This is a genomic window from Rhizobium sp. KNZ2-6A (assembly GCF_056755475.1).
The window spans coordinates 1-111,771 of the sequence record NZ_JBNDIC010000019.1; the positions used below are offsets into that span (position 1 = coordinate 1).

Consider the following 111,771-nt stretch of genomic DNA (forward strand, 5'->3'; position numbering starts at 1 on the left):
CCTGATCAAGGCCCATCGGCAAAAGACGATCACCCTCATGGCGCCCGCGTCAACGCGCAGGGAAATGCGCGCTTACAATTAAACGTTCAGGCGTGGGCGCGGCTATCGGCCATATGGCTTTCGAGAGCGGCGGCTTCCTCCTTCGAAAGATAGAGTCCTTTCTTGGAGCGGCGCCAGAGAATGTCGGCGGCACTATAGGCCCATTCCTGGTCGACCAGGTAACGGACCTCCGCCTCATAAAGATCGCTTCCGAAGCAGCGGCCGAGATCGGCAATCACCTTTGCGTCGCCAAGGATCATGCCAGCCCGCGTGCCGTAGCGGCGGATGAGGCGGCGCGCATGCTGGTCGGCAAGGAAGGGGTAACGCGACTTCAGCTTCGAGACTTCGGCGTCATAACCGCGAGCCGGAAAGTCGCCGCCCGGCAGCGAGCTCTTGGCCGTCCAGGGCGTGCCCTTCTGCCCGATGGCCTCGCCGATCTTTTCCAGCGCATGCTCGCTCAGGCGGCGATAGGTGGTGAGCTTGCCGCCGAAGACATTCAAGAGTGGCGCCTGGCCTTCTTCGCCCTCGACCTTCAGCACGTAGTCGCGCGTCGCCTCCTGCGCCTTGGACGCGCCGTCGTCGTAAAGCGGGCGCACGGCCGAGTAGGTCCAGATGATATCTTCGGGTCGTACCGGCTCCTTGAAGTATTCGCTGGCGGCATTGCACAGGTAGGCGGTTTCCTCCTCGGTGATCTTCACATCCTTCGGATCGTCCTTGTAGTCGCGATCCGTGGTGCCGATCAGGGTGAAATCCTGCTCATAGGGAATGGCGAAGATGATGCGATTGTCCGGGTTCTGGAAGAAATAGGCGCGGGGATCGTCGAACTTCTTGCGCACGATGATATGGCTGCCCTGAACGAGGCGGACATTGTGGACCTGGTTCTTGCCGAAGGCATCGGACAAGACGTGATCGACCCAGGGGCCGGCGGCATTGATCAGCATGCGCGCGCGAAACCGACGCTTCTGGCCGCTGATCGTATCCTCCGTTTCGATCGCCCAGACGGTATCGTCGCGACGGGCGGAAATCACCTTCGTTCGCGGCATGATCGTTGCGCCGCGGTCGGCTGCGTCCCTTGCATTCAGCACCACCATGCGGGCATCGTCGACCCAGCCGTCGGAATATTCGAAAGCCTTGGTGAAGAGCGCCTTCAAGGGCTTGCCGGCTGGATCCTTCTTCATGTCCAGTGTCGCTGTCGGCGGCAGCAATTTCCGGCCGCCGAGATGGTCGTAAAGGAAAAGACCGAGCCGGATGAGCCAGGCCGGCCGGATGCCGCCCTTGTGATAGGGCAGGACGAAGCGCATCGGCCAGATGATATGCGGCGCCATCGCCCAGAGCACTTCGCGCTCCATCAGCGATTCGCGCACGAGGCGGAATTCGTAATGTTCGAGATAGCGCAGGCCGCCGTGGATGAGCTTGGTGGCGCCGGATGATGTGCCGGAGGCGAAGTCGTTCATCTCGGCAAGCGCGACCTTGTAGCCGCGTCCCGTCGCATCACGGGCAATGCCGCAACCGTTGATGCCGCCGCCGATAACGAAAATATCGTAGACCTGTTCGCTCACCCGCCCCTCCGCAAAGGTCAGCCATCCCCGTGAAGATGGAAAATCGAAACTAATCCATCTAAAGCGAAACAGATACGAATGTCAAACGAACGTTTCTTGACAGAAAGCGAGCCGTTCACGCCGGCCGGCGGTCGGTTTCCACGAGGCGCACGTCATGTTCCGCGGCGATGGATCGCACGGATTCGATGCTGCATTCGTCGGTGACGAAGGTGTGAACTTGCGACAGATGGCCGATGCGAACCGGAGCGGTTCGTTCGAACTTGGTGCTGTCGGCGACGAGGATGACGTGCCGGGCATTGGCAATGATGGCCTGCGCCACTTTCACTTCGCGAAAATCGAAATCGAGAAGCGCGCCGTCGGCATCGATCGCGGAGGCGCCGATGACGGCGTAGTCAACCTTGAACTGCCGGATGAAATCGACGGCGGCTTCGCCGACGATGCCGCCATCGGAGCCGCGCACGACGCCGCCGGCAATGACGACTTCGATGGATGGGAAAATCCGCAACTTATTGGCAACGTTGATGTTATTGGTAATGACCATCAGCTCGTGATGGCCAAGCAAGGCTTCGCCGACCGCCTCCGTCGTCGTGCCGATATTGATAAAAAGGGAGCTGTTATTGGGGATCATGCTGGCGGCGGCGCGGCCGATCGCCTGCTTTTCGGGCGCGGCGATCGAGCGGCGCGCCTCGTATTTCACATTCTCGGTTCCGCCGGGAAAGATCGCGCCGCCGTGCACGCGCGACAGCACGCGGCCGTCGCAGAGATCGTTCAGATCCTTGCGGATGGTTTGCGGCGTGACCGAAAAGCGCGACGCCAGCTCCTCCACCAGCACTCGTCCTTCCGCCTTGGCGATCTCGAGGATTTCCGTCTGACGTCCGGATAGGAACATGGTTTTCGCTCCCTTTCTTTCGTTTTTTCGTCATCATATGATAAAGTGAAAATTCCGCAATTACCGACGCGCGAATTGAGTGCGGTTTAGGAGGTTATCGTGTTTCATCCGAAGCTATTCGAAAATCGCAACGTCGTCGTCACCGGGGCCGGCCGCGGTATCGGGCTGGAGGTCGCGAGGCAGTTTCTCGATTGCGGTGCGCACGTGCTTGTCCATATCGGCCGTGATGCCGATCGCGAATTGCCTGATTTCCTGATGGAGGCGGAAGCCGACCGCCGCGCCTTTCTCATTGCCGGCGATTTCGCCACCGGCCACGGCACGCGGGATTTCGTCAGCGCCGCCGGCGAGCGTTTCGACCGCGTCGACGTGCTGATCAACAATGCCGGTACCATGGTTGGGCGCTTTCCCGCCGGTGAATTGACGGACGAGCAGTATGAAGGGATCGTTCATCTCAACCAGACCTCTGTCGTGGAGGTAACGCGGGGATTGCTGCCGCTGCTGCGGGCTGCCGGGCAGGCCGCGATCGTCAACACGGTTTCGATTTCCGCGATCACCGGCGGCAGTCCCGGCTCCGCCATCTATTCCGCCTCCAAGGCCTTCGTCTCGACCTATTCGAAGGCGCTGGCGCGCGAGCTGGCGCCGGATGGTGTTCGAGTGAATTGCGTCTCGCCCGGCACGATATCGACCGACTTTCACGAGCGCTATTCGTCCAGGGAGAAGCTGGAACAGACGCGCAAGTCGATCCCGCTGCAGCGCTTGGGCACACCGGAGGATTGCGCCCCCGCCTATCTGTTCCTGGCGGCGCCGACGTTGTCCGGCTACATCACCGGACAGGTGATCGAGATCAATGGCGGCCAGCTTATCTGCTGATAAAACGGACCTTTTTTGGTTTTCCGTATCTTTTTTGAATCAGCTTTCGGTTTGATAATATTATAAGCATTTCCCTATGTGAGTTCTCACTAGGGGCAGTGATATGTTGTCGTCTCCACCGCAAGGCGGTGCCGCAGAGCATGATGTCAAGGAAATGACTGACAGGGCTCGAAAGGCGAGCGCCCTGCTGAAAGCACTCTCCCATGAAACCCGTCTGGCGATCCTCTTCATGCTGGCCAAGCGGGAAAAAACAGTGATGGAACTCGAGGCCCTTCTCGATCTGCCGCAAGCCGTCGTTTCGCAGCATCTGGCGCGCCTTCGCCTGGACAAGCTGGTAGATACGCGCCGCGAAGGGCGGCTCATTCACTATGCCGTCGCGCGGTCGGAAATCTGCGCAGTCGTCGATTCGCTGCAAAAGGCCTTCTGTCAGACCGATTGCTGATGCCTGAGGCCGTCTTGCATGTTGCGCTCGCCATGCGGCCGGTCTAACTCTTTCGCTTCGGGAGAGTGGGATGATCGACAAGCTGGAATTCTTCATAGCGCTGGCGAATCAGAAGCATTTTGGCCGCGCAGCCGAAGAATGCGGTGTGACACAGCCGACCTTGTCGGCGGCGATCCGGCAGCTGGAGGATCAGCTGGGGGTGATGCTCGTCAGTCGCGGCTCCCGCTTCCAGGGATTGACGCCCGAGGGGCAGCGTGTGCTGGAATGGGCGCGCCGCATCGTCGGCGACAGCCGTACCATGCGGGAGGAAATGCGAGCGGCGCGCAAGGGTCTTGCCGGTCACATCCGCATTGCAGCCATTCCGACGGCGCTCGCGATGGTGCAGAAAATCACCACTCCCTTTCAGGAGAGGCATCCGGACGTCACCTTCTCCATTTTATCGCGCAATTCGCTGCAGGTTTTGAGCCTGCTCGAAAATCTCGAGATCGATGCGGGCATCACCTACCTGGAAAACGAGCCGCTCGGCCGTGTCACCAGCGTGCCGCTCTATGCCGAGCGCTATCACCTGATCACGGCGGCGGGCAGCCCGTTTTCCGAGCGCAAGACCGTTACCTGGAAGGAGGTCGGCGATCTTCGGCTTTGTCTATTGACCGCCGACATGCAAAACCGCCGTATCATCAACCGGCATCTTGCCGAGGCGGGGGCAACGGCCAGGCCGACGCTGGAATCCAATTCGATGATCGTGCTGTTTTCGCATGTTCAGACCGGGCGCTGGGCGAGCATCATGCCGAAGAATATTGCCGATTCTTTCGGTTTTCCGGCCGATATTCACAAGATCCCGATCACGGAGCCTGACGCCGAGCATCTTGTCGGCCTGGTCGCCACACATCGCGAACCCTTTACGCCCCTCGTCTCCGCCTTGTTGCACGAGGCGAGATTGCTCGCGGAAGAGAACAAGAATCGATAGAAAATTCCTATCGAATGACGGGACTGCCTTATTGATCCTTTGCCGTCTCCCTGCGAGCTTATCGTTACGGCGTGTCGATCGCGCGCCAGGAGGAAATGCCGCATAAGCCTTTTCCGAAGATTCGCCTTCGATCTTCGGAGCTATGCGCGGGAGGCTGCTAATGAGTTTGAATCAGGCCGCGGGCGATGTCGCAACCCGGGCCGGCACCATCATCGATAGCATGAAATCGATGGAGGGGCCGCTTTTGCCGATCCTGCACGGGATTCAAGAGGAATTCGGCTACGTGCCGCAGGATGCGCTGCCGTTGATCGCTACGGCACTGAACCTTTCACGCGCCGAAGTGCACGGCGTCATGACCTTCTATCATGACTATCGCGATCATCCCACCGGCCGCCATGTTCTGAAGCTCTGTCGCGCCGAAGCCTGTCAGTCGATGGGCGGCGATGCGCTGGCGGAGCGTATCAAGCGGCTGCTGGGCATCGATTTCCATCAGACCACGCTCGATGGCAGCGTCACGCTGGAGCCGGTCTACTGTCTCGGTCTTTGTGCCTGCGCTCCGGCAGCGATGCTCGACGGCGAGCTGCATGGCCGGCTTGACGATGAAAGCGCCGACCACCTCGTGAAGGAGGCCCGCCAATGACCTTGACCATCTATATCCCTCGCGATGCTGCCGCCCTTTCGCTCGGCGCGGAGAAAGTGGCGCAAGCCGTATCAGCGGAAATCGCCAAGCGTGGCCTTGATGCACGCATCGTGCGCAACGGCTCGCGCGGCATGTTCTGGCTCGAACCGCTGGTCGAAGTCGAGATCGACGGCAAGCGCATCGGCTATGGGCCGGTGAAGGCCAAGGATGTCTCTGCACTGTTCGACGCCGGGCTCGCCGAAGGCGACGAGCATCCGCTCTGTCTTGGGGAGGTCGAAAGCCTCCCATTCCTCAAGGAACAGACCCGCCTGACCTTTGCCCGCTGCGGTATCACCGATCCGCTTTCGCTTGAGGATTATGAGGCCCATGGCGGCCTCAAGGGCCTGCGCCGCGCCATCGGCATGGTATCAGGCGATATCGTCAAGGATGTCACCGATTCCGGCCTGCGCGGCCGCGGCGGTGCCGGCTTCCCGACAGGCATCAAATGGAAGACGGTGCTCGATGCGCCGGGCGACCGCAAATATATCGTCTGCAACGCCGACGAGGGCGACAGCGGCACGTTCGCCGACCGGATGATCATGGAGGGTGATCCCTTCGTGCTGATCGAGGGCATGGCAATTGCGGGGCTTGCGACCGGCGCGACCAAGGGCTTCGTCTATACGCGCTCGGAATATCCGCATGCGATCGCCGCGATGACCGAAGCTGTCGAAATCGCCCGCAAGGCCGGCATTCTCGGCGCCTCGGTGCTTGGTTCCGGCAAGGTGTTCGATATGGAGATCCGCACCGGCGCCGGCGCCTATGTCTGCGGTGAGGAAACGGCGCTCCTGAACAGCCTCGAAGGCAAGCGTGGCATTGTGCGCGCCAAGCCGCCGCTGCCTGCGCACAAGGGGCTGTTTGGCTGTCCGACCGTCATCAACAACGTCATCTCGCTCGCTTCCGTCCCCATCATCATGGACAAGGGCGCTGCCTTCTACCGTGATTTCGGCATGGGCCGTTCGCGCGGCACGATCCCGCTGCAGATCGCCGGCAACGTCAAGCATGGGGGCCTCTATGAAACGGCCTTCGGCCTTTCGCTTGGCGATATCGTCGACAAGATCGGCGGTGGTACGGCGACGGGACGGCCGGTCAAGGCGGTGCAGGTGGGCGGGCCGCTCGGTGCCTATTTCCCGCGCGCCCTGTTCGACACGCCATTCGACTATGAAGCCTTCGCGGCCAAGGACGGCCTCATCGGCCATGCCGGCATCGTCATCTTCGACGATACCGCCGACATGCTGAAGCAGGCGCGTTTCGCGATGGAATTCTGCGCGGTCGAAAGCTGCGGCAAGTGCACGCCCTGCCGCATCGGCTCGACGCGCGGCGTCGAGACGGCCGACAAGATCGCCCAAGGGATCGAACCAGAGAAGAACAGGGTTCTGCTTGCCGATCTCTGCAACACGATGAAGTTCGGCTCGCTTTGCGCGCTCGGCGGCTTCACGCCCTATCCCGTGATGAGCGCGATGACCCATTTCCCGGAGGATTTTTCTCCGGCTCCCTTGATTGAAGCGGCGGAGTAAGATCCATGTCCCTCGTTCCAGAAATCGATTACGGCACGCCGGCCTCCACCTCCGAAACCATGGTGACGCTGATCATCGACGGGCAGCAGATTACAGTGCCGGAAGGCACGTCGATCATGCGCGCTTCGATGGAAGCCGGCATTAAGGTGCCGAAGCTCTGCGCCACCGACATGGTCGATGCCTTCGGCTCCTGCCGCCTCTGTCTCGTCGAAATCGAAGGCCGCAACGGCACGCCTTCGTCTTGCACGACGCCGGTATCACCCGGCATGACGGTGCACACCCAGACCAACCGGCTGAAAGATATCCGTCGCGGCGTGATGGAACTCTACATTTCCGACCATCCGCTCGACTGTCTGACCTGTGCGGCCAACGGTGATTGCGAGCTGCAGGATATGGCTGGCGCCGTGGGCTTGCGCGACGTGCGGTACGGCTACGAGGGCGACAACCACGTCAAGGCGCGCAACAACGGCGACATCAATCTGAAGTGGATGCCGAAGGACGAGTCCAATCCCTATTTCACTTATGATCCTTCGAAGTGCATCGTCTGCTCGCGCTGCGTGCGCGCTTGCGAGGAAGTGCAGGGCACATTTGCGCTGACCATTGAGGGCCGCGGCTTCGGCTCGCGCGTCTCGCCCGGAATGCACGAGAATTTCATCGACAGTGAGTGCGTTTCCTGCGGCGCCTGCGTGCAGGCTTGCCCGACGGCGACGTTGACCGAAAAATCCGTCATATCGATCGGCCAGCCGGAGCATTCCGTCGTCACCACATGCGCCTATTGCGGTGTCGGTTGTTCCTTCAAGGCGGAGATGCGCGGCGAAGAGCTGGTGCGCATGGTGCCCTGGAAGGACGGCCAGGCCAATCGCGGTCATTCCTGCGTCAAGGGTCGCTTCGCCTATGGCTATTCGACCCATAAGGACCGCATTCTCAACCCGATGGTCCGCGAGAAGGTGACCGATCCCTGGCGCGAAGTGACCTGGGACGAGGCCTTTGCCCATATCGCCACCGAGTTCAAGCGGCTGCAATATCAGTATGGCCGCGATTCCATCGGCGGCATTACCTCCTCGCGCTGCACCAATGAAGAGACCTTCCTGGTGCAGAAGCTGGTGCGCGCCGGCTTCGGCAACAACAATGTCGATACCTGCGCCCGCGTCTGCCATTCTCCCACAGGCTATGGCCTCGGCCAGGCCTTCGGCACTTCGGCCGGAACGCAGAATTTCGACAGCGTCGAGCATTCCGATGTCGTCATCGTCATCGGCGCCAACCCGACGGACGGTCACCCGGTCTTCGGCTCGCGCCTGAAGAAGCGGTTGCGCCAGGGCGCCAAGCTCATCGTCATCGATCCGCGCCGCATCGATCTGGTGCGCACGCCGCATGTCGAAGCCAGCTACCACTTGCCGCTGAAACCGGGCACAAACGTTGCCGTGCTGACCGCACTTGCCCATGTCATCGTCACCGAAGGCCTGTTCGACGAGACGTTCATCCGCGAGCGCTGCGACTGGTCCGAATTCGAGGATTGGGCAGCCTTCGTCGCCGAGCCGCAGCACAGCCCGGAGGAAACGGAACAATATACCGGCGTTCCCGCCGATCTCGTTCGCGGTGCTGCCCGCCTCTATGCCAAGGGTGGCAATGGCGCGATCTATTACGGTCTTGGCGTCACCGAGCACAGCCAGGGCTCGACGACGGTCATGGCGATCGCCAACCTCGCCATGGCGACGGGTAATATCGGCCGTCCAGGTGTCGGCGTGAACCCGCTGCGCGGCCAGAACAATGTGCAGGGCTCCTGCGACATGGGTTCCTTCCCGCACGAGCTGCCGGGCTATCGTCATATCTCCGATGATGCGACCCGCGATATCTTCGAAAAGCTCTGGGGCGTGAAGCTCAATAACGAGCCGGGCCTGCGCATCCCGAACATGCTGGATGCCGCCGTCGAAGGCACGTTCAAGGGCATCTATATCCAGGGCGAGGATATCCTTCAATCCGACCCGGATACCAAGCATGTCGCAGCCGGCCTTGCCGCGATGGAATGCGTCGTCGTCCACGATCTCTTCCTGAACGAGACGGCCAACTACGCGCATGTGTTCCTGCCCGGTTCGACCTTCCTGGAAAAGGACGGCACCTTCACCAATGCCGAGCGCCGCATCAATCGCGTGCGCAAGGTCATGACCCCGCGCAACGGCTATGCCGACTGGGAAGTGACGCAGAAGATGGCGCAGGCCATGGGGCTCGCCTGGAACTACACGCATCCATCCGAGATCATGGACGAGATCGCAGCGACCACGCCGAGCTTCGCGCTGGTGTCCTACGACTATCTGGACAAGATGGGCTCGGTGCAGTGGCCCTGCAACGAGAAGACGCCGCTCGGCTCGCCGATCATGCATATCGACGGCTTCGTGCGCGGCAAGGGCAAGTTCATCCGCACGGAATATGTCCCGACCGACGAGCGTACCGGCCCGCGCTTCCCGCTGCTGCTGACGACCGGGCGTATTCTCAGCCAGTACAATGTCGGCGCTCAGACGCGGCGCACCGAAAACGTCGTCTGGCATGCGGAAGATCGCCTGGAAATCCATCCGCACGATGCGGAGCAGCGCGGCATTCGCGAGGGTGATTGGATCAAACTGACGAGCCGCTCCGGCGACACGACCCTCCGGGCGCTGATCACCGACCGCGTTGCTCCGGGCGTCGTCTACACGACCTTCCATCATCCGGACACGCAGGCGAACGTCATCACCACGGATTATTCCGACTGGGCGACAAACTGCCCGGAATACAAGGTAACCGCCGTGCAGGTCTCGCCGTCGAACGGTCCGTCTCAATGGCAGGTGGATTATGATGAGCAGGCCCGGCAGTCGCGGCGCATTGTCGGGAAGATGGAGGCTGCGGAGTGAGATTGAGAATGCGGAGGAGCACCCCCCTCTGTCACTCCGTGACATCTCCCCCACAAGGGGGGAGATTGGTAGCTCGCGAGCTGTTCTCAACTCAAATAGACATCGAATCCGCAGAAGCAGCAGCCTATTGTTTTGCTGATAGGAAGCGGCAAACTCCTAACGATCTCCCCCCTTGTGGGGGAGATGTCGCGAAAGCGACAGAGGGGGGTATTTCACGCCCCATCACCCAATGACCAAATTCACCCCCACCACAACCGTCACCGAAACCGCCCGCCGCAACGGCTTGGTGCGCTCGGGCACGCGCATCGTCCCCGAGGAAGTGCCGATCGCATTTTCATATGGCGGCACATCGCATGCGGTCATGATGGGAACGCCGGCCGATATTGAGGATTTCGCCGTCGGTTTCAGCCTGACCGAGGGGATCATTACCGATATCGTTCAGATCGCGGCCATCGAGCCGATCGAGGACGAGCAGGGGATCGACGTGCAGATCACTCTCGTCGATGATGCGGCCGATGCCTTGCGGCTGCGCCGCCGCCATATGGCGGGCCCCGTCGGCTGCGGGCTCTGCGGCATCGAATCGATCGAGCAGGCCGTGCGCAAGGTGCCTGACGTTTCGAAGGTCGCTTTGAAGCTGGCGCAGAAGGATATCGTCCGTGCGGTCGCGCTGCTCAACGATGCCCAGCCGTTGCATCGCGAGACGCATGCCGTGCATGGCGCGGGTTTCTATGTCCCGTCCGAGGGTCTGCTTGCCGTGCGCGAGGATGTCGGCCGGCACAATGCGCTGGACAAGCTCTGCGGCGCGGTCATCCGCTCCGGCCTCAAGGGAGCAAACGGTGTCGTGGCCGTGACCAGCCGGCTGTCGGTCGAGATGGTGCAGAAGGCGGCGATATTGGGCAGTTCCGTGCTGGTTGCCATTTCCGCGCCGACGGCGCTCGCCATTCGCACGGCCGAGGAGGCCGGCATGACGCTGGTGGCGCTGGTGCGCGGCGACGATTTCGAGATTTTCACCCATCCGCATCGCATTATCACGGAGAGCATCGCCGATGTCGCCTGACGACACGCCGCACGGCAAGACCGAAACCAAGCTCATCTATATGGCGAACCAGATCGCCACCTTTTTCAAGACGCAGCCGGCCGGCGAAGCGGTTCAGGGTGTCGCCACGCATATCAACAAATTCTGGGAGCCGCGTATGCGGCGCCAACTGTTTGCGATCATCGATCATGGCGATAGCGGGCTGAACCCGCTGGTGCTTGAAGCGGCTCCGTTGATCCACAGGCCGCCATCCGCTGAAGAAGTTAAGTCGGCTTAGCATTCACGCGACAATGTAAAGGGGTGGAGAGAATCCATCCGCATATGGAATTCCCGTCGAGGGAGGGTGCTCTCTTTGAGCCAAGGAGGAGTTGTTCATGACGGCTGCTGATACGAATATTTCCGAGAGAACGGTAACGGCGGGTCTGCTCGATCGTGAGCGCATCATCGCCAAGCCGGGTTTCAACCGATGGCTTGTGCCGCCGGCTGCGCTGGCAATCCATCTCTGCATCGGCATGGCCTACGGCTTCAGCGTCTTCTGGCTGCCCCTTTCCAAGGCGCTTGGGACTTCGACGCCACCTCCGGCAGAATGCGCAAATCTCAATCTTCTGACCGCCCTGTTCACGACGAGCTGCGACTGGCGCGTCAGCGATCTCGGTTGGATTTATACGCTGTTCTTCGTGCTGCTCGGTTCCTCCGCCGCCATATGGGGCGGCTGGCTGGAACGGGCCGGGCCGCGCAAGGCCGGCGTCGTCTCCGCTTGCTGCTGGTGCGGCGGTATCCTGATCGCGGCAGTCGGCGTCATCTTTCACCAGCTCTGGCTCATGTGGATCGGCGCCGGCGTCATCGGCGGTATCGGGCTTGGTCTCGGCTATATCTCGCCCGTGTCAACGCTGATCAAATGGTTTCCCGACCGGCGCGGCATGGCGACCGGCATGGCTATCATGGGCTTCGGCGGCGGCGCGATGATCGGCGCGCCACTCGCGAGCCTTCTGATGAACAACTTCCGTGCCGATGGTTCGGTTGGGGTCTGGCAGACATTCATCGTCATGGCGGCGATCTATTTCGTCTTCATGATCGGCGGCGCTTTCGGCTATCGCCTGCCGCCGGCCGGCTGGCGTCCGGAAGGCTGGACGGCACCCGCCGCCAAGAGCTCGATGATCACCACGAAGCATGTGCATCTACGCGATGCGCATAAGACCAAGCAGTTCTGGCTCATCTGGGCGGTACTTTGCCTTAACGTCTCGGCCGGCATCGGCGTCATCGGCATGGCTTCACCCATGCTGCAGGAGATCTTCGGCGGCGCCCTGATCGGCCTGCCTGACGTGAAGTTCGCCGATCTCGGCAAGGATCAGGTCGCCACCGTCGCGGCCATCGCCGCCGGCTTTGCCGGCCTGCTGTCGCTTTTCAATATCGGCGGCCGTTTCTTCTGGGCGTCGCTGTCCGACAAAATCGGCCGCAAGAACACCTATTATTGCTTCTTCGTCATCGGCATCGCGCTCTATGTCCTGGCTCCTTGGGCCGCCGGCATTCACAGTAAAGTGCTGTTCGTCGGTGCGCTCTGCATCATCCTGTCGATGTATGGCGGCGGCTTTGCCACGGTTCCCGCCTATCTCGCCGATATCTTCGGCACGCAGTTCGTCGGCGCGATCCATGGCCGGCTGCTGACGGCCTGGGCGACGGCCGGCATCATCGGGCCTGTCGTGGTCAACTATATCCGCGAGGCACAGAAGGCAGCGGGCGTCGAAGGCGCGCAGCTCTACACCTTCACCATGTATATTCTTGCGGTCATGCTGGCGCTGGGGCTGATCGCCAATTTGCTGGTCAAGCCGCTTTCGGACAAATGGTTCATGTCGGATGACGAAGTCGCCGCGCTGCAGGCAAAGACCGCTGCCGCCAATGCCGGCCCCACCGGCTCCTTCGGCATCGGTACGGGCGGGTTCGACGGTAAGGCGCTGATCGCCTGGGCGATCGTCGGCATTCCGCTGCTCTGGGGCGTATGGGTGACGATCAAGAGCACCTACGCATTGTTCGGCTAACCAAGCGTTCTGAAAACGACGAAGCCGCCTTGAGTTTTCGAGGCGGCTTCGTGCTGAGAAGGCGTGTGCAGAACCGATTATGCTGGACCGGCTATGCCGGGCAGCTCTTAAAAACAGAACTGTGCGAAATTATGCGGCGAGTTCGTCCGTTTCGTTTTCCTTGAACATCTTGGCAAGGTTCAGGAAGCAGATCATTCCATTCTCCGTCGCGATGATGCCTTCGCAATAGACGCGATCGAAGGAGGCCGTGACTTCCGGCACCGGCTGAACCTGGCTGGAGGCGATCGTCAGGATGTCGGAGACGCGGTCGACCAGCATGCCGATGACCATATTATGCACTTCGGCGACGACGATGGCGCTGCGCTCGTTGGCAACCGTGCTCTGCATGCCGAGCTTGTAGGCGAGGTCGATAATCGGGATGACCGAGCCGCGCAGGTTCATGACGCCGATGACATCGGCCGGCGCATGCGGAATCGGTGTCGACGGCGCCCAGCCGCGGATTTCGCGGATCGTGGTGGTCTTGACGCAGAATTCCTGATCATGCAACCGGAAGGCAATGATCTCCAGAGTCTCGCCGCTGAAGCTGGTGGAATTGATCGTGGCCATGAACATTCTTCCCATTGAACCGTGACGCCGAATTCGGCGTGTTCATGCCACGATAGAACAAGAACATTGCTCAAACCTAAATCTATACAAGCGGTTTCGACTGGACGGGCTTCAGGGCCGCTTTCGACAAGGAGGCCGACTACCCACCCTCGCGGTTCGAGGGCGCTTGCGCGCCACCTCACCGCGAGGGCTGATCTTCTTGCTTCGCTGTCGGGGACTGAGAGCCGTATCGAGAATGCTGCTCGCTCCATCCGCATCCTGAGCCCGTCGAAGGACGAGGATGGCCCTGAAGGATTGGCCCGCCCTCAGGCAGCCCGCGTCGGGCGGTCGAAGATGCGCCGGCCGAAGAGGCTTGCGGCCATCTCCACCAGCACGCGGGCGCTCTTGCCGCGATCGTCGAGGAAAGGGTTGAGCTCGACGAGATCGAGCGACGAGACGAGGTTGCTGTCGGAGAGCATTTCCATGATCAGATGCGCTTCGCGATAGGTGGCGCCGCCCGGCACCGTCGTGCCCACGCCCGGCGCGATATCCGGATCGAGAAAATCGACGTCGAAGCTCACATGCAGCAGGCCGTTAGCGGCGCTGACGGTATCGAGCACCCTGCGCATGATGGCGGCCACGCCCTGCTCGTCGAGCGAACGCATATCGAAGACGTTGACGCCGTGCTCGCGGATTTCCTCGCGCTCGTGCGGGTCGACGGAGCGGATACCGACCTGGAAGACCTTCGTCGGGTCGACCAACGGCCGGCCGGCCGGCAGAACGCCCTCGATCTCGGCTTCACCACAATAGTAGGCGACGGGCATGCCGTGAATATTGCCTGATGGCGAGGTGGCCGGCGAATTGAAATCGGAATGCGCGTCGAGCCAGAGCACGAAGAGCGGGCGGCCAACCTCCGCCGCATGGCGCGCCATGCCGGAGACGCTGCCCATGGACAGGCTGTGATCGCCGCCGAGGATCAGCGGGAAGCTGCCCGATGATGCAACGTCATAGACCTTTGCTTCCAGCGCACGCGTGAAAGCGCCGACGATCTTCAGATTATGGGCCTGTGGATGCTCCGGAAGGTCTGCCGCCGGAACAGGATGCAGGTCGCCGCTGTCGGTGACGCGATGGCCAAGCTCGATCAGCGTGGTTTCGATGCCGGCGATACGGAGCGCGGTCGGGCCCATGCCGGCGCCGCGGCGACCGGAGCCTTCTTCCAGGGGAACGCCGATCAAGGTAACGGGGGTGGATTGCGTATTCATCGGCATTGCTCCGAAGGTTAGAGGCTGTTGACCCGCATTATCGATTTTCCGCATGACAGCAAAAAGATGGAAAATTGTCGAAAACTGACTAGCTTTTGGCGAATTGGTCAATTCGATTTAGCAAAAATGACAAATATACAGGCGACCTGACATCAACCTTTTCGGCTCGTCGGGTAGCAGCGCGCGAATGAGGCGGCAGATGAGGCGCGAGGGGATTTATCTTTCAATACTCATGCTCGTAGACGATGCCGGCTTCGCCTGCGCCGTCCGAGCCCGCCGCGCCGCGCAACTTCACGCCGCGTCCGACATTGAGGTTGATGATCGCCTTGGTGTTGTTGGAGGCGCCCTGCTGCAGCTCGATATAGGTGCGCTTGTTGATATATTTGCCGGCGCCGACCTGCGCCTGGCCGTTCGCATCGGTCGAAATATCCAGATCGTCCACGCCGAGATGGCTGCGTAATCCCTCGAACAGCGAGGTGGAGCGTCCGCCGGCGAGCTGGCTTGCCGCATCGGCGAGCTGGGCGATCTGCATGGCCGATAGTTTCGACATGGATTGGCCGAAGATCAGCTGCGCCAGCACTTCGTCCTGCGGCAGCGCCGGCGAAGAGGAAAAGCCGATCTGCGGGTCGGTCGCGAGACCGGTGACGTTGACGGTGATCGTGGTGGAGCTCACCGTCGAGGTCGCCTCCATGTTGAGTGCCGGCGTCAGGTCGCCGCCGAAGGTGATCTTGCTGGTGTCGGTGAAGTCCAGCCGGCGGCTGAGGATGGTCAGGCGTCCGCGCCGCATGGTGAAGCCGCCGGATACCACAGGTTCCGCCGCCGTGCCGCGCACCGTGATGCTGCCGCCGAGTTCGGCGTCGATGCCGCGGCCGCGCACGAAGATCTGCGAGGGTGCATCGAGTTGCAGATCGATGCCGAGGGTGGTTGACTTGCTGCGCGGTCCCTCTGGTTTCTGATCCTTGAACTGGGCGTTGACCGCGGCCGGGGCGTTCTTGTGCTTGATGTTGATCTCGGAAAGCGACGCCGGCAGCTTCTCCGGTATCGTGATCGATGCCTTGTTGATCCTCAGATTGCCCGTCAGCATCGGCGCGGTCATCAGCGGACCCTTGACGCCGAGCGTGCCGTTGATGGTCGCAGCCACCAGCGTCCCGTCGACATAGGTCGCGTTGTTGAACTTCATCTGGATATCGGCGGGGAAGCCGCTATCCGGGGCAATGCCGACCGTGCCGCTGCCCGAAATGCTGCCGCCGCTCGTCAGGTTGCCGCTGAGGCGCGAGATGACCGCCTGCTTGCCGTCGAGGGTTACTGTGACGGCAAGGGCGTTAAGGGTCAGGTTCCGGCGGACGTCGACCAGCTTGCCGCCGTCGGTGGCAATCGTGCCTGATATGGCCGGTGCTGTCGTCGTGCCGCCGATCTGCATGTCGATCTTGGCGGCGCCCGTCACGACAAGGCCCTGGGCGGCGAGCTGGCCGGCGAGGGCATCGAAAGGCACATTGCCGGAAAACTTCAGCGCCATGGCCTTGTTGCCGGCAATGGCGACGGTGCCGCCGCCGTTGAGCGCGAGGCCGCTCTGACCGGTCAGGTTGGTGTCGATGGTCACAATATTGTCGGCGAATTTGCCGTCCGCCTTGATGCCGAGGGCGGCGAGGCCGGCGGATTTCGTCTGGCTGGTCGCGGCGCCAGACCAATTTGTCTGGAAAACGACGGCAGGCGCGGTGGCCTTGCCGGTTACCGCTACCGTGCCGGAAATGACGCCTTCTGCCGCAAGGGTCGGCGCAAAGACGTTGGCGAGGCTTGCCGGCAGGTTGGCGATCTTGGCATTGATGTTCAATGTCTGGCCGGCGGTGCCGTCGACGGTCACCGAGCCGCCGCCCGTCTGAAGGGTCAGGCCATTCAGCGACACGATCCCATCCTTGATGACGATCTTGGTCGGCGATGCCAGCTTCACCGGTATCGTGCGCGGAGCACCCGCAAATGAGTCGAGGCTCACCGTCGTCTGGCCACCCGATGTCTCGACGCCGCCACGCACCGTCAGCGGCGTGTTGTCATATGTGGATTTCAGATCGAAGTCCGTGCGGCTGCCCTGCTGGGTGAAGGTCAGGCCGAGACCGGTAATGCGGTTGGCGCCGGAGGCGATGGTATCCGCGCGGATGCTGCCATTGGCGGAGAAGGCCTTGAGGTCGTCGACGGTGAGCGCGACAGCCGGCTTGCTGATGACGAGGTCGTCTCGGCGGATGCCATTGCCGCTGGCGTTGACCTTCAGACCGGTCTTTCCATTAACGCTGGCGATATCGAGCGAGCCTTTGAGATCACCCTCGGCCTGTTGTCCGGCGAGGGCTGCAAGGAGGCTCAGATCTGGCAGATCGAATGTCAGCGCGCCCGTCGGTTCGAAGCTCGGCGACAGGTCCAGCTTGCCCTGCAGCTTGTTCGTGCCGATCTCCGCCGATAGCGACGGGATGCTGGTGCGGCCGTCCTTTGAAACGGCGTCGGCGGTAATGCGGATCGGCTTGCCGTCGATCGCTCCGCTCGCTTGCACCTTCGCCTGCGGGGCCTTGGGATCGGCGGTTCCCGTTATGCCGATATCGAGCGTATCCAGCAATCGACCCGCGAGCTTGACGTTGACGGCCTTGGCGGTCGCGTCGATGCCGAGGGCGGTCAGCGGTCCCTTGGCCTTGAGGCCGATATCGGCCTGCCCTTCGGCGTTTGGAATGAGTTTGGAAAGGTCGAGCAGCTTGCCTGATAGATCCGAGGTCAGCGACTGGTCGTTGAGCGCGAGATTGCCACTGATCTCGGCAATATTGGATTTCACCGCAAGGTTGGAGAGCGTCATCTTGGTCGGCACGGTGCCGGCGACCTGGCCCTCCAGCGAGATCGTGCCTTCGAACTTGTCCGAAACGCCGTCGGGCAGCACGCCGGGCAGGGCGAACAGCTTGAAATTGCCCGTCAGCGCCTTTGACGATAGCGTATATTTGCCGTTGACCGTGCCGCCGATGCTGGCGCTTTCCAGCGTCGTATTGTTGAAGCCGATCGTATCGGGCGAGAGCTGCAAAGGCGCGGTCAGCGCGATCGGCGCCCGGATCAGGCGGTTGAGATCGGCGCTGAGGAAGGCCGTCTGGCCGACGACAAGGCGGAGCTGCAGCGGGCCGGACATGGTGGTCAGATTGAAGGCGTCGCTTCTGGCGCTCAGGTTTACCTGGCCAATCTGCCCCTGCGGTGTGCTGGCGCTGTCGAGAGCCGCCTTCGCATCGATCTTCACCGATTGCGCCGCGCCCGTCAGCGCGATATCGACGCGGGAAATCAGGGCGCGGACCTCGCCGTCCTCCATCGGCCAGCGGAAGTCGACGGGGCCGGAGGTGCCGAGCAGATTGGCATTGAGGCTGTTGTTGCCGTTGGGATCCAGCGTGCCGGATGCGGCAAGCACCGCGCTGCCGGTGGCAAGATTGCCGGTCTGGATGTCGATCTTGCCCTTGCCGTCGAAGGTTGCCGAAAGATCGATGGTGGTCTGTCCGGCAAAGAGCGGCCGCATGGTCGGCGGGAGCAGCGAGTCGACGTCGCCACCGCCCTTGACGTCAATGTGATGCAGGCCGTCGGTGGAAAGGCTATGATGGCCGGTGATGGCGACCGTCGGCTTGCCGTCGAGGGCTGCTTGCAGCTTGCCGGCCCAGTTGGATAGCGGACCTTCGCCCGAAAGATCGATGTTGATCGCCGGGCCGCCTGGCAGATGCAGGAGGCCGGCCAGCATGCCGTCGCGCGGCTCGGAAATCTGCGTCTTCAGCTTCAGCTGGTTCTCGGCCGGCGCGAAGGCGATATCGGCGGAAAGCTTGGCGTCGGGCACATCATGGCGGCTGGCATTCAGCATGAGACCCATGCTGCTGCTGTTGGCCTTGACGCTGCCATCGGCGGCCAGAGTGAAATCCTGTCCGGCGACCGCCTGGCCAATACGAAGGTCGGGCAGCGCGATTGCGTCGATATTGACGGCGACGGGCAGTGAAAAGCCGCTGCCGCCTGCCGTTTGCGTTTCCTGCGCGGGTGCTGCCGTCGAAACCGGCAGGCGCTGGAAATCGACCACGTCGGCGGCGATACGGTCGGCGTGGAACGTACCCGTCAGCAAGGACAGCGGGGACCAGTCCACCGCAAGGTTCTGCACCTTGGCATAGACGCCCTTCGTGTCCGCCACCGTAATGGCGCCAACCCTCAGGTTTCCGTTCAGCAGCCCGGAAGGCGCTGCGATGGTAATGGTGCGGTCGGGTGTCGAGGCGAGCTTAGCCACCTGGTCGACGGCATAGCTTGCTGCGGAAGGGACAAGGCCGACGACGAGCACAGCCGCGATCACGAGCAAAAGGATCGCCACGACCGCATAGGCGATCAAGCGCACCAATCTCCCGAGGATTCGAATCAATATGCTCATGAAAGCGACAGTAACCCCAATTTTGTAACCGTGTGCTGAAACGTCCGCGACAACTATACGGCTTGTCAGAAGGCCTGACCGATGCCGGCATAGATGCCATAAGATGTGCCATCGTCATATTTCTTCAATGGAACGGCGACATCGAGCCTGATCGGACCGAAGGGCGTAGCGTAGCGCAGGCCGACGCCAGCGCCAATGCGTAGATCGGAAAAGGTCGGGAATGCGGTGTCGGTCACGCTTCCCATGTCGACAAACGGTACGACGCCGATCGTATCGGTGATCTTCACGCGGGCTTCGAAGGAGGCAGTCACATAGGAGCGTCCGCCGGTTTCGTTACCGTTGGAATCATAGGGCGAGATCTCCTGATAGCCGTAGCCGCGCACCGAGCCGCCGCCGCCGGCATAGAAGCGCCGGGTGGCTGGAATATCCTCGATATTGTTCGCGCCCAGCAGCGAGCCGGCCGCAAGCTTGCCGGCAAAGACGACATTGTTGTTGGCGCCGACGCCCTTGTAGCCGGTGATCGAACCTTCGAACGAGCTGAAGATCGTGCCGCCCATCGCCTCGTAGCTCGGCTTGGCGCCGACAGAGGCGCGATAACCCTCTGTCGGGTCCAGCTTGTTGTCGCGCGTGTCGCGAATATATTCGAGGGGGATCGCGACCGTCAGATAGTTGTGCTTGCCGAACGCGTCGGTGGTATCCTGTTCATAAGATACCTCGCCGCCGGCCGAGACGGTATCCTGATCGTTGATTTCGTAAGCAAGACTGCCGCTTGCCGTCGCGGTATTGGCGTCGTAGGCGTCCGGATGCAGGCTCTGCATCTTGAGGCCGGCCGTGAAGGTCGCCGAAGGATAGAAGGTCGCGGGCCTGATATAGGTGATGCCGGCCGTGTAGTCGAACTGGCCGACATCGGTCGTCTCGCCGATGCGGGAGATGGAGCCCTCGATGCGCAGCGAATCCGCGCGGCCGGTCAGGTTGCGGTGCCCCCAATAGCCCTGCAGGCCGAAACCGTCGATGGTGGAATATTGCGCGCCGACGCCGAAGAAGCGCTGCTTGCCTTCGGAGACTTCGATGGTCGTCGGAATGCTGCCATCCGGCGCCAGCTTGTCGGCCTCGCGGATGGTGACGCTGGAAAAGACGCCGAGTTTTCTCAAGCGGTCCGACGCTTTCTTCAATTCGTCGGGAGAGTAAGGCTTGCCTTCATTGATGCGGGCGTAGCGCTTGATGAAATTCGGGTCGACCGACTTCTGGCCGGTAACGCCGACATTGCCGAAGGGAGCGACGGGGCCGCTTTCGACCTTCAGGGAAACATCCACGGTATTGGTCGAATGATCGGCGACGACATCGCGCTTGTCGAGCCTGGCGAGCGGATGCCCCTCGTTCTTGAAGTCGGCGACCATCTTATCGCCAGCCTTCAGAATGGTCAGAGAGCCGGCATCGCCGCCACGCACGAGCCCATAATTCGCTGGGTCCAGCCTGGCGGCGTCGCCCTGCAGGCTGATTCTGCCGAGTTTGAAGACCGGGCCTGGATCGATGGCGATGGTCACCGCGACGGGCTTAGCGCGACTGAAGGTCGGCGTCGGCGGCAGTGCATCGAGCGGGGTGCCATTGATGGTGATGGTGACCACGCCGCCGTAGCGAGCCTTTTCATAAAGGGTGGCAATCAGCCTGTCGCGATCGTCACGCGCCTTGACGACAACGCCGAGATCGCCGGATACAGGCTTCTTCTCGTCGGCAACCAGCATGGAGCTGTCGTTCAACGCTTCCTTCAGATCCTTGTCGAGATTGTCGGCCTTGAAATCGACCGCGTAGCGAACGGGATCGGAAACCTGGTCCGCCGTTTCGTCCTCGCCCCAGAGCTTTATTCCGAAGAGTTTGAACGCAAAGGCGTTTCCGGCATATATCGGACCGAGCGCAAGCACTGCCGCAACCGCTGCTACGGTTCCTGCCCGCCGATACGCAATACTCTTTCTCGGTTCAGTTCTTTTATGCATACGCCGCTTTACGGTTACATGAGAACTTACTCAGTTTGACGTTTCCCGGGAGTTAACGCGCGGCCACCATAGAGGCAAAAGTCTCCCAGGTGTACCTTTTTGGAGTCGAAAACGTGGAAAAATGCCTCTTAATGGCTGAAATGCCGACATTTCCGCCAGAGTTCTCATATATTCGAGCGGCCTGAAAAACAGCGTCCACGGGTTGTCCCAGCCATACGGCGGGCGGCTTTGGCGCCGGTGCTGCAGCCGTTTGTCGGCCGGAATCAAAAAGTCCCGGACTTGCGATCCGGGACCTTCGAAACGTCATGCTGGGATCGATCAGTAGCCGCCGTAACCGCCGCCGTAGCCACCGCGATAGCCGCCGCGCGGGCAATCGTCGATGTAGCGACGACCGTAGCGGTCGCGGTAGTAGCACTGGCCAGGCTGCTCCTGGACGCTGCCGATGACGGCGCCAGAGACGCCGCCGATGGCTGCGCCGACCGCGGCGCCGCGGACGTTGCCGGTGACCGCGCCGCCGATGATGGCGCCGGATGCTGCACCGATGCCTGCGCCCTGTTCGGTCGGCGTGCAGCTTGCGATAGACAAGCCGACCATTGCGAGCATAAGAACTTTCTTCATTGACTCTCTCCAACGTTAGTTAAGCCGAACCCCGGCCAACGTCGTCCCATTCTTCAGCTCCACCACGATGGGCTGTCTTTTAGTCCTGCAATGACGAAAAATATCGTGCAAAATATGATTGTCCATTGGCTGGCAATAGTTTTTTTGTTGCCGAACAATGGCGGCCTCGTGTCCGGAGAGTAAAACGGCGGGCGCGAAGCAGAAAATCCGCGACCGTTCTAAAGTAGAGGTTGATTGGACTGCAAAAAAGTCAAATGATGCCCCTTGCCTCTGGAGGAGAGGCGAGGAGGAAAATATGGCAAAGGTGACTTTGACGGTGAACGGCCGTTCGGTCAGCGGCGAGTGCGAGGATCGCACGCTGCTTGTCCATTTCATCAGGGAAAAACTCGGCCTGACCGGAACCCATGTCGGCTGCGATACCAGCCAGTGCGGCGCCTGCGTGATTCACATGGATGGCAAGTCGGTGAAGAGCTGTTCGATCTTGGCCGTCCAGGCTTCCGGCTCCAAGATCACAACCATCGAGGGTCTGGCCGCCAATGGCGAGCTGCATCCGGTTCAGGCCGCCTTCAAGGAGCATCATGGCCTGCAATGCGGCTTCTGCACGCCGGGCATGGTGATGGCATCGGTCGACATGATCAACCGTCATGGCGGCAAGCTGGATGAAAAGACCGTTCGCAGCGAACTCGAAGGCAATATCTGTCGATGCACCGGCTATCACAACATCGTCAAGGCGGTGCTTTCAGCCAATGCCGAGATGAATGCCGCAAGCCAAGCGGCTGAATAGAGTTTCACCGAGACTGTCTGGCGAACGCCAATGATCGTCGTCTTGGCGTGATGCCAGGCCCGCAACCCCGATGGGAGGATGTGATGGGCGTGGAAGGCATTGGTGCGCGCGTGGCGCGTAAGGAAGATAAGCGATTTCTAACGGGCAAGGGGCGCTACACCGACGATATGGTGACGCCGGGCATGAAGTATGCCTATTTCGTCCGTAGCCCGCATGCGCATGCAAGGATCAAAAGCATCGACGCGACGGCGGCACTTTCCATGCCGGGCGTCATCGGCGTGCTCGACGGTAAGCAACTACTGGCCGATGGCATCGGCAACCTGATCTGCGGTTGGATGATCCATTCCAAGGATGGGTCGCCGATGAAGATGGGTGCGTGGCGGCCTCTCGCGGCCGATACCGTGCGCTATGTCGGCGATGCCGTTGCCATCGTCGTCGCCGACAGTCTCGGCGAGGCACGCGATGCGGCGGAGGCCGTGGCCGTCGATTATGAGGAGCTGCCTGCCGTCGTCGAGGCCTTGGACGCATTGAAAGCGGGAGCGCCGCAGATCCACCCCGAAGCGCCGGACAATCAGATTTTCGACTGGGAGCTCGGCGATGCGGCGGCAACCGACAAGGCGATCGCCGAAGCCGCACATGTCACCGAGATCGAGCTCTACAACAACCGGCTTTCGCCGAATGCCATGGAGCCGCGCGCCACGCTCGGCATCTATGATGCGGCCGAAGACCATTATACCTGCTACACGACGAGCCAGAACCCGCATGTGGCGCGGCTGGTCATGAGCGCCTTCTACAATGTCGCCCCGGAAAACAAGCTGCGCGTCATCGCGCCCGATGTCGGCGGCGGCTTCGGCTCGAAGATCTATATCTATCCGGAAGAGATCGTCTGCCTCTGGGCATCGAAGAAGACCGGCGTGCCGGTGAAATGGACGGCCGACCGCACGGAAGCTTTCCTGACGGATGCCCATGGCCGCGATCACGTCTCCAAGGTCAAGATGGCCTTCGATGCGGAGAACCGCATCACGGCATTGAAGGTCGATACGGTCGCCAATCTCGGCGCCTATATGTCGCTGTTTTCTTCGTGCGTGCCGACTTATCTTTACGCGACACTGCTGTCGGGCCAATATGCCATTCCGGCGATCCATGCCAATGTCCGCACGGTCTATACCAACACCGTGCCGGTCGACGCCTATCGCGGGGCAGGGCGTCCGGAGGCGACCTATCTGCTGGAGCGTACGGTCGAGACGGCGGCGCGCGAACTCGGCGTCTCGCCGGCGGAGTTGCGACGGATCAATTTTGTCCGCACCTTCCCGCACCAGACGCCCGTCATCATGAATTATGACGCGGGCGATTACGAAGCCTCGCTCAATGCCGCCATGCAGCAGGCGGATTGGGCCGGTTTTCCTTCCCGCAAGGCGGCCGCAGCCGCCCGCGGCATGAAGCGCGGCATCGGCATGAGCTGCTATATCGAGGCCTGCGGCCTTGCGCCGTCGCAGGCCGTCGGCGCGCTCGGCGCCGGTGTCGGGCTGTGGGAATCCGCAGAGGTGCGGGTGAACGCGGTCGGGACCATCGAAGTGCTCACGGGCTCGCACAGCCACGGGCAGGGACATGAGACCACCTTCGCGCAGCTCGTGGCCGACCGGCTCGGCGTGCCGATCGACAGCGTCTCCATCGTCCATGGCGATACCGACAAGGTGCAGATGGGCATGGGCACCTATGGTTCCCGCTCGGGCGCCGTCGGCATGTCCGCCGTCGTCAAGGCGCTCGACAAGGTGGAGGCAAAGGCGAAGAAGATCGCCGCGCATCTGATGGAGGCCGACGAAAGCGATATCGTCATCGAGAACGGTGAAGTGAAGGTCGCCGGCACCGACAAATCGCTGCCCTGGTTCCAGGTGGCGCTAGCGTCCTACACTGCACATAATCTGCCCGCCGGCATGGAGCCGGGCCTGAAGGAAACCGCCTTCTACGACCCGGCGAACTTCACCTTCCCGGCCGGCTGCTACATCTGCGAGGTCGAGGTGGATCCGGAAACGGGCAAGACCGAGATCGTGCAGTTCGTCGCGGCCGACGACTTCGGCAATATCATCAATCCGATGATCGTCGAGGGACAGGTGCATGGCGGCATCGCGCAGGGCATCGGCCAGGCCCTGCTGGAAGCCGTGCATTACGATGAGACCGGCCAGCTTCTGACGGCAAGCTTCATGGACTACACCATGCCGCGCGCCGACGATCTGCCATCGTTCCAGCTTTCGCACCAGAACACGCCCTGCCCGAACAATCCACTGGGTGTGAAGGGATGCGGCGAGGCGGGCGCCATCGGTTCGCCGCCGGCGCTGATGAACGCCATCACCGATGCGATCGGTAACAACGCGCTGACCATGCCGGCGACCCCGCTCAAGGTGTGGGAAGCGGCGCGGGCCGTGGCCTGAGACGAGAGGAGGATAGTACAATGTATGCAACGACTTACCATCGCGCCTCTTCGGTCGACGAAGCCGTAAAGCTTCTGTCGAACACGGACGAGGGTAAATACGTCTCCGGCGGCATGACGCTGATTGCCACCATGAAACAGCGCCTGGCATCGCCGAGCGATCTCGTCGATCTCAGGCATATCCCCTCGATCAAGGGCATCCGTGTCGATGGCCGCAGGGTCACGATCGGGGCGGCGACCACCCATGCGGAGGTCGCGTCTTCGGCGGCGATCCGCGCGGTCTGTCCGGCTCTCTGCGAGCTTGCCGGCATGATCGGCGACCCGCATGTGCGGCACATGGGCACGATCGGCGGGTCCGTCGCCAACAATGATCCGGCGGCGGATTATCCGTCGGCGATGCTGGCGCTGAATGCCACCATCGTCACCGATCGCCGCCAGATCGGGGCAGACGATTTCTTCCAAGGCCTGTTCGAGACGGCGCTGGAAGGCGCCGAGCTGATCACGTCGATTGCCTTCGACGCGCCGGAAAGGGCAGGCTATGCCAAGTTCCCCAATCCGGCCTCGCGCTACGCGATGACCGGGGTCTTCGTCGCCAAGGGGGCAGCCGGCGTTCGCGTTGCCGTCACGGGCGCGGGTGCCGACGGCGTGTTCCGCCAAGGCGATATGGAGCAGGCGCTGGCGGCGAACTGGCTGCCGGAGGCGGTTGCGGGCCTGACGATCGATCCGTCATCGTTGCTTTCCGACCTGCATGCAACGGCGGAATACCGCGCCAACCTGGTTAAGGTCATGGCAAAGCGGGCCGTCGCCGCAGCATAGCTGAGCCAGAGAAACACCGGAGCGGCGGGTTTACCCCTCGCTCCGGAGAAGTGTTCCAGCGCAGTTTCGATTGTCAATTTGATGTGATTGATTATTCTTGTCTGGAATTGTTCAAAATTAGGGGCCATTTGCCGCAGCGGGCGCGAAAGCAAAGCGGAGGGGTTGACGTGCGAACCGGCATTCTCGAAAACGGTCGCACGGTACTGGAGCAGATGATGGATTTCGAAGCATTTTTTAAGGGCGAGCTGGAAGGTCTTCACAATGAAGGCCGCTACCGGATCTTCGCGGATCTCGAACGCCGCCGTGGCAATTTCCCCCGCGCTGTCAGGCATACGGCCAATGGCCCTCAGGAAGTGACCGTCTGGTGCTCCAACGACTATCTCGGCATGGGCCAGCATCCGAAAGTGATCGAGGCGATGAAAGAGGCCATCGATCACTGTGGCGCGGGTGCGGGAGGCACCCGGAATATTTCTGGAACCAACCACTACCATGTTCTGCTCGAGCAGGAACTCGCCGATCTGCATGGCAAGGAATCCGCGCTGATCTTCACCTCGGGCTATATCTCCAACTGGGCGACGCTCGGCACGCTCGGCGCGCGCATTCCAGGCCTCATCATCTTCTCGGATGCGCTGAACCACGCATCGATGATCGAAGGCATTCGCTATGCGAAATGCGACAAGGTCATCTGGAAGCATAACGACCTGCATGATCTCGAAGCCAAGCTGAAGGCGGCCGATCCGAAGGCGCCGAAGCTGATTGCTTTCGAAAGCGTCTATTCCATGGATGGCGATATCGCCCCCATCAAGGAAATCTGCGACCTCGCCGACAAGTACGGCGCGATGACCTATCTCGACGAAGTGCATGCCGTCGGCATGTACGGCCCGCGCGGCGGCGGCATTGCCGAGCGCGAGGGATTGATGGATCGCCTGACCGTTATCGAAGGCACGCTCGGCAAGGCGTTCGGCGTCATGGGCGGCTATATTGCCGCTTCGACTGCGCTCTGCGATTTCATCCGGTCGTTTGCCTCCGGCTTCATCTTCACGACCTCGCTGCCGCCGGCGCTTGCTGCGGGAGCGGTCGCTTCCATCCAGCACCTGAAGGTCAGCCAGTTCGAACGCTTGCGCCATCAGGATCGCGTGCGCAAGCTGCGCGCCCAGCTCGATGCGGCCGGCATTCCGCATATGCCTAACCCGAGCCATGTCGTGCCGGTCATGGTCGGCGACGCGGCCAAGTGCAAGTGGATTTCGGATCTGCTGCTCGACGCCGGCGTCTATGTCCAGCCGATCAATTATCCCACCGTGCCGAAGAAGACCGAGCGCCTGCGTATCACGCCGACGCCGCTGCATTCGGATGGTGATATCGAGCAGCTGGTCAGTGCGTTGCATGCGCTGTGGTCACGCTGCGCGCTGGCGCGGGCCGTCGCGTAAGGAACGGCTTTCTCTTGGAGCAGTTCCAGCAAAAGTGCGAAGCGGTTTTGCGTCCGGAATTGCGTAAAAACAAGAAGATAGAGCGTTTTCGCGATTCGAAGAAAAGCGGAATCGCTCTGTAGCCGAGCCACTGTGGGCTTCTGGCAAGCGGCTGTGAATTGTAAGCTTATACTTACGCAGCCTTTTCCCGCTGGGCGACGAGCACGGCAGCGCGGCTGCGTGCTTCCGCGTCCGCGGCAAAGACGGCATCCATGGTTTCGGCGCTGCCGGTCGCGATCATCTCGTCCATGACGGCTTCGGCGATATCGGCCATTTCCAGGAAGCCGATACGGCCATCCACGAAGGCATGGAAGGCGATTTCTTCGGCCGCATTCATAATCGCGCCCTGCAGGCCGCCGCGCTCCAGCGCCGTGCGGGCAAGGCGCAATGCCGGGAAGCGAACCTCGTCCGGCGCTTCGAAGTCAAGTCGGGCGAGCTTGGCGAAATCCAGTCGGTCGACGCTGAGCTTGGTGCGGGCGGGGTAGGTGAGTGCATAGCCGATGGCCGTGCGCATGTCCGGGCAGCCGAGCTGCGCCAGCACGGAACCATCCGTATAGCCGACCATTGAGTGAATAACGGATTGCGGATGAACCACGACTTCGATCTGATCGGGGCGCACATTGAAGAGATGCTTGGCCTCGATCATTTCAAGCGCCTTGTTAAACATCGAGGCGCTGCCGATGGAGATCTTGAAGCCCATCGACCAGTTGGGATGGGCGCGCGCGATCGCCGGCGTGACATTGGCCATCTGTTCGCGCGTCCAGGTGCGGAAGGGGCCGCCGGACGCGGTAATGATGATGCGCTCCACCGCATGCTGCTGGTCATCCTCCAGCGCCTGGAAAATCGCGCTGTGTTCGCTATCGACCGGGATCAGCCGGCCGCCGCCCTCAGCAACGGCACGCACGAAGAGATCGCCGGCGGAGACCAGGCACTCCTTGTTGGCGAGCGCGATATCGGCGCCGCGACGGGCGGCTGCCAGCGTCGGGGCGAGGCCGGCGGTGCCGACGATCGCCGCCATGACCCAATCCGAAGGCATCGAGGCGGCTTCGATCAAAGCGTTCTTGCCCGCACCGACGGCTATGCTCGACCCGGCGAGCGCATCCTTCAGTTCCTGATAGCGCTCTTCATTGGCGGTTACCGCGAAAGCGGCGCCGCACGCTCTGGCCTGCTCGGCCAGCAGGCCGATATTGTCATGCCCGGTGATGGCGGCGATGTCGAAGGCGTCGCGCCCGCCCAACTGGGCAATGACGTCGAGCGTATTCTGGCCGATGGAGCCGGTCGAACCCAATATCGTCAGGCGGCGACGCGTCTTGCTGCCGGTGTTCATTCAGGTATCCGCATTTGCTGCTGTTCCCCTAGGCTCTACAGGGGATTGCCTGGAGCGGCAAGTCCGCAGCCGTGTAACTGCATCGTGTTGAATATGCACGCAAAAGGCGAAATCGCCGATTTAGTAATATTTTTTGCGGTTCCGTTGAACCAAATGCAAAGTGCCGCGTTTTCCGACCACTCGAATGAGGAGGGTGATGAATGGTTTTCAAGGCGGCAACGTTTCATGGCATGGAGCTCTATCTGGAAAACGAACAAGCCAGGCGCTCGGCTCTGGAATCCGCAGTTGCCAACGCGCTCGCCGTTGCCGGCGGAATCGATGCTTCCGATGTCACGGTGACCGCCGCAGGCCAGGAAATCCGCCTGGACGGCTCTGTCGCAACGCAGCAGGAGGTGATGCGGGCGACCGCGGTCGCCGAGTCGATCCGCGGCGTCAGGCTGGTGAGGAACAGGATCGCTGTGGGGTGAGTTGCGGGCTTTGAGTTCGCGTTCATGCTGATCACGTATAGCCTGCTATTCTCCGCCGACAAAAAATCGGATCGAAAAAACTGATCTGGATGAACATCGATCCTGGCAATGAAGCGATCGGCGGCGGGACTATCCTCTACGCAACGCTGACCGGCAGTCTGGGGAGCCATCCGGATGCCATTGACTATAGGTAGTCGGGTAGATCGTAAAATAGCTCAGCTATGCCCCGGGGCGAGAGCGCGTCACTTCATCAGCTGCTCAGCTCCACTAGGCGCGGGTTTATCGGAAGTGCTTCCAACTGCATTGTTCGTGTGAACCGCCTCAAGAGGAACAACTGTCACTTTTGCTGCGTCTAAAGCTTTGTAGAAATTGTCAATTTCAACGGGAGTAGGCTCGGTGTTCGCAACTTTCTTGTAAGTCGAGAGAACAGTCTTGAGTGTCTGAGTTTTTGCCTCCGGCGTCACCGCGTCTTGAACTCGTGAGAGCGCTAATTGGAGTTGCTGGGCCTGTTGATGTGCGTTTGCGAGTCTAAGTTCAAGACCGCTTACTTTGATGGCTACTTCGGTCCATTTAAAAGTCGTCATCAGCACCAACCCAACAAATAGGAGTGGTACGCCGAACGCGCCGACTTTCAGATTTCGGTAGTATCGCGATGCGGGCAAAAAAAGGAATGTAAGTCCAACTATCAAGCAAATGATGCTTGCACCGAAGATGAGTTTCTCATTCATCTGTTGCTCCTGGCGAGGAATGCGAAGTTGGATTATACGTGCATTTTCAACCGAAATCTGATTACAATGCAACCATTTGATGGTGCGACCCGAACTCCATCCGCCGTACTCAAGAAGAGCAATAGGATAAACGATCGGATCGTGATGAACCGAGCCGGTCGAAAATCAAATACTAACTTATCGAAAACAATGGTGATCTCGACGCGATTCGAACGCGTGACCCCCAGATTAGGAATCTGGTGCTCTATCCTGCTGAGCTACGAGACCACTCGGCATGATCCATACAAAAGCAAAGGTCCGAAGCCAAGCCCTTTTACGTCCTGAGGACAATTCGCTTTTGCGGTGCCGTGCGCCGGGGCAAGGCGCACGGAACACGGTGGTGGACCCTCAGGCGTTGAGGCGCTGTTCGGCGAGGCGCACCCAATAGGAAATGCCGTGGGCGATCGCTTCGTCGTTGAAGTCGTAGGCCGGGTTGTGCAGGCCGGCGCTGTCGCCGTTGCCGACGAAGATGAAGGCGCCGGGGCGGGCGAGCAGCATGTAGGAGAAATCCTCGCCGCCCATCATCGGGTCGATATCCGGGATGACATTGCCCGCGCCGGCGATCTCCTCCGCGACCGCGATCGCGTGGTCGGTCTCGTCGGCATGATTGAAGGTGACCGGATAGTTGCGCTGGAATTCGATCTCGACTTGCGCGCCGTGGGTGGCGGCGATGCCGGAGACGATCTGCTTGAAGCGCTGCTCGGCCAGGTCGCGTATTTCGGGATCGAGCGTGCGCACAGTGCCGGCAAGGCTCGCATCGTTCGGGATGACGTTGTGCGCATTGCCGGCATTGAACTTTGTAACAGAGACGACGACCGATTTCAGCGGATCGGTGCTGCGCGAGGCGATGAGCTGCAGGTTGGAAACGATCTGCGCGCCGATGGCGATCGGATCGATCGTCTTGTGCGGCATGGCCGCATGGCCGCCGAGCCCCTTGATGGAGACGGTGAATTCGTCGGTCGCCGCCATGATCGGACCTTTGCGGATGGCGAAATGGCCGACGGGCAGGCCCGGCATATTGTGCATGCCGTAGACCTCGGCGATCGCGAAGCGCTCCATCATGCCGTCCTTCACCATGGCGTCGCCGCCGGCGCCGCCTTCTTCGGCCGGCTGGAAGATGACAGCGATATTGCCGTTGAAGGTGCGGTTCTCGGCGAGGTATTTCGCTGCACCCAGCAGCATGGCGGTGTGGCCGTCATGGCCGCAGGCATGCATTTTGCCGGGCGTTTCGGAAGCATAGGGCTTGCCGGTGATTTCGGTGAGCGGCAGGGCGTCCATATCGGCGCGCAGGCCGATCGTGTGCCCTTCACCCTTGCCGCGGATCAGGCCGACGACGCCGGTACGGCCGATGCCGGTCACCACCTCGTCGACGCCGAAGGAGCGCAGTTTCTCGGCCACGAAGGCGGCCGTATTCTCAACGGCATAGAGGAGTTCCGGATGCGCATGGATGTGGCGGCGCCACTCGGTCACTTCGCCCTGGAGTTCTGCGGCCCTGTTCAAGATCGGCATGCTGATTTTCCTGCTGCTCAATATCGATTCTGGTTCAACTCACGGATCCGTCGCACGGCTTTGGCCCGCCCATCGGGGCCTTTGCGATGTGCTGACGGGAAATAAAGTCGTCAATCGCCTTTGCCTTCTCATAGCCATATAGGTTAAATAGACGAAGCTTTCGAGAAAATTCCGGACCTCTGAAGGATAGATCGTGCCGACGAAGCAGAATCGTTTGTATGCCGCCCTGCGGCTCGCCCCTATGGCCGCAGCAGCATCCATGCTTTTCCTGTCGACCGCGCAGACGGCCGCAGCCAATCCGCATGTTCTCGTCGATGCCGGAACCGGGCGCGTGCTCGACCAGCAGGAGGCGTTTCGTCGCTGGTACCCCGCTTCGCTCACCAAGCTGATGACGACCTATGTAACGTTCCGGGCCATCCAGTCCGGCCAGATCAGGCTCGATTCGCCCGTCGTCATGTCGAAACTTGCCGCGGCACAGCCGCCGGCGAAGATGTATTTCAAGCCCGGCCAGAAGATGACGCTCGACAACGCCATGAAGATGATGCTGGTCAAATCGGCCAACGATCTTGCCATGGCGGTGGCCGAGACCGTCGGCGGCTCGCAGCAGGGCTTCGTGGCGCTGATGAATGCGGAAGCCGCCCGTCTCGGCATGCGCGATTCGCATTTCATCAATCCGAACGGTCTTCCCGGCAAGGGGCAATATACGACGGCGCGCGATCTTGCGATCCTGAGCGTGGCGCTGCGCCGCGAGTTTCCGCAATATGCCGGCTATTTCTCGCTGGAGGGCTTCACCAACGGCGTGAAGCAGGTGCCGAACATCAATATGCTCATCGGCCGCTTCGACGGCGCCGACGGCATGAAGACCGGCTTCATCTGCGCGGCCGGCTTCAACCAGATCGCATCGGCAACCCGCAACGGCCGCACGCTGATCTCGGTCGTGCTCGGGACCGACAGCCTGGCGGCGCGCGCCGACGATTCCGCCAATCTCCTGGAAAAAGGATTCCAGAATCAGCTGTCGACCCGCGATACGCTGGCGACCCTCAGACCCGACGCGCCGCTTGCGGCCGATGTCGCCGATGTCACGGCCGACATCTGCAGCACCAAGGGCGCGCAGGCGCGCAGCGAGACCCGCGATCCGTTCGGCCGCACCAAGGTGCAGTCCCCCTACATCCATGAAATGGATCACGAGCCCAATTTCGTCTATGCCGGCCTGATCGGCGGCCAGGATGTCGCGACGGCCGCCAAGGGCGACAAGGACGATGTCGCGGCCAGAGGCGACAAGGCGACCAGGGACAGCAAAATCGCCATTTCCGGCGGCGCATCCGGTGTGCCGATCCCGATGCCGCGTCCCACTTTCTAGAGCGATTCAGCTTTTCACGGAATCTCTGAACCGCTCTGTCTCTTTGTTTTCACGCAATTCCGGACGGAAAACCGCTACGCACTTTTCCTGGAATTGCTCTAGTATCGGATATCACCCATGAGCGTTTCGCAGCAAAGAGTACCGGTTGCCATCCTGACCGGCTTTCTCGGGGCGGGTAAATCGACCTTGCTCAACCGCATCCTCAAGGACGAGGCCATGCGCGATGCGGCCGTCATCATCAACGAATTCGGCGATGTTGGCATCGATCATCTGCTGGTGGAAAGCTCCGGCGATTCCATCATCGAGCTTTCCGACGGCTGCCTGTGCTGCACGGTGCGCGGCGAGCTGGTGGATACGCTGGCGAACCTCATGGATGCCATGCAGACCGGCCGCATCCGGCCGCTGAAGCGCGTCGTCATCGAAACGACCGGCCTTGCCGATCCCGCTCCCGTCATGCAGTCGATCATGGGCAATCCGATCATCGCCACCAATTTCGACCTCGATGGCGTGATTACTGTCGTCGACGCGGTCAACGGGCTGCAGACACTCGACAATCACGAAGAGGCGCGCAAGCAGGTGGCGGTCGCCGACCGCCTGATCGTGTCCAAGACCGGGATTGCCGGCGCTGTACCCGAAGGCCAGCTGGAGCGCCGGTTGAGGGCGCTCAATCCCCGCGCGCAGATCCTGAATGCCGATAGCGACGAGGCGGGACGCGCCGCCATTCTCGTCAATGGCCTCTATGACCCGGCGTCGAAGATTGCCGATGTCGGCCGCTGGCTGCAGGACGAGCTGGAGGCGGACGACGATCATCATCAACATGATGATCACGACCACCACGACCACGACCATGACCACCATCACGGCGATCATGGACACCATCACCATCATGGGCATCACCACGGCCACCGGCATCAGCACGCCCATGACGTAACCCGCCATGACGGCTCGATCCGATCCTTCTCGATCGTCGAGACGCAGCCGATCGATCCGATGGCGCTGGAGATGTTCATCGATCTCCTTCGTTCGGCGCATGGCGAAAAGCTGCTGCGCATGAAGGCGATCGTTGCCGTGTCGGACCGGCCGGAGCGCCCTGTCGTGCTGCATGGCGTGCAGAACATCTTCCACCCGCCAGTGCGGCTGCCGGCCTGGCCCGATCAGGAAGACCGGCGCACGCGCATGGTGATCATCACCAAGGACCTGCCGGAAGATTTCGTGAAGGGCCTGTTCGACGCCTTCCTCAGCAAGCCGCGCGTCGATACGCCTGATAGGGCGGCGCTGCAGGACAATCCGCTGGCGGTGCCGGGGATGAAGTTTAGTTAAATTCCGATGAGATCCAACAACCCGCCTCGCCCTTCGACAGGCTCAGGGTGAGGCTGATCTTGGCTGCACTGTCGCCCATGATCGGAAAGAAGGCGGGGCGATAAGGCAACCTGCGGCCGCTCCATCCTCATGGTGAGGCGGGAGCGTAGCGACCCTCGAACCACGAGGATGGCCTCGACCGTCAGCCTCTCCGGATCACGAAGCGATGGCCGCTTTCCGTCTTCTCGTTCGCGAGAAGCGTATGGCCTTTCTCGTTGCAGAGATGCGGGATATCGATGGCGGCCAGCGGGTCGGTCGTCTCGACGGTCAGCGTCGCGCCGCTTTCCATGCCGCGCAGGCGCTTTTCCGTCTTGATCGCCGGGTAGGGGCATTTCAGCCCGCGCAGATCATAGATCCCGTTATCCGAGTTATTCACTCTTGGCCCAGAACTTCCAGAAGGGCGGCTTCTTGGCTTCGGTCTGCGCGGTCTCGACAGGCGGAGGCGGCGCATAGGCAAGCGGATTGACGGCCTGGTTCATCGGGTTCGCCATGGGGATCGGCACATTGGCCGGAATATTGGCGGCTACCATGGGGCCGCCCGGCTGCAGGGCGGTCGCCTCGGGAGCGGCGCTCGCCACGCGGATGCTTGCAGTCGACGGATTGGCCGTCGGGCTCGCTACCGTGCCGCCGCGCGCAATCTGCTGTGCCGATTGGTTAGACGTCATCGATTCCAGATCGGCAACCTTCATCATCTTGCCGGCAGCGAGTGCGGTGCCGGTTGGAGCATAGGCAAGATCGTGACCCTTGCGCTGCTTGGCGACGATGGCCTTGCGCTCGGCTTCGGAAGGATCGTACCAGGCCATGCCGTCATACTTCTTCGTGGCTATGGCATAATCGTCCCGGTATTGCTTGTCATAGTTGGCAAGCGCCACCTGCAGGGCTGGCGGCGTGGTCATGACCGGGCATTTGCCGCCGGCGTTGAACGGTTCGCTGGCCTGCTGGTTGAAGACGTACTTCTTCTCGCAGACCTCGACCTCGGGCGGCCGCTTGGTGACTTCGAAATTATCGTAGCCGACTTTCAGCATCTTCCAGAATTCGATATTGGGGCTGAGGCGATGCTTCCACATGTTTTCCGCCGTCATGCGGAAGGGGAAGGCTTCGAGCTGAACGGCCTTCTGGCCGCCCTTGAAGGCGTCGCGTGCGAAGGCGTAGATTTCCAGCACCTGCTGGTCGGTCATCGAATAGCAACCGGACGACGAGCAGGCGCCATGGATCATCAAATTGTTGCCGGTGCGGCCATTGGCGGCATCGTAGCGGTTCGGGAAGCCAGTGTTGATGGCGAGGTAGTATTTCGAATTCGGGTTCAGGTTGGCCGGCGTCAGCATATAGAAGCCTTCCGGTGCTTGCCGGTCGCCTTCCTTCACCTTCGGACCCAAGCGCCCTGACCAGGCGCAGATCTTGTAATCCGCGATGACTTCGAAGCGATTGTTCTGGTTCGCCTTCAGGATCTCCATCGCACCTTCTTCCTTGAAGATGCGGATCATGATCGGCGAGTTGCGGTCCATGCCCTTCTTGGCCATATCGGCAAGGATACGGCTCGGAAGCGGCTGCTCGACCTTGTTCTTGACAGTCGACAGGTCGACCGACGCCGTGTCCAGCGCATCGTTGCAGCCGGTGAGTAACAGCGCCATCAATGAGACGTAGGCAAGGTGACGGATGCGCATTCTGACTTAGCCCATAAATGCGAAGAGCGGCAGCTTGATCTGTTTCGCCACTCCCCTCGAAGCATGAAACGGAATCATAGACGGCTTATACTTGAAAATTCCTTACCAGCCTATGACCTGCCCGCAACGCGTCGGCAAGCTTTTTTTTGCCATAACAGCTTCGATAACGGAAATGTGGCCAAGGTTTGGCCTCATTCCCGTTTTCAGCGATCACTTTTTCCAAATACGGGCTAGAGATTGCGACCCATGGAAAGGAATTTCTGGCGCCGGTCGTTGCGCAGCTGTTCGCCCGAACGGCTGGAAAGCTCGCCAAGCGCGTTCGCAATCGTGTCGCCGGCCGAGGCCATCACCGTATTGGGATCGCGGTGCGCGCCGCCGAGGGGCTCGGGGATGATGCCGTCGACAATGCCGAGGCCCTTCAGGTCTTCGGCGGTGATCTTCATGTTGGTCGCGGCTTCCTTTGCGCGCGTTGAATCGCGCCACAGGATCGAGGCCGCGCCTTCGGGCGAAATCACGCTGTAGATCGAATGTTCGAGCATATAGACGCGGTTGCCGACGGCAATAGCGATCGCGCCGCCGGACCCGCCTTCGCCGATGATGATGGAGACGATCGGCACTTTCACGCCAAGACACATCTCGGTGGAGCGGGCGATTGCCTCCGCCTGGCCGCGCTCTTCCGCACCGACGCCGGGATAGGCGCCGGCCGTGTCGACCAGCGTGATAACCGGAAGCTGGAAGCGGTCGGCCATTTCCAGGACACGGATCGCCTTGCGATAGCCTTCCGGCCGGGCGCTGCCGAAATTGTGCTTCAGGCGGCTCTTGGTGTCGTTGCCTTTTTCCTGGCCGATGAGGGCGACCGGCTGTCCGCGGAAACGGGCGAAGCCGGCCTGAATGGCGGCATCCTCGGAGAATTTGCGGTCGCCGGCCAGCGGCGTGAATTCGGTGAAGAGGGTGCTGGCGTAATCGACGAAATGCGGGCGCTGCGGATGGCGGGCGACCTGCGTCTTCTGCCAGGCATTGAGCTTGGAATAGATATCGGCCATCGCCTCGCGGACGCGGATTTCAAGCCGCCCGACTTCGTCCGATGTGTCGATGCTTTCGTCTTCGCTCGCCAGTTTCTTGAGCTCGTGAATCTTGCCTTCGAGATCCGAGATGGGTTTTTCGAAGTCGAGATAATTGTGCATGAGGTGCGTTTCCGATCCTTTTGCCCGTGACGAGAGACGGCGGCTTCAGCCTGTATGCCGGTCCTAATCCTGTTTTTTTGCCTGTTTGGCAAGGGGGTGATGCGTTTGCACAAGCTGATGAAGGCGTTCTTCCAGCACATGGGTGTAGATTTGCGTGGTCGAAATATCCGAATGGCCGAGAAGTTCCTGCACCACGCGCAGGTCCGCGCCATTGGCGAGAAGATGGCTCGCGAAGGCATGGCGCATCACATGCGGCGAGATCATCGAGGGTGTCAGGCCCGCGCGAATGGCAAGATCCTTGAGATCGCGCGCAAAGACCTGACGCGGCAAATAGCCTTGCTTGGAGGCGGCGGGGAAAAGCCATGGGCTTTCAGGAGCGGGCTGTTTGGCACTTGCCGCAATCTCCGCCTGCAGCCGTCCATAGGTCTTCAAGGCCGAAATGGCGGATTGCGACAGCGGCACCAGCCGTTCCTTGTTTCCCTTGCCGCGGATCATCAGGAAGCGGCCCTCCTGATCCAGCACCTTTGCCGGCAGGGAGACGAGCTCGCTGACGCGCATGCCCGTGGCGTAAAGCATTTCCAGGAGCACCAGCATGCGCAGGCGCTGCAGCCGGTCTGGTCCTTCGACGGCTGCTTCCTGTTCAGCTTGTGTCAGAAGCCGTGTCACCTCGTCGACGCCCATGGTCTTCGGAAGGGCGCGGCCCTTCTTGGGCGCATCGAGAATTCCCGTAGGGTCGTCCGTCCGCAGGCCTTCCGCATAAAGGAACTTATAGAACTGCCGCATGGCGGAAAGCCGCCGAGCCTGCGACGACGGTTTGAAGCCCTGGCTCGACAGGCTGGAAAGATAGGCGCCGAGATCGTTGGCGCCGGCTTCCGTCAGGCGGACACCGAGGCCGGACAGAAAGGAATGGAGATCGTCGAGATCGCGCTGATAGGACTGCAGCGTATTGACCGCCGCGCCGCGCTCGGCGCTCATCATCTCCAGGAAGGCTTCCAGGTGCGCTCGTCCCAGATCGCGCGCGCCGGCTTTTGCGTTCACGGCCGGTGTACTCATGGTTTCAGCGAGCCTGTTGTCGGCGGGTTGAGGCGCTCCGGCGGAATGCGGATCGTTACATCGCGCGGCTGCGGATCGACAAAGAGCACGAGTGCCCACATCGCCCCATATATCGATCCGGCGATGACCGCGCAGATGACAAGGAAGCGAAACAGGGTTGGCATTCGAAAACTCTCCTTCTCTCTTTCATTGGCCCGGCGATGAGCAATAATTATGTCCGCCAAGCGTTAGCTGAAGGATATTGCAGACATGTTTACGATAGCGGCGTCTTGACGCTACCGGTGCATTTGACGATACCGTTTCCAAAGAAATTGTGAATGGGCCGATGAGTGAACAAGTCCTGACCCTTGCCGAAAGCCTCAAAGACAAGGCGCGCGCTGCGCTGGGCCAGCGCAATCTTGTCCTCGTGGGATTGATGGGTGCGGGCAAATCCTCGGTCGGCCGGCTTTTGGCACAGCAGCTTGGTATTCCCTTCGTCGATACGGACGTCGAAATCGAGCGCGTGTCGCGCATGACGATCGCCGAACTGTTCGCCGCCTATGGCGAACTGGAGTTCCGGGCGCTGGAAACGCGCGTCATCAAACGTCTCCTCAAGGGCGGGCCGCGCGTCGTCTCGACGGGTGGCGGCGCCTTCATCAACGAAAGCACACGGCTGCATGTCAAGCGCGGCAGCCTTTCCGTCTGGCTGAAGGCCGATCTCGACGTGCTGTGGGATCGGGTCAACAAGCGTGACACGCGCCCCCTGCTCAAGACCGAGAATCCGAAACAGACCCTCGAGAACCTGATGAATGCGCGCTATCCGATCTATGCGGAAGCCGATCTTACGGTTCTATCCCGCGACGTAAGCAAGGAAATCATGGTCCAGGAAGTTCTTGCCGCCATCGCCGAGGGAAAGAAAGCAGAAAGCAAAGTACCATGAATGCGATCACACCGGCTTCAGCAGAGCGCCTCGTGCGCGTGCCTCTCGGCGAGCGCGCCTATGATATCCTGATCGGCCCCGGCCTGATCGCGCGCGCCGGGCGCGAGATCGCCGCGCGGCTGAAGGGCCGCAAGGCCGCCATTATTACGGATGAAAACGTCGCGGCGCATTATCTCGATGCGTTGATCGCCAGCCTCGAAGCTGCTGATATCCAGGCTTCCAGCCTCGTGTTGCCGGCCGGCGAAAAGACCAAGAGCTTCGAGCATCTCATGACCGTTTGCGACGCGGTGCTGACCGCTCGCGTGGAGCGCAACGATGCGGTGATCGCGCTCGGTGGCGGCGTCATCGGCGATCTCTCTGGCTTTGCCGCCGGAATCGTGCGCCGAGGCGTTCGTTTTGTCCAGGTGCCGACATCGCTGCTGTCGCAGGTGGATTCGTCGGTCGGCGGCAAGACCGGCATCAACACCCATCACGGCAAGAACCTCATCGGCGTCTTCCATCAGCCGGATCTGGTGCTTGCCGATACCGATGTGCTGAATTCACTCAGCGAACGCGAATTCCGCGCCGGTTACGCCGAGGTCGCCAAATACGGCCTGATCGACAAGCCGGATTTCTTCGCCTGGCTCGAGGCCAACTGGAGGCAAGTCTTTGCCGGCGGTGCGGCGCGCATCGAGGCGATCGCGGCGAGTTGTCAGGCGAAATCCGATGTCGTCGTTGCCGACGAGCGCGAAAATGGTCCTCGCGCCCTGCTCAACCTCGGCCACACCTTCGGCCACGCGCTCGAGGCGGCCACCGCTTACGATAGCCGCCGGCTGGTGCATGGAGAAGGCGTCGCGATCGGCATGGTGCTGGCGCATGAATTTTCCGCACGCCTCAATCTCGCAAGCCCCGATGACGCAAAGCGCGTCGAGGCGCATCTGAAGGCCGTCGGCCTGCCGACCCGGATGGATGATATCCCCGGGGAACTGCCGCCGGCCGAAACGCTGATGGACGCGATCGCGCAAGACAAGAAGGTCAAGAGCGGCAAGCTCACCTTCATCCTCACGCGCGGCATCGGCCAGTCCTTCGTTGCGGACGATGTGCCGTCCTCGGAGGTCTTGAGCTTCCTGAAGGAAAAGCATCCCTGATGACGGTCGAAGGCACGCTGGCTGTATTATTCGAATATTGGCCCGAGATCGCCTCGATCGTCGTGCTCGTGCTGCTGTCGGCATTCTTCTCCGGTTCGGAAACGGCGCTGACCGCGGTCTCCCGGACGCGAATCCACACGCTGGAGGCCAATGGCGACGAAAGCGCCGGCGTCGTGCGCCGCCTCATCGAGCGTCGCGACCGCCTGATCGGCACCTTGCTCATCGGCAACAATCTCGCGAACATTCTGTCGTCGTCATTGGCGACCAGCGTGTTCCTCGGCCTGTTCGGCAATTCCGGCGTGGCGCTGGCGACGGCTGCGATGACCGTCATCCTCGTCATCTTCGCTGAGGTGCTGCCGAAGAGCTGGGCGATTTCGACCCCGGATCGATTTGCGCTCAACGTGGCCGCGCCGGTGCGACTGTTTGTCGCTGTCGTCGGTCCTGTCTCGAGCTTCGTCAACGCCATCGTTCGCTGGATTCTCGGCATTTTCGGCATCAACCTCTCCAAGGAAGTATCGATGCTGTCAGCCCATGAAGAGCTGCGCGGCGCCGTGGACCTGCTTCATCGCGAAGGATCGGTCGTCAAGGCCGACCGCGACCGTCTTGGCGGCGTGCTCGATCTCGGCGAGCTGGAGCTTTCCGACATCATGGTGCACCGTACGGCGATGCGCGCCATCAATGCCGATGACCCGCCCGAAGTGGTGGTGCGCGCGATCCTCGATAGCCCCTATACGCGCATGCCGCTCTGGCGCGGCACGATCGACAACATCATCGGCGTCGTCCATGCGAAGGATCTGTTGCGGGCGCTGGCGGAACGAAATGTCGAACCGGAAAATCTCGACATCGTCAAAATCGCGCAAAAGCCCTGGTTCGTGCCCGACAGCACCAACCTCGAAGACCAGCTCAACGCCTTCCTGCGCCGCAAGCAGCATTTCGCCGTCGTCGTCGACGAATATGGCGAGGTGCAGGGCATCGTGACGCTTGAAGATATTCTGGAAGAGATCGTCGGAGATATCGCCGACGAGCACGATCTCGACATCCAGGGTGTGCGGCAGGAGGCCGACGGCTCGATCGTCGTCGATGGCGTCGTGCCGATTCGCGACCTCAATCGCGCGCTCGACTGGCACCTGCCCGATGAGGAGGCGACGACGATCGCCGGTCTCGTCATCCACGAATCGATGACCATCCCGGAAGAGCGTCAGGCCTTCACCTTCTACGGCAAGCGCTTCATCGTCATGAAGCGGGAAAAGAACCGTATCACCAAGCTGCGCATCCGCCCCGCCGAGACGGAAGAAGTGAAGCCATCCTGAGACGCGGTCGGTCGCCGACTACCAGCGGACCGTTTCGCCAGGTGCTGCAGGCTCCACGGCCAGCGCATGCAGGCCGGCATCCAGTTCCGGTTTCAACAATTCGTTGATCGCCCTGTGGCGCGCCAGGCGCGGCATGCCCGTGAACTTGGCGGAAACGATGCGAATTCTTATATGGGTTTCGCCGGTTCCTGTCATATCGGGCTGATGGCCGGCGTGCAGGTGGCTTTCATTGATGACGGCAAGGCGCTCAGGCGCGAAAGCGTCGTTGAGCTTCCGCTCAATGCGGGATTGCAGTGTCGTTTCCATATTCCCGCGTCAACCTCGCTCACGAAAAAAGGCTCCCACAAAGCCTATAACATTCCTGTTTGTCAATTCTTGTTGTGGGGTAACCAAGGCCCCATAATTAGGGCGCCATGAGACTTGATTCAAAATATTTCGATCGCATTCGTACTCGCCGCAAGCGCGCGCAGGAGCCCGAGCAAGGCCCGCCGACCTGCCAGTGGGACGGCTGCGACAAGCACGGTACGCATCGCGCCCCGGTCGGGCGCAATGCGGAAGGGCAATTCTTTTTGTTCTGCTTCGAGCACGTCAAGGAATACAACAAGGGCTATAATTATTTCTCCGGCCTCTCGGACGGGGAGATCGCGCGCTACCAGAAGGAAGCCATCACCGGCCATCGTCCGACCTGGACCGTGGGCGTCAACAAGGCTGCCAAGAACAGCCCGCTTCAATCCGATATCCGCTCCGGCTCCTATTCCCGCGTCCGCGATCCCTTCGGCTTCGTCAAGGAGGGAGAGGGGCAAGGCCGAGGCCCGCGGTTCCCGCAGCAGCGCAAGCTGAAGACGCTGGAGGCGAAGGCCTTCGATACGATGGGGCTTGGCGCCACCGCCACGGCGCCGGAGATCAAGCGTCGCTACAAGGAATTGGTGAAAATGCACCACCCCGATGCCAACGGCGGCGACCGCGGGTCGGAGGAGCGTTTTCGCGCGGTCATTCAGGCCTATCAATTATTGAAGCAGAACGGTTTTTGTTAATTCCTGTCCTTGCTCTCCGCCTTCAATCAGGTATGGTCCAAATCGGCTGAAGCTGCGGGCAACCGCGGCAGGGTGCGCATTTGGCTGGCTGCACCTCGGCCAACTTTCCGGACGCGGCGTTTCTTGTCCGGGACTCTGTTCAAGGATGCTCGCAAGCGATCATATTATCGCGCCGAGATTTTGCTTTAGTCCCGGAGAAGTATCGCCGTTGTTCCGACCGAACGGATGCGGGCAAAAAAGCTGCGGCGTATCGGCTAAAACGGCTGAGATTGATATGGCAAGGTGAGAGCCACCCGCCCTGGAGACATGATGAGCAAGATTGACCTTGATATTTCCGAAGTTCCCGACACCACTGTTTCGGTCCGTGAAGTCTTCGGCATCGATTCCGACATCCGCGTTCCGGCCTACAGCAAGGGCGGCGCCTACGTACCCGATCTGGATACGGACTATCTCTTCGACCGCGAGACCACGCTCGCCATTCTCGCCGGCTTCGCTCATAACCGCCGCGTGATGATTTCGGGCTATCACGGTACCGGCAAGTCCTCCCACATCGAGCAGGTCGCCGCGCGCCTCAACTGGCCTTGTGTGCGTATCAACCTCGACAGCCATGTCAGTCGTATCGATCTCGTCGGCAAGGATGCGATCGTCGTCAAGGACGGTCTGCAGGTTACCGAATTCAAGGACGGCATCCTGCCCTGGGCCTATCAGCACAATGTCGCGCTCGTCTTCGACGAATATGATGCCGGCCGTCCGGACGTGATGTTCGTCATCCAACGCGTGCTGGAATCTTCGGGCCGCCTGACGCTGCTCGACCAGAGCCGCGTCATCCGTCCTCACCCGGCCTTCCGCCTGTTTGCGACCGCCAACACCATCGGCCTCGGCGATACCACGGGTCTTTATCACGGCACGCAGCAGATCAACCAGGCACAGATGGACCGCTGGTCGATCGTGACGACGCTGAACTACCTGCCGCACAATAACGAAGTCGATATCGTGCTGGCGAAAGTGAAGTCCTTCCGCAACGAGAAGGGCCGCGATACCGTCTCCAAGATGGTGCGTGTCGCCGACCTGACGCGTGCGGCCTTCATGAACGGCGACCTGTCGACCGTCATGAGCCCGCGTACGGTCATCACCTGGGCTGAGAATGCGGAGATTTTCGGCGATATCGCCTTTGCGTTCCGTGTCACCTTCCTCAACAAGTGCGATGAGCTGGAGCGTCCGCTGGTCGCCGAGCACTATCAGCGCGCCTTCGGCGTCGAGCTGAAGGAAAGTGCCGCCAACATCGTGCTCGAAGCCTAGAACATTTCCGCTTTTCTTCGAATCGCGAAAACGTTCTATCTTTTTGTTTTGACGCAATTCCAGATAGAAAACTGCTATGCATTTTTCCTGGAATTGCTTTAGGGAAAAGCCGATACATCATGTCAGGTCGCGGAGATAATTCCAAAGCGAAGCCGGGTGCACCGGTGGACATGGAGCCGTTGCGCCGGGCGATCACCGGCTGTGTCCGCTCGATCGCCGGCGATGCCGAGGTCGAGGTGGCCTTTGCCAATGAACGCCCGGGCATGACCGGCGAGTGCATCCGCTTGCCGGAGCTTTCGAAACGGCCGACATCGCACGAGCTTGCGGTGACGCGGGGCCTCGGCGATTCGATGGCGCTGCGGCTTGCCTGTCACGATGCGCGTGTGCATGCCGTCATGGCGCCGCAGGGGGCCGATGCCCGCAGCATCTTCGATGCGGTCGAGCAGGCGCGCGTCGAATCGATCGGCTCGCTGCGCATGAGCGGCGTTGCCGCCAACATCAACTCGATGAATACGGAGAAATACGCCAAGGCGAATTTCTCCGGCATCGAGCGGCGCGAGGATGCGCCGATCGGCGAAGCCATGGCGATGATCGTGCGCGAGAAGCTGACCGGCCAGAAGCCGCCGGAAAGCGCCGGCAAGGTGCTCGATCTCTGGCGCCCCTTCATCGAAGAGAAAACCGGTGGCGATCTCGACAATCTGCTTTCGTCCATCAACGATCAGCAGAGTTTCGCCCGTATCGTGCGCAACATGCTGACGGCCATGGAGATGGCCGAGGAATATGGCGACGAGCAGTCCGACCCCGACAGCGAGGACCAGCAGAGCGAAGAGGACAAGCCGAGCGGCGAGGACCAGGATAACGACGACGTCAAGGAAGACGAGGGCGCCGACGCCGCACCGGCGGAGGACAGCGAAGCCTCCGACGAGCAGATGGACGACGGCGCGACCGAAGACGGCGGCGAAATCTCCGACGACGATATGAGCGAAGAAGGCGAGGAAGATTCGGAAACGCCGGGCGAGACCCGCCGTCCGAATACGCCCTTTGCCGATTTCAACGAGAAGGTCGACTATCACGTCTATACCGAGGAGTTCGACGAGACCACGACAGCGCAGGAGCTGTGCGACGTGGCCGAGCTCGAGCGCCTGCGCGCCTTCCTCGACAAGCAGCTCGCGCATCTGCAGGGCGCCGTGGGGCGCCTCGCCAACCGCCTGCAGCGCCGCCTGATGGCGCAGCAGAACCGCTCCTGGGACTTCGATCTGGAGGAGGGTTATCTCGATCCGGCGCGCTTGCCGCGCCTGATCATCGACCCGACGCAGGCGCTATCCTTCAAGATGGAGCGCGATACGCAGTTCCGCGATACGGTCGTGACGCTGCTGATCGACAATTCCGGTTCGATGCGCGGCCGCCCGATCACGGTTGCCGCCTCCTGTGCCGACATTCTGGCGCGAACGCTGGAGCGCTGCGGCGTCAAGGTCGAGATCCTCGGCTTCACCACCAAGGCCTGGAAGGGCGGACAGGCGCGCGAGAAGTGGCTTGCCAGCGGCAAGCCGCAGACGCCGGGCCGGCTGAACGATCTGCGCCATATCATCTACAAGTCCGCGGACGAGCCCTATAGACGGTCTCGCAGCAATCTTGGCCTTATGATGCGCGAAGGCCTGCTCAAGGAGAACATCGACGGCGAGGCGCTGATCTGGGCGCACAACCGCCTGCTCGGGCGCCGCGAGCAGCGCCGTATCCTGATGATGATTTCGGATGGTGCCCCGGTCGATGATTCCACCCTGTCGGTCAATCCGGGCAATTATCTGGAGCGGCACCTGCGCGCCGTGATCGATCAGATCGAGACGCGTTCGCCTGTGGAATTGCTGGCCATCGGCATCGGCCATGACGTGACACGCTACTATCGTCGCGCCGTCACCATCGTCGACGCCGACGAACTGGCCGGAGCAATGACGGAGCAGCTTGCCTCGTTGTTCGAGGATCAGACCAGCATGCCGCGCTCGCGCATGCGCCGCGCCAGCTGAGCCCGCCTCGGCGTCCCGCGGCATCGGCCTTATGGCCGGTGTCCTTTCCATCCGGCGGCGCCGGTTCCCGGCGCTTGCCGGCTGCTGGGAGATGCGCCTGCGTGATGGCCATGCTTGCCGGCCTGCTCGCGGGCTGCAGTTCCGCAAGTGATTCCGACAAGGGTGGCTCGGCTGCCATTCAGGCAAGGGTGATTTCCACCTTCAGGTCCGGCTCCGATCAATCGCGCTTCGGTGCGCTGGAGTTCCTCGGCGGCCTCGAGCTCAGTTCGGGCAATCCGCTACTCGGCGCCATCTCGGCCATTCGTTTTCGCCCCGACCAGCGGCATTTCATCTCGGTGCTCGATACAGGCCACTGGCTCACCGGCGCTGTAGAGCGTGACGAGACGGGCCGTTTGATGGGCATCGGTGACGCGCGGATCTCGCCGATGATCGACCGCGACGGCGGTACCGATGCCGGTAAGGGGGATTTGGATGCCGAAGGGCTGGCGCTGCGCGGCGGCCAAGTCCTCGTCAGCTACGAGCAGTATCATCGCGTCGATGTCTACCCCGATCCCGGCTTCGAGGTTTCGCCGCCTGACGGGACCATCCCACTCCCGATCCCCAGATGGCAGCTGCGCGCCAATCGCAGCCTCGAGGCGCTGATGATCGCGCCACGGTCAAGTCCACTTGCGGGAGGCGCCGTCGTCGTCGCGGAAGACGGTCTGGACGAGCAGGGTAATATGCCGGCTGCCGTCCTGGACGGGCCGCTCCCGTGTCGATTTGCCGTTCGGCATTACGACGGCTTCAATGTCAGCGATGGCGTCTTTACGCCCGACGGGGATCTATTGCTGCTGGAGCGGCGCTTCGGGCTGGCACATGGCCTTGGCTTGCGTATCCGCCGCATCGCCGGCGCGGATATCAAGCCAGGCGCCGTCGTGGACGGCAATGTGATCTTCGAGGCCGGGAGCAGAGATCAGATCGACAATATGGAGGGCATAGACGTCTTTCGCGCCGTCGATGGCTCCCTGCATCTCATCCTGGTTTCCGATGACAATCATTCGATCCTGCAGCGCAGCCTGATGCTCGAGTTTCGCCTGCGCGACGACAATCTCGTCAGCCAGAAATAGAAATGGCGGGCGGTCGGTTCCGCCCGCCATTTCTTTGCTCAAGGAATGGGGATGCGCAGCGAATCGTCAGGAATTCAGGCGGTAGGCGCCTGCGACATCGGCTTCAGCACATTCATCAGCGCGCCGTAGGGCAGCAGCATGACGAGGCCGACCGTCGTCTTGACGGAGAAATCGCCGATAGCCCAGGAGATCCAGCGCGGCGCCGACGAAGAGAATGCGCCGAGAATCGGAGCCCATTCGATCGCGAAGGGATCGTTCGGCCCGAAGAAGACGAAGAAGGGCGCGAAGGCGAAGGAGAAGAAGATCAGCGTATCGAGCAATGAGCCGATGAGCGAGCCGAAGAGCGGAGCGCGCCACCAGGCCATGCGGCGAAGGCGGTTGAAGACCGAGATGTCGAGCAGCTGGCCGGCGAGATAGGCCGAGCCGGAGGCGATCGCGATGCGCGGCTGTGCGGTATAAAACGACAGGGCGACGCCGACGACGAAACCGGCAAGCACCACTTTGCGCGCGGCCTTCGGGCCGAACTGACGGTTGGTCAGGTCGGTGATGAGAAAGGCGACCGGATAGGTGAAGGCGCCCCAGGTGAGGATATCCGCAAGATTGATGCCGGCGAGCGTCGCCTGCAGCGGATACTGCACGAGGATGTTGGAGGCGACGACGACCAGCGTCATCAGCAGAACGTAGATAATAGTGTGACGTGCCGTCAGCATTTTTTTATCCTGGGAGATGCCACCAGTTGAAGGAAACCGGACATGGAAAAAGGCTTGTCCGGAGATGATCCGTGCAAGCCTCTTAGCCGGTATGAAATCGCGAAACGCTAGTGCTGCTTAGGCAGCGACTGCAGCTTCAGCGGACTTCTTGACGATCTGGCGACGCAGCAGGCGGGCGCGCATGCTGAGTTCGTTTTCGCTTGCCTTGATGAGGAAAGCGTCCAGACCACCGCGATGCTCGACCGAGCGGAGCGCTGCAGCGGAAACGCGCAGGCGGTAGCGCTGGCCGAGAACGTCGGAGATCAGCGTGACCTGGCAGAGGTTCGGCAGGAACCGACGCTTGGTCTTGTTGTTGGCGTGGCTGACATTGTTGCCCACGAGGACGGCCTTGCCGGTCAATTCGCACATGCGGGACATGGTACACCTACTTTTGTTTTTCTCGGCCATCGGATAGACATCCCGGGCAAAGCCCGACGCGCAATCCAACAGGCCATAATTGGAAAGTTGCGGTTCTATAGTCAGACAGGCCGGCCGCGTCAAGCCAAACCTTGCCTTTTCCCGCAATTCCGTCAAAAAGCTGCTGTTGTCTGGCGCTCGCAGCAGGCGAGCAAAGCAACTATATAACTTGCCTGATCCTCGTTGAAGGCCTTGATCATGGTTCAAATTCGCAAGTGGTTTCTCATTTCAGCGATCGTCGCGTCGATGCCGTCGATGGCATTGGCCGATGTGCTGCGGCATGAAACGCGCTATCGCGTTTCGCTGGCGGGCCTGCCGATCGCCAGGGCGGATTTCAAAACGGAAGTCACCGGCAAGCAGTTCACCATCCGCGGCGATATCACCTCCGCGGGTCTTGCCGATCTTGTCACCTCCATCGATGCCAGGACGGATGTGACCGGCGTCGTCAACGATACAAAGCTGCAGGCGACGCACTACACGCTCTTCTACAAAAGCGGGAAGAGGGAGCGCACCTATGATGTCGCCTATACCAACGGCAATGTGACGTCGAACACGATCACGCCCGAACCGAAGCGGTCGGATACCTGGGTCCCCATCACGGAAAGCGATCTGAAATCCGTGCTCGATCCGATATCAGGCATGATCTTTCCTATCACGCCCAGCCTCAATCTCTGCAATCAGACGCTGGCCGTCTTTGACGGCGAGATGCGGATGGATCTGAAGCTGTCGCCGAAGGGGTCTCATCCCTTCTCGACGGAAGGCTTCAAGGGCAAGACGGTTGCCTGCGGCGTGCGCTTCACGCCGAAGAGCGGCTATAAGAGCACACGCAAGGACTACCTCTACCTCGCCAAGAGCGACGGCATGGAGATCTGGTTTGCCAAGGCCGATACCATGAATGTATATGCTCCGGTCTACGTCCGCATACCGACGCAATATGGGACGGTGACGATTACCGCCGTAAAATACGGCAGCTAGACCGGGCTGCCGTTTCGCAGAAGCGCTTGACGATTCTCCCAGTTATTTCTACTCAATTTTCGGTGGAAAATTTTTGTACATTTTTCGTGGGGTTGCTTTAGCGGGCCGCAGACGTCCGCAGCAATAGGCTGGGGGCAGGGATGAAATTTCGTGCGACGCTGACAGGCTTTTCAGCCATTCTGATGTGGTCGTTTCTGGCGCTTTTGACTGTCGCCTCCGGCAAGATGCCACCCTTCCAGCTGCTTGCCGTCTGTTTTGCGATCGGCAGTATTCCGGGCATCGTCGTTCTTCTGCTGAGGCCCGAGCGGCTGCAGCTGCTGCGCCAGCCCGCCAAGGTCTGGATCACAGGCATTGCGGGCCTGTTCGGCTATCATTTCCTCTATTTCACGGCATTGCGGCACGCGCCTGCGGTGGAGGCGGGCCTGATTGCCTATCTCTGGCCGCTGCTGATCGTCGTCGGCTCGGCGCTGCTGCCCGGCGAGCGACTGCGCTGGTATCATATCGTCGGTGCGCTGATGGGGCTTTCGGGTACGATTCTGATCGTCGGCCGCAACGGCTTTCATTTCGAGGGCGCCTATGCCGTCGGCTATGGCGCGGCTTTTCTCTGCGCCTTCACCTGGTCCGGCTATTCGCTGATCACCCGCCGCTTCGAGGCCGTTTCCACCGACGTCGTTACCATCTTCTGCCTGGCAACATCGATTCTCTCCTTTTTCTGCCATCTCGGCCTGGAAGAAACCATCTGGCCGGAGAGCGCGGCGCAGTGGATCGCAGTCCTTGGATTGGGCCTCTTTCCCGTCGGGGCTGCCTTTTATGCCTGGGATTACGGCGTCAAGAACGGCGATATCCAGATCCTCGGCGCGGCAAGCTATGCCGCGCCGCTGCTATCGACGCTGATCCTGACGCTGTTCGGCTTTGCCGAGCCGAGTTGGGGCATTGCGCTTGCCTGCCTGCTCGTGACCGGCGGTGCAGTCCTGGCAGCGCATCGGATGATTCTGCGTCGGGACAACTCCGCACAGGCGCAAGCGGAAGCGGCGGAATAGCTCCGCCACACCCGCCGCCGGTTCCCTAGTCATTGTCGTCGTAAGCGCTCAGCTCAGTTCTTGGGCGAGTCCGATGAGCAGCCCTTCAGGCCCGCGGATGTAGCAGAGCCGGTACGCGTCTTTATACTGGACCACTTCGCCTACGAGTTGCGCGCCGCGCGTGCGGAGCCTTTCAAGCGTCTCGTCGACGTCGTCAACGGCGAACATGACGCGGAGGTAGCCCAGGGCGTTGACCGGGGCGTTCCTGTGATCTGCGACGACAGGCGGCGCGAGGAAGCGGGAGAGCTCGAGCCGGCTGTGGTCGTCCGGTGTGCGCATCATGGCAATCTCGACACGCTGATCGCCCAGTCCAGTGATGCGTCCGGCCCATTCTCCTTCGATCATGGCCCGCCCTTCGAGCTCGAGGCCAAGTTCGCGAAAGAAATCAATCGTCCCTTCGAGGTCTTCGACGACGATTCCTATGTTGTCCATCCGCTTGAGCGCCATTTTCCAATCTCCAAGCCGCAAACTCATAAAACTGCTTGCCAGGAGAGCAAGTGGCCGATTGAGGGGTCTGGAAGGGAGCCTCGTGATTGCCGCCATCTAGCTCTTCGCTGCTCGTATGTGGATTTAAAAGCCTATGAGTCTGCGGCCTAATCTGGACGTTATTTCTTGAAGACCTTTTCCAGGAAGGCTACGAGCGAGGGCCGCCAGACATCCATCTCATGCTGGAGGTCCGGATATTCGTGATACTCGTGCTTGATCTTCTTCTGGTCCAGCGTCGACTTCAGGCCGGCGACATCCTTGCCGACGACCTGATCCTTGCTTCCGACCGTTACGGTGAAGTTGTGCAGTGCCTTGTTGATCTTTTCCGGCTCGTTGAGCACGGCGTCGACGGTCTTGTTCGGAACGGTCGTCGTGCTGACGCCGCTGAAGGTCGCGACCCAGCCGAAGGTGTCGAGATGGGAAAGGCCGGAGACGAGAGCCTGATATCCGCCCTGTGACAGGCCGGCAACGGCACGGTCATCGGTGTCGTTTCGCACCCGGTAGTGCTTCTTCATGTACGGAATGAGATCTTCCGTCAGTTCGCGGTCGGCAGCCTCGGCATTGGCCGGATAGAAATTCGCACGACGATCGGCGGCGGGGAAGTTCTCGGCGATCGCATTCGGCACGTCGGTTTCCGTATCGGGAATGACGACGATCATCGGCTCGATCTTCTTCTCGGCAAGAAGATTGTCGAAGATCTGCGGCGCGCGCCCCTGGAGGACCCAGGATCCCACCGTATCGCCGAAGCCATGATAGAGGTAGAGCACCGGCAGCGGCTTGGAGGAATCGGTGTAGCCGGGCGGTGTGTAGACATACATCTGCCGTTCCGAATCCAGCGCCTTGGAATGCAAGGTCACCAGCCGCAAGTCGCCATGCGGCACGTTGCGGGTATCGAGAATGCTGCCGGGCACCAGGATCAGGCTGGTGTTGACCTGCCGCTGCGGCTTCGGCGCATTGGTGCCGGTGTCGATGCTGCGGAAACCGTCGATATTGAAATAATATTCGTAGAGATCGGGTTTCAGCACCTCGGATTTGGCGTTCCAGGTGCCATCGTCACCGCGTTGCATGGCGATCGGATCGCGTGAGCCGAGGACGACGGAGACGGCTTTTGCCGAGGGCGCATAAAGGCGGAAGGTGATCGAGCCGTCCTTTTCCACCGAGGTCACGAAGTTTTTCAGAGGGTGGGCGGCGGGCGGCGAAGCCGGCGCATCAAGGGCAAGGGCAGGAACGCTCATGATACAACCTGCCACGACGAGCAAAGGAAACAACAAACGCACGAAAAAACCTCCTCCAAATGAATCAATATTCTCTCCCCCCGTGTAAAGCTGACACAGCGCGACGCTTTTTCAAGGCCGTTGCTCCGCGCCGTCTGGCCGCATGCCGCGTGATGTCAATGAAAGGTAAAGGAGGTTCAGCCCGAGGCGGGCTTCCAGTCCGGCGGCGCCATCTCGAAGCTTGAAAATTCGAAGCCGGGCGCGACCGTGCAGCCGACAAGCGTGAATTGCCCGAGGCTTTCGGCCGATTGCCACCAGTTGGCCGGAATGATCGCCTGCGGGCGCTCGCCCTTCGCCAAGTCGATGCCAAGAACGAGCCTTTCACTGGCCTTGCCGTCGGCCGAGCGGTGCAGGGCGAGCGGTGCGCCGGCATAGTAGTGCCAGACTTCGGCTGCATCGTGCACCCGATGCCAATGCGAGCGATCGCCGGCCTCAAGCAGATAGTAGATCGCCGTGGAGTGGCCGCGTGGGCCGCCGTTCTCGTCCCGGAACGTCTGCACATACCAGCCGCCTTCCGGATGCCGCTGCATGGAAAGCGTTTCGATAATCTCTTTTGCATGCATCAGAAATTGTCCTTGCGCTTGCGGATCTCGGCAAAGACCTCGTCGTTGCTGCGGCTTTCCATCAAAAGGTGGCGGCGGATCGCCGGATCGGCGGCGCGCAGGAACGGGTTCGTTTCCTTCTCCAATGCCAGCGTCGTCGGAATGGTGAACTTGCCTTCCGCCCTCAATGCCTCGATATCGGCGACGCGCGCCTTCAGCCGCTCATTGGCGGGATCGATGGTCAGCGCGAAGCGGGCGTTCGAGAGCGTATATTCGTGGCCGAAATAGACGGCCGTTTCGTCCGGCAGGACCGCAAGCTTCTGCAGGGAGGCCCACATATCCGTTGCCGGCCGTTCGAAGAGGCGACCGCAACCCAGCGCGAACAGCGTGTCGGCGGCAAAGAGCAGCTTGTCGTCGGCAAAATGATAGCAGACATGACCGGCGGTATGGCCGGGCGTTTCGATAACATTGACCGTATGGCCGGAAAACTCGAATGTATCGCCGTCGGCGACGGCGCGATCGAGGCCGGGAATGGCAACGGCCTCGTTGATCGGGCCGATGATCTCGCAGCCGAACTGCTCCTTCAGCGCCAGATTGCCCTCGACATGATCGGTGTGATGATGGGTCGTCAGGATATGGCTGATCGTCCAGCCGCGGCGTTCGGCCGCCTCCAGGATCGCATTCGTCTCCGGAGCGTCGATCGATGCCGTCAACCCGGTTTCGGGATCGTGGACCAAGACGCCGTAATTGTCGGAACGGCAGATAAATATCTCTAATTCCAATGGTTTCATGGTCAAAATCGTCCTCGTCTTTTCCGTTGGTACAGAATGTAAGTCGATCGGCCTTGAAGTCCAACGTTCGGCTGATAACATTTGTTTCGATGCATACCGATATCGTCGATCTCCGCCAGTTTTATCATTCCGAGCTCGGTCGCTTGGCGGAGCAGTCAATTGCCATGGCGCTTTCCTCCATCTGGGCGCGTATGCCGGAGGAGCGGCTTGTCGGCCTCGGCTATGCCGTCCCCTATCTCGATCGCTTCCGCGCCGATACCGAACGCACCTTCGCCTTCATGCCGGCCGGACAAGGGGCGGTGAACTGGCCGATGGGATCGGCATCGTCGACGGCGCTGATTTTCGATGAAGAGCTGCCATTGCCCGATAGTTCGATCGACCGTGTGCTGATGGTGCATTCGCTTGAATTCGCCGAAAGCCCGCGCGAGACCTTGAAGGAGCTTTGGCGGGTGCTGGCGCCGGGTGGGCGGCTCGTCATCGCCGTGCCGAACCGCCGTGGCGTCTGGGCGCGGATGGAGCACACGCCGTTCGGCTCCGGCCGGCCCTATTCGCGCGGGCAGCTGACATCGCTGCTGCGCGAAACCAATTTCACACCGGGTGCGACGGCCGAGGCGCTGTTCTTTCCGCCTTCGAAGCTGCGCACGGTGCTGCGGCTGCGCCGCGCTTTCGAGCGGATCGGCCGTACCCTTTGGCCCGCTTTCTCCGGCGTCATCATCGTCGAGGCGCAGAAGCGGCTCTACCAGGGGCTGCCGGTTGCCGTCCGCGCCTCGCGCCGCGTCTTCGTGCCGGTGCTGGCGCCGCGCGGCATACCGACGACGCGCGATGGCGTCTAATGCTTTCGGCCGAGCGCCGACACTCGACAAATTTATCAATCCGCTTTAATGCGACGGGGTGTCATAAACCGGAATTTTCCGGTCTTTCCCAAGGTCGATCCCATGAGCATGGAAATGAGCAAGCCCGTCCCGCGTCCCGGCATTCTCGATATCGCAGCCTATGTGCCGGGCAAGGAGCATGCGCCGGGCGTTGCGCGCGTGTTCAAGCTCTCCTCGAACGAGACGCCGCTTGGCGCCAGCCCCAAGGCCATCGAAGCCTTCCGTGGCGCTGCCGGCAATCTCGAGCGCTATCCGGATGGCCAGGCCAAGGAATTGCGCCAGGCGATCGCGGACGTGCATGGGCTGAATGTGGCCAATATCCTCTGCGGCGCCGGCTCGGATGAGCTGCTTGGCCTGCTCTGCCACACCTATCTCGGCACCGGTGACGAAGGCATCATCACCGAACACGGCTTCCTGGTCTACAAGATCCAGATCATGGCCGCCGGGGCGACGCCGGTTACGGTCAGGGAGAAGGATTGCACCGTCGATGTCGACGCGATCCTCGCGGCGGTCACGGAGAAGACCAAAATGGTCTTCATTGCCAACCCTGCCAATCCCACTGGAACATACGTGCCAGTCAGCGAGATCCGCCGCCTGCAGGCAAGCCTGCCCAAGCACGTCATTCTCATCCTTGACGCTGCCTATGCCGAATATGTCCGCCGCAACGATTACGAAGCCGGCCTTGAGCTCGTTTCGGCAAACCAGAATGTCGTCATGACGCGTACCTTCTCCAAGGTTTACGGCCTGGCAGCCCTTCGTATCGGCTGGATGTATGCCCCGGTCGATATCGTCGATGCGATCAACCGCGTACGTGCTCCGTTCAACCTGAACAGCGCGGCCATCGCCGCGGGTGCGGCCGCCATTCGCGATCAGGCTTTCACGGAAAGGGCCGTCGCGCATAACACGCTCTGGATCGGGAAAATGACGGCGGCGCTCGAAGCGCTGGGCCTCAAGGTAACGCCGTCGGTCGCGAATTTCGTGCTGATCCATTTCCCCGATAGCGATGGCAAGCGCGCTGCCGAGGCCGACGATTTCCTAACGAGCCGCGGCTATATCCTGCGTGCCGTCCGGGCCTATGGCTTCCCGAATTCGTTGCGCTTGAGCATCGGGACTGAAGAGGCCAATCTCGGCGTCATCGACACCCTGACCGAATTTATGGGACGCAAGGTATGAGCACGATCCAGTTCGACCGCATCGCGCTGATCGGTATCGGCCTGATCGGTTCTTCAATCGCCCATGATATCAAGCGGTTGGGCCTTGCCAAGGACGTGGTGATCTCGACACGCAGCGCCGAAACGCTGAAGCGCGCCGAGGAGCTGAAGCTCGGCGATCGCTATACGCCGTCCTCGGCCGAAGCAGTGAAAGGCGCCGATCTCGTTATCGTTTCCGTACCGGTCGGTGCCTCGGAGAGTGTCGCCAAGGAAATCGCCGCGCATCTGAAGCCGGGCGCCATCGTCACCGATGTTGGCTCGACCAAGGCCTCGGTCATCGCGCAGATGCAGCCGCATATGCCCTCCAACGTGCATTTCATCCCGGGCCACCCGCTGGCGGGAACGGAGAAATCCGGACCGGATGCGGGTTTCCCGGGGCTGTTCAAGGGACGCTGGTGCATCTTCACGCCGGTTCCCGGCACGGACGAAGCCGCAATCAAGACGCTTCGCGCCTTCTGGGAAACGCTGGGCTCTCGCGTCGACGAGATGGATCCGGAGCATCACGACAAGGTGCTGGCGATCGTCTCGCATCTGCCGCACCTCATCGCCTACAACATCGTCGGGACCGCCGATGATCTGGAGACGGTGACCGAATCGGAAGTCATCAAATATTCGGCTTCCGGTTTCCGCGACTTCACGCGCCTTGCCGCGTCCGATCCGACCATGTGGCGCGACGTCTGCCTGCACAATCGCGATGCCATCCTGGAGATGCTATCGCGCTTCTCGGAAGATCTCGCATCGCTGCAACGCGCCATCCGTTGGGGGGACGGCGACAAGATATTCGAACTTTTCACCCGCACGCGCGCCATTCGCCGCTCGATCGTCGAAGCCGGCCAGGATGTCGACGTGCCCGACTTCGGCCGTCACGCGCTGGATGCCAAGGAATAGCCGCTCTTCTGCCTTCTGACCTCGGAGAGAAGGTGGCCGAAAGGGCGGATGAGGGGCATTCGTGAGGGGTCTCCCTCATCCGGCCACTCTCGGCTTCGTTTCACTCTGCCGTTCGTGTCCACCTTCTCCCCGTTGGGGCGAAGATGTCAGGCCTCAGATCGGCGGGATCTTGCCGAGCGGGATGAAGCCGCTGAGCGAGAGGCGGCCGCGATCGGCGGTGAGATCGACGGAGACCTTGTCGGCGCCGTTGGCGAGGGCCTTCAGCATCTTCGTGGCCGTCTTGATGATGTTCTTGGCGGCGGGGAGCGCCGCGGTCAGGCTATCGCCCCAGGGCTCGATCTGATTGATCTCCAGCTTGAACTGGCCGGATAGAAATCCCTCATCATCGAAATTGAAGGGGCCGGAAAGCGTCATGATGCGGCCGTCGCCGATATCGATAACGGCCTGATGCAGCACGCCCGCGCTACCGCGAAGGCCCTCGCGGTCGCTGCCGTCGAGCAGGCCGGCCTTGCCTGACAGCGTCACGTTAGCGCTGGTCGATGCGGTCGGCAGGGTCTGCGGAAAATCCTTGATCACGGCATTGGCGTTTTCGACGCCGATGGCAAAATCCAGGTCGCTGCCGTTCTGGCTGGCATGCATCTCGGTATGGGCGGCGGTGACATTCACGCTCTGGCCGGTGAAGGACGAGACGATGCCCGCCTTCAGCCCATTGATGACGGTCTGGGTCTGCGCAACGCCGCGGCCCCTGGCGACGAGATTCGATTGCAGATCGGTCCATTCCGCCGATACGGTCAGGCCTGCGGTCGTGCGCAATTCGGCGGGAGATTTCAGGCTCCAGCTGACGTGATTGGGCTGGAAGACCGGCGCCGATGCGCTGAGTGTGTCGAAATTGGCGGAAACGCCGCGCGTCTGGTTGTCGACCGTCACGGTGTCGCAGGTTAGGCCGATGGAAAAGGGGAAGCCGTTGAAGGCCATGTTCTCGCATTTGCCGGCAACGCCGGCGCTATTCTGCTGGCCGAGCGCCTTCAGGACGTTGGTCCTGACGAAACTGGTCGCGTAATACCATCCACCTGTGTAGAGGCCGCCCAGGATCACCACGAGCCCCAGCAGGATGAGCCACAGACGTTTGCCTCGACCGGTCGTTACGCTCTGGCTTGACGCTGGCATGTTGTTCTCCAATGGTTGGACTGAAGCTTCACAGTGATTTGGCGTTGGATATGGACGAATTTTGGGTGTTTGGCTACGGATCCCTCATGTGGAATCCGGGCTTTGCTTATGACGAACGGGCCGAGGCCCTCATTTTCGGTTACCGTCGCTCACTCTGCGTCCGTTCCTGGGTCCATCGCGGCACAGAGGCCAGCCCCGGCCTGGTCCTCGGCCTCGATCGCGGCGGTTCCTGCCGCGGCATGGCCTTCCGTGTCCCGGCTTCCGATTGGGACGAGGTGCTGGCCTATCTGCGCGAGCGCGAACTCGTCACCAATGTCTATCTCGAAAAGACGTTGCCGATCCGGCTCGCCGATGGCCGGCGCGTCACCGCCGTCACCTATGTCGTCGACCGCGCGCACAGGCAATATGCCGGGGCATTGGATGCGGTGGAGGCGGCCCATGTGGTGGAAGCTGCCAGCGGGCGCTCCGGGCCGAACGATGCCTATGTCTTCAATACACTAACGCATCTGCGCGACATGGGCATCCGCGATCACTGGCTTGAACAGGTCGTCGGAGAAGTGGAACGGATGCGAAAGGCCTCCTAGCCAGCCCTCCTTCGTGAGCCATCGCAGGAGTTCAAACCGCCGCAGTCACCGGCTTCGCCTTGCCGAGTTCCGCCAGGCGCTGGGCCGCTGTTGGCGGAATGGGGAGATGCGGGTTTTCGGCGATCGTTTCGACCAGCAGTTCGTCGCTCGCCTTTTCGGTTTCTTCGATCAAACGCGCGAAGAAGGCATCCGGATCCAATCCGGGCTCGATCGGCGGCAGGATACGCACCTTGAAGTGGCCCGGATATTTGCGGAAGGTCCGGCGCGGCCAGAACAGGCCGGGATGCATGGCAACGGCGACGACGGGTATTCCAAGGTCGCGATACATGCGGGCGATGCCGTATTTGTAGAGGGGTTCGGCGCCCGGCGGGCGACGGGTTCCCTCGGGGTAGATGATGAGCTGGCGGCCAGTCGCGAGCTCTTCCCGGGTGCGCTTCAACACGTCGAACATCACCTTGCCGCGCGCGCTGCGATCCACCGGGATCATGCGCTGCTTCTTCGCATACCAGCCGAAGAGCGGAATCCATATCAGCTCGCGCTTCAGGATATAGACCGGATCGTCGAGATAGGGCAGCAGCGCGAAAGTATCCCAGAAGGACTGGTGCTTGGGGGCAAAGATGTAGCTGCCCTTCGGAATGTTCTCCAGGCCCTCGATCTCGAAGGTCGTGCCGACGATCTTTTCCATCAGCCATGTGCTCGATTGGGCCCATGCCTTGGGAATTGCATAGGCCGCCTTGCGCGGCATCAGGAAATAGATCGGCGTCAGCACGATCATGCGAATGATCAGATTGGCATAGAAGACGGTATTGAACAGGACCGAACGCAAGATAATCATCGAGGCTTTCCCAGCGCACCGGCTTGGCGCCGGCATTCGAAGGTCTGCCTACACGATTACGGCGTCAATAAAAAGTCGGTGCGTGGTTTCGCTTTGCCTCAGCCATCGTCATCGCTCGCTTGCCGTGAGCGCAAGCCGAGCGGTCGCCCGAGTCCGGTCAGATTGCGGGCGCCCGCGAGCAGCACCTTGGCATATTCCGAGATCATTGTGCGCAGCGCATTCGGATCCGTGAACCAGTTCTTGGTCTTGAGATCGGAGTTGACGACCGGATAGGCGATGAAATCGGTCGACGGATCGACATACTTCAGTTCCGCCAGGCTGCGGGGCATGTGGTAGTTGTTCGTCACCACGAGAACGCTCTTATAACCCCTGGCATGGATCCATTTTGCTGCTTCGCGCGCATTGCCTATGGTATCGAGGGCATCATAGCCGATGTCGACGCAGCAGTTGAACAGGTTGATGGAGCTCTGCGTCAGCTTGCGGATCTGTGACGGCGTCGTGGTCGGATGCGCCCCCGATATCAGCAGGCGGTTGCCTGCACCGGTGCGCAGCAACTCGACCGCCTGATCGATCCGCTGATAGCCACCGGTCAGCACGACGATGGCATCGGCCTTCGGATCCGGCGGCGGCTTCAGGGTGGTGATCGAATCGGCGAAATGCAGGAAGCCGCCGAAAACGATGGCGACGAGAAAAATGAAGGCGAAGCCGCCCCAGCGCAGGAGACGACGAAACAAGCTGCGCCGCACGGGCCTACCGCTGCGGGATTGCTCCTGCAACGGCTGCGAACTCACGGTCTTGCGAGTCGTCAGATCCATGCTCATGATTCGCTATTATACGCCAATTGCGGCAAGGAACGGGCTGGCGGACGGTAAAAAAACATCGCAAAACGTCAATTCTGGACAGTATCCGTCCTGCCGGGGTCGGAACGGATCAGATCGATTTCGTAGATCGTGCGCATGACGGTGAAACGCGCGGTCAGCGTCGTCAGCAAGGCGATGATGATCATGGTGGCCAGGATGCCGATATAGCCAAGCGCACCGACGGAGAACGTTCCGAAAAGCGCGGTCGCCTGATCGGTCTGCGGCGTGGCGATCGTGCGGCTCTGCAGAAGGCCGGCGATGGCGAAAAACAGGGCTGCGAGCCCGCTGCCGGCCGCAGACCCTTTGAGGCTGATCTTCAGGAAATGCTTCTGGAATTCGTTGGCGACGAAGGTGCTTTCGGCGCCAACGAAATGTAGTACTTCGACGATGTGGCGATTGCCCGACAGCGCGCCACGCGTGGCGAAGACCACCGTCAGCACCATGGCGGTGAAGACCAGCAGCAGCACGCCAGTACCGATGAGAACCGTCGTATGCGCCATGGAGACCAGCCGATCGACCCAGGTGCGATGGTCGTCCAGCGACGCCTGCGGGATCTGCGCCTTGAGCAGGCTGCGCATCGCCTCGAAGTCAGGCGGATGCGTCTCGTCGATGGTGATGATGACGAGGCGCGGAACGGGCAGTTCCTTGATGTCGAGACCGGCGCCCAGCCATGGCTCGAGCAGGCGTGCCGTCGCCGCCTCGTCGACGATCTGGCCGGACTTGGTGCCGACGAAGCTCAACGCGATATCGCGGGCACTTGCCAGCGTCTTTTCCATGTCGAGATTGTCGTCCGGCTTGATCTGGATGGTGATCTCGCGGGAAATTTGGCTTTCCCAGCTTGCCGCCGTCGAGCGCACCATGCTGACGGCGCCGAGCGTCAGGCAGGCGAGAAAGGCCATGATGGCGATGACGACGATCAGCGCATTGCCTTGAATATTGGAGGATGGCACGATCGGCCCGGTCGGGCGCACGCGCATCTCCGGGCGCCTGCGTTCTACAGGCGGTGTACCGGCCGCTTGCCGCGCTTGTTGAGCGCCGGTGCCTTGGGCTTTTCTGCGGGGGGCGGGCTCAGTCATAGATATCGAGATGCCCCCCCGATAGGATCATGCGCCTGGCCTCGATCTGATCCATTAGAGCGAGATCGTGCGTGGCAATGACGACGGCGGTGCCGAGGCGGTTGAGTTCCAGAAAGAGATTGAGCAGGCGGCGCGCCATCGGCGGGTCGACATTGCCGGTGGGTTCGTCGGCGAGCAGGATTTCCGGGCGGTCGATCAGGGCGCGCGCGATCGCCGCGCGCTGCTTCTCGCCACCCGACAGAACGGGTGGCAGCACATTGATGCGCTCGCCCAGGCCCACCCATTTCAGCAGCTCCAATACGTCGGTGCGATAGGAGCTTTCATCCTTGCCGCGTACGCGCAGCGGTAGGGCGACATTTTCGTAGGTTGTGAGATGTTCCAGCAACCGGAAATCCTGAAAGACGATGCCGACGCGACGGCGCAGCAGCGGCAATTCATTGCGCGGGATCGAGGAAATCTCCCGGTCGAACATGCGGATCAGGCCACGCGTCGGCTGCAGCGACATGAAGAGCAGACGCAGCAGGGTCGTCTTGCCGGCACCGGAAGGGCCGGTCAGGAACTGGAACGATTTCCTCGGTATGTCGAAGCTCAGGTCACGGAGGATTTCCGGGCCCATGCCGTAGCGCAAACCGACGTTCTCAAAGTGAATCAACGGGCAGTCCAGTCTTCCGCAGGGTTCAATCAGGCGACTTGTTAACCAACGGCGTTAACAGCCGGTAAACTTTTCTGGAAAGGCGCCCTATTCATGGCGATCTTTGCGAAACATTAACCATTAAAATTTACGACTGGGCAGGATTCGTTTCAATGCCCAGATTGGCAATGGGCGTCGAAACCATGTGGATCACCGCAAAGGGAGGTCATCATGGGCGCTTTTCGCCACCGTCAACAGCAGGCGGGAATGGTTTACGACCTCATTCCGCCCGAACGCGGATCGGGATCCGGCCAGGCGCATCGCTTCATGCCGAAGCCCGATATCGTCGATGCCGAATTCGTGACCGTCTCCGGCGCGCGCGGCAGAACCGCGTCTGTCGTCAACATGCGCTATGGCGGCCACCCGCAATCTCGGCCGCTGCCTGCGACGCGCAAGAATGCTCTCTCGCGCATCCTATCCGTCCTGCGCGGTGCGGAGGAGTTCCTGCAGCAGGCATCGCGGCGCAGTTTCGTGGCGCTGATCGTCTCCCTCGCCATATTGATCTTCGGCCTTTCAGGCGGCTTTTCCGGCCTGTCCGGCGCGCCGGCCGAGGTGACGGCCGCACCGCTTCAATTCTCGCACGTGACGCTGACGCCGCGTGACGAGAACGGACTACAGGTGCTGAAATTGAACGGCATCATCGAAAATGCCAGCGGTGCCACGCTCTCGGTTCCCCAGGTGCGGGCCGATCTCTTCGCCGGCGGTCAGCTGGTCAGAAGCATCGTCGTGGATACGCCGGTCGATCGTCTCGGGCCGCATGAAAGCCACGGATTTTCGACGCGATTGCAGCATCCCGGTGGAAAAACGCCTGAAGTTCGGCTTTCCTTCATGCCTTAGGGGGTGTGTCCAAGCCGCTGATTGTGCTACGGGCTACTGCATAGTTCCTTAAATCGATTCCGATTTAAGGATAAAATTATGCAGCAGATTTAAAGTGCTACAGCGACCTTTGCGCGTCATATATGACGCGCGGCGCTGTAGAGCTTGATCGGCGGCCAAGGGCCGCGCAGCCATGGAGCATGCCAAGCAATGCCTGTCGTACGCGGGAAGAACATCGAGCCGCTTTTCACTGCTGAGCAGATTGCCGAGCGCAATCACGCCATGGCGCAGGAAATCGCCAGCGGGCCGACGAAAGATCTCCTCGTCATCGCCATCCTCAAAGGCTCGTTCATTTTCGCGGCGGACCTGTTGCGTGCGCTGCACGATACGGGACTGGCACCGGAGGTGGAATTCATCACCCTTTCGAGCTACGGCGCCGGCACGGTTTCCCAAGGTGTGCGCATCGTCAAGGACATCGACAGCGACGTTAAGGATCGTGACGTCCTGCTGATCGACGATATTCTGGAATCGGGCCGCACCTTGCGTTTTGCCAAGGAGCTGCTCTACGAGCGCGGCGCGCGCAATGTCACGCTTGCTGTCCTGCTCGACAAGAGCGTCAAGCGGCAGGAAGAGCTGGAGGCCGACTATGTCGGCTTCGAGTGCCCCGATTATTTCGTCGTCGGCTACGGCATGGATGTCGCCTACGCTTTCCGCGAATTGCCTTTCGTCGGCGTCGTCACGGGCGACGCCGAGGCCTGATTCTCAGTTAATACGGGCGGCGTGCCCGCCTGTCCCATTCTGCTCCAGCGATGACGACTCATTAACCACGGAGCCGATCGCCTATCCGTCGTTTACCTATCGCAAACGGAATTCTGGTGATTTCGGTCGCGGAACATGACGGACCACGGAGCATAGACCATGGCAAAAATTCTGATCACGGAAGACGAGGACTCGCTTCGCACCTTCGTCGCTCGCGCGCTGCGCCTGGACGGTCACGAGACCGAGGAGGCGGCTGACGGTGCGGAAGGTTTGGAGAAACTGAAGCAGGGCGGCTACGACCTGCTTCTCTCGGATATCCGCATGCCTGTCATGGACGGCATCGAGCTTGCGCATCAGGCGCATTCGACCTGCCCGGGCATGAAGATCCTGCTGATGACCGGCTATGCGGAGCAGCGCGAGCGCGCCGACGACCTCATGGAAAAGATCGTCGACGTCGTTGCCAAGCCCTTCGCGCTGCCCGATATCCGCAAGGCGGTTGCGCGGGCGCTGGCTGCCTGAAGATCATCGCTGGTCAGCACGATTGTTTTCGTGCTGGCACCATTCTGGTCATCTGCGGGTAGGTCCGAAGCGGCCTTATTGGGCCAGATTCAGCAAACGCTCCAGATAGCGCCGTTCCTCGGTAAATGTGGGATTGTTACTTAGCCGTTCGCGAATGGCGTCGAGAATTTGGCGCGCGCGCTGCGCTTCAATGACCTTCGGCACCATGTTGTCATCAGGATTATCCGAGAAGCCGCCATCGTTGCGCGACCGGCCGAGCGGATCGCGGCCGTTCTGACCGCCCTGGCCCATTTGTCCAGGCATTTGCCCCTGCCCCTGCCCCTGACCCTGGCCTTGTCCCTGCTGCATTTGCGCCATGAGCTGATTCATCATCTCGCGCGTTCCCTTGCGCAAGGCATCCAGTGCGCGCCCCTGGCCCTGCACGGCGCCTTCGCCATTGCCTTCAGAGAGCTGGCCTGAGGCGCCCTTCATCTCCTGCTGCGCCTTGCCGTAATTCTGGTTCGGCTTCATGCCCAGCGAGCCCAGGTCTTTCTGCAGCTCGCCGAGCTGCTTGCCGAGATCGTCCTGCTGTTTGCGCAATTCTTTCAGGGCGTCGCGCAGCTGATCGGCCGTCATATTATCGGTCGGGTCCTTGCCCTTTTGTCCCTGTTGATTTTGGCCCTGCTGGTTCTGGCCCTGCTGGTTCTGGCCTTGCTGTCGATCCTGCTGGCCCTGGTTGCGCTGACCCATATCCGGGCGCATCCGATCGTTGAGGTCGGGCAGCGGCTGGTCCATCAGGCCGTCGCCATCCTCGTTGGGATCGCCGCGCTGCATGCGGTCGCGCATGGCCTGATCGAACTTGAAGGTCTGATCCATCAGCTTCTGCTGATCGCGCATGATGCGGCCGAGCTTGTCCATCTGCTCGCGCATCTTGTCGTTGGCTTCGCCTTGCTGTTGCTGTTGGCCGCGCTGCGGTCGCCCGGCCTGAAGGCTGTTCATCAGCTGCTGCAGCTCCGAGAGCATCTGCTGCGCGGCCTGGCGATTACCGGAGCGGGCCAGATTCTCGATCTGATCCATCATGCGCTGCAGGTCCTGCTGGCGCAGGATATTGGCGGACCGCTGATTGGGTTGGGCCGGCATGTTGCGCATGCGCTCGGCCAGCTCCTTCATATAGGCATCCATTGCCTTCCGAAGCTCGTCGGTCAGCTTCTTGATCTCGGCGTCGGAGGCATTGCGCTGCAAGGCATCGGAAAGCTTCTGCTGGGCATCCCGCAGGGCCTTTTCCGCATCCGTCAGCTGCGCATCCTCCATGCCGAGCGCGATCTGCCAGAGATAGTCGGCCGCATCCTTCAATGACGCTTCGCCGCTTGCGAGTTTCATGCGCGTCAAGGCGGATCTGATCGCGAGATAGTTGCCGAGATCCGGAATGGCCTCTTCAGGCCGGATGGTCAGCGATTTGTTGAGCTCGATCGCCTCCGGCATCTTGCGGGTATCGAGCGCGAAGACCTGACGCTCTTCCGCCACTGCCGCGGCAAGCGGCTGGCTGAAATTGCGCGACGGCAGCACCATCTCGTAGGGTGGGCTGCGGCCGGTCTGGCCCGCACCGTCCTTGGCAACCAAAGTGATGCGGACGCGCTTGCCGGCAAGCGGATCCTGCGTCAGATCATGGCTTGCCAGAGCCTTGCCGTTGCGGCGGTCGCGACGCGGCATCTCCAGCTTGTATTCGGGCAGGCCGTAAAGAGGAGTTGCCGCGGGATCGGATTCGACCGGCACGATCTCCGCATGCGCTTCCTCGACGCCGTAATCGTCCTTGACCCTGAAGCCGAGTTCCAATGCGCCACTGGTCGTTGCGTGCGGGATGCCGTCAAAGGTGATTTCCGGTGGCTTGTCGACCACGACATTGAAGGACCAGGACTTGCCGTTTACGGTCAGTTCGCCGTCTTTTTCAAGCTTTAGGACGTGGGTGCGGGCAATCATCCCATCCGCAACGGGTGCGTTGGCCGCGGCGGGCATATTGGCATTGCCGTTTGCCGCAGGCTGCGCCGCCGGGATTGCCGGCGGTTTGGCGTCCGCCGGGGCTTGCTTGCCGGCATCGGCGGGTTGTTCGGGAATTTCGACGCCCTTGTCGCTGCCTGATGCCTGGAACAACACCTTTTCATCCGCCGCCGCGCCCGTCACGCGCACCGTGAGCTCGGAGAATTGCGGCACGTTGAGGCTGTTGCCGGCATTGGCGACATTGCCGGTCAGATAGACAGGCGCTTCGCCGGTATAATAGGGCGGGGTAACCCAGGCATCGACGCGAAGATCCGGATTGGTCGATGTGGAAGGAGATGCCGTGAAGGCGTCGCTCAGCGAGCCGCCGCTATTGGACATGGAAAAGCTGAAGGCCGTCACCAGCAGCAATGCCGGGATGGCGCGCAATGCAAAGCGGTCGTAGCGAGCGATATCCGGTCTGGGCAGGCCGGCATCCAATGCGGCGATGCGCTCGGCCATGCGGGTCTGGTGCTCGCGCCAGAGCGCGCGGGCAAAGGGCGTGTCGAGCGCCGGCTCATCCTCCTGCACCGTGACGGGTTGGTGGGCAAGGCCGTTTCGCTCTTCCAGCAGGCGGTCGGCTTCGGTGGTATTCGGCCAGCGCAGGCGCCGCAGCGGATGGAGCGAGATGACGAAGCCGATGGCAAAGACGGCAAGCATCAGGAAGCGGAGACTATCCGGCGCAATGCGAAAAATGCCGAACCAGGCAGCGGACAGGAACAGGGCCAAAATGGATGCTGGCAGCAGGAGCCGCGGCAGCAGTTGCTCCGAGACCAGCACGATCCGAGCAAAGAGACGCTTGACCGCAACCATGCGCGCCAGCGCCGGACGGGTGGCGAAAGCGCCCTTCTTAGGGTTGCTGGGACTGGTCATCGGTCCGGTCTTCTCCCGATCTGACGTTGATGGCCAGAGCATGATGCCGAAAAGTGTGAGCGGTTTTCGGACGACATCATGCTCTACTTGTTTGATTCTAGAGCGGATTCAGATTTTAGGTCGAACAGACCTAAATCATCCGGCTCTAGTAGCCCTTTGGCGATGGCGCGGCGTCCCGCACGCCCTCGCGCGGCGCCCGGCGAGACGCCAATCAATAAAAGATAACATTCTTTGTGGCGAAGACGAGGGCAACGGGCGTGAAAGGCTGTTTTTTCATCGGACTTCGCTGAAACGTGATCGATCGAGCAGGGCGGGTATTTGGATTGTCCTGCCCGAAATTCACGAAGCGAAACCGATTATCCCTCGAGCCAGGCCGGGATCGAATCCAGGCCGATCAGCTCCTCATGGGTCCCGCGCGGGCGGATGACATGGAATTCATTGCCCTTGACCAGCACTTCCGGAACCAGAAGCCGGCTGTTGTAGGTGCCGGCCTGGACGGCGCCATAGGCACCGGCGGAACCGATGGCGAGGAGATCGCCGGGTTCGGGCAGCGCCATGTCGCGGTCGAGTGCCAGATAATCACCCGTTTCGCAGACCGGGCCGACGACATCGGCCTTGATGCGCGGGGTATCGGCGGCGGCGATCGAAACCGGCCGGATCTCGTGATAGGCCTCGTAGAGCGTCGGGCGGATCAGGTCGTTCATCGCGCCGTCGACAATGACGAAGCTCTTGCTGCCGCCATCCTTCACATAGATGACCTCCGTCACCAGGATGCCGGCATTGCCGACGATCAGGCGGCCGGGTTCGGTGACGATCCTGCAGTTGAGGCCGCGCAGCTGGTTCTTGACGATCTGCGCGTAAGCGTCGGGCAGGGGCGGCGGATTGTTGTCGTCGCGGTAGGGAATGCCGAGGCCGCCGCCGATGTCGACGTGGTGGATATCGTGACCGTCGCCGCGCAGCGTCTCTACGAGATCGCGCAGAAGCTTGAAGGCGTCATCGAAGGGTTGCAGCTCGGTGATCTGGCTGCCGATATGCATGTCGATGCCGGTGGCATCGATACCAGGCAGGCTGGCGGCGCGGTCATAGACGGCACGGGCGCGCTCCCAGGAAATGCCGAACTTGTTTTCCTTCTTGCCGGTCGAAATCTTCGCATGCGTGCGGGCATCGACATCCGGGTTGATGCGGAAGGAGACAGGCGCCACCTTGCCGGCGCGGACGGCGCGCTGGTTCAGCACTTCCAGCTCCGGCTCGGATTCGACATTGAAGCAGTAGATGCCGGCTTCGAGTGCGACATCCATTTCCTGCGCCGTCTTGCCGACACCGGAGAACATGATGCGGCTTGCCGGAATGCCCGCGGCCAGCGCGCGGCGCAGCTCGCCGACGGAGACGACGTCGACACCGGCGCCGAGCCGGCCGAGTGTCTTCAGCACCGCCTGGTTGGAATTGGCCTTCACGGCGTAGCACACCATGGCATCGACATCGCCGAAGGCTTCCGCGAAGACACGATAATGGCGCTCCAGCGTTGCCGTCGAATAGATGTAGAAGGGCGTGCCGACCGCCTTGGCGATCTCGGGAACCGGAACATCCTCGGCGTAGAGGATGCCGTCGCGATACTGAAAATGGTTCACGGTCGCTGCCTAATCAGAGAAGCGGATCGAGGAGGAACTTCTTGTCGTCGGTGCCCGGCTCCTTCGTCGGCTTGGAGACGTCACCGCCTTTGGTCGCATGGGCACTCGGAGGATCGAGAGGGCCTTTGCGGCCACATCCGACGACGGCAAGGCCGACGACCGAAAGCACGACGGTCAGGCGGATGATGTGCGGCATGTTGATCTGCATCGAAATCCTCTTGGGCGACTAGAGCATGATGCCGAAAAGTGTGAGCGGTTTTCGGAGGACATCATGCTCTACTTCTTTGGTTCTAGAGCCGGATGATTTTAGATCGTTTCGACCTAAAATCATCTGGCTCTTCTAGCGCGAAAGTCACCCTTCTTAGCGAAGTTTCCCGCGTTTGTGCACCCTGATTGTTTGGGTGCGTTTTCGTCAGTCTTTTCAGTTGCGAGCGCGCCAGAAGGCGATCTGCTTGCGCACTTCCGAGGGGGCTGTGCCGCCAAAGCTTTTGCGGCTGGCAACCGAGGCCTCGACCGTCAGAACGTCGAAGATCTTGTCGGTGATATCGGGGTGGATCGCCTGCAGGTCTGCGAGCGACAATTCCGCCAGCTCGCAGGACTTGCTTTCGGCAAGCGCCACGGCGCGTCCCGTCACGTGATGGGCGTCGCGGAAGGGCAGGCCCGCTTCGCGCACCAGCCAGTCGGCAAGGTCGGTGGCGGTGGAGTAGCCGGAGCCGGCGGCTGCCTTCATGCGGGCGGTGTTGATCGTCATGTCGCGCATCATGCCGGTCATGGCGGCAATCGCCAGCTCAAGGCTTTCGGCGGCGTCGAATACCTGTTCCTTGTCTTCCTGCATGTCCTTGGAATAGGCGAGCGGCAGGCCCTTCATGATCGTCAGCAGCGCCACCAGCGAGCCATTGATGCGGCCGGTCTTGGCGCGCACGAGCTCGGCCGCATCCGGGTTCTTCTTCTGCGGCATGATGGAGGAGCCGGTGGAGAAGGCGTCGGAGAGGCGCACGAAACCGAATTGCGGCGTCGACCAGATGACGATCTCCTCGGCCAGCCGCGATAGATGCATGCCGGCGATGGCGGCGATCGACAGGAATTCGAGGGCGAAATCACGGTCGGAGACGGTGTCGATCGAATTGCGGGTCGGTTCGCGGAAACCGAGCGCCTTGGCCGTCATGTGACGATCGATCGGGAAGCCGGTGCCGGCGAGCGCTGCGGCGCCGATCGGCGATTCGTCCATGTGCTCGATGGCGTGGCGCACGCGCGAGCGGTCGCGGCCGAACATCTCGACATAGGCCATGCAATGATGACCGAAGGTGACGGGCTGCGCCGTCTGCAGATGCGTGAAGCCCGGCATGACGCTGTCGGCGTGTTCCTCGGCGCGGTCGAGGAAGGCCGCGATCAGCTCGGTCAGCGCCTGCTCGCACTTCTGCAGTTCTTCCTTCACCCAGAGGCGGAAATCGAGCGCCACCTGGTCGTTGCGCGAACGAGCGGTGTGCAGGCGGCCGGCGGCCGGGCCGATCAGGGTCGCGAGCCGCGCCTCGACGTTCATATGAATGTCTTCGAGGCGGCGGGAGAACTCGAAATTGCCGCTCTCGATCTCTGACAGGATCGTGTTCAGGCCGTGAACGATCTTGTCTTTATCCTCGGTTGAAATGATGCCTTGATTGGCGAGCATGCTCGCATGCGCGATTGAGCCGCGGATATCCTGAGCAAAGAGCTTCTTGTCGAAACCGATCGAGGCATTTATCTCCTCCATGATCGCCGCGGGGCCGGAAGCGAAACGCCCGCCCCACATCTGGTTGGAGGATTTGGTGTCCGTGCCGTCAGTCATGAGATGCCCACCTGGAGAATGTAATGACAGCAAAGAAGCCGTTCGGTCTGCCGTCCATGAAACTCGTTCTGCTCGCCGCCGTCGCTGGGGTCATTGCCGGTGCGGCAGCGGTATACGTGAAGGAGGCGGGGTATGGCAATGGTATTGGTGAAACAGCTTCGGCCGATCAATGCGGATCGGCCAGGGATCGTGCCGCTGCCCTGACGCCCTTCACCAAGGGCCAGGTCGCCGCCATGAGCGTGCCACCGGCTCCGATCTCGCTGAAGGACGTCTCCTTCAAGGGTGCCGAAGGGCAGCCGCTGTCGATCGGCAGTTTTGCCGGCAAGACGGTGCTGCTGAACATCTGGGCGACCTGGTGCGTGCCGTGCCGCGAGGAAATGCCGGCACTCAACGCGCTCGAGAAGAGCACCGGCAATAACAAGTTCGAGGTGGTCGCCATTAACATCGACACGGGCGACGATGAAAAAACGAAAGCTTTCCGCACCGAATATGCGATCGACAAGCTCGGCTACTACCGCGACAACACCATGGGCGTGTTCAACGTATTGAAGAAGCAGGGCCTTGCCTTTGGTTTGCCGGTGACCTTGTTGATTGACGACAAGGGCTGCCTGCTGTCGGCCATGAACGGACCGGCGGCTTGGGACAGCGAGGATGCGAAGGCGCTGGTGAAGGCTGCTGCAGGGATTTGAGCGGTTTGGGTGTTCCATCACCCGCCTCGCCCTTCGAGGGTCGCTAGCGCTCCCACCTCAGGGTGAGGCTAATCTATTGTGCCGCTTGGATTTCTACCATTTCCAAATGTATTTGTTTGGTTGACGCGCGGGGGTGTTCCGCCCTCATGGTGAGATGCCGTGGCGCTAAAGCGTAGCGGCGGCGGCAGGGCCTCGAACCACGAGGGTTGGCCCCGAGGCTGCCGAAAGGTTTATCGCGTCGGAACCGGTGTTTCGCCACGGTAGTCGTAGAAGCCTCGGCCGGATTTGCGGCCGAGCCAGCCGGCTTCGACATATTTCACCAGCAACGGGCAGGGACGGTACTTGGAGTCGGCAAGCCCGTCATGCAACACCTGCATGATCGACAGGCAGGTGTCGAGGCCGATGAAATCGGCGAGCTGCAGCGGGCCCATCGGATGGTTGGCGCCGAGCCGCATGGCGGTGTCGATGGCATCGACGGTGCCCACGCCTTCATAGAGCGTATAGATCGCCTCGTTGATCATCGGCAGCAGGATGCGGTTGACGATGAAAGCAGGGAAGTCCTCGGCGACGGTGATCGTCTTTTCCAGCGAGGTGACGTAATCCCTGGCGGTGGAGAAGGTCGATTCGTCGGTCGCGATGCCGCGCACCAGCTCCACTAGCTTCATCACCGGAACCGGGTTCATGAAGTGAATGCCCATGAAGCGTTCGGGACGGTCGGTGGCGGAAGCAAGGCGGGTGATCGAGAGCGACGACGTATTGGTGGCCAGCAGCGCCTCCGGCTTCAGCACCGGACACACCTGCGCATAGATCTTGCGCTTGACGCTTTCGTCTTCGGTCGCCGCCTCGATGGCGAGATCGACCTGGGCGAGATCGTTGAGATCGGCAGAGCCGGTGATGCGCGCAAGAGCCGACTTGCGCTCCTCGTCGGTCGTCTTGCCGGAGGCGACCTGGCGGGCAAGGTTGCCGTTGATGGTGGCAAGTCCGCTTTCGATGCGATCCTGCGCCAGATCGTAGATATGGACTTTATAGCCGGCCATGGCGGATACGTGGGCGATGCCGCAGCCCATCTGGCCGGCGCCGATAATACCGATCGTCTTCAGCGAACTCATTGCCAACTCCCCGGCGGCGCGCTCTTGGCGGTGCGCTATGCTCTTAACCACAAATTTGCCGGGCCATTACTAGCCCGGCAAAGATTGATAGACCTATAAGAGACGATTTTCCAGTCTCTCGCAACTGCGAGAAAGTCGATCGGCGCGATCACAGCGCCTTTTGCAGTTCCGGCAGCGCTTCGAAGAGGTCAGCGACGAGGCCGTAGTCGGCGATCTGGAAGATCGGGGCTTCCTCGTCCTTGTTGATGGCGACGATGACCTTCGAGTCCTTCATGCCGGCCAGATGCTGGATGGCGCCGGAGATGCCGCAGGCGATATAGAGCTGCGGTGCGACCACCTTGCCGGTCTGCCCCACCTGCCAGTCGTTCGGCGCATAGCCGGCATCGACGGCAGCGCGCGATGCGCCGACGGCGGCGCCGAGCTTGTCGGCGACCGGAAGGATGACCTCGCGGAACTTCTCCGCCGAGCCGAGGGCGCGGCCACCCGAGATGATGATCTTGGCCGATGTCAGCTCCGGACGGTCCGAGGACGACAGCGCGTCGCCGACGAAGGAGGACAGCGCCGGATCGGCAGCCGCCGAGATCGTCTCGATCGCAGCCGAACCGCCTTCAGAGGCGGAGGCAAACGAGGCGGTGCGCACGGTGATGACTTTCTTCGCGTCGGTCGACTGCACCGTCTGGATGGCATTGCCGGCATAGATCGGCCGCTTGAAGGTGTCGGCGGAAACGACTTCGATGATTTCCGAGACCTGGGCGACATCGAGCAGAGCTGCCACGCGCGGCAGCACGTTCTTGCCGACCGAGGTGGCAGCACCGATGATGGTATCGTAGGAACCGGCAAGCGAAACGATCAGCGCTGCCAGCGGTTCTGCGAGATTGTTGGCAAGGCTCGCATCCTCGGCAACCAGCACCTTGGAAACGCCGGAAAGCTTGGCGGCCTCGCCGGCAGCAGCCTGGGCGCCCGCACCGGCAACGAGCACATGGATATCGCCACCGATCTTGGAAGCGGCCGTCAGTGCCTTGGCGGTCTGGTCGGAAAGGTGGGCATTGTCGTGATCAGCCAGAAGAAGAATGGCCATGGGTATTATCCTTTCCTATCCTAGAGCACGCCGGCTTCGGTCTTGAGCTTTTCGACCAGCTCGGCGACCGATTTGACCTTGACGCCGGCCTTGCGGCCCGACGGCTCTTCCGTCTTCAGCACCTTCAGACGCGGCTCGGTCGACACGCCGAAATCGGCAGGCGACTTCTTGTCGAGCGGCTTCTTCTTGGCCTTCATGATATTCGGCAGCGAGGCATAGCGCGGCTCGTTGAGGCGCAAGTCGGTCGTCACGACGGCCGGAAGCTTGACCTCGATCGTCTGCAGGCCGCCATCGACTTCGCGGGTGACCTGTGCTTTGCCGTCGCCAATCTCGATCTTCGAGGCGAAGGTCGCCTGGGCAGTTCCGAGTAGGGCTGCCAGCATCTGGCCGGTCTGGTTCGAATCGTCGTCGATCGCCTGCTTGCCGACAATGATCAGGCCAGGCTGTTCGGCGTCAGCGACACCTTTCAGGATCTTGGCGACGGCAAGCGGCTCGACCGCATCGTCGGTTTCGACCAGGATGGCGCGATCCGCACCCATGGCGAGCGCCGTGCGCAGAGTCTCCTCGGCCTTGGCCGGCCCGATCGAGACGACCACCACTTCCTCAGCCTTGCCGGCTTCCTTCAGCCGCAGCGCCTCTTCGACCGAGATCTCGTCGAACGGGTTCATCGACATCTTCACGTTGGCAAGCTCGACGCCAGAACCATCCGGCTTCACACGGATCTTTACGTTGTAGTCAACGACCCGCTTAACGGGAACGAGAATCTTCATGGAATCCTTCCTTCAACATGACCGCCCGAGAACATGCGCTGTTTAGCGCCATTCCATTTGTCGAATGGCGACATGGATACGCGTTTTTCCCCCAATTACAACGCTTCCAGGCCGCCCGAGAGACGAAATGCTTGAAAGGCATAAATAACGTTTACGTCAACGTCAATACGCATGCCCCTCGTGGATGATTTGCGCCGCTACCGATTCTTGCCGGGAACCCAGAGCACGTCGGCGCGGCCGCGATCATTGGCATGCCGCGCGGCGACGAAGAGAAAATCGGAAAGGCGGTTGATATATTTCAGCGCTGTCGGGCTGACGCGTTCGCCTTGCTCACGCGACAGCGCCACCATGAGGCGTTCCGCCCGCCGGGCAATGGTGCGGGCAAGGTGCAGATGGGCGGAAGCCGGGCTGCCGGCCGGGAGAACAAAGGACCTCAGCGGCTCGAGATCGGCATTCAGCAGATCGATATCGTGCTCGATGCGTTCGACCTGGTGGTCGACGATGCGCAGCGGCTCATAGGCGGGCGGTTCGTCCGTTTCGGGCGTGGAAAGATCGGCGCCGAGATCGAAGAGATCGTTCTGTATCCGCATCAGCATGGCATCGAGATCGGGCAGCTCAATGGTATGCAGCCTGGCGACGCCGATGGCGGAATTGGCTTCGTCGACGGTGCCGTAGCTTTCGACGCGCAGATCGTGCTTCAGCCGCCTCGGGCCGGCGACGAGGCCCGTGGTGCCGTCATCGCCGGTCTTGGTGTAGATCTTGTTGAGCTTGACCATCGTGTTCCCGTGGTTAGAGCCTTTCGCTTTTCTTCGAATCGCGAAACGCTCTATCCCTTTGTTTACGCAATTCCGGACGGAAAACCGCTGCGCACTTTTCCTGGAATTGCTCTAAGCCGGGCGGCCGCCGCCCGTCAGCCAGAGCGTCAGCATGATCAGAATGACCGCGACTGCCTGCAGCAGGACACGCAGCTGCATCAGCCGGTTCGAAAGGTTCGGATTGTCGCCTTTCATCATGTTCAGCAGGCCGCGAATGAGAACGATCGCGACAAGTCCCATGACAATGATGGCGGCAACATAAGTAACTGTAGACATGGCTCCTCCATCCTTGTCTTCAGGGTGGCTCAGCATTCCGCAGAAGCTTCAAGTCACCCAATGTCGTCATTTTGAGTAATCTCAAGCGGAAAAGCCGCTTTGCGCCTTTCCTGGGATTGCTCTAGTCCAGCCGGCGCATCAGACGATAGAAAAGGTTAGCCGGCAATAGCCTTTTCAAAACGACGCCCTGCTTTGCGGGCGTCGTTACCAGATAATGTGGGCGCGGGTTGCTCACATTCAAAGCCAATTTTAGCACATCATAGACCGCTTCGGGCCCCAATTTATGCTTGTTGATCGGGCCGGAGCCATCCAACCGCCTCAGCTGCCTGCGGTATTCCACCGCATGGGCGGACCCCTCGAGGTCGATATGCTCGCGGATCTTGGCGAGCGCATTGGCGGTAAAGCGCGTCGCGATCGGGCCGGGCTCTATGAGGCTTACATGGATGCCGCTGTCCTGCAGTTCCATCCTGAGCGTGATCGTCAGCCCTTCGAGCGCGAATTTCGAGGCGGTGTAGGCGCCGCGGAAGCGGTAGGGAACCAGCCCGAGAATGGACGAGCAATTGACGATGCGGCCATGGCCCTGGCTGCGCATCAGCGGCAGGATCTGGCGCGTCAGCTCATGCCAGCCGAAGAAGTTCGTTTCGAACTGTTCGCGCAGCACATCGGTCGTGAGGTCCTCGACCGCACCCGGCTGGCCATAGGCGCCATTGTTGAAGAGGGCGTCGATGCGGTCGCCCGTGCGCTCGCGCACGGTGGCAACTGCAGCGGAAATCGTCTCGGGGCGAGTGTAGTCAAGAAGCAGCGCTTCGATGCCGTCGGCCGTGAGCGGCGCGAGATCGGCTTCGTTGCGCACCGTCGCGAAAACGCGCCATCCGTCGTCGCGCAAGGCCCGGGCGCAATGAGCGCCGATCCCGGAGGAGCAACCAGTCAGCAGGATGATGCGTTGTTCCGGCATGGAAGATGATTCCTGTACAAACCGGAACTCGTTTCCCATATTCAGGAACCCGATACAACCGACAACCGGCGGATGAATGCCGACGTCAAGCGGAGATGGAATGCCGACAGCGCTGCGGACGATTTACAAGGTGATCTACGACGCGGTGTTCCATTTCGTCGAGGATGACGGGTTCGCCATGGCAAGCCATGTTGCGCTTTCGACGCTGCTGGCGGTCTTCCCCTTCCTGATCTTCGGCACGGCGCTGGCAAGCTTTCTCGGGGCCAGCCAGTTCTCGTCGACGGCGGTGCATCTGATCTTCGATACCTGGCCGGAAGCGATCGCCAAGCCGCTCGCCGATCAGGTGGTGCAGGTGCTGACGATCCCGCGCGGCGGCCTTTTGACGATTTCGGTGCTTGCCGCCGCCTACTTCGCCTCGAACGGCGTCGAGGCGCTGCGCATATCGCTGAACCGCGCCTATCGCGTTCCGGAAACCCGGCCGTGGTATTTCAACCGTCTCGCCAGCCTCGGCTACGTGCTGATCGCAGTGCTGATCTTTGCGATCCTCAGCATCCTGCTCGTCGCCGTGCCGCTTGCGCTGAATTACACCCGGCAATGGCTGCCGCAGCTTGCCGATATTCTCGAGATCGTCTTCAGCTGGCGGATCTACGGCACGATCTTCCTGCTGCTCGCTGGCCTTATGATCCTGCATCTCTGGCTGGCGGCCGGCCACAGGCGGATCTTCGACGTCATTCCCGGCGTACTACTGACCTTGGTCTTCTGGTCGATCGGTGCGCTGCTCTTTACCTATTATCTTTCGACTTTCGCCAATTATACCGCCACCTATGCCGGTCTGGCGTCGGTGATGATCGTGCTGATCTTCCTCTATATGCTGGCCGTGATTTTCATCATCGGCGCGGAGATCAACGCGGCGCTGATGAAGTTCCGCGTGCGCCGCTTATTGTTCGGCAAGGTGGCGAGCCGTGCGGCCCTCGGGGTGCCGTCGGAAAAGATACTCTCGGAGCCAGCGGCCGAATCGGGGGCCAAATCAGAGGCCGATGCGGCGGCGAAGCTCCATCGCTGACAGGCCCTGCCGGCGCCATTCGGCAATGCCGGTATCGCCCATGCTCTTGGAAAGCTTTTTGCCGTCGCTGCCGACGATGAGGCGGTGGTGATGATAGAGCGGTTCCGGCAGGCCGAGAAGGGTCTGCAGCAGGCGATGGATCGAGGTGGCGTGGAAGAGGTCGAGCCCGCGCACGACATGGGTGATGCCCTGCACGGCGTCATCGACGACAACAGAAAGATGATAGCTCGAGGGCGCATCGGAGCGCGACAGCACGACATCGCCCCAGGCGGCGGGGTCGGCGAGGATGGCGCCTGTCTCACCGTCGCCGCTCTCCTGCCAATGGAGCTCTCCATCCGCTAATGCCAGCGCCTTTTCCATGTCGAGACGCCAGGCGTGCTTCATGCCCGATGCCAGCAGGCACTGCCGCTCGGCATCGCCGCGCTCGCGATCGTCGGGCGGATAGAGCGGCGTGCCATCCGGATCGCGCGGCCAGGATCGGCCATCCGCCTCGAAGGCGCCAACCCGGGCCTTGACCTCGCCGCGCGTCAGGAAGGCGGGATAGACGAGGCCACGGTCGATCAGCGCCTGCAACGCCGCCTGATAGGCCGGAAAATGCTCGGACTGCCGGCGCACCGGCTCCTGCCAGCGAAGGCCGAGCCAGGAGAGGTCCGAAAAGATGCCGGCTTCGAAATCGGGTGTGCAGCGCGCCTGATCTATGTCTTCGATGCGCAGCAGAAAATCGCCGCCGGCCTTTGCCGCCATGTCGTGATTGAGAATGGCCGACAGCGCATGGCCAAGATGCAGCGTGCCATTGGGGCTCGGAGCAAAACGGAATTTCAGCTTTTGACGGGGAATCTCGATCATGCTTTCTTCTGCCACGAATTTGAACCGGGGACCACGAGACGCCATGCAGATCATTCGCGACGAGCGCGACATCGAACGGGGCCTGGCCGCGCTATTGGAGCTCGATCCGCGCCTGCGGCGTGTTGCCGCAGAGGCGGGTACCTTGCCGCTGCGTCTGCGCGAACCGGGCTTCGAAGGGCTTGCCCATATCATCGTTTCGCAGGTCGTTTCCCGCGCCAGCGCCGATGCGATCTGGGGGAAGATGATCGCCGGAATGGGCCAGGTAACCGCTAAGGGCTATGCCGGCTTAGAGCCGGAGGCATGGCGAAGCTTCGGCCTGTCGCGAATCAAGCACGAGACGCTGGCGCGCGTGGCCGAAGCGGTTGCCGGCGGCAGCCTCGATCTGCAGGCGCTCAGCGCCGAATCACCGGACAAAGCGCTTGCCGAGCTGATTTCCATCAAGGGAATCGGCCCCTGGACGGCCGAGGTCTACCTGATGTTCTGCGGCGGTCACGCAGATGTGTTTCCGGCGGGCGACGTGGCGCTGCAGGCGGCCGTCGGCATGGCTTTCGGCCATGAAATCAGGCCCTTGGCCAAGGCAGTCGCCCGGGAAGCGGCGGTTTGGGCGCCCTGGCGCTCCGTTGCCGCCCGGCTTTTCTGGGCCTATTATGCCGTGAAAACACGGCGGGATGCGCTGCCTATAGTTTAATCAGCGCCTCCCAGCGTTCGCCTTTACGCACTGAATTTATTCGACTTCACAATCCTGTAACAACCGGCCTAATATACAGGTGCAGATGCCGAATCGATCAGGAGGGTTCCTTGACGATTGCAGTTTCCCCGCAGTCCTTGCCAGCGCTCGTCCTGAATGCTGACTATAGGCCGCTGAGTTACTATCCCTTGTCGCTCTGGTCCTGGCAGGACGCGATCAAGGCGGTCTTCCTTGACCGTGTGAATATCATTGCAGAATACGATCACAGCGTATCGTCGCCCAGCTTTTCGATGCGGCTGCCGAGCGTTGTCTGCCTGAAGACCTATGTGCAGCCATCCCGCAATCCCGCCTTCACCCGGTTCAACGTCTTCCTGCGTGACCGGTTCGAATGCCAGTATTGCGGCTCGCATGACGACCTGACCTTCGACCACGTCATCCCGCGCGCCCATGGCGGCGAGACCACCTGGGAAAACGTCGTGGCCGCCTGTTCGCCCTGCAACCTGCGCAAGGGCAGCAAGCTGCCGAAGCAGGCGAGCATGTTCCCGGCCCAGAAGCCCTACCAGCCGACCGTGCAGGACCTGCACAATAACGGCCGCCTGTTCCCGCCGAACTACCTGCACGACAGCTGGCTCGACTATCTCTACTGGGATTCGGAACTGCAGCCGTAAGTCGTATTGGCGGCTGCGCTCGGGGAGAGTGCGGCACCCCCCTCTGTCCCTTTCGGGACATCTCCCCCACAAGGGGGGAGATTGGTAACTTGCGGTACTTTCCCGATCTAAACTGACATCGCGTCTGCTGTCGCTGAGCTCATTTGTCTTTTGCAGAGGTGCGGCAAACTCCCAACAATCTCCCCCCTTGTGGGGGAGATGTCGCGACAGCGACAGAGGGGGTATCAGAGCCGCGGCATATGAGAAATCACGGCCGGTATCCCAAGAATCAACCCGCCTTCTTCGCCCCAACAAAAGCAATGGCCGCCAGGATCACGCTGGCGATCACGTTCCACCCAGCCATCGACAGGCCGAGGACGCGCAGGGCTGCTTCCGTGCAGGAGGGGCCTTTGATGGTGTTCAACTGGCCGAGCAGGTCGCCGGCATTCTGCGTGACGCTGGCGGCCGAGGTGGAGCAGGTGGTCGGGCCTTCCCAGAAGTGCCATTCGACGCCGGCGTGATAAACGCCGATGCCGCCGCTGACAACCATCATCAGGCCGGCGATGATCAAAAGGCCACGGGTGATCCAGGAGGGCAGGCCGGCGACCGCTGTCAGCACGGCGATGATGGCGACCGGGATGCCGTAATAATAGGGCTGGCGCTGCTCCAGGCAGAGCGCGCAGGGGATATAGTGGCCGATATACTGGAAGCCGAGCGCCGAGCCGATGACGACGATCATGCCGATCGTCAGCAATACGCCATAGCCGAGGCCGGCGCGGGGGGAAGGCGAAGTCGTGGACATGGGTTGAGGGCTCCTTGGTCAGCTCGCCAGGGCAAAATGGAAGATGCCATAGAGGGCGATGAGAACGGCGGCCGCGATCATAGTGATCTGGCCGAGGCGCTTCTCGATGAAATGGCGGATGGATTCACCATAGCGGCGCAGCAGGAAGGCCAGGAAGAAGAAGCGGGCGCCGCGGGCGACGATGGCCGAGACGATGAACAGGCCGAGATCGATATGGGCGACACCGGACAGGATCGTCACCACCTTGATCGGCGGCAGATGCGCGAGACCCGATGTGACCAGCAGGAGCAGGATCCATTCATAGGTGACGCCGGCGCTCATCTGGTTGAAGGCGTCAAGCTTGCCGTAGAATTCGAGGATCGGCTTGGCGATGGTCTCGAAGGCGTAATAGCCGAGCATCCAGCCGGCAATGCCGCCGAGCACAGAGGCGACCGTCGCCGTCAGCGCATAGCGCCAGGCGCGCTCGGGCCTGGCAAGCGACATCGGCAGAAAAAGCACATCCGCCGGAACGAGAAAGATGGAGCTCTCGACGAAGGCGATAACGGCCAACCAGATTTCCGCCGATTTGCGGCCGGCAAGCGACATGGTCCAGTCGTACAGTTTACGAAGCATAAGGCCCCCTTTTTGCTGCGTTGCAAACCTTTAGGGGGCAGGATTATGGCTGTAAATGGTCTGCGGCGTGCGGGAGCTGCAGAAAGGCAAAATTTTTCGTGATGGTGTGAGGGGGTGGGGTTGCGGAGGACGCTTAGAGATTTGGTCGCGATTGATGGCGAGCCTCGATCACTTTAAATGAAAACGCATACTCTATGGTCTACGTGTTTCTTTGCTTCGACGGATTGCAAACCGCTGCCTTACCCATGTGGCACAGCCGATATGGAAGGCAACCTGATGTAGGGGTCCCTGCCATCGTAAGAGAATTTGGGTATTCCCGTGTTTCCTGCGATTAAGTTCGGAAGTAAGTGCCCCTGAGGTCCGAACATATAATCACCTCCTGCGCACAGATGTGCGAGAGCCTGATAATCGAAATATTTAAAACGCTCATCCGCCAGAAATGCGGCCTCTCGATACCTGTCACCTGTGATCTTTCCGTAACCGGACGTTTTCAAAAATAGATTCCCAACAGTGGTATTGGTTTTAGCACCTTCACACATGGTGCCGATGATACCACCCAACTTATAGATTCGTAGGATTTCAGCGTTGGCATCCGGCAAACGTTTCATGGCTTCCGACAGATACCAATTCGTGGAAGGGTCATTGGTCATGGTCTTCCGCCAAAATGCGGGAATATCCTCTGCGAAGCAGTTCCATGCTGAAAGGGTCAATATAAGTCCGAGAATGGGAATATGCATTATTGTTTTGATCATGCCATGCTCCCTCAGAGATTGTATGTACCAAACATAGATCAACCGTTTCTCGGAGGAAAACACAATACTCTGAAGGCTCTTTGAGAGCTTTTATTTACCTAAAGTTCGAGCTCACGACAGGCAAGACAACCAAGCTCGCTGCAACTAGACCGACGGGTCAACCGTGAACTCTACAACAGATGTAAAAGGGGGAGCTCGGACCTTGAGATGACCCAGCTTTGATGATCCGGGACTTCAATAAACTATGTTTGAAGTGGTGCCCCATGCCGGAGTCGAACCAGCACTTCTTTCGAAACTCGATTTTGAGTCGAGCGCGTCTACCAATTCCGCCAATGGGGCAACGGGGTACTGACGAGGCGGCTGTCTAGCATGTGAGCGGCGGGGCGCGCAAGCCGGGGTCGGCAGATATTGCGAGTGTTTCCGCAGGGTTGCGGTTTGGCCCATGGCGTCGGTGGACGCCATGGGCTTTTGTCGCTTGGGGCTCAGTGAGCCATAGCCGCGCCTTTGGTGGTGGAGCCGGATTTTTGCAGGGTGATCGCGAGGATCGCGGCGAGCAGGCAGAAGGCGCCGGCGACGAAGAAGGCGGGCAGGTAGGTGTTGAGCTCCGTGCGGGTGAGGCCGGCGCCATAGGCGGCGGTGGCGGCACCCAGCTGGTGGCCGGCGAAGACCCAGCCGAAGACGAGGCCGGCCTTTTCGCGGCCGAAGCGGTCGGCGGCGATCTTGACGGTCGGCGGCACGGTGGCGATCCAGTCGAGGCCGTAGAAGACGGCGAAGATCGACAGGCCGTAGAAGGTGAAGTTGCTGAAGGGCAGGTAGACCAGCGACAGGCCACGCAGGCCGTAATACCAGAAGAGCAGCCAGCGATTGTCGAAGCGGTCGGAGAGCCAGCCGGAGCCGATCGTGCCGAAGAAATCGAAGATGCCCATGACGGCGAGCACGCTGGCGGCCGCAACCGGCACGATGCCGAAATCACCGCAGAGGGTGACGAAGTGCGTCTGGACCAATCCGTTCGTCGAGAGGCCGCAGATGAAGAAGGTGGCAAAGAGGATCCAGAAAGTGGAGGTCGTGGATACCTCCCGCAGGATCGACAGGGGCGAGGCAAGCGCGGCCTTCAGATTCTTCGTGGCCGGCGGTGGCGGCGTGATGTGGATCTCGCCGACCAGCGGCAGATTGACGTCGGAAGGACGGTCGCGCATCAGGAGCAGGACAATGAGGGCGGCGACGGCGATCATGCCGCAGACGAAGAGAACCGTGGTGCGCCAGCCGTAACGCGTCGTCAGCTCCGCCATCAGCGGCAGGAAGACGAGCTGTCCCGTCGCCGAGCTGGCCGAGAGCATGCCGATGACGAGGCCGCGATGCTTGGTGAACCAGCGCGTCGAGACGGTTGCGGCGAGCACCATGGCCGTGAGACCGGTGCCGAAGCCGATGATGATGCCCCAACACAAGAGCAGCTGCCAGACCTCGGTCATGAAAAGCGAGCCGATGAAGCCGACGGCGATGGTCGCCAGCGCGAAGACGATGACCTTGCGCACGCCGAAATGGTTCATGAAGGCGGCGGCGAAGGGACCCATCAGGCCGAACAGCAGCAGCCGCACGGCGAGCGCCGAGGAGATGGACGACGTGCTCCAGCCGAATTCGTCCTCCAGCGGCTTGATGAGCACGCCAGGCGCACCCATGGCGCCGGCGGTGACCAGCATGGTGAGGAAGGTGGCGCCGACGACGACCCATCCGTAATGGATGTTGCGCCGGGCGAGCGTCGAAGCAAGGACAGTTGAGACCATGAGGGGCGTTCCGATGGGGTTGTGTGTCTTGGCGTCAGGATCGGGAGAGATGAGAAGGCGCTCGATCGTGGATGGCCAGAGGTACCGTGTCCACTTCTAGCGCCAAGCCATCCTCCCGGCTTGAACGTTTGTGTAAAGGCATTTACATGATTGCTATCATATTTGTTGCATATTCATGATGGCCATCATATAAATTGTCAATGCAGATTTATTGATGCTCTGATGGAGTTTTTTGATGAGAGTGAGCCGGGAGAAATTCGCCGAAAATCGCGAGAAGATCCTTGCCGTGGCGGGCGAGCTCTTTCGCGAGAAGGGTTTCGACGGCATCGGCGTCGCCGAGATCATGAAGGCGGCCGGGCTCACGCATGGCGGCTTCTACGGGCATTTCGATTCGAAGGACGAGCTCGCCTCCGAGGCGAGCAAGGCGCTGGTGGCACGCTCGCTGGAACGCTGGAAGCAAGTGGCGGCAAGCTCGCCCGATCAGCCGCTGGAAACCTTGCTTGCCCACTATCTCTCGCATCGCAATGTGGTGGAGCACGCGACCGGCTGCGTCTTCGCGGCGCTGACGCAGGAGGTCAGCCGCCACGGCCCCGAGATGCAGTCCACCTTCACCGGCGGGCTGATGGGGCTGGTCGAGGTGCTGGAGGAAATCGTTCCCGGCGAAACGCCGGAGGAGCGGCGACGCAAGGCTTTTGCCAGCCTCTCGGCGATGGTCGGCGCCGTCATCCTGGCCCGCGCGATGGACAATTCCGAACTGTCGCAGGAATTCCTGTCGGCGACCCGGCAGGAGCTGTCGCCGCTGTCGGGTGACGAAAAGAGCTGATCCAGAGCGGTTCAGCTTTTCACGGAATCTCTGAACCGCTCTATCTCTTAGTTTTCTAACGATTCCGGACGGAGAACCGCTGCGCACTTTTCCTGGAATTGCTCTAATCCCGGAACGCCAGCAGCCCGTTCGCCTCGACGATCTCCCTGAACTTGCCGTCGGGCGCGACCGCCAGCAGTTCGGCGCGAAGTGCGGCTTCGAAATCGGCTGCCTTGTCGCCGAGCGCCTGCGGCGAGGTCGACGACATCGAGAAGATGCGGCCGACGATCTCTTCGATATCTCTGCTATATTCCGAGACGATGCCGATGCGTTCCAGATTGCGGAAGGGGGAGGCGAGCAGCATGGCTTCATGCGGCGCCCACGCCTTGCTCTTGCGCAGCATGCGGTCCGCATTGCGTTCGGGCGAATAGGTTTCCGCCAGCGGCTCGACGATCCCGCGCCAATCCGGCTCCGCCAGGATGCTCTTATCGTGGAAGAGAACGACGGCGCCGCCCGGCTCGATCAGGCTGTCCAGCGCTTCCAGCGTCGCCGGCCTGTCCATCCAGTGGAAGGAGCGGCCCATGATGCAGAGATGCAGAGGGCCGATATCGGGGCCGAGATCGTAGGAGGAGCCCTGCCGGATATTGATGTCGACGCCAGCCACCTTCGCGCCAGCCTCGACTTCGGCAAGCATTTCCGGCTCGGGATCCATGGCGGTGACGGCCGCGCCCTGCAGCCTCGCGAAGGCTATGCCGAGCTGGCCGGGGCCGCAGCCGAGGTCCAGCACACGGCCACCGGGCTTCAGGCCGCCGCGCTCGGCGACGCGCTCAATCAGCCTGTCGGGATAGGGGATGCGATAGCGCAGGTAATAGGCCGCGGTCGATTGAAAGCGCCGCGCCTCGAAGGGAACCGTGATCATGGGCTGTCATCCTCGGGGGTAAGGAACCACCACCTGTTAAGCCTCAACTGTGACCCGTTCGTGAAGTCACTTTTGCGCGATTTGCCGTATGGTCAATCGACTTCAGAGGGGGTGAGGGGCCAGGCAGGCGAGTGCGGCATCGTCGGCCCAACCTGACCAGCGCTAAAATCCCCGATCACTTAAACCCGGCAACCCCATGCGGGACATAGGGGCTCTCCAGCGCCTCGATTTCTTCCGGCGTCAGCTTGACCTCCAGGGAGGCGACGGCGTCGGTGATGTGGCCGGGTTTGGAGGCGCCGATGATCGGCGCGGTGACGGCGCTCTTCTGCAGGATCCAGGCGGTCGCCACTTGCGCGCGCGGGATGCCGCGCGCCTTGGCAATGGTGCCGACGGCATCGACGATCTTGCGGTCGGCTTCGAGTGCCTGGGTGTAGAGCGTTTTGCCGAATTCGTCGGATTGCGTGCGGGCCGTCGCCTCGTCCCAGTCGCGGGTCAGGCGACCGCGCGCAAGCGGGCTCCAGGGGATGACGGCGATCTTCTGATCCTCGCAGAAGGGCAGCATCTCGCGCTCTTCCTCGCGGTAGAGCAGGTTCAGGTGGTTCTGCATGCTGACGAATTCCGTCCAGCCGTTGAGGCGGGAGGTATAAATCGCCTTGGCGAATTGCCAGGCATACATGGAGGAGGCGCCGATGTAGCGTGCCTTGCCGGCCTTGACGATATCATGAAGCGCTTCCAGCGTTTCCTCGATCGGCGTCGTATAGTCCCAGCGATGGATCTGGTAGAGATCGACATAATCGGCGCCGAGGCGGCGCAGGCTGTTGTCGATCTCGTCGAAGATCGCCTTGCGCGAGAGGCCGGCGCCGTTCGGGCCGGGGCGCATGCGGTTGAAGACTTTGGTGGCGAGCACGATATCCTCACGGCGGGCAAAATCCTTGATGGCGCGCCCGACGATCTCTTCCGAGGAGCCATTGGAATAGGTGTTGGCCGTATCGAGGAAATTGATGCCGGCCTCGATCGCCTGGCGCAGCAGCGGACGGCTCTCCTCCTCCTTCAACGACCAGGCATGCGTGCCCTTGTTGGGATCGCCATAGGTCATGCAACCCAGGCAGATGCGTGAAACTTCAAGACCGGTCCGGCCAAGCTTTACGTATTCCATCGATATTCTCCGTCCATTCGATTATCCGGCGCAAAATAGCCCGCCGTCGGGAGGCGGCGGAATGCGTGCGTCACCAAAGTAAACCGGCAGGGCAGGCTTGCCGCCGATCGGTGCGTCAGTTCGTGAAGAGCTTCGAAGTATTCTTCAATAAATAAGGCAAATCGTTTGGCAGGGAAGACGGCAATCTCAAATGTTTCCTTGAACCCTGCGGGCGACAGGTGTTAGCTGCACCCCACCATTTTTGGAATTCTGCATGAAATTGCCCCCGCGTGATACTTATGATGCCCTCTATCGCGACTTTCGTTGGGAGATTCCGGCGAGATTCAACATGGGACATGCTGTTTGCGATGCCTGGGCGGAGCGAGAGCCCGATCGGGTCTGCCTTCGGCATTTCAATCCGGATGGCAATCACTTTTCCATGACCTATGGGGAGTTGCGCAATCGCTCCGCCTCTTTCGCCAATGCGCTTGTCGGGCTCGGGGTGCGGGCGGGAGACCGGGTGGCGCTGCTGCTGCCGCAGGGTTTCGAAACGGTCGTGGCGCATGTGGCGATCTACAAGATGGGGGCGATCGCCCTGCCTCTGGCCTTGCTGTTCGGCGCCGAGGCGCTGGAATACCGGCTGAAGGCGTCAGGCGCATCGGCCATTGTGACCAATCGGTTCGGCCTCGAGCGGCTGCGTCCGATCCGGGACCGGCTACCTGAACTTGCGCAAGTGATCAGCATCGACGGCGCCGAGGAGGGCGTTGCCGGCTTTGCCGATCTGGCTGCGGCGCATCCGCCCTTGTTCGAGGTGGCCGACACCGGCCCGGATGATCCGGCATTGATGATCTTCACCTCGGGCACGACCGGGCCACCCAAGGGTGCGCTGCATGGCCATCGCGTCCTGCCGGGGCATATTCCGGGCATGCAATTCGCCCATGAGGGCTTTCCGCAGGCTGGCGACCGGCTCTGGACGCCGTCGGACTGGGCCTGGGCCGGCGGTCTCCTGAATGCGCTGTTGCCGAGCCTGATGCTCGGCGTTCCCGTCGTTTCGTCGCCGGCGCAGAAGTTCGATCCGCATATGGCTTTCCGCATCATGGCCGAAATGGAGGTGCGCAATGCCTTCATCCCGCCGACAGCATTGCGGCTGCTGAAGGCCGTCGACAATCCCCGGGCACGATACGATCTCAAGCTGCGCACCATCGGTTCGGCAGGCGAGGCGCTCGGCCGCGAAACCTTCGAATGGGCGCGGTCGGCGCTTGGTGTCAGCGTCAACGAATTCTTCGGCCAGACGGAGTGCAATTTCGTGCTCTCTTCGAGTGAGGCCTTCGGCGTCAGCCGTGCTGGCGCGACCGGCAAGCCGGTGCCCGGCCATTATGTGGCGGTCGTGGATGCCGAGGGTGTCGAAGTTCCGGTGGGGGAGAGCGGGCAGATCGCGATCAGGCGGCCCGATCCGGTGATGTTCCTCGGCTACTGGCAGAACGAGGCGGCGACGGAGGCGAAATTCGCCAATGACTGGCTGCTGACCGGCGATATCGGCCAGAAGGATGCGGAGGGCTATATTTCCTTCGTCGGCCGCGACGACGACGTCATTACCTCGTCGGGGTATCGTATCGGGCCGAGCGAGATCGAGGATTGCCTCGGCGGCCATCCGGCCGTGCAGCTTGCCGCGGCGGTGGGAAAGCCGGATGCGGTGCGAACGGAAATCGTCAAGGCCTATGTCGTCCTCGTGCCCGGTCGCGAGCCGAGCGAGGTATTGGCGGTCGAAATCCGCGAATGGGTGAAGACCCGGCTTTCCATGCATGAATATCCGCGCGAGATCGAATTCGTCGATGCGCTGCCGCTGACGACGTCGGGCAAGGTCATCCGCCGCCTGCTGCGCGAGCGGGCGATGGCCGAAGTTAGCGCTTCGTAAGCGACAGGATCTTTTCGCGCAGCAGCTTCGCCATGTTGCGCGTGCTGCGATACATATGCAGCTGCGTGGTGACTTGGCGGACGTCACGGTCGCCGTTCGGCGTCAGGCCGATGATGAGCGTGCCCATGTCTTCACGCTCGTGCCAGAAGCGGCTCATGATCGGATGATCCGGTGTGGCGCAGGAGTCGGAGCGGACGACGTTGGCGTCGTCGAGATGCCATTCCGTCAGTTCGCCCATCAGCAGCTTGCCCGGCGAAAAACGGGCATAGGCTTCGTCATAGGCGGTCTTCCAGGTATAGGCTTCGCCACCCATCATCAACACGATCATCGAGGCGATGGCCTTGCCGTCGAGGTCGATGGTGTGGATACGCACAGCGTCGATGGCCGCAAGATTGGAGATCGCTTCGCGGGCAAAGGCGGCGTGGTGGCGATCGGTGACGAGAGCCGACCGCTTCTTGCCCTTCCAGCCGCTTGCCTCGATTGCCAGGAATTCTTCCATGCGCGCGTGCACATCGCTCGGCTGACGCGCGACGTTGTAGCTGACCTCGCCCTGATTTTCCAACAGCCGCCATTGCCGGCGCATTTCGCGCAAATGCGCGTTGGAGATCGTCCGCTTGAGATAGGCGAGCGCATCGTCATTGCTCTGAAGCATCGGGCGCTGGAAAGGATTGGCAACCGCGATCGGCAGGTTGCGGCCGATGGCGATGACTTTCGCCATCTGAACGAAGCGGCCGTTCAGGCGCACATCCGGCAGCACGAGCGTCGTCGGCAGGTGCAGTTCCTGCCGGGAGAGCGCTTCGAGGAGATTATCGAGGCTCTCGCCGGCATCCTCGGCATCGAGCAGCGGCGTGCCGAGCGGGCCGAAGGAATTCGACCAGACGCGAATGATCGACGGGCCGATCGCAAAGCCCGGCTTGTCGACGGTGAAGGGCATCAGCAGGCGGATGCGGCTGCGGGTGCTGCTGATGTCGCGCATCAGCGCCAGGCGGACCTGCCGGTCCTCCAGCCGCGGCATGGCGGGCGCCAGGAAGCGGCCGGAGAAGAAGACGTTCGGCTCCATGGCGCGGTTGGACAGGAAATCCAGCTCGTCCTGCAGCTCGTAGCCGAGCTTGCCGGGGTAGAGGCAGAGTTCGCGGCCGGCGCGGCCGATCTCGACCCGGGCCTCGGCCTTCGGCGTTTCGAAATGCAGTGCTGCGAGCGTGTGCGTCAGGGCATTCACTTGGCTGTCGGTGCTTTGGGTGTAGGGAGGGCGTGCCATGATCAGAGAACCCTCGTTGCCGGTGGCGTTGCGGGGCGCCGGATGAGGGCGAACAGGGTGATGCCGAGCGCGTGGCGAACTGCGATGTGCAGAAGCAGGGCTTCGACCGCCATGGCGGCGGTGCCGGCAATGGCTGCTCCCTCGATGCCGAGATGTGGGATCAGGATGAGGTTCAGGCCGATATTGGTGACAAGTGCGGCTGCATAGAGATAGACGCAAAGCATCTGCTTGTCCGCCATGGTCAGGAGCACTTCGGCGGGGCCGACCAGTGCCCTCGCGAGGATGCCGGCAAGCAGGATCGCCATAACGATCTGACCGTCGGTGAAAGAAGCGCCGAAGAGCGACAGCAGGAACTGGCCTGCGGCGAGCACGGCAAGACCGACGGCAAGTGCTGGAAAGAAGGTCCAACGCGTTGCATCGGCGGCAAAGGCGGCAAGCTTGCTTCGGTCCCCTTCTGCCAGGATGGCGGCAAAGCGCGGGCCGATTGCGGCCTTGACGGCGAAATAGACGAAGTGAACCAGCGCCATGGTCTTGGCGGCGGCAAAATAGACGGCAACCTGATCCGGGTCGAGGAAGATCCCGACCACCACAACGTCGGAATTGGTGAGAAGGTAGCCCACGCCTTCGACAAGAAAGATCGGGAAGGCGACGGCGAACCACGCGTTGAATTCCGTGGCTTTCGGGCCGCCCGGATAATGGCGGCGCAGACGGAGCGTCACGACCAGATATTGCAGTAGGACGCTGGTAAAGGCGCCGGCCAGGGCTGCCGTCATTGCGGTGATCGCATCGCGCGGCGCTCCGGCAAGGACGGCGCCGACCATGAAGAGCAATATCAGGGTCGGACGGATCAGGAAGGTCGGGCTCAGCGCCATGATCGGCCAGTGCTTGGCGCGCGCCGTCCCGTCGAGAACATCGCCCAGCGCGATCATCGGCACGGCGATCAGCCCGAGGAAGATCGGCAGGATGTAGTAGGCTTCGATCATGCCGCGGAAGATATAGATCAGGAATGCGCCGATCAGCGCCAGCGTGCCCGAGACGGCCACCACGAACAGGCGGGCCATGGCATTCAGACCGCGAACGGCATCGTGATTGCCGCTGGCATCGTATTGCGGCAGGAAGCGGATGATGGCGGTCGGGAAGCCGAGACAGGCGAGATTGCCGAAAAGGATCATCAGCACCCAGACGAAAACGAAGACGCCGTATTCAAACCGGCCCATCAGGCGGGCAAGGATGATCTGCGACAGGAAGGCGAGGGCGGCACCTGCGATGCGGATCGTGAAGGCGATCAGCGCCATGCGCTGCGAAACGGCCTTCTCATCCTCGCCGGCAAAGAGGGCAGCGAGTTTGCGCAGATACGGCGATAGCGCGGTCCGCAATGCGGACGGCAACATTCTCTCCGCTGTTTGAAAGACCGCCATGATCGATACGCAATACTTTAAGTATGATCCCAACCTCGCGGCAGTCTTGGCAGAGGAGGGTTAAGAATAGGTTCTTTCGGCCTGCAAAAATCATCCGTAAGCTGCGAAGAATTGTTCGTTGAGGGAATTCGAGGCAACCTTGGGATGCGGCGGGTCTTAGGGGTGCGATACCGCGCTCCCGCCGCAGGAAACGGGTGGCGGACATTTAGCCGAAATGTAGAATCGATCGCGTGCCAACGGAGGATTCCATGCTCACGCTCTACGATTATCTGCCATCGCAGAATGGCTGGAAGGCCCGGGTACTGTTCGGGCTGCTCGATATTCCATATCAAACCCGCCTGGTGTCGATTTTCGAAGGCGGGGGGCGCACGGATGCCTTTCTCGCTCTCAATCCGGCAGGCGGCATTCCCGTTCTCGAACTCGAGGATGGGCGCACGATCGCTGAATCGAACGCGATCCTAACCTATGCCGCCGAAGGCACGCGATTTCTGCCGGCGGATCGCTATCAGCGCGCCAAGGTCATGCAATGGCTGTTCTTCGAGCAATATCACGTCGAGCCGGTCATCGGCACGCTGCGCTTCTGGACCCTGACGGGGCGGCTTGAGCTCAATGCCGTCCTGACGGAGGCCAAGCGCGCGGGCAGCCTTCGTGCGCTCGCGGCGCTCGAGCGTGGGCTGAAGACCGCGCCATTCCTCGCCGGCGAGGAGTTTTCGATCGCGGATATAGCGGTTTATGCCTATGCCCATCGGGCGGCGGATTGCGGCTTTGCTCTCGCCGATTATCCCGCGTTCACGGCTTGGCTCGATCGGGTGCTTGATGTCATCGGTCCCGGCTATCCGATCCACCTCTACAGCGAAGATCCGCATTCCGCTGTTTGAGTGCGATCGGCCCCTGCCGCTTTGGCTTGGCGTGATTCTTGATTGTTGCAAAAACAAAAATGCCGCCAAACGGCGGCATTTTGTCGTTGCTGTCAGCCAATGAGGCTCAGACCACTTCGCTGCTTTCGAAGGCGCCGTGGCAGTGCTTGTACTTCTTGCCGGAGCCGCAGGGGCATGCCTCGTTGCGGCCGACGCGGCCCCAGGTTGCCGGGTTGCGCGGGTCGCGATTTTCAGGCGCAACGGCGTTTTCGCTCGCGAGGGCGAAGGGGGAGAATTCGTCCTCGCCTGTTGTCGCGTCGATGTGGCGGGCCTGCATCGGCGGTGTTTCCGGCTCGGCCGGCTGCTGTACGAGCTCGACGCGAGAGAGCTGGGCGGTGACGGCCTGGCGCAGATTGTTCAACAGGGCCTGGAACAGCTCGAATGCCTCGGCCTTGTACTCCTGCAGCGGATCGCGCTGGGCATAGCCGCGGAAGCCGATGACCGAACGCAGATGATCGAGATTGACGATGTGCTCGCGCCAGAGATTGTCCAGCGTCTGCAGCACGATGGAGCGCTCGACATAGGTCATGATCTCAGGCCCGAAGCGTTCTGCCTTTTCGGCTGCTGCTTTTTCGGCGGCTTCCGTCAGGCGGGCGCGGATATCGTCTTCGGCGATGCCTTCTTCCTTGACCCAGTCATGGACCGGCATGTCGAGATCGAAGAAGTTGGCGACACCAGTCTTCAGGCCATCGGCATCCCACTGTTCGGCATAGGCGCGCTCGGGAATATGCTTCGAAACGAGATCCTCGATGACATCGTGGCGCATATCGCCGACGAATTCGGAGAGATCCTTTGATTCCATCAGCTCGACGCGCTGCTCGAAGATGACCTTGCGCTGGTCGTTCAGCACGTCGTCGTACTTCAGAACGTTCTTGCGGATATCGAAGTTGCGGGCTTCGACCTTCTTCTGGGCGCGTTCCAGGGCCTTGTTGATCCAGGGATGGACGATGGCTTCGCCTTCCTTGAGGCCCAGCTTCTGCAGCATGCCGTCCATGCGGTCGGAGCCGAAGATGCGCATCAGATCGTCCTGGAGCGACAGGTAGAATTTTGAACGGCCCGGGTCGCCCTGACGGCCGGAACGGCCGCGAAGCTGATTGTCGATACGGCGGCTTTCATGGCGTTCGCTGGCGATGACGTAGAGACCGCCGGCGGCCAGCGCCTGCTGCTTCAGCTCCTTGATTTCCTCGGCGATCCGGGCAATGGCCGCATCGCGCTCGGGGCCAGGCTCCACCTCGTGCAGATCGCGCTCGACGCGCATTTCGAGGTTGCCGCCAAGCTGAATATCGGTACCGCGGCCGGCCATGTTGGTGGCGATCGTCACGGTGCCGGGAACGCCGGCCTGGGCGACGATATAGGCTTCCTGCTCGTGATAGCGGGCGTTCAGCACCTGGAAATTGGAGAAGCCGCGCTTGCGCATAAGGTCGGCGAGAAGCTCGGATTTCTCGATCGACGTCGTGCCGACCAGCACCGGCTGGCCGCGCTTATGCGCATCGAGGATCTCGTTGATGATGGCGTCATATTTCTCGGTATGCGTGCGATAGACCTCGTCGTCCTCGTCGATACGCTGGATCGGCAGGTTGGTCGGCACTTCGATGACGTCGAGGCCGTAGATGTTGCCGAATTCTTCCGCTTCCGTCGCCGCCGTACCGGTCATGCCGGCAAGCTTATCGTACATGCGGAAATAGTTCTGGAAGGTGATCTGCGCCAGCGTCTGGTTTTCCGGCTGGATCTGTACGTGTTCCTTGGCTTCCAGGGCCTGATGCTGGCCGTCGGAATAGCGGCGGCCCGGCATCATGCGGCCGGTGAATTCGTCGATGATGACGACTTCACCGTTGCGGACGATATAGTCCTTGTCGCGCTGGAACAGCTTATGCGCCTTGAGCGCGTTGTTGATGTGATGGACGATCGCGACGTTTTCGATGTCGTAGAGCGATTCACCCTTCAGCAGGCCGGCGTCGCGCAGCATGTTTTCCAGCTTCTCGGTGCCGTCTTCGGAGAAGTTGGCGGAGCGCTGCTTTTCGTCGATCTCGTAATCATCCTTCGACAGGCGCGGAATGAAGGCATCGATCGTGGTGTAGAGATCCGAGCGGTCGTCGAGCGGGCCGGAAATGATCAGCGGCGTGCGCGCCTCGTCGACGAGGATCGAGTCCACTTCGTCGACGATTGCGAAGTTATGGCCGCGCTGTACCATCTGGGCGCGTTCATACTTCATATTATCGCGCAGATAGTCGAAGCCGAGCTCGTTGTTGGTGGCGTAGGTGATGTCACAGGCATAGGCATCGTGGCGCTCTTCGTCCGACAGGCCGTGGACGATGACGCCCGTGGTCAGGCCGAGGAAGCCGTAGAGACGACCCATGGTGCCGCTGTCGCGCTGCGCCAGGTAGTCGTTGACCGTGACGACGTGCACGCCCTTACCGGCCAGCGCGTTCAGATAAACCGGCAATGTCGCGACGAGGGTCTTGCCTTCACCGGTCTTCATTTCGGCGATGGCGTTGGAATGAAGGATCATGCCGCCGATAAGCTGCACGTCAAAAGGTCGCATGCCGAGAACGCGGCGCGACGCTTCGCGGGCAACGGCGAAGGCGGGCACGAGAAGATCGTCGAGCGTCGTCTTGCCGTCTGCGAGCTGCTGGCGGAACTCAACCGTCTTGGCGGCCAGAGCTTCATCGGACAGCGCGCGCATCTGTTGCTCGAGCGCATTGATTTCGGCTACTTGCGGCTGGAACGATTTGACCCTGCGGTCGTTGGACGAGCCGAACAACTTGCGGGCAATTCCACCTAGGCTGACCATGTGACTGGTCCTTTCTGAGATTTCATCCGGCCGTTTTCTGCTTTGTTCCTTCCCGAAAAAAACGGGAGTATAGCACAAAACGGCCGGAAACTGTTCTGGACGCGAGGTTGCGTGACAGATAAGAGGGGGGTCGATTGATGTCAACGGGATTTGGCCGATACAGAAAGGCCACATTCTCCTGCTGAAGGCTTTTTCACGCCGGATCCACATCTGTCGAGCCGGTCGAGATCACCGAAGGGTTATTTTATGTTGAAGTATAACAAGCTTGCTGCGGTTGCTTTCGCAACAATCGTTACCTTCCAGGCTCCGGTCTTCGCCGCCGACGCCAAGGATCCCGTTGTCGCCAAGGTCGGCGATGTCGAAATCCATCAGTCCGAACTCAATCTGGCGATCGCCAACCTCGATCCTCAGCTCGGCCAGCTTCCGGACGACCAGAAGAAGGTCGCGGCACTTTCCGCTTCGATCGACGTGAAGCTGCTGTCGCAGCAGGCCGCCGCTGAAAAGCTCGACCAGACGCCGGACTTCCAGGCTCACATGGCTTATCTGCGTGACCGCGAGCTGCACAATGCCTTCTTCAAGGCGCATGTCGCCGACAAGATCACGGATGACGAAGTCAAGGCACGCTACGACAAGGAAGTCGCAGCCCTGCCGAAGCAGGAAGAAGTTCATGCCCGCCATATCCTCGTAAAGACCGAGGACGAGGCCAAGGCAATCATCAAGGAACTCGATGCCGGCAAGGACTTCGCCGCACTCGCCAAGGAAAAGTCGACCGACCCGAACAAGGCCGACGGCGGCGATCTCGGCTATTTCGGCCATGGCCGCATGGTCAAGGAATTCGAAGACGCGGCTTTTGCCCTTCCGGTCGGCACCTACACCAAGACGCCCGTCAAGTCCGATTTCGGCTGGCACGTCATCAAGGTCGAGGACAAGCGCAATGCTCCTCCTCCGCCGTTCGACCAGGTCAAGGACCAGGTTCGTCAGCTCGTCATGCGCGACAAGTATCTTGAGCTCCTGAACAAGGCCAAGACGGACACGAAGGTCGTCATCAACGACCCGGCGCTCAGCAAGGCCTATGACGATGCGCAGAAGCAGCAGGACGCAGCACCGGCCGATGACGCGGTCGCGCCCGACGCTCAGCCGCAGCAGTAAGAAGTTTCAAGCAGTATCATCAGGGCCCGGATTTTCCGGGCCTTTCACTGGAGCCGGATGATTTTAGGTCGTATCGACCTAAAATCTGAATCCGCTCCAGAATTAAAGAAGCAGAGCATGATGTTGTCCGAAAACCGCCTACACTTTTCGGCATCATGCTCGTTCAGGGTGGCTCTCATGTCCGGTTCCGTCTCTCCGCTCGCTCCCAAAACCTTCACGGCCATGCCCGCCCTTCGCGGCGTGCGCATGACCACGGCGTCCGCCGGCATCAAGTACAAGAACCGGACCGATGTCCTGCTGATGGTCTTCGACAAGCCGGCTGCCGTCGCCGGTGTCTTCACCCGTTCGAAGTGCCCTTCGGCTCCCGTCGATTTCTGCCGCCAGAACCTCGCGCATGGCAGCGCTCGCGCCGTCGTCGTCAATTCCGGCAATGCCAATGCCTTCACCGGATCGAAGGGCCGTCAGGCGACGGAACTGACCGCCAAGTCCGCGGCTGCTGCCGTCGGCTGCGATGAAAACGAAGTCTATCTCGCCTCCACGGGCGTTATCGGTGAGCCGCTTGACGCCACCAAGTTTGCCGGCGTGCTCGACACGATGGCGAAGGATGCCGGCAGCGATTTCTGGTTCGAGGCTGCCAAGGCGATCATGACCACGGATACCTATCCAAAGGTCGCGACGCGCAGCGCCGAGATCGGCGGTGTCACGGTCACTATCAACGGCATTGCCAAGGGTGCAGGCATGATTGCGCCCGACATGGCGACGATGCTCTCCTTCGTCGTTACCGATGCCGATATTTCCTCTGCCGCGCTGCAGACGCTGCTGTCCGACGGCGTCGGCCCGAGCTTCAACTCCATGACTGTCGATAGCGACACTTCGACCTCGGATACGCTGATGCTGTTTGCGACGGGTGCAGCCGCGGCTGACGGGCAGGCGCATATCGATCGCGCCGACGATCCGAAGCTTTCCGCTTTCCGCGCGGCGCTCAACGAACTCCTTAAGGATCTCGCCATTCAGGTCGTTCGCGATGGTGAAGGCGCCACCAAGATGCTCGAAATCACCGTGACCGGCGCTGAGAATGACGCGGCCGCCAAGCGTATCGCGCTTTCGATCGCCAATTCGCCGCTGGTCAAGACCGCGGCCGCCGGCGAGGATGCCAATTGGGGCCGTGTCGTCATGGCCGTCGGCAAGGCCGGCGAAATGGCGGATCGCGACAAGCTTGCTATCTGGTTCGGCGATGTCCGCGTCGCCGTCAATGGCGAGCGCGACGCTTCCTATTCGGAAGAAGCCGCCTCGAACGTCATGAAGCAGCAGGATATTCCCGTGAAGGTCGATCTTGGCCTCGGCAATGGTCGCGCAACGGTCTGGACCTGCGACCTGACGAAGGAATATGTTGCCATCAATGGCGACTATCGGAGCTGATATCTAGCTGATGCATGCGCAGTCCACGATAAACAAGCTGCCTTTGGTGCGCAGGCTCGAAGCCGTCGGCTTCCGGGCTTGGCCTGCATCGTCCGTGCAGTATGACGGCAGCTGGCAGGTGCGGCTGACGGCCGGGCATCCGTCGAAGCGGCTGAACTCGGTCGTGCCGCTCGATCCCTCCGATCACCGCGATCTGGAAATCCGGCTGGCGAAGGCGCAGCGCAAATTTGAGGCCTATGGCCGGCCGATGGTGGTGCGCGAGACGCCGCTCGCCTCGCCGAAGCTCATAGACCTTCTGCGGGAACGCGGCTGGACGCGGTTCGACGAGACGATCGTCATGACTGCCGATCTCGTCGATCTCGAGCTGCCGGATATGCTGGATCATCTGCCGAGCCACGATGTCGGCCGCTTTGTGGATGCAAGCCTCATTGTCGATGAAGCCGATCCCGCGTTGAAGCCGGCGCTGGCGGATGTGGTGAGCAACATTAAGCCGCCATCGGGTCTTTTCGTCATAGAGGATCCCGAGGTGGGGCCGCTGGCGACGACGCTCTGCGTACAGGACAATGATCTTGCCGGCGTGATGTCGGTTGCGGTGTCGCCGCAGCATCGGCGCAAGGGCCTGGGCGTCGAGATCCTGACATCGGCGCTGCGTTGGGCGCGCATGCGCAGCGCCAAGACCGCCTGGCTTCAGGTCAGCGCCGACAACGCGCCGGCCCTGGCGCTCTATGTCCGCTTTGGCTTCCGCGAGGCTTATCGCTATTGCTATTGGCAACCGCCGGGGGAAGCATGAGCGAAGCGGGCTGCAAGATCGTCCTCGTTGCCGCCTGCGCGCTCATCGATACCGATGGCCGTATCCTGTTGGCGCAGCGCCCAGAAGGCAAGTCGCTCGCCGGTCTCTGGGAGTTTCCCGGCGGCAAGGTCGAGGCCGGTGAAACGCCGGAGGAAACGCTGGTGCGCGAGCTTGAAGAGGAGCTCGGCATCCAGACGAAGATCGCCTGCCTCGCGCCGCTGACCTTTGCCAGCCATACCTACGAAACCTTCCATCTGCTGATGCCACTCTACATCTGCCGGCGTTTCGAAGGAATCCCGCACGGCCGGGAAGGGCAGGCACTCAAATGGGTGCGGCCGCAGGCGCTGCGCGATTACCCGATGCCGCCGGCCGACGAGCCGCTGATCCCCTTCCTGCAGGACCTGCTTTAGGTCTGACGGCTAAGGCTGAAATAGCTCTGCCATTGGACGGAACTTAGATATCCCTGAATTTGAAACTTGATTTTGCAAGTTGATCGAGCTGGCTGATGCCGGCCTCCCTGAGCGCCATATCCGTCTTCGGCATTCTCCGGAGCAATTCCGCCAGCATTTCCGACTGACTGGCCGAATTTCGGCGGAGTGCCTCCAGATGTTCGAGCATCAATCCAAAGGCAAAAATCATCGCACCGCTGAAGGCATATGAAAGAGCGGCGACCAATCCCGCCGCGGCGCCGGCGGCACTCCCGACAAAAACCATCGCGACCGCCAACAGCATCGCAATGGCAATCACCAAAACACCAACTGCCTTGAGCAAACTTGCCATGCATCGATTCCTGCAACCTAAGATAAACGTATATGATTACGTATATATCATGGAGAGCAAGTGTCAATTGCTATTATATAGTGTATTTTCGAAACATTCTCTCGATAATTGCTTAAGGGAGGCCAGTCTGATGCCCTGCAAAGGAGCGGATCTTTTTCGGGTTTACGGCGTGACGGTTTGGTGCGTCTGCAAACGGCACATCGCAAATATAGTTAACGAGAATTAGCCATTTAAAATCAGCTCTATAGCTTGCTTCGGCCACTGTCCCGGAATTTTACGTCTCTTTAATTTGCATGTGGATATTAAGGGATCGTTTATGACCTTCTGGCATTCAATTCTCTCAATCAAGCGATTGTTGGGTGCGTTAAAGAAGGCTTGACATAATGGACGACGATTTCTGGAAAGCTGTTCAAGAGAAAGAGCAGTCCTATTCCACGTCGCGCAAGACGGGCGCGTTGAATATCGCTCTGCTGTTCGGAACAGCGGCGGTTGCGCTTTCGCTCATCCTCACGCCGATGCTCTCCGACAAATCGAAGTCCCGCGTGCTTGCAAGCGCGCCGGAGATCGATAATGTTACCACCGGCTCGATCCCGCAGACGGAAAACGGCAAGCGTTATACGATCCGCCGCAGCGTGCTGCAGCAGGAACCGGGTTCGGTCTGCATCGTCCAGGGCTATGGCGCCGACAGTGGTTGCCAATAGAAGCATTCCAGGAAAAGTGCGCGGCGTTTTTCCGTCCGGAATGCGCAAGGAAACGAAAAGATAGGGCGTTTTCGCGATTGGGAGAAAAGCGGAAATGCTCTTGTGCACGAGCATAGCCTGCCGGATGCCATGATGAGCATCGGATTCATCTGTTGTCCAATGCTGGGAGCTCCGAGCTTATGCGTTCCGTACGGCGTATTTTCAATGACAAGACCGGTGCGACGGTCATCGAATATGGTTTGATTGCCGCGCTGATGTCGGCGGCGATCATCAGCGGCGTCGGCGCTTTCGGCGGCAGTCTGTCGAGCGTGTTCAATACGCTCTCCAACACGATACAGAATTCGGCCGCGTCGCAGAACTAAGCTGACGTGAGACCAGATCCAAGCGTCGCCCGCCGGCTATTGCTTCAGCTTGTGCTCTTCGACCTTGAGCGCATCGGCCAAGCGTGCCTTGGCGGAGCCCGGCCGCAGCGGCTTCTGCTGGCTTTCGTGCGGCGTCCAGCCTGAGACGTAGATGATCGAGAATGTTGCCCTGATCCGGCCGTCCGGATCGGAATAGCGTTCGGCATAGAGTTCGGCCGCACGCAGGAAGAAGGCGCGCGTCAGCGGCTTGCGGCTGCGATCGACAAGCGGATTGGTCATGCCCATGGCCCGCAAGTCGCGCATCAGGGCAAACAAGTTGTCGTAGCGCACCGTATAGGTCTCGGCGTCGATGACGGGCAGGGCAAAGCCGGCACGTTGCAGGAGGCCGCCGACATCGCGGACGTCGGCAAAGGGGATGACGCGCGGGCTTGCGCCGCCCGTCAGTTCGATCTCGGTCGCGAGCAGCACGTCTCGCAGCTCCTGCAGCGTGCCGGAACCGGGGATCGCCGCCAGGAAGAGGCCGTCGGCCTTCAGCGCGCGGCGGACCTGAATGAAGACGCCGGGCGTGTCGTTGGTGACATGCAGGCTGAGCGGCGAAAGCACGAGGTTTACCGACTCGGCCTCCAACGGCAATTCTTCCAGCGGAGCCTCGATGATTGTTTCGCCGGGGGCGGCAAAGCCCAGCTCGCTTTCGATTCTCTTCAGATGACTGATCTTGCCGGTCGCCAATGCCAGGCGCGCGGCAATGCCGGTCGCGCCGTGCAGCTCGACCGCCTCGTCGAAATGGCGCTCGGTCACCGCCAGGCGCTCCGCCAGTTCGCCGGCGGCAATATCAAGCAGGAAGGCAGCTTTCGGGTCGGCCTGTTTCAGCGCCCGGCGCTTGCGGGCCGAAAGCAGCGATTGGTCGAATACGATTTCCATGGCGGTTTCCTGCAATATCATCAATTCGGCGTGGCGGGCACGCACGTTTCCCTTCGCAAAGCCCGCGGGAAAAAGCTAGAGAGCAATTCGGGACGGAAAACCGCTATACACTTTTCCAGGAATTGCTAGTCTCCATCATATGGGGATGGTGGGACGCGAAATCACCTTTTCTATATTGGGTGCAGGGCTGAAAAGGCCCTTTGTGGCGCTCGCCGATCTCGTCTATCCGCCCGCCTGTCCGGGTTGCGGCGTCTCGGCCGGGACGCATCGCGGTCTCTGTCCGGTGTGCTGGTCGGATATTCGCTTCATCGAGCGGCCCTATTGCGAGGTTCTGGGCAGCCCGTTTTCCCATGATCTCGGTGCCGGCATCTTGAGTGCCGAGGCGATTGCCGATCCGCCTGTCTTCGATCGCCTGCGGTCCGCCGCCGTCCATGACGGTATCGTGCGCGATCTCGTTCTCAGTTTGAAATATCGCGATCGCACCGATCTGGCCCCGATGATGGCCGGCTGGATGCTGCGTGCCAGCGATGGGATGGTCGCGGCCTGCGACGCGGTCATTCCCGTGCCGCTGCACAGGGCGCGGTTGTTTTCGCGTAAGTATAATCAGGCCGCCGAACTCGCCCGTCACATTGCCCGCCTTTCGGGCAAGCCGCTGCTGGCCGCAACGCTCCTGCGCGTCAAGCGCACGAGCCAGCAGGTCGGTTTGGGAGCCAAGGCGCGGCAGGACAATGTGCGTGGCGCCTTTGCCGTCTCCGAGCACCGGGCCGCCGATATATTCGGGCGGCGCGTCGTTCTGGTCGATGATGTCTATACGACCGGCGCGACGGTTGCCGCCGCCACACGCGCCCTGAAGAAAGCAGGTGCGGCCGATGTCACGGTTTTGACCTTTGCAAGGGTCGTTGGCCATCTTATATGACAGACAATCTAAGCTTTTCCGGAGTGGATCATGGCATCCGTCGTTATCTATACGCGTGAATTCTGCGGCTATTGCGCCCGCGCGAAATCCCTGCTCGAATCCAAGGGTGTCGATTATGTCGAGCACAACGCCACCTATTCGCCCGAGATGCGGCAGGAGATGATCGCCAAGGCGAAAGGCGCCTCGACCTTCCCGCAGATCTTCATCAATGGCGAGCATGTCGGCGGATGCGATGATATTCACGCGCTCGACCGGGCCGGCAGGCTCGATCCGATGCTGGCTGCCTGACCTTTCTTGACGAGGGAGAAACCGATGAGCTTCAAGGCTGCCGCCATCCAGATGTGTTCCGGCGTCGATCCGGTGAAGAACGCGGCTGACATGGCGCGCCTGGTGCGCGATGCCGCATCCCAGGGTGCGATCTACGTGCAGACGCCGGAAATGACCGGCGCTGTCCAGAAGGATCGGCCTGGCCTGCGCGCAGTGCTGCGCGACGAGCCGGACGATATCATCGTCAAGACAGCCTCCGAGCTGGCGAAGGAACTCGGCATTCACTTGCATATCGGCTCGACCGCAATTGCGCTCGATGACGGCAAGATCGCCAATCGCGGCTTCCTCTTCGGTCCCGATGGCAAGCTCATCAACCGCTACGACAAGATCCATATGTTCGACGTCGATCTCGACAATGGCGAGAGCTGGCGCGAAAGCGCCGTCTACCGGCCCGGCTCCGAGGCACGCATCGCATCGCTGCCTTTTGCCCAGCTCGGCTTTTCCATCTGCTATGACGTGCGCTTTCCGCAGCTCTTCCGCGCCCAGGCCGTTGCCGGCGCCGAGGTAATGACGGTGCCCGCCGCCTTCACCAGGCAGACGGGCGAAGCGCATTGGGAAATCCTGCTGCGCGCCCGCGCCATCGAGAACGGCATGTTCGTTATTGCCGCCGCGCAGGCCGGCAAGCATGAAGACGGCCGCGAAACCTTCGGTCATTCGATGATCATCGATCCCTGGGGCAAGGTGTTGGCATCTGCCGGCGGCACGGGCGAGGCCGTCGTCATCGCCGAGATCGATGTTAGCGCGGTGAAATCCGCCCACGACAAGATACCGAACCTGAAGAATGCGCGTGAATTCTCGCTGGAGAAGATCGCGACGCCGGCGGCTGGAGGCGTCGCTGCTTGATCCGTTATTCGCTTAGCTGTGACAATGCCCATGAGTTCGAGGGCTGGTTTTCCGAGAGTGCCGATTTCGATCGCCAGGTCGCGAGCGGTTTCCTCACCTGTCCCGTCTGCAATTCGGCCGCGATCTCCAAGCTTCTGATGGCGCCTTCGGTTTCGACGGCGCGCAGGAAGGACGAGATGCAGACGCTCGCCATGGATGCCGCCCGCAAGCAGGCGATGACAAAGCTCAAGGAAGCAGTCGACGCCATCAAGGCCAATGCCGAGGATGTAGGCGCCAAATTTCCGGAAGAGGCCCGCAAGATCCATTACGGCGAAGCGGATGCGCGCGGGATCATCGGCAAGGCGACGCCGGACGAGGCGCAAGCCCTCGTCGAGGAAGGCATCGAGATCGCCGCCATTCCCGTACTGCCTGACGACGTCAATTGATGCCGGCGAGCACCGGTAAGCATCTGGTCATGTATAATTTCGGGCTGCATGTCTCGGCCTATGAAAGCCCTGCCGTCGAAGGATTTCGCCTGCGTGAAGCGGCAAATTTCGAAGCGGCCGCTCGCGCAAGCGGTTTCATTGGCCGCTCCGGCTACGCCGGGGAGCCTGGCATTGCCTGCTGGAGCGAGCAGGTCTTCCCGCGTTTCATAGAGGGCAGTGGCTTTATGACGGCGCCGTCGTCGCTGTCGCTCTGGACTGATATCGAGTCGCTGATGGCATTCGCCTATAGCGGCGTGCACGCCGACGCCCTGAAACATGGGCGACACTGGAACGTCAGGCAGAGCTGGCCGCCGCTTGTTCTTTGGTGGGTGGATGGCGGGACCGTTCCGCAGTGGCAGGACGGTGTCGAGCGGCTCGAACATCTGCACGATCATGGTTCCTGCCCGGCGGCCTTCTCATTCAGGCAGCCCTATGGGCCTGATGGCCAACCTCAGGAGATCGACCGTTCTCGTATCAAGGATATCGTTGCTTACAACGCCGTGGGCCAGAGCGAGTTGCTGGCACATGTGCTGACATTGAAGGTTTGACGCGGGAAAGGCATCGAGATTGCCGCCGTCCCCGTACTGCCCGAGGATATCAACTGATGCCGGCGATTGGTGGAGAATCTTCACCCCCCTCTGTCACTTCGTGACATCTCCCCCACAAGGGGGGAGGTCGGTAACCTGCGGCAACTTCTCGCACCAAACAGATATCGTGTCTGCTTGCGCCTGAATTTATCATTTTAGCAGAGAGTGCGGCGAACTCAGAACAATCTCCACCCTTGTGGGGGAGATGTCACGAAGTGACAGAGGGGGGTATCAGAGCCTCAGCGAATACTGTGCCGCGGACATGCCAATTTCACGCGGCCCGCTTTGCCAGCAGCATGTAGTTGACGTCCATATCCTTCGAGAGGTTCCAGCGGTCCTGCAGCGGCGAATAGAAGACGCCGGTGCGGGCGATGATTTCCAGTCCATCGGCGGCAAGCGGCTTTTCGATTTCTTCCGGGCGCACGAGCTTTTCATATTGATGAGTGCCGCGCGGCAGCCAGCGCAGCACGTTCTCCGCCGCGAAAATGGCAAGCGCCGCGGCTTTCATGGTGCGGTTGATGGTCGCAACGAACATCAGGCCGCCGGGGCGCACCATTTTCGCGCAGGTCGACAGGAAGAATTCGACGTCGGCAACGTGCTCGACCACCTCCATATTCAGCACGATATCGAAGGTCTCGCCGGCCTCGGCCAATTGTTCGGCGGTGAGGGCGCGGTAGTCGACAGGAACACCTGAAGCCTTTGCATGCGTCGACGCAATGCCGATGTTCTTTTCCGAGGGGTCGGCGCCGACGACCGCGGCACCCATGCGCGCCACGGGCTCGGACAGCAGGCCGCCGCCGCAGCCGATATCGAGCACGCGCAGGCCCTCCAGCGGCCGGCTGCTCTTCGGATCGCGGCCGAAATTCTCGCAGGCGCGATCGCGGATGTAGGCGAGGCGCACCGGGTTGAACTTATGCAGTGGCTTGAATTTACCGGTCGGGCTCCACCACTCGGCCGCCATGGCGGAAAAGCGGTCGACTTCGCTCTGGTCGATCGTGCTCTTTGCCGTTTCGCTCATGGTTCACTCCGTGATCTGTGCCGTGGCTCGGGCGAGCACAGGCAACAATATGTCCCTGTGTGAAGTCGGACGATCGATGCGCGATGTCAAGGGCTGCGGCCATCGATCGCCTGTGGGGTGTGTCGATCGGCGGCGGCGAATTGCGATCCTGAGGTTGACATGGAGGTATCTTATGGCCGATCAATCGCCGGGCTGCGAAATGGACTTTCAGAACCGGGATCGATTCCGATCGACCGGCGTATAGAGGAGTTCCTCATGAGACCACTCCGTCTCGCGACGGCTATCGCCATGGGTTGCCTTGCTGTCGGCCACGCAAATGCCGGGGACAGCAAGGGGTATCGCCTGACGATCGATGGTGTCGTGGTGGGCATCAATCCCGGCGATACGTTCGAAGTCACCATGAAGGACGGTCGCAAGGTCCCGGTGGAGCTGCAGCGCAGCGATACGGTGACGTTCACGGGCGGCAAGTTCTCCTTCGATCACGATGGCAAGCTCACCGTCGCAAAGACGGATCTCGGCGACGGCGTGCAGCAATATGCGCTGATGACGCCGATCGGCACCGGTATCATCGTGCAGGTCTATAAAGGTCTCAATCCGTCAAGCAACACCGACGCCGTGCTGCAGCAGATGGTGCAGGAAAGCCTCAACGGCGGCGCGAAGGTGACCAAACAGGGCACGCAGCGCACGCTCCCGGGCGGCAGCGTGCTGAAGGGTGTGAAGGCGGAAACCACCACGGATGACGATGTCATGGAATATGAGATCGTCGCGACCGGCCGGCCGGAGGGCGGCATACTCGTCGCCACCTTCCTCAACAAGGAGAATATCTCCAAGGAAGGTGGAATTCTCGACAAGCTCTGGTCGACCTTAAAAGTTGATTATTAGAGTATAGTTTTTTGTCGCGCCGGGTGCGTCCCGCTATTGCACCCGCCCGACAAACTCGTTAAGAGACGGCCCCATTGAGATCACGCTTTTCCGGCTACCGAACCGGGAGGGCGATTTTGCATGTCGGGCTTTCCGTATTTCGGCCGCCCGGCGCAGGGTACTGGTAGAGGCACATGGCACGCATCGTGATGAAATTCGGCGGAACCTCCGTCGCGGATCTGGACCGTATCAAGAACGTCGCACGCCATGTGAAACGCGAGGTCGATGCCGGCCATGAAGTGGCCGTCGTCGTTTCCGCCATGTCTGGCAAGACCAACGAGCTGGTCGGCTGGGTCCAGAACATGCCGAAGGTCACCGGTGCCGATCATTCCATCTATGATGCGCGCGAATATGACGCGGTTGTCGCTTCGGGCGAGCAGGTCACGTCCGGCCTGCTGGCGATCGCGCTCCAGGCCATGGGCATCAATGCCCGTTCGTGGCAGGGCTGGCAGATCCCGATCCGCACCGACAATGCGCATGGCGCGGCCCGCATTCTCGAGATCGACGGCGAAGACATGATCCGCCGGATGGGGGAAGGCCAGGTCGCCGTCGTTGCCGGGTTCCAGGGCCTTGGTCCGGACAATCGCCTCGCGACGCTCGGCCGCGGCGGCTCGGACACTTCGGCAGTCGCGATCGCCGCCGCCGTCAAGGCTGACCGCTGCGACATCTACACCGATGTCGACGGTGTCTATACGACCGATCCGCGCATCGAGCCGAAGGCGCGCCGCCTGAAGAAGATCGCCTTCGAGGAAATGCTCGAAATGGCCTCTCTCGGCGCCAAGGTGCTGCAGGTGCGCTCGGTCGAGCTGGCCATGGTCTTTAAGGTCCGCACTTTCGTGCGCTCTTCTTTCGAGGATCCCGATGCTCCGGGCATGGGCGATCTGCTCAACCCGCCCGGAACGCTGATTTGTGACGAGGATGAAATCGTGGAACAGGAAGTAGTCACCGGCATTGCCTATGCCAAGGATGAGGCTCAGATATCGCTGCGCCGTCTTGCCGACCGGCCGGGCGTTTCCGCCGCGATCTTCGGGCCGCTGGCCGAAAACCACATCAATGTCGACATGATCGTCCAGAATATTTCCGAGGACGGTTCCAAGACCGACATGACCTTCACCGTTCCCTCCGGCGATGTCGACAAGGCGCTTCGCGTCCTTGGCGAAAACAAGGAAAAGATCGGCTACGACGTCGTCCAGAGCGAATCAGGTCTGGTCAAGGTATCGGTCATCGGCATCGGCATGCGCTCGCATGCGGGCGTTGCCGCGACCGCTTTCCGGGCACTTGCCGAAAAAGGTATCAACATCAAGGCCATTACGACGTCAGAAATCAAGATTTCCATCCTGATTGATGGTCCTTACGCAGAACTCGCAGTCAGGACTTTGCATTCCTGTTACGGTCTGGATAAGAGTTGATTCAGGACTGCTGACAACGGACCGTGACTGAGGCGAGTTTCGGCCGGCCCTGGCGTGGGCAAGACAGGCATGACATCTTGATTCGGGAGCTAGTGGCGCAATGAGAGACCTATCCGGCGGTCCACGCGTTCTGCTCAAGCGGCTACGCGAGTTGATGGCGGAGCCGCTGGAGCCGCAGGAGCGCCTTGACCGGATCGCCCGCCAGATTGCCAGCAACATGGTCGCCGAGGTCTGCTCGGTCTATGTGCTGCGCGCGGACGGTGTCCTCGAACTTTATGCCACCGAAGGCCTGAAGAAAGAGGCCGTCCACCTTTCGCAACTGAAGATGGGGCAGGGCCTTGTCGGTACAATTGCCGCCTCCGCCCAGCCGCTGAACCTTTCGGACGCGCAATCACATCCCGCCTACCGCTACCTGCCGGAAACCGGCGAAGAGATCTACCATTCCTTCCTCGGCGTGCCGATCCTGCGTTCGGGTCGCTCGCTCGGCGTTCTCGTCGTTCAGAACAAGGCGAGCCGCACCTATCGCGAGGAAGAGCTGGAGGCGCTCGAAACGACGGCCATGGTGCTGGCCGAAATGATCGCGACCGGCGAGCTGAAGAAGATCACCAAGCCCGGCCTGGAGCTCGATCTCACCCGGTCGGTCACCATCGACGGCGACACCTATAATGAAGGCATCGGCCTCGGCTATGTCGTCCTGCACGAGCCGCGCATCGTCGTCACCAACCTGCTGAACGACGATGCCGACAAGGAAATCGGCCGCCTGGCCGAAGCTCTCGGTTCGCTGCGCATCTCGATCGACGACATGCTGTCGCGCCGCGATGTTTCGATGGAGGGCGAGCATCGCGAGGTGCTTGAAACCTACCGCATGTTCGCGCACGATCAGGGCTGGGTGCGCAAGCTCGAGGAAGCCGTCCGCAACGGCCTGACCGCTGAAGCGGCGGTCGAAAAAGTGCAGAGCGACACCAAGGCGCGCATGATGCGCCTGACCGATCCCTATCTTCGCGAGCGCATGCACGATTTCGAGGATTTGGCGAACCGGTTGCTCCGGCAGCTCATCGGCCATTCGGGCCGCACCAGCGCCGAGGGTTTTCCGAACGATGCGATCATCTTCGCGCGCGCCATGGGCGCGGCGGAACTGCTGGATTATCCCCGCGCCAACATTCGCGGCCTGGTGCTGGAAGAGGGCGCGGTGACGAGCCATGTCGTCATCGTCGCGCGGGCCATGGGCATTCCCGTCGTCGGGCAGGCGGCAGGTGTCGTCGCGCTGGCGGAAAACGGCGATCCGGTCATCATCGATGGCGACGGCGGCCATGTCCATTTGCGGCCGATGACCGATCATCAGCGCTCCTATGAAGAGAAAGTGCGGTTCCGTGCCCGCCGGCAGGAGCAGTTCCGTGCCCTGCGCTCCGTCGAGCCGGTCACCAAGGACGGGCAGCGCATTTCGCTTTTGATGAATGCCGGCCTGCTGGTCGATCTGCCGCAGCTTGCCGAATCCGGCGCCGAGGGCATCGGCCTGTTCCGCACCGAGCTGCAATTCATGATCGCCTCGACCATGCCGAAGGCGGAGGAGCAGGAAGCCTTTTATCGCAATGTGATGAAGCAGGCGGGCGGCCACGTCGTTACCTTCCGGACGCTCGATATCGGCGGCGACAAGGTAGTCCCTTATTTCCGCGCGCATGAGGAAGAGAACCCGGCGCTCGGCTGGCGCGCCATCCGCCTCTCGCTCGACCGCCCCGGCCTGTTGCGCACGCAGCTCCGGGCTATGCTGAAGGCCGCTGCCGACAGCGAGCTGAAGATGATGGTGCCGATGGTCACGGAGGTCTCCGAGATCAGGGCGGTGCGCGAGCTCCTGCAGAAGGAAGTGCAGCACCTCTCGCGCTTCGGCCACAGCCTGCCGCGCAAGCTGCAATTCGGCGCCATGCTGGAAGTGCCGGCGCTGCTGTGGCAGCTGGACGAGCTGATGGCGGAAGTCGATTTCGTCTCCATCGGCTCCAACGACCTGTTCCAGTTCGCGATGGCGGTGGACCGCGGCAATGCGCGCGTGTCGGACCGCTTCGATCCACTCGAGCGACCCTTCCTGCGCATCCTGCGCGATATCGTGCGCGCCGGCGAGCGCAACAAGACGCCGGTGACGCTGTGCGGCGAGCTGGCCGGCAAGACGATTTCGGCGATGGCCCTGCTCGGCCTCGGCCTGCGCTCGGTTTCGATGTCGCCCGCCTCGATCGGTCCGGTCAAGGCGATGCTGCTCGGGCTCGACCTCAAGGCCCTGTCTGATGTCATGGAGACCGCGCTCGATGACAGGCAGCCGACAAGTTCCATGCGGGATATCCTTGTGCGCTTTGCCGAGAGCCACAATATTCCGCTTTAGCGCGATCCTGAAAAACACGAAGCGGTTTCCAGGCAGGATCATGAGCACCATATCAAAGCAGAGATAATAAGAAGAATTGGAGTAGAGGGTGGCGAAGCTCCCCGTTGAAAAAATGCGCGAATTGGAACGCCGTTTCGGCGAGATCGAGGCGCGCATGTCCGCCGGCCCGGCCGCGGATGTCTATGTGAAGCTTGCTTCCGAATATTCCGAATTGCAGCCGGTCGTGATCAAGATCCGTGACTATGAGCGCGCCCTTGCCGAGGCAGCCGATCTCGAAACCATGCTCTCCGACAAATCGGTCGACCGCGACATGCGCGACCTCGCCGAGATGGAGCTGCCCGAGGTCAAGGAGCGCATCGAGACGCTGGAAAAGGATATCCAGATCGAGCTTCTGCCGAAGGATGCGGCCGACGAGAAGAGTGCGATCCTGGAAATCCGCGCCGGCACGGGCGGTTCCGAGGCGGCACTTTTCGCAGGCGATCTCTTCCGCATGTATGAGCGCTTCGCGGCCGCCAATGGCTGGAAGGTGGAAGTTCTCTCCGCCAGCGACGGCGAAGCGGGCGGCTACAAGGAAATCATCGCGACGATCAGCGGCAAAGGCGTGTTCTCGCGGCTGAAGTTCGAGTCCGGCGTCCATCGCGTGCAACGCGTGCCGGAAACCGAGGCGAGCGGCCGCATTCATACCTCTGCGGCGACCGTCGCCGTGCTGCCGGAAGCCGAAGAAATCGATATCGAAATCCGGCCCGAGGATATTCGCATCGATACCATGCGCTCGTCCGGCGCCGGCGGCCAGCACGTCAACACGACCGACTCGGCCGTGCGCATCACCCATCTTCCCTCTGGTATCGTCGTCACCAGCTCGGAAAAGTCGCAGCACCAGAACCGCGCCAAGGCAATGCAGGTGCTGCGGTCACGCCTGTTCGACATGGAGCGCCAGCGCGCCGACAGTGAGCGTTCCGCCGACCGCAAGAGCCAGGTCGGTTCGGGCGACCGGTCCGAACGCATCCGCACCTATAATTTTCCGCAGGGACGCGTCACCGATCACCGCATCAACCTGACGCTCTACAAGCTCGACCGGATGATGGTCGGCGAGATCGACGAGGTGGTCGACGCGCTGCTGGCGGATTACCAGGCGAGCCAGCTCGCCCAGCTTGGCGAACAGGCATGAGCGGCGAACAGGGGCCGACTGTCTCCGGACTCCTGCAGGAGGTGCGCGCGCGCTTTGCCGAGGCCGACCTCGACGATCCCGCCACGGAGGCGCGCATTCTTGTCGGCGGTCTGCTTCATCTTGCCGCCACCGAACTGGTGACGAAAGGTTCCGAGCCGGTGTCTGCCAAAGATGCCGCGGCGGTGCGGGCGGCGATTGCCCGCCGTCTCAATCATGAGCCGGTCCATCGGATTCTTGGCGAGCGGGAGTTTTACGGCCTCTCGCTGCGGCTCTCGCCGGCGACCCTCGAACCGCGGCCCGATACCGAAATTCTCGTCGATACGATGCTGCCATACCTGCGGCGTCTTGAATCCAAGGTCGGCAATGTCCATATACTCGATATCGGAACGGGAACAGGCGCCATCTGTCTGGCCCTGCTTCACGAATGCCCCAAAGCGACGGGTGTTGGTTCCGATATTTCCAGCGAGGCGCTGGAAACCGCTCGCGGGAACGCTGAGCGAAATGGCCTGGCGGCGCGGTTTGGAACCGCGCATGGAAGCTGGTTTGACGCCATCCACGAATGTTTTCATGTGATTGTCTCAAATCCGCCCTATATTGCGTCCAGTGTCATTTCCACTCTCGCTCCAGAAGTAAAGGATTTCGATCCTCCCGCGGCCCTTGACGGGGGCCTTGATGGGCTGGATGCATACAGGGCGATCGCAAAGGATGCGGCGCGGTTTCTACTCCCGGATGGTATGATAGGGGTAGAGATTGGTTACGATCAGCGTGAAACGGTGACTTCGATTTTTGAAGGAGCAGGATTTTCCCTTGTCGAAGCGGCTCGTGACTACGGCCAGAACGACCGGGTTCTTGTGTTTGAATTTCAACATTAACGCGACGTTTTACAGCGGATTTGTGGAACCCCTGTTGTTATCGCAAAGAAAAAGCTTGGATTTCCTGAGGAAGCAATATAGGTTGCGCTCACGCGTTGGGCGGCTGGGAATAGGCGAGACGATTCGCTTATCTTGGACAGCCTCGGGGATCCGCTCTTTGGTAAGAGTGTCAAAGGTTGAAGATAACCCAATGCGTGATCAGTTTAATCTGACGTAGTCGAGCGGCAGACCGGCGCTAGCGCGCAGTTTGCTTGCGGCACGCAGGCCTTGGTTCGGGAAGCTCCGAACCGCGGCGGCAGGTGTCGTGTATGATTTTATCCCAACGAAGAGAATTCAGGTGAAGGATCTATGAGGCCAGGACAGCAGAATAAGCGCGGTCGGGGGCGTGGTAACAACAACAACGGTGGCGGTGGAAATAACAACAACAATTTCAACCGCAAGGGCTCGAACCCGCTGACCAGGACTTACGACAGCTCTGGTCCCGATGTGAAGATCCGCGGAACCGCACAGCATATCGCCGAGAAGTATTCGGCCTTGGCTCGCGATGCGCAGAGCTCTGGCGATCGTGTTATGGCGGAAAACTACCTGCAGCATGCCGAACACTATAATCGGATCATTGCCAGCGCCCAGGCGCAGATGCAGGAGCGCTATCAGCGCGACGATCAGCACAATTACAATGATCGCGACACGGGCGACCGTGACATCGACGATATCGAAAACGAGATCGATGACCAGCCGCAGATGGCTCCGCCTCCGGCTCGTCCGCGGCAGGAGGCTGCTCCGGCGGCTGCCGCCGCTCCGGCTCCCGAGCCGGAAGCCATCAACGGCACAGGCCCGCAGCCGGTAATCGAAGGCATTCCGGCCGAAGTGGCGATCGAGGAAGAAACTCCGGCAGTAGGCGCCACCGAGCGTCAGCCGCGTCGTCGCAATGCGGGCGGCAATCGTCCGCGCCGCCAGCCGCGCCGCAGTGCCGCAGCCGAGGGCGATGACCAGGGTGAAGCCGGGTCGAGCGAA

At 61.1% G+C, this 111,771-nt stretch carries 106 protein-coding genes and 2 tRNA genes (1 of these 108 only partly in view); 56 read left to right on the forward strand and 52 right to left on the reverse strand.

Going from position 1 to position 111,771, the window contains the following annotated elements:
- Positions 1 to 86: 86 nt before the first annotated feature.
- Together glpD and ACPYOP_RS14960 are read right to left on the reverse strand one after the other, a co-directional pair.
- On the reverse strand, positions 87 to 1,598 hold the full coding sequence (glpD, locus tag ACPYOP_RS14955) for a glycerol-3-phosphate dehydrogenase (protein ID WP_481411152.1): 1,512 nt from the start codon (positions 1,596 to 1,598) through the stop codon (positions 87 to 89).
- Positions 1,599 to 1,713: 115 nt separating this feature from the next.
- On the reverse strand, positions 1,714 to 2,487 hold the full coding sequence (locus ACPYOP_RS14960) for a DeoR/GlpR family DNA-binding transcription regulator (protein WP_481411153.1): 774 nt from the start codon (positions 2,485 to 2,487) through the stop codon (positions 1,714 to 1,716).
- 99 nt (positions 2,488 to 2,586) lie between these two features.
- On the opposite strand from ACPYOP_RS14960, the gene ACPYOP_RS14965 reads away from it, so the two are divergent.
- The 9 genes from ACPYOP_RS14965 (at position 2,587) to ACPYOP_RS15005 (ending at position 12,916) form a co-directional block, all read left to right on the forward strand.
- A complete protein-coding gene (locus ACPYOP_RS14965; protein ID WP_481411154.1) occupies positions 2,587 to 3,357 on the forward strand; it encodes an SDR family NAD(P)-dependent oxidoreductase in 771 nt (256 codons plus the stop codon).
- Positions 3,358 to 3,460: 103 nt separating this feature from the next.
- Positions 3,461 to 3,799, forward strand: coding sequence for an ArsR/SmtB family transcription factor (locus tag ACPYOP_RS14970; RefSeq protein ID WP_481411155.1), 339 nt, complete (start codon positions 3,461 to 3,463; stop codon positions 3,797 to 3,799).
- 70 nt (positions 3,800 to 3,869) lie between these two features.
- Entirely contained in the window at positions 3,870 to 4,766 is an 897-nt protein-coding gene (locus ACPYOP_RS14975; protein ID WP_481411156.1) for a LysR family transcriptional regulator, read from the forward strand.
- A 160-nt stretch (positions 4,767 to 4,926) separates the two neighbouring features.
- Entirely contained in the window at positions 4,927 to 5,406 is a 480-nt protein-coding gene (locus tag ACPYOP_RS14980; RefSeq protein ID WP_481411157.1) for a formate dehydrogenase subunit gamma, read from the forward strand.
- Positions 5,403 to 6,959: a formate dehydrogenase beta subunit gene (locus tag ACPYOP_RS14985; protein WP_481411158.1), complete on the forward strand. Its 1,557-nt coding sequence runs from the start codon at positions 5,403 to 5,405 to the stop codon at positions 6,957 to 6,959. Before ACPYOP_RS14980 ends, ACPYOP_RS14985 begins: the two co-directional genes overlap by 4 nt.
- Positions 6,960 to 6,964: 5 nt before the next feature.
- A complete protein-coding gene (gene fdhF / locus ACPYOP_RS14990; RefSeq protein WP_481411159.1) occupies positions 6,965 to 9,844 on the forward strand; it encodes a formate dehydrogenase subunit alpha in 2,880 nt (959 codons plus the stop codon).
- 229 nt (positions 9,845 to 10,073) lie between these two features.
- Complete coding sequence (fdhD, locus tag ACPYOP_RS14995; RefSeq protein ID WP_481411160.1) at positions 10,074 to 10,901, forward strand: formate dehydrogenase accessory sulfurtransferase FdhD; 828 nt, start codon at positions 10,074 to 10,076, stop codon at positions 10,899 to 10,901.
- Positions 10,891 to 11,157: a formate dehydrogenase subunit delta gene (locus ACPYOP_RS15000; protein ID WP_481411161.1), complete on the forward strand. Its 267-nt coding sequence runs from the start codon at positions 10,891 to 10,893 to the stop codon at positions 11,155 to 11,157. The genes fdhD and ACPYOP_RS15000 overlap by 11 nt, the downstream gene beginning before the upstream one ends.
- A 97-nt stretch (positions 11,158 to 11,254) precedes the next feature.
- Complete coding sequence (locus tag ACPYOP_RS15005; RefSeq protein WP_481411162.1) at positions 11,255 to 12,916, forward strand: OFA family MFS transporter; 1,662 nt, start codon at positions 11,255 to 11,257, stop codon at positions 12,914 to 12,916.
- Between the two features lie 129 nt (positions 12,917 to 13,045).
- On the opposite strand, the gene ACPYOP_RS15010 is transcribed toward ACPYOP_RS15005, so the two are convergent.
- The 5 genes from ACPYOP_RS15010 to ACPYOP_RS15030 form a co-directional block, all read right to left on the reverse strand.
- Positions 13,046 to 13,522, reverse strand: a complete 477-nt coding sequence (locus ACPYOP_RS15010) for a chemotaxis protein CheW (RefSeq protein WP_120665511.1) — start codon at positions 13,520 to 13,522, stop codon at positions 13,046 to 13,048.
- Between the two features lie 305 nt (positions 13,523 to 13,827).
- Positions 13,828 to 14,763, reverse strand: a complete 936-nt coding sequence (rocF, locus tag ACPYOP_RS15015) for an arginase (RefSeq protein WP_481411163.1) — start codon at positions 14,761 to 14,763, stop codon at positions 13,828 to 13,830.
- A 223-nt stretch (positions 14,764 to 14,986) separates the two neighbouring features.
- A complete protein-coding gene (locus ACPYOP_RS15020) occupies positions 14,987 to 19,171 on the reverse strand; it encodes a translocation/assembly module TamB domain-containing protein (protein WP_481411164.1) in 4,185 nt (1,394 codons plus the stop codon).
- Positions 19,172 to 19,236: 65 nt separating this feature from the next.
- Positions 19,237 to 21,162: an autotransporter assembly complex protein TamA gene (locus tag ACPYOP_RS15025; RefSeq protein ID WP_481411165.1), complete on the reverse strand. Its 1,926-nt coding sequence runs from the start codon at positions 21,160 to 21,162 to the stop codon at positions 19,237 to 19,239.
- A 318-nt stretch (positions 21,163 to 21,480) separates the two neighbouring features.
- Positions 21,481 to 21,780 carry a glycine zipper domain-containing protein gene (locus ACPYOP_RS15030; protein WP_481411166.1) on the reverse strand — a complete coding sequence of 100 codons (300 nt, stop codon included), beginning with the start codon at positions 21,778 to 21,780 and terminating at the stop codon, positions 21,481 to 21,483.
- Positions 21,781 to 22,075: 295 nt separating this feature from the next.
- Between ACPYOP_RS15030 and ACPYOP_RS15035 the strand changes: the two genes are divergently transcribed.
- From ACPYOP_RS15035 to hemA, 4 genes are all read left to right on the forward strand, one after another.
- Positions 22,076 to 22,564: a (2Fe-2S)-binding protein gene (locus ACPYOP_RS15035; RefSeq protein WP_481411167.1), complete on the forward strand. Its 489-nt coding sequence runs from the start codon at positions 22,076 to 22,078 to the stop codon at positions 22,562 to 22,564.
- Between the two features lie 83 nt (positions 22,565 to 22,647).
- A complete protein-coding gene (locus tag ACPYOP_RS15040) occupies positions 22,648 to 24,993 on the forward strand; it encodes a xanthine dehydrogenase family protein molybdopterin-binding subunit (protein WP_481411168.1) in 2,346 nt (781 codons plus the stop codon).
- Between the two features lie 20 nt (positions 24,994 to 25,013).
- On the forward strand, positions 25,014 to 25,808 hold the full coding sequence (locus ACPYOP_RS15045; RefSeq protein ID WP_481411169.1) for an FAD binding domain-containing protein: 795 nt from the start codon (positions 25,014 to 25,016) through the stop codon (positions 25,806 to 25,808).
- A 215-nt stretch (positions 25,809 to 26,023) separates the two neighbouring features.
- Complete coding sequence (gene hemA / locus ACPYOP_RS15050) at positions 26,024 to 27,235, forward strand: 5-aminolevulinate synthase (RefSeq protein WP_481411249.1); 1,212 nt, start codon at positions 26,024 to 26,026, stop codon at positions 27,233 to 27,235.
- Positions 27,236 to 27,407: 172 nt separating this feature from the next.
- Here hemA and dxr read toward each other — a convergent pair whose 3' ends face one another.
- On the reverse strand, positions 27,408 to 28,601 hold the full coding sequence (dxr, locus tag ACPYOP_RS15055; protein ID WP_481411170.1) for a 1-deoxy-D-xylulose-5-phosphate reductoisomerase: 1,194 nt from the start codon (positions 28,599 to 28,601) through the stop codon (positions 27,408 to 27,410).
- 200 nt (positions 28,602 to 28,801) lie between these two features.
- Between dxr and ACPYOP_RS15060 the strand changes: the two genes are divergently transcribed.
- Positions 28,802 to 29,068 carry a BON domain-containing protein gene (locus ACPYOP_RS15060; RefSeq protein WP_120665484.1) on the forward strand — a complete coding sequence of 89 codons (267 nt, stop codon included), beginning with the start codon at positions 28,802 to 28,804 and terminating at the stop codon, positions 29,066 to 29,068.
- Between the two features lie 242 nt (positions 29,069 to 29,310).
- Here the strand turns inward: ACPYOP_RS15060 and ACPYOP_RS15065 are convergent, their stop codons facing one another.
- The 3 genes from ACPYOP_RS15065 to ACPYOP_RS15075 form a co-directional block, all read right to left on the reverse strand.
- The gene (locus tag ACPYOP_RS15065) at positions 29,311 to 29,796 is read right to left on the reverse strand and encodes a hypothetical protein (protein WP_481411171.1); all 486 of its coding nucleotides are present in this window, start codon (positions 29,794 to 29,796) and stop codon (positions 29,311 to 29,313) included.
- Positions 29,797 to 29,986: 190 nt separating this feature from the next.
- Positions 29,987 to 30,063, reverse strand: a tRNA-Arg gene (locus ACPYOP_RS15070).
- A 120-nt stretch (positions 30,064 to 30,183) separates the two neighbouring features.
- The gene (locus ACPYOP_RS15075) at positions 30,184 to 31,344 is read right to left on the reverse strand and encodes a M20 aminoacylase family protein (RefSeq protein ID WP_481411172.1); all 1,161 of its coding nucleotides are present in this window, start codon (positions 31,342 to 31,344) and stop codon (positions 30,184 to 30,186) included.
- 193 nt (positions 31,345 to 31,537) lie between these two features.
- Between ACPYOP_RS15075 and ACPYOP_RS15080 the strand changes: the two genes are divergently transcribed.
- Entirely contained in the window at positions 31,538 to 32,704 is a 1,167-nt protein-coding gene (locus ACPYOP_RS15080) for a D-alanyl-D-alanine carboxypeptidase family protein (protein WP_481411173.1), read from the forward strand.
- 117 nt (positions 32,705 to 32,821) lie between these two features.
- Positions 32,822 to 34,024: a CobW family GTP-binding protein gene (locus ACPYOP_RS15085; protein ID WP_481411174.1), complete on the forward strand. Its 1,203-nt coding sequence runs from the start codon at positions 32,822 to 32,824 to the stop codon at positions 34,022 to 34,024.
- 181 nt (positions 34,025 to 34,205) lie between these two features.
- Here the strand turns inward: ACPYOP_RS15085 and ACPYOP_RS15090 are convergent, their stop codons facing one another.
- The 5 genes from ACPYOP_RS15090 to ACPYOP_RS15110 all read right to left on the reverse strand — a co-directional run bounded on the left by ACPYOP_RS15090 (position 34,206) and on the right by ACPYOP_RS15110 (position 38,128).
- A complete protein-coding gene (locus ACPYOP_RS15090) occupies positions 34,206 to 34,439 on the reverse strand; it encodes a sulfurtransferase TusA family protein (protein ID WP_481411175.1) in 234 nt (77 codons plus the stop codon).
- The gene (locus ACPYOP_RS15095) at positions 34,432 to 35,727 is read right to left on the reverse strand and encodes a L,D-transpeptidase family protein (protein ID WP_481411176.1); all 1,296 of its coding nucleotides are present in this window, start codon (positions 35,725 to 35,727) and stop codon (positions 34,432 to 34,434) included. The genes ACPYOP_RS15090 and ACPYOP_RS15095 overlap by 8 nt, the downstream gene beginning before the upstream one ends.
- Positions 35,728 to 35,957: 230 nt before the next feature.
- Positions 35,958 to 36,911 carry an acetyl-CoA carboxylase carboxyltransferase subunit alpha gene (locus tag ACPYOP_RS15100; protein ID WP_481411177.1) on the reverse strand — a complete coding sequence of 318 codons (954 nt, stop codon included), beginning with the start codon at positions 36,909 to 36,911 and terminating at the stop codon, positions 35,958 to 35,960.
- 63 nt (positions 36,912 to 36,974) lie between these two features.
- Positions 36,975 to 37,964, reverse strand: a complete 990-nt coding sequence (gene xerD, locus ACPYOP_RS15105; protein WP_481411178.1) for a site-specific tyrosine recombinase XerD — start codon at positions 37,962 to 37,964, stop codon at positions 36,975 to 36,977.
- On the reverse strand, positions 37,961 to 38,128 hold the full coding sequence (locus ACPYOP_RS15110) for a hypothetical protein (protein ID WP_162943920.1): 168 nt from the start codon (positions 38,126 to 38,128) through the stop codon (positions 37,961 to 37,963). Before ACPYOP_RS15110 ends, xerD begins: the two co-directional genes overlap by 4 nt.
- A gap of 161 nt (positions 38,129 to 38,289) precedes the next feature.
- Between ACPYOP_RS15110 and ACPYOP_RS15115 the strand changes: the two genes are divergently transcribed.
- Genes ACPYOP_RS15115 through ACPYOP_RS15125 form a run of 3 tightly spaced genes read left to right on the forward strand, consistent with a single transcriptional unit; the run spans position 38,290 to position 41,320 of the window.
- Complete coding sequence (locus ACPYOP_RS15115) at positions 38,290 to 38,883, forward strand: shikimate kinase (protein ID WP_481411179.1); 594 nt, start codon at positions 38,290 to 38,292, stop codon at positions 38,881 to 38,883.
- Entirely contained in the window at positions 38,880 to 40,010 is a 1,131-nt protein-coding gene (gene aroB / locus ACPYOP_RS15120; RefSeq protein ID WP_481411180.1) for a 3-dehydroquinate synthase, read from the forward strand. The genes ACPYOP_RS15115 and aroB overlap by 4 nt, the downstream gene beginning before the upstream one ends.
- A complete protein-coding gene (locus ACPYOP_RS15125) occupies positions 40,010 to 41,320 on the forward strand; it encodes an HlyC/CorC family transporter (protein ID WP_481411181.1) in 1,311 nt (436 codons plus the stop codon). Before aroB ends, ACPYOP_RS15125 begins: the two co-directional genes overlap by 1 nt.
- Before the next feature lie 18 nt (positions 41,321 to 41,338).
- Here ACPYOP_RS15125 and ACPYOP_RS15130 read toward each other — a convergent pair whose 3' ends face one another.
- Positions 41,339 to 41,626, reverse strand: a complete 288-nt coding sequence (locus tag ACPYOP_RS15130) for a BolA family protein (RefSeq protein WP_481411182.1) — start codon at positions 41,624 to 41,626, stop codon at positions 41,339 to 41,341.
- A gap of 107 nt (positions 41,627 to 41,733) precedes the next feature.
- On the opposite strand from ACPYOP_RS15130, the gene ACPYOP_RS15135 reads away from it, so the two are divergent.
- The 4 genes from ACPYOP_RS15135 (at position 41,734) to ACPYOP_RS15150 (ending at position 46,780) form a co-directional block, all read left to right on the forward strand.
- A complete protein-coding gene (locus tag ACPYOP_RS15135) occupies positions 41,734 to 42,354 on the forward strand; it encodes a J domain-containing protein (protein ID WP_004107729.1) in 621 nt (206 codons plus the stop codon).
- Positions 42,355 to 42,663: 309 nt separating this feature from the next.
- Positions 42,664 to 43,653 (forward strand): cobaltochelatase subunit CobS, encoded by a 990-nt coding sequence (gene cobS, locus ACPYOP_RS15140; RefSeq protein ID WP_481411183.1) that lies wholly within the window; start codon positions 42,664 to 42,666, stop codon positions 43,651 to 43,653.
- A gap of 119 nt (positions 43,654 to 43,772) precedes the next feature.
- Positions 43,773 to 45,674: a cobaltochelatase subunit CobT gene (cobT, locus tag ACPYOP_RS15145; protein ID WP_481411184.1), complete on the forward strand. Its 1,902-nt coding sequence runs from the start codon at positions 43,773 to 43,775 to the stop codon at positions 45,672 to 45,674.
- 104 nt (positions 45,675 to 45,778) lie between these two features.
- Complete coding sequence (locus tag ACPYOP_RS15150; protein WP_481411250.1) at positions 45,779 to 46,780, forward strand: esterase-like activity of phytase family protein; 1,002 nt, start codon at positions 45,779 to 45,781, stop codon at positions 46,778 to 46,780.
- 74 nt (positions 46,781 to 46,854) lie between these two features.
- Here ACPYOP_RS15150 and ACPYOP_RS15155 read toward each other — a convergent pair whose 3' ends face one another.
- Positions 46,855 to 47,490 (reverse strand): VUT family protein, encoded by a 636-nt coding sequence (locus ACPYOP_RS15155; protein ID WP_481411185.1) that lies wholly within the window; start codon positions 47,488 to 47,490, stop codon positions 46,855 to 46,857.
- Between the two features lie 117 nt (positions 47,491 to 47,607).
- A complete protein-coding gene (gene rpmB / locus ACPYOP_RS15160) occupies positions 47,608 to 47,907 on the reverse strand; it encodes a 50S ribosomal protein L28 (protein ID WP_004107717.1) in 300 nt (99 codons plus the stop codon).
- Between the two features lie 237 nt (positions 47,908 to 48,144).
- On the opposite strand from rpmB, the gene ACPYOP_RS15165 reads away from it, so the two are divergent.
- Together ACPYOP_RS15165 and yddG are read left to right on the forward strand one after the other, a co-directional pair.
- A complete protein-coding gene (locus tag ACPYOP_RS15165) occupies positions 48,145 to 48,921 on the forward strand; it encodes a DUF3108 domain-containing protein (RefSeq protein ID WP_481411186.1) in 777 nt (258 codons plus the stop codon).
- A gap of 140 nt (positions 48,922 to 49,061) precedes the next feature.
- A complete protein-coding gene (yddG, locus tag ACPYOP_RS15170; protein WP_481411187.1) occupies positions 49,062 to 49,961 on the forward strand; it encodes an aromatic amino acid exporter YddG in 900 nt (299 codons plus the stop codon).
- Positions 49,962 to 50,009: 48 nt separating this feature from the next.
- Here yddG and ACPYOP_RS15175 read toward each other — a convergent pair whose 3' ends face one another.
- The 4 genes from ACPYOP_RS15175 to gloB form a co-directional block, all read right to left on the reverse strand.
- Entirely contained in the window at positions 50,010 to 50,447 is a 438-nt protein-coding gene (locus ACPYOP_RS15175; RefSeq protein ID WP_481411188.1) for a VOC family protein, read from the reverse strand.
- Between the two features lie 158 nt (positions 50,448 to 50,605).
- On the reverse strand, positions 50,606 to 51,721 hold the full coding sequence (locus ACPYOP_RS15180) for an esterase (RefSeq protein ID WP_481411189.1): 1,116 nt from the start codon (positions 51,719 to 51,721) through the stop codon (positions 50,606 to 50,608).
- A 176-nt stretch (positions 51,722 to 51,897) separates the two neighbouring features.
- Complete coding sequence (locus ACPYOP_RS15185; protein WP_481411190.1) at positions 51,898 to 52,323, reverse strand: cupin domain-containing protein; 426 nt, start codon at positions 52,321 to 52,323, stop codon at positions 51,898 to 51,900.
- Positions 52,323 to 53,093, reverse strand: a complete 771-nt coding sequence (gene gloB / locus ACPYOP_RS15190; protein ID WP_481411191.1) for a hydroxyacylglutathione hydrolase — start codon at positions 53,091 to 53,093, stop codon at positions 52,323 to 52,325. Before gloB ends, ACPYOP_RS15185 begins: the two co-directional genes overlap by 1 nt.
- Before the next feature lie 53 nt (positions 53,094 to 53,146).
- Between gloB and ACPYOP_RS15195 the strand changes: the two genes are divergently transcribed.
- The 3 genes from ACPYOP_RS15195 to ACPYOP_RS15205 all read left to right on the forward strand — a co-directional run bounded on the left by ACPYOP_RS15195 (position 53,147) and on the right by ACPYOP_RS15205 (position 56,064).
- Positions 53,147 to 53,926 (forward strand): class I SAM-dependent methyltransferase, encoded by a 780-nt coding sequence (locus tag ACPYOP_RS15195; RefSeq protein ID WP_481411192.1) that lies wholly within the window; start codon positions 53,147 to 53,149, stop codon positions 53,924 to 53,926.
- A 102-nt stretch (positions 53,927 to 54,028) separates the two neighbouring features.
- Positions 54,029 to 55,138 (forward strand): histidinol-phosphate transaminase, encoded by a 1,110-nt coding sequence (gene hisC, locus ACPYOP_RS15200; protein WP_481411193.1) that lies wholly within the window; start codon positions 54,029 to 54,031, stop codon positions 55,136 to 55,138.
- On the forward strand, positions 55,135 to 56,064 hold the full coding sequence (locus ACPYOP_RS15205; protein ID WP_481411194.1) for a prephenate/arogenate dehydrogenase family protein: 930 nt from the start codon (positions 55,135 to 55,137) through the stop codon (positions 56,062 to 56,064). Before hisC ends, ACPYOP_RS15205 begins: the two co-directional genes overlap by 4 nt.
- Before the next feature lie 153 nt (positions 56,065 to 56,217).
- Here ACPYOP_RS15205 and ACPYOP_RS15210 read toward each other — a convergent pair whose 3' ends face one another.
- Complete coding sequence (locus ACPYOP_RS15210; RefSeq protein ID WP_481411195.1) at positions 56,218 to 57,231, reverse strand: DUF2125 domain-containing protein; 1,014 nt, start codon at positions 57,229 to 57,231, stop codon at positions 56,218 to 56,220.
- A gap of 11 nt (positions 57,232 to 57,242) precedes the next feature.
- Between ACPYOP_RS15210 and ACPYOP_RS15215 the strand changes: the two genes are divergently transcribed.
- Positions 57,243 to 57,815, forward strand: coding sequence for a gamma-glutamylcyclotransferase (locus tag ACPYOP_RS15215; protein ID WP_481411196.1), 573 nt, complete (start codon positions 57,243 to 57,245; stop codon positions 57,813 to 57,815).
- 31 nt (positions 57,816 to 57,846) lie between these two features.
- On the opposite strand, the gene ACPYOP_RS15220 is transcribed toward ACPYOP_RS15215, so the two are convergent.
- The 4 genes from ACPYOP_RS15220 to ftsE all read right to left on the reverse strand — a co-directional run bounded on the left by ACPYOP_RS15220 (position 57,847) and on the right by ftsE (position 61,238).
- Positions 57,847 to 58,650, reverse strand: a complete 804-nt coding sequence (locus ACPYOP_RS15220; RefSeq protein WP_481411197.1) for a lysophospholipid acyltransferase family protein — start codon at positions 58,648 to 58,650, stop codon at positions 57,847 to 57,849.
- Positions 58,651 to 58,748: 98 nt separating this feature from the next.
- A complete protein-coding gene (locus tag ACPYOP_RS15225) occupies positions 58,749 to 59,465 on the reverse strand; it encodes a YdcF family protein (RefSeq protein WP_481411198.1) in 717 nt (238 codons plus the stop codon).
- 74 nt (positions 59,466 to 59,539) lie between these two features.
- Entirely contained in the window at positions 59,540 to 60,487 is a 948-nt protein-coding gene (locus ACPYOP_RS15230) for a cell division protein FtsX (protein WP_481411199.1), read from the reverse strand.
- A gap of 91 nt (positions 60,488 to 60,578) precedes the next feature.
- The gene (gene ftsE, locus ACPYOP_RS15235; protein WP_015341323.1) at positions 60,579 to 61,238 is read right to left on the reverse strand and encodes a cell division ATP-binding protein FtsE; all 660 of its coding nucleotides are present in this window, start codon (positions 61,236 to 61,238) and stop codon (positions 60,579 to 60,581) included.
- A gap of 210 nt (positions 61,239 to 61,448) precedes the next feature.
- Between ftsE and ACPYOP_RS15240 the strand changes: the two genes are divergently transcribed.
- The 3 genes from ACPYOP_RS15240 (at position 61,449) to ACPYOP_RS15250 (ending at position 63,371) form a co-directional block, all read left to right on the forward strand.
- On the forward strand, positions 61,449 to 62,114 hold the full coding sequence (locus ACPYOP_RS15240) for a hypothetical protein (protein WP_481411200.1): 666 nt from the start codon (positions 61,449 to 61,451) through the stop codon (positions 62,112 to 62,114).
- Between the two features lie 189 nt (positions 62,115 to 62,303).
- Positions 62,304 to 62,852, forward strand: coding sequence for a hypoxanthine phosphoribosyltransferase (gene hpt, locus ACPYOP_RS15245; protein WP_481411201.1), 549 nt, complete (start codon positions 62,304 to 62,306; stop codon positions 62,850 to 62,852).
- Between the two features lie 159 nt (positions 62,853 to 63,011).
- Positions 63,012 to 63,371: a response regulator gene (locus tag ACPYOP_RS15250; protein WP_069612925.1), complete on the forward strand. Its 360-nt coding sequence runs from the start codon at positions 63,012 to 63,014 to the stop codon at positions 63,369 to 63,371.
- Positions 63,372 to 63,446: 75 nt separating this feature from the next.
- Here the strand turns inward: ACPYOP_RS15250 and ACPYOP_RS15255 are convergent, their stop codons facing one another.
- From ACPYOP_RS15255 to argH, 4 genes are all read right to left on the reverse strand, one after another.
- Complete coding sequence (locus tag ACPYOP_RS15255) at positions 63,447 to 66,254, reverse strand: TIGR02302 family protein (RefSeq protein ID WP_481411202.1); 2,808 nt, start codon at positions 66,252 to 66,254, stop codon at positions 63,447 to 63,449.
- A gap of 356 nt (positions 66,255 to 66,610) precedes the next feature.
- Positions 66,611 to 67,882 carry a diaminopimelate decarboxylase gene (gene lysA, locus ACPYOP_RS15260; RefSeq protein ID WP_481411203.1) on the reverse strand — a complete coding sequence of 424 codons (1,272 nt, stop codon included), beginning with the start codon at positions 67,880 to 67,882 and terminating at the stop codon, positions 66,611 to 66,613.
- Between the two features lie 13 nt (positions 67,883 to 67,895).
- Complete coding sequence (lptM, locus tag ACPYOP_RS15265; protein ID WP_481411204.1) at positions 67,896 to 68,090, reverse strand: LPS translocon maturation chaperone LptM; 195 nt, start codon at positions 68,088 to 68,090, stop codon at positions 67,896 to 67,898.
- 213 nt (positions 68,091 to 68,303) lie between these two features.
- The gene (gene argH / locus ACPYOP_RS15270) at positions 68,304 to 69,704 is read right to left on the reverse strand and encodes an argininosuccinate lyase (RefSeq protein ID WP_481411205.1); all 1,401 of its coding nucleotides are present in this window, start codon (positions 69,702 to 69,704) and stop codon (positions 68,304 to 68,306) included.
- 23 nt (positions 69,705 to 69,727) lie between these two features.
- Between argH and tlpA the strand changes: the two genes are divergently transcribed.
- Complete coding sequence (tlpA, locus tag ACPYOP_RS15275; protein ID WP_481411206.1) at positions 69,728 to 70,393, forward strand: thiol:disulfide interchange protein TlpA; 666 nt, start codon at positions 69,728 to 69,730, stop codon at positions 70,391 to 70,393.
- A gap of 230 nt (positions 70,394 to 70,623) precedes the next feature.
- Here the strand turns inward: tlpA and ACPYOP_RS15280 are convergent, their stop codons facing one another.
- The 6 genes from ACPYOP_RS15280 to ACPYOP_RS15305 all read right to left on the reverse strand — a co-directional run bounded on the left by ACPYOP_RS15280 (position 70,624) and on the right by ACPYOP_RS15305 (position 75,396).
- On the reverse strand, positions 70,624 to 71,502 hold the full coding sequence (locus tag ACPYOP_RS15280) for a 3-hydroxybutyryl-CoA dehydrogenase (protein ID WP_120665371.1): 879 nt from the start codon (positions 71,500 to 71,502) through the stop codon (positions 70,624 to 70,626).
- Between the two features lie 148 nt (positions 71,503 to 71,650).
- Complete coding sequence (locus ACPYOP_RS15285; RefSeq protein ID WP_481411207.1) at positions 71,651 to 72,580, reverse strand: electron transfer flavoprotein subunit alpha/FixB family protein; 930 nt, start codon at positions 72,578 to 72,580, stop codon at positions 71,651 to 71,653.
- A gap of 20 nt (positions 72,581 to 72,600) precedes the next feature.
- The gene (locus tag ACPYOP_RS15290; protein ID WP_481411208.1) at positions 72,601 to 73,350 is read right to left on the reverse strand and encodes an electron transfer flavoprotein subunit beta/FixA family protein; all 750 of its coding nucleotides are present in this window, start codon (positions 73,348 to 73,350) and stop codon (positions 72,601 to 72,603) included.
- Between the two features lie 197 nt (positions 73,351 to 73,547).
- Complete coding sequence (locus tag ACPYOP_RS15295; protein ID WP_481411209.1) at positions 73,548 to 74,126, reverse strand: cob(I)yrinic acid a,c-diamide adenosyltransferase; 579 nt, start codon at positions 74,124 to 74,126, stop codon at positions 73,548 to 73,550.
- Positions 74,127 to 74,237: 111 nt separating this feature from the next.
- On the reverse strand, positions 74,238 to 74,441 hold the full coding sequence (locus ACPYOP_RS15300; RefSeq protein ID WP_015341309.1) for a twin transmembrane helix small protein: 204 nt from the start codon (positions 74,439 to 74,441) through the stop codon (positions 74,238 to 74,240).
- Positions 74,442 to 74,562: 121 nt separating this feature from the next.
- Entirely contained in the window at positions 74,563 to 75,396 is an 834-nt protein-coding gene (locus ACPYOP_RS15305) for an SDR family oxidoreductase (RefSeq protein ID WP_481411210.1), read from the reverse strand.
- A gap of 100 nt (positions 75,397 to 75,496) precedes the next feature.
- Between ACPYOP_RS15305 and ACPYOP_RS15310 the strand changes: the two genes are divergently transcribed.
- Entirely contained in the window at positions 75,497 to 76,459 is a 963-nt protein-coding gene (locus tag ACPYOP_RS15310; RefSeq protein WP_481411211.1) for a YihY/virulence factor BrkB family protein, read from the forward strand.
- On the opposite strand, the gene gluQRS is transcribed toward ACPYOP_RS15310, so the two are convergent.
- Positions 76,424 to 77,305 carry a tRNA glutamyl-Q(34) synthetase GluQRS gene (gene gluQRS / locus ACPYOP_RS15315; protein WP_481411212.1) on the reverse strand — a complete coding sequence of 294 codons (882 nt, stop codon included), beginning with the start codon at positions 77,303 to 77,305 and terminating at the stop codon, positions 76,424 to 76,426. The genes ACPYOP_RS15310 and gluQRS overlap by 36 nt on opposite strands.
- Here gluQRS and ACPYOP_RS15320 point away from each other — a divergent pair.
- Together ACPYOP_RS15320 and ACPYOP_RS15325 are read left to right on the forward strand one after the other, a co-directional pair.
- Positions 77,304 to 77,993: a DNA-3-methyladenine glycosylase family protein gene (locus ACPYOP_RS15320; RefSeq protein ID WP_481411213.1), complete on the forward strand. Its 690-nt coding sequence runs from the start codon at positions 77,304 to 77,306 to the stop codon at positions 77,991 to 77,993. The genes gluQRS and ACPYOP_RS15320 overlap by 2 nt on opposite strands.
- 110 nt (positions 77,994 to 78,103) lie before the next feature.
- Complete coding sequence (locus ACPYOP_RS15325) at positions 78,104 to 78,661, forward strand: HNH endonuclease (RefSeq protein ID WP_481411214.1); 558 nt, start codon at positions 78,104 to 78,106, stop codon at positions 78,659 to 78,661.
- 268 nt (positions 78,662 to 78,929) lie between these two features.
- Here the strand turns inward: ACPYOP_RS15325 and ACPYOP_RS15330 are convergent, their stop codons facing one another.
- The 5 genes from ACPYOP_RS15330 to ACPYOP_RS15350 form a co-directional block, all read right to left on the reverse strand.
- Positions 78,930 to 79,442, reverse strand: a complete 513-nt coding sequence (locus tag ACPYOP_RS15330) for a disulfide bond formation protein B (protein WP_481411215.1) — start codon at positions 79,440 to 79,442, stop codon at positions 78,930 to 78,932.
- 18 nt (positions 79,443 to 79,460) lie between these two features.
- A complete protein-coding gene (locus ACPYOP_RS15335) occupies positions 79,461 to 80,054 on the reverse strand; it encodes a YqaA family protein (RefSeq protein ID WP_481411216.1) in 594 nt (197 codons plus the stop codon).
- Between the two features lie 239 nt (positions 80,055 to 80,293).
- Positions 80,294 to 80,806, reverse strand: coding sequence for a hypothetical protein (locus tag ACPYOP_RS15340; protein ID WP_481411217.1), 513 nt, complete (start codon positions 80,804 to 80,806; stop codon positions 80,294 to 80,296).
- Positions 80,807 to 81,060: 254 nt separating this feature from the next.
- A tRNA-Leu gene (locus tag ACPYOP_RS15345) sits at positions 81,061 to 81,145 on the reverse strand.
- Between the two features lie 143 nt (positions 81,146 to 81,288).
- On the reverse strand, positions 81,289 to 82,587 hold the full coding sequence (locus ACPYOP_RS15350) for an MFS transporter (RefSeq protein WP_481411218.1): 1,299 nt from the start codon (positions 82,585 to 82,587) through the stop codon (positions 81,289 to 81,291).
- Between the two features lie 235 nt (positions 82,588 to 82,822).
- On the opposite strand from ACPYOP_RS15350, the gene ACPYOP_RS15355 reads away from it, so the two are divergent.
- Complete coding sequence (locus tag ACPYOP_RS15355; RefSeq protein WP_481411219.1) at positions 82,823 to 83,410, forward strand: TetR/AcrR family transcriptional regulator; 588 nt, start codon at positions 82,823 to 82,825, stop codon at positions 83,408 to 83,410.
- Between the two features lie 103 nt (positions 83,411 to 83,513).
- Here ACPYOP_RS15355 and ACPYOP_RS15360 read toward each other — a convergent pair whose 3' ends face one another.
- The gene (locus ACPYOP_RS15360) at positions 83,514 to 84,308 is read right to left on the reverse strand and encodes a class I SAM-dependent methyltransferase (protein ID WP_481411220.1); all 795 of its coding nucleotides are present in this window, start codon (positions 84,306 to 84,308) and stop codon (positions 83,514 to 83,516) included.
- 175 nt (positions 84,309 to 84,483) lie between these two features.
- On the reverse strand, positions 84,484 to 85,464 hold the full coding sequence (locus ACPYOP_RS15365; RefSeq protein WP_481411221.1) for an aldo/keto reductase: 981 nt from the start codon (positions 85,462 to 85,464) through the stop codon (positions 84,484 to 84,486).
- Between the two features lie 253 nt (positions 85,465 to 85,717).
- Between ACPYOP_RS15365 and ACPYOP_RS15370 the strand changes: the two genes are divergently transcribed.
- On the forward strand, positions 85,718 to 87,358 hold the full coding sequence (locus ACPYOP_RS15370) for an AMP-binding protein (protein ID WP_481411222.1): 1,641 nt from the start codon (positions 85,718 to 85,720) through the stop codon (positions 87,356 to 87,358).
- Here ACPYOP_RS15370 and ACPYOP_RS15375 read toward each other — a convergent pair.
- Together ACPYOP_RS15375 and ACPYOP_RS15380 are read right to left on the reverse strand one after the other, a co-directional pair.
- The gene (locus ACPYOP_RS15375) at positions 87,345 to 88,616 is read right to left on the reverse strand and encodes a GNAT family N-acetyltransferase (protein WP_481411223.1); all 1,272 of its coding nucleotides are present in this window, start codon (positions 88,614 to 88,616) and stop codon (positions 87,345 to 87,347) included. The two genes, ACPYOP_RS15370 and ACPYOP_RS15375, sit on opposite strands and share 14 nt — an antisense overlap.
- Positions 88,617 to 88,618: 2 nt before the next feature.
- Positions 88,619 to 90,034: an oligosaccharide flippase family protein gene (locus tag ACPYOP_RS15380; protein WP_481411224.1), complete on the reverse strand. Its 1,416-nt coding sequence runs from the start codon at positions 90,032 to 90,034 to the stop codon at positions 88,619 to 88,621.
- A gap of 248 nt (positions 90,035 to 90,282) precedes the next feature.
- On the opposite strand from ACPYOP_RS15380, the gene ACPYOP_RS15385 reads away from it, so the two are divergent.
- Positions 90,283 to 90,912, forward strand: coding sequence for a glutathione S-transferase family protein (locus ACPYOP_RS15385; protein ID WP_481411225.1), 630 nt, complete (start codon positions 90,283 to 90,285; stop codon positions 90,910 to 90,912).
- A 106-nt stretch (positions 90,913 to 91,018) separates the two neighbouring features.
- Here the strand turns inward: ACPYOP_RS15385 and secA are convergent, their stop codons facing one another.
- The gene (secA, locus tag ACPYOP_RS15390) at positions 91,019 to 93,742 is read right to left on the reverse strand and encodes a preprotein translocase subunit SecA (protein WP_481411226.1); all 2,724 of its coding nucleotides are present in this window, start codon (positions 93,740 to 93,742) and stop codon (positions 91,019 to 91,021) included.
- Positions 93,743 to 93,988: 246 nt separating this feature from the next.
- Between secA and ACPYOP_RS15395 the strand changes: the two genes are divergently transcribed.
- The 4 genes from ACPYOP_RS15395 (at position 93,989) to mutT (ending at position 97,510) form a co-directional block, all read left to right on the forward strand.
- The gene (locus ACPYOP_RS15395) at positions 93,989 to 94,891 is read left to right on the forward strand and encodes a peptidylprolyl isomerase (RefSeq protein ID WP_481411227.1); all 903 of its coding nucleotides are present in this window, start codon (positions 93,989 to 93,991) and stop codon (positions 94,889 to 94,891) included.
- Positions 94,892 to 95,068: 177 nt separating this feature from the next.
- Positions 95,069 to 96,310, forward strand: coding sequence for a bifunctional glutamate N-acetyltransferase/amino-acid acetyltransferase ArgJ (gene argJ, locus ACPYOP_RS15400; protein ID WP_481411228.1), 1,242 nt, complete (start codon positions 95,069 to 95,071; stop codon positions 96,308 to 96,310).
- A 10-nt stretch (positions 96,311 to 96,320) separates the two neighbouring features.
- Positions 96,321 to 97,100 (forward strand): GNAT family N-acetyltransferase, encoded by a 780-nt coding sequence (locus ACPYOP_RS15405; protein ID WP_481411229.1) that lies wholly within the window; start codon positions 96,321 to 96,323, stop codon positions 97,098 to 97,100.
- Positions 97,097 to 97,510, forward strand: a complete 414-nt coding sequence (gene mutT, locus ACPYOP_RS15410; protein ID WP_481411230.1) for an 8-oxo-dGTP diphosphatase MutT — start codon at positions 97,097 to 97,099, stop codon at positions 97,508 to 97,510. Before ACPYOP_RS15405 ends, mutT begins: the two co-directional genes overlap by 4 nt.
- Before the next feature lie 43 nt (positions 97,511 to 97,553).
- Here mutT and ACPYOP_RS15415 read toward each other — a convergent pair whose 3' ends face one another.
- The gene (locus tag ACPYOP_RS15415; RefSeq protein ID WP_481411231.1) at positions 97,554 to 97,880 is read right to left on the reverse strand and encodes a hypothetical protein; all 327 of its coding nucleotides are present in this window, start codon (positions 97,878 to 97,880) and stop codon (positions 97,554 to 97,556) included.
- A 383-nt stretch (positions 97,881 to 98,263) separates the two neighbouring features.
- On the opposite strand from ACPYOP_RS15415, the gene ACPYOP_RS15420 reads away from it, so the two are divergent.
- On the forward strand, positions 98,264 to 98,581 hold the full coding sequence (locus tag ACPYOP_RS15420; RefSeq protein ID WP_481411232.1) for a hypothetical protein: 318 nt from the start codon (positions 98,264 to 98,266) through the stop codon (positions 98,579 to 98,581).
- Positions 98,582 to 98,760: 179 nt separating this feature from the next.
- The gene (locus ACPYOP_RS15425) at positions 98,761 to 98,943 is read left to right on the forward strand and encodes a Flp family type IVb pilin (protein ID WP_481411233.1); all 183 of its coding nucleotides are present in this window, start codon (positions 98,761 to 98,763) and stop codon (positions 98,941 to 98,943) included.
- A gap of 36 nt (positions 98,944 to 98,979) precedes the next feature.
- Here ACPYOP_RS15425 and ACPYOP_RS15430 read toward each other — a convergent pair whose 3' ends face one another.
- Positions 98,980 to 99,864 (reverse strand): methyltransferase domain-containing protein, encoded by an 885-nt coding sequence (locus ACPYOP_RS15430; protein ID WP_481411234.1) that lies wholly within the window; start codon positions 99,862 to 99,864, stop codon positions 98,980 to 98,982.
- A gap of 139 nt (positions 99,865 to 100,003) precedes the next feature.
- Between ACPYOP_RS15430 and ACPYOP_RS15435 the strand changes: the two genes are divergently transcribed.
- The 5 genes from ACPYOP_RS15435 to ACPYOP_RS15455 are packed head-to-tail and all read left to right on the forward strand — an operon-like array spanning position 100,004 to position 102,962.
- Positions 100,004 to 100,780, forward strand: coding sequence for a ComF family protein (locus tag ACPYOP_RS15435; protein WP_481411235.1), 777 nt, complete (start codon positions 100,004 to 100,006; stop codon positions 100,778 to 100,780).
- Positions 100,781 to 100,810: 30 nt separating this feature from the next.
- Complete coding sequence (grxC, locus tag ACPYOP_RS15440) at positions 100,811 to 101,068, forward strand: glutaredoxin 3 (RefSeq protein ID WP_481411236.1); 258 nt, start codon at positions 100,811 to 100,813, stop codon at positions 101,066 to 101,068.
- 24 nt (positions 101,069 to 101,092) lie between these two features.
- Positions 101,093 to 101,950: a carbon-nitrogen hydrolase family protein gene (locus ACPYOP_RS15445; protein ID WP_481411237.1), complete on the forward strand. Its 858-nt coding sequence runs from the start codon at positions 101,093 to 101,095 to the stop codon at positions 101,948 to 101,950.
- Positions 101,947 to 102,375 carry a DUF1178 family protein gene (locus ACPYOP_RS15450; RefSeq protein ID WP_481411238.1) on the forward strand — a complete coding sequence of 143 codons (429 nt, stop codon included), beginning with the start codon at positions 101,947 to 101,949 and terminating at the stop codon, positions 102,373 to 102,375. Before ACPYOP_RS15445 ends, ACPYOP_RS15450 begins: the two co-directional genes overlap by 4 nt.
- The gene (locus ACPYOP_RS15455; protein WP_481411239.1) at positions 102,375 to 102,962 is read left to right on the forward strand and encodes a DUF3291 domain-containing protein; all 588 of its coding nucleotides are present in this window, start codon (positions 102,375 to 102,377) and stop codon (positions 102,960 to 102,962) included. The genes ACPYOP_RS15450 and ACPYOP_RS15455 overlap by 1 nt, the downstream gene beginning before the upstream one ends.
- A 310-nt stretch (positions 102,963 to 103,272) precedes the next feature.
- Here ACPYOP_RS15455 and ubiG read toward each other — a convergent pair whose 3' ends face one another.
- Positions 103,273 to 104,019, reverse strand: coding sequence for a bifunctional 2-polyprenyl-6-hydroxyphenol methylase/3-demethylubiquinol 3-O-methyltransferase UbiG (gene ubiG / locus ACPYOP_RS15460; protein ID WP_481411240.1), 747 nt, complete (start codon positions 104,017 to 104,019; stop codon positions 103,273 to 103,275).
- A 255-nt stretch (positions 104,020 to 104,274) separates the two neighbouring features.
- Here ubiG and ACPYOP_RS15465 point away from each other — a divergent pair, with 255 nt between their 5' ends.
- From ACPYOP_RS15465 to ACPYOP_RS15490, 6 genes are all read left to right on the forward strand, one after another.
- Positions 104,275 to 104,901, forward strand: coding sequence for a hypothetical protein (locus ACPYOP_RS15465; protein WP_481411241.1), 627 nt, complete (start codon positions 104,275 to 104,277; stop codon positions 104,899 to 104,901).
- Positions 104,902 to 105,074: 173 nt separating this feature from the next.
- Entirely contained in the window at positions 105,075 to 106,349 is a 1,275-nt protein-coding gene (locus ACPYOP_RS15470; RefSeq protein ID WP_481411242.1) for an aspartate kinase, read from the forward strand.
- Between the two features lie 100 nt (positions 106,350 to 106,449).
- Positions 106,450 to 108,717: a phosphoenolpyruvate--protein phosphotransferase gene (gene ptsP, locus ACPYOP_RS15475; RefSeq protein ID WP_481411243.1), complete on the forward strand. Its 2,268-nt coding sequence runs from the start codon at positions 106,450 to 106,452 to the stop codon at positions 108,715 to 108,717.
- 88 nt (positions 108,718 to 108,805) lie between these two features.
- Entirely contained in the window at positions 108,806 to 109,885 is a 1,080-nt protein-coding gene (prfA, locus tag ACPYOP_RS15480) for a peptide chain release factor 1 (RefSeq protein ID WP_481411244.1), read from the forward strand.
- Positions 109,882 to 110,757: a peptide chain release factor N(5)-glutamine methyltransferase gene (prmC, locus tag ACPYOP_RS15485; RefSeq protein ID WP_481411245.1), complete on the forward strand. Its 876-nt coding sequence runs from the start codon at positions 109,882 to 109,884 to the stop codon at positions 110,755 to 110,757. Before prfA ends, prmC begins: the two co-directional genes overlap by 4 nt.
- A 348-nt stretch (positions 110,758 to 111,105) precedes the next feature.
- Positions 111,106 to 111,771, forward strand: the 5' portion of a protein-coding gene (locus tag ACPYOP_RS15490) for a DUF4167 domain-containing protein (RefSeq protein WP_481411246.1). Its footprint extends 33 nt past the window's final position; only the first 666 of its 699 coding nucleotides appear in the window; the start codon lies at positions 111,106 to 111,108; the stop codon falls past the right edge of the window.

What these genes read in the sequence shown, in the direction of transcription:
- ACPYOP_RS15415 (WP_481411231.1), bottom strand. Translation starts at nt 97,880, where the DNA reads ATGGCAAGTTTGCTCAAGGCAGTTGGTGTTTTGGTGATTGCCATTGCG.
- ACPYOP_RS15075 (WP_481411172.1), bottom strand. Translation starts at nt 31,344, where the DNA reads ATGCCGATCTTGAACAGGGCCGCAGAACTCCAGGGCGAAGTGACCGAG.
- ACPYOP_RS15285 (WP_481411207.1), bottom strand. Translation starts at nt 72,580, where the DNA reads ATGGCCATTCTTCTTCTGGCTGATCACGACAATGCCCACCTTTCCGAC.
- ACPYOP_RS15205 (WP_481411194.1), top strand. Translation starts at nt 55,135, where the DNA reads ATGAGCACGATCCAGTTCGACCGCATCGCGCTGATCGGTATCGGCCTG.
- secA (WP_481411226.1), bottom strand. Translation starts at nt 93,742, where the DNA reads ATGGTCAGCCTAGGTGGAATTGCCCGCAAGTTGTTCGGCTCGTCCAAC.
- ACPYOP_RS15370 (WP_481411222.1), top strand. Translation starts at nt 85,718, where the DNA reads ATGAAATTGCCCCCGCGTGATACTTATGATGCCCTCTATCGCGACTTT.
- ACPYOP_RS15465 (WP_481411241.1), top strand. Translation starts at nt 104,275, where the DNA reads ATGAGACCACTCCGTCTCGCGACGGCTATCGCCATGGGTTGCCTTGCT.
- ACPYOP_RS15445 (WP_481411237.1), top strand. Translation starts at nt 101,093, where the DNA reads ATGAGCTTCAAGGCTGCCGCCATCCAGATGTGTTCCGGCGTCGATCCG.
- ACPYOP_RS15300 (WP_015341309.1), bottom strand. Translation starts at nt 74,441, where the DNA reads ATGTCTACAGTTACTTATGTTGCCGCCATCATTGTCATGGGACTTGTC.
- ACPYOP_RS15375 (WP_481411223.1), bottom strand. Translation starts at nt 88,616, where the DNA reads ATGGCACGCCCTCCCTACACCCAAAGCACCGACAGCCAAGTGAATGCC.
- ACPYOP_RS15210 (WP_481411195.1), bottom strand. Translation starts at nt 57,231, where the DNA reads ATGCCAGCGTCAAGCCAGAGCGTAACGACCGGTCGAGGCAAACGTCTG.
- ACPYOP_RS15110 (WP_162943920.1), bottom strand. Translation starts at nt 38,128, where the DNA reads ATGCCAACCCTGTTTCGCTTCCTTGTCATCTGCGCGGTCATCGCCGGA.
- tlpA (WP_481411206.1), top strand. Translation starts at nt 69,728, where the DNA reads ATGACAGCAAAGAAGCCGTTCGGTCTGCCGTCCATGAAACTCGTTCTG.
- ACPYOP_RS15385 (WP_481411225.1), top strand. Translation starts at nt 90,283, where the DNA reads ATGCTCACGCTCTACGATTATCTGCCATCGCAGAATGGCTGGAAGGCC.
- ACPYOP_RS14980 (WP_481411157.1), top strand. Translation starts at nt 4,927, where the DNA reads ATGAGTTTGAATCAGGCCGCGGGCGATGTCGCAACCCGGGCCGGCACC.
- ACPYOP_RS15380 (WP_481411224.1), bottom strand. Translation starts at nt 90,034, where the DNA reads ATGGCGGTCTTTCAAACAGCGGAGAGAATGTTGCCGTCCGCATTGCGG.
- ACPYOP_RS14970 (WP_481411155.1), top strand. Translation starts at nt 3,461, where the DNA reads ATGTTGTCGTCTCCACCGCAAGGCGGTGCCGCAGAGCATGATGTCAAG.
- lptM (WP_481411204.1), bottom strand. Translation starts at nt 68,090, where the DNA reads ATGCAGATCAACATGCCGCACATCATCCGCCTGACCGTCGTGCTTTCG.
- ACPYOP_RS15040 (WP_481411168.1), top strand. Translation starts at nt 22,648, where the DNA reads ATGGGCGTGGAAGGCATTGGTGCGCGCGTGGCGCGTAAGGAAGATAAG.
- ACPYOP_RS15350 (WP_481411218.1), bottom strand. Translation starts at nt 82,587, where the DNA reads ATGGTCTCAACTGTCCTTGCTTCGACGCTCGCCCGGCGCAACATCCAT.
- ACPYOP_RS15290 (WP_481411208.1), bottom strand. Translation starts at nt 73,350, where the DNA reads ATGAAGATTCTCGTTCCCGTTAAGCGGGTCGTTGACTACAACGTAAAG.
- ACPYOP_RS15035 (WP_481411167.1), top strand. Translation starts at nt 22,076, where the DNA reads ATGGCAAAGGTGACTTTGACGGTGAACGGCCGTTCGGTCAGCGGCGAG.
- ACPYOP_RS15355 (WP_481411219.1), top strand. Translation starts at nt 82,823, where the DNA reads ATGAGAGTGAGCCGGGAGAAATTCGCCGAAAATCGCGAGAAGATCCTT.
- ACPYOP_RS15335 (WP_481411216.1), bottom strand. Translation starts at nt 80,054, where the DNA reads ATGCTTCGTAAACTGTACGACTGGACCATGTCGCTTGCCGGCCGCAAA.
- ACPYOP_RS15455 (WP_481411239.1), top strand. Translation starts at nt 102,375, where the DNA reads ATGCCGGCGAGCACCGGTAAGCATCTGGTCATGTATAATTTCGGGCTG.
- hpt (WP_481411201.1), top strand. Translation starts at nt 62,304, where the DNA reads ATGCCTGTCGTACGCGGGAAGAACATCGAGCCGCTTTTCACTGCTGAG.
- ACPYOP_RS15115 (WP_481411179.1), top strand. Translation starts at nt 38,290, where the DNA reads ATGAGTGAACAAGTCCTGACCCTTGCCGAAAGCCTCAAAGACAAGGCG.
- ACPYOP_RS15420 (WP_481411232.1), top strand. Translation starts at nt 98,264, where the DNA reads ATGGACGACGATTTCTGGAAAGCTGTTCAAGAGAAAGAGCAGTCCTAT.
- xerD (WP_481411178.1), bottom strand. Translation starts at nt 37,964, where the DNA reads ATGAGTACACCGGCCGTGAACGCAAAAGCCGGCGCGCGCGATCTGGGA.
- ACPYOP_RS15320 (WP_481411213.1), top strand. Translation starts at nt 77,304, where the DNA reads ATGCTTTCTTCTGCCACGAATTTGAACCGGGGACCACGAGACGCCATG.
- ACPYOP_RS15280 (WP_120665371.1), bottom strand. Translation starts at nt 71,502, where the DNA reads ATGAGTTCGCTGAAGACGATCGGTATTATCGGCGCCGGCCAGATGGGC.
- ACPYOP_RS15330 (WP_481411215.1), bottom strand. Translation starts at nt 79,442, where the DNA reads ATGTCCACGACTTCGCCTTCCCCCCGCGCCGGCCTCGGCTATGGCGTA.
- ACPYOP_RS15230 (WP_481411199.1), bottom strand. Translation starts at nt 60,487, where the DNA reads ATGCGCGTGCGCCCGACCGGGCCGATCGTGCCATCCTCCAATATTCAA.
- ACPYOP_RS15000 (WP_481411161.1), top strand. Translation starts at nt 10,891, where the DNA reads ATGTCGCCTGACGACACGCCGCACGGCAAGACCGAAACCAAGCTCATC.
- ACPYOP_RS15060 (WP_120665484.1), top strand. Translation starts at nt 28,802, where the DNA reads ATGGTTTTCAAGGCGGCAACGTTTCATGGCATGGAGCTCTATCTGGAA.
- argH (WP_481411205.1), bottom strand. Translation starts at nt 69,704, where the DNA reads ATGACTGACGGCACGGACACCAAATCCTCCAACCAGATGTGGGGCGGG.
- ACPYOP_RS15085 (WP_481411174.1), top strand. Translation starts at nt 32,822, where the DNA reads ATGAGCGTTTCGCAGCAAAGAGTACCGGTTGCCATCCTGACCGGCTTT.
- ACPYOP_RS15395 (WP_481411227.1), top strand. Translation starts at nt 93,989, where the DNA reads ATGTTGAAGTATAACAAGCTTGCTGCGGTTGCTTTCGCAACAATCGTT.
- ACPYOP_RS15130 (WP_481411182.1), bottom strand. Translation starts at nt 41,626, where the DNA reads ATGGAAACGACACTGCAATCCCGCATTGAGCGGAAGCTCAACGACGCT.
- ACPYOP_RS15215 (WP_481411196.1), top strand. Translation starts at nt 57,243, where the DNA reads ATGGTTGGACTGAAGCTTCACAGTGATTTGGCGTTGGATATGGACGAA.
- gluQRS (WP_481411212.1), bottom strand. Translation starts at nt 77,305, where the DNA reads ATGATCGAGATTCCCCGTCAAAAGCTGAAATTCCGTTTTGCTCCGAGC.
- ubiG (WP_481411240.1), bottom strand. Translation starts at nt 104,019, where the DNA reads ATGAGCGAAACGGCAAAGAGCACGATCGACCAGAGCGAAGTCGACCGC.
- ACPYOP_RS15310 (WP_481411211.1), top strand. Translation starts at nt 75,497, where the DNA reads ATGCCGACAGCGCTGCGGACGATTTACAAGGTGATCTACGACGCGGTG.
- ACPYOP_RS15305 (WP_481411210.1), bottom strand. Translation starts at nt 75,396, where the DNA reads ATGCCGGAACAACGCATCATCCTGCTGACTGGTTGCTCCTCCGGGATC.
- ACPYOP_RS15365 (WP_481411221.1), bottom strand. Translation starts at nt 85,464, where the DNA reads ATGGAATACGTAAAGCTTGGCCGGACCGGTCTTGAAGTTTCACGCATC.
- cobT (WP_481411184.1), top strand. Translation starts at nt 43,773, where the DNA reads ATGTCAGGTCGCGGAGATAATTCCAAAGCGAAGCCGGGTGCACCGGTG.
- ACPYOP_RS15340 (WP_481411217.1), bottom strand. Translation starts at nt 80,806, where the DNA reads ATGATCAAAACAATAATGCATATTCCCATTCTCGGACTTATATTGACC.
- dxr (WP_481411170.1), bottom strand. Translation starts at nt 28,601, where the DNA reads ATGAACACCGGCAGCAAGACGCGTCGCCGCCTGACGATATTGGGTTCG.
- rocF (WP_481411163.1), bottom strand. Translation starts at nt 14,763, where the DNA reads ATGAATACGCAATCCACCCCCGTTACCTTGATCGGCGTTCCCCTGGAA.
- ACPYOP_RS15155 (WP_481411185.1), bottom strand. Translation starts at nt 47,490, where the DNA reads ATGCTGACGGCACGTCACACTATTATCTACGTTCTGCTGATGACGCTG.
- grxC (WP_481411236.1), top strand. Translation starts at nt 100,811, where the DNA reads ATGGCATCCGTCGTTATCTATACGCGTGAATTCTGCGGCTATTGCGCC.
- ACPYOP_RS15220 (WP_481411197.1), bottom strand. Translation starts at nt 58,650, where the DNA reads ATGATTATCTTGCGTTCGGTCCTGTTCAATACCGTCTTCTATGCCAAT.
- ACPYOP_RS15135 (WP_004107729.1), top strand. Translation starts at nt 41,734, where the DNA reads ATGAGACTTGATTCAAAATATTTCGATCGCATTCGTACTCGCCGCAAG.
- ACPYOP_RS15125 (WP_481411181.1), top strand. Translation starts at nt 40,010, where the DNA reads ATGACGGTCGAAGGCACGCTGGCTGTATTATTCGAATATTGGCCCGAG.
- ACPYOP_RS15240 (WP_481411200.1), top strand. Translation starts at nt 61,449, where the DNA reads ATGGGCGCTTTTCGCCACCGTCAACAGCAGGCGGGAATGGTTTACGAC.
- ACPYOP_RS15025 (WP_481411165.1), bottom strand. Translation starts at nt 21,162, where the DNA reads ATGCATAAAAGAACTGAACCGAGAAAGAGTATTGCGTATCGGCGGGCA.
- ACPYOP_RS15255 (WP_481411202.1), bottom strand. Translation starts at nt 66,254, where the DNA reads ATGACCAGTCCCAGCAACCCTAAGAAGGGCGCTTTCGCCACCCGTCCG.
- ACPYOP_RS15045 (WP_481411169.1), top strand. Translation starts at nt 25,014, where the DNA reads ATGTATGCAACGACTTACCATCGCGCCTCTTCGGTCGACGAAGCCGTA.
- ACPYOP_RS15165 (WP_481411186.1), top strand. Translation starts at nt 48,145, where the DNA reads ATGGTTCAAATTCGCAAGTGGTTTCTCATTTCAGCGATCGTCGCGTCG.
- ACPYOP_RS15010 (WP_120665511.1), bottom strand. Translation starts at nt 13,522, where the DNA reads ATGGCCACGATCAATTCCACCAGCTTCAGCGGCGAGACTCTGGAGATC.
- ACPYOP_RS15405 (WP_481411229.1), top strand. Translation starts at nt 96,321, where the DNA reads ATGCATGCGCAGTCCACGATAAACAAGCTGCCTTTGGTGCGCAGGCTC.
- hemA (WP_481411249.1), top strand. Translation starts at nt 26,024, where the DNA reads ATGGATTTCGAAGCATTTTTTAAGGGCGAGCTGGAAGGTCTTCACAAT.
- ACPYOP_RS15430 (WP_481411234.1), bottom strand. Translation starts at nt 99,864, where the DNA reads ATGGAAATCGTATTCGACCAATCGCTGCTTTCGGCCCGCAAGCGCCGG.
- ACPYOP_RS15005 (WP_481411162.1), top strand. Translation starts at nt 11,255, where the DNA reads ATGACGGCTGCTGATACGAATATTTCCGAGAGAACGGTAACGGCGGGT.
- hisC (WP_481411193.1), top strand. Translation starts at nt 54,029, where the DNA reads ATGAGCATGGAAATGAGCAAGCCCGTCCCGCGTCCCGGCATTCTCGAT.
- ACPYOP_RS15175 (WP_481411188.1), bottom strand. Translation starts at nt 50,447, where the DNA reads ATGGCGCTCAAGCGGATGGACAACATAGGAATCGTCGTCGAAGACCTC.
- ACPYOP_RS15185 (WP_481411190.1), bottom strand. Translation starts at nt 52,323, where the DNA reads ATGCATGCAAAAGAGATTATCGAAACGCTTTCCATGCAGCGGCATCCG.
- fdhF (WP_481411159.1), top strand. Translation starts at nt 6,965, where the DNA reads ATGTCCCTCGTTCCAGAAATCGATTACGGCACGCCGGCCTCCACCTCC.
- gloB (WP_481411191.1), bottom strand. Translation starts at nt 53,093, where the DNA reads ATGAAACCATTGGAATTAGAGATATTTATCTGCCGTTCCGACAATTAC.
- prmC (WP_481411245.1), top strand. Translation starts at nt 109,882, where the DNA reads ATGAGCGGCGAACAGGGGCCGACTGTCTCCGGACTCCTGCAGGAGGTG.
- mutT (WP_481411230.1), top strand. Translation starts at nt 97,097, where the DNA reads ATGAGCGAAGCGGGCTGCAAGATCGTCCTCGTTGCCGCCTGCGCGCTC.
- ACPYOP_RS15180 (WP_481411189.1), bottom strand. Translation starts at nt 51,721, where the DNA reads ATGAGCGTTCCTGCCCTTGCCCTTGATGCGCCGGCTTCGCCGCCCGCC.
- ACPYOP_RS14985 (WP_481411158.1), top strand. Translation starts at nt 5,403, where the DNA reads ATGACCTTGACCATCTATATCCCTCGCGATGCTGCCGCCCTTTCGCTC.
- ACPYOP_RS15095 (WP_481411176.1), bottom strand. Translation starts at nt 35,727, where the DNA reads ATGCGCATCCGTCACCTTGCCTACGTCTCATTGATGGCGCTGTTACTC.
- ACPYOP_RS15225 (WP_481411198.1), bottom strand. Translation starts at nt 59,465, where the DNA reads ATGGATCTGACGACTCGCAAGACCGTGAGTTCGCAGCCGTTGCAGGAG.
- ACPYOP_RS15435 (WP_481411235.1), top strand. Translation starts at nt 100,004, where the DNA reads ATGGGGATGGTGGGACGCGAAATCACCTTTTCTATATTGGGTGCAGGG.
- aroB (WP_481411180.1), top strand. Translation starts at nt 38,880, where the DNA reads ATGAATGCGATCACACCGGCTTCAGCAGAGCGCCTCGTGCGCGTGCCT.
- yddG (WP_481411187.1), top strand. Translation starts at nt 49,062, where the DNA reads ATGAAATTTCGTGCGACGCTGACAGGCTTTTCAGCCATTCTGATGTGG.
- ptsP (WP_481411243.1), top strand. Translation starts at nt 106,450, where the DNA reads ATGAGAGACCTATCCGGCGGTCCACGCGTTCTGCTCAAGCGGCTACGC.
- ACPYOP_RS15100 (WP_481411177.1), bottom strand. Translation starts at nt 36,911, where the DNA reads ATGCACAATTATCTCGACTTCGAAAAACCCATCTCGGATCTCGAAGGC.
- ACPYOP_RS15295 (WP_481411209.1), bottom strand. Translation starts at nt 74,126, where the DNA reads ATGGTCAAGCTCAACAAGATCTACACCAAGACCGGCGATGACGGCACC.
- ACPYOP_RS14975 (WP_481411156.1), top strand. Translation starts at nt 3,870, where the DNA reads ATGATCGACAAGCTGGAATTCTTCATAGCGCTGGCGAATCAGAAGCAT.
- fdhD (WP_481411160.1), top strand. Translation starts at nt 10,074, where the DNA reads ATGACCAAATTCACCCCCACCACAACCGTCACCGAAACCGCCCGCCGC.
- cobS (WP_481411183.1), top strand. Translation starts at nt 42,664, where the DNA reads ATGAGCAAGATTGACCTTGATATTTCCGAAGTTCCCGACACCACTGTT.
- argJ (WP_481411228.1), top strand. Translation starts at nt 95,069, where the DNA reads ATGTCCGGTTCCGTCTCTCCGCTCGCTCCCAAAACCTTCACGGCCATG.
- rpmB (WP_004107717.1), bottom strand. Translation starts at nt 47,907, where the DNA reads ATGTCCCGCATGTGCGAATTGACCGGCAAGGCCGTCCTCGTGGGCAAC.
- ACPYOP_RS15470 (WP_481411242.1), top strand. Translation starts at nt 105,075, where the DNA reads ATGGCACGCATCGTGATGAAATTCGGCGGAACCTCCGTCGCGGATCTG.
- ACPYOP_RS15065 (WP_481411171.1), bottom strand. Translation starts at nt 29,796, where the DNA reads ATGAATGAGAAACTCATCTTCGGTGCAAGCATCATTTGCTTGATAGTT.
- ACPYOP_RS14960 (WP_481411153.1), bottom strand. Translation starts at nt 2,487, where the DNA reads ATGTTCCTATCCGGACGTCAGACGGAAATCCTCGAGATCGCCAAGGCG.
- ACPYOP_RS15360 (WP_481411220.1), bottom strand. Translation starts at nt 84,308, where the DNA reads ATGATCACGGTTCCCTTCGAGGCGCGGCGCTTTCAATCGACCGCGGCC.
- ACPYOP_RS15150 (WP_481411250.1), top strand. Translation starts at nt 45,779, where the DNA reads ATGGCCATGCTTGCCGGCCTGCTCGCGGGCTGCAGTTCCGCAAGTGAT.
- ACPYOP_RS15020 (WP_481411164.1), bottom strand. Translation starts at nt 19,171, where the DNA reads ATGAGCATATTGATTCGAATCCTCGGGAGATTGGTGCGCTTGATCGCC.
- ACPYOP_RS15250 (WP_069612925.1), top strand. Translation starts at nt 63,012, where the DNA reads ATGGCAAAAATTCTGATCACGGAAGACGAGGACTCGCTTCGCACCTTC.
- ACPYOP_RS15030 (WP_481411166.1), bottom strand. Translation starts at nt 21,780, where the DNA reads ATGAAGAAAGTTCTTATGCTCGCAATGGTCGGCTTGTCTATCGCAAGC.
- ACPYOP_RS15425 (WP_481411233.1), top strand. Translation starts at nt 98,761, where the DNA reads ATGCGTTCCGTACGGCGTATTTTCAATGACAAGACCGGTGCGACGGTC.